We start from the raw sequence: 84,361 nt of genomic DNA, 5'->3' as shown, positions 1-84,361 counted from the left end.
CCACTCGAGGAGTACAACAAACGACTGCTCGTTGCGACGACCACGTGAACCCGTCACGAATTTTCACTCACAAGGCGCAACGTTCGCACGGATACGACGCGTCGTCCCAACCCTCTCTGACCAGCACCTCGCGGACCTCGCGGTACACACCGCACGGGTCGTCGGTCACTTCGTGCCAGCCGTACATCAACCGCGGCAGGTTCCTCAGCTCCGCGGCATTGTCACGTCTGCGATCGCGAAATCGCCGCTGCTTGGCAGAGTGGAAGGCCTGGCCGTCCAGCCTGACGATGAGGTCGCAGATCTGGTAGCGAATGTCCTCGAAAAGCTGTCGGCCGTCGACGAATACCGGGGCCTGCCGCTGCCCGACCGGCAGACCGTGTGCCTGCTCGACGTCGAGTACGTAACGGTGTTCGAGTGCAGAATGGACTCCGTCGCGCATGAGAGCCAGCGTGTGCAGAATCGGTTTGAGGTAGCGCATCGGTCGCCGGACTTCGACCTTGCTCGTCATGGCCGCGACGTTCACGCCACCCGAAGACATCGCCGAGACCAATGTGATCGTCGCTTGCCTCGACGTCGGCTCTGCGACAACGAGATCGAGGACCGTATCGACGGTGCTCGTTCGCGCCGGATTCGTCTCGGCACCGATGTGTCCCATGGCTCGGGAACGGTGGACCACTACCCCGGGATGGATTTGTTCGTTGCTTTTAGAGGTGAAGTTCTGCTTGGCGTGCCTCATCGTCGGCGGCTTGCTGGTGGCCGAGCATCCGTACGGAACGGTGACGTGAACCGGGCCTGCCCCAGGCCGAACCCACCCCCATTCCTCCGCGGCGGTGGTGTGACTGAGCAACGCTCCCCGCCCTGAGTACAGCAGCACTGCAGACAATTGCATCTCACGAGTCAGCGGCCCATTGGTCACCGAGACGACTCCACGAAACACTCTCAGCCACTGCCCGGTTTCCACGTAGTGGTTGATCGAATCCTTGTTGACGCCGAAAGCATGCATCTGTTTCGTCGTGATGATTCCGTGCTGCTCGTCCAATAATCGCTGCCAGGTACCCGCTGGTCTTGTCCTCATGGACCTCAGGATGGCCGGTTTCCAGCGCCCACGTCAGAATCTATCCACAGGCTGTGCATAACCTCGGGTCGTGAGTGGAAACTCGACCCCTGCTACGAGGTTTCGTGCACGTGCGGCGAAGCCGCTCTACATTCGTCGACGCCCCGTCAACGCGCGGCCCAGCGTCAACTCGTCGGCGAATTCGAGGTCTCCGCCCATGGGTAGGCCCGAGGCGAGGCGGGTGATCGCCAGGCCGGGGAAGTCGCGCATCATGCGCACCAGATACGTGGCCGTTGCTTCGCCCTCGGTGTTGGGGTCGGTGGCGATGATGACTTCGGTGACGTCGACGCCGTCGTCCTGGGTTCCGACGCGGGTCAACAACTCTCGGATGCGGAGCTGATCCGGGCCCACTCCGTTCAGTGGATCGAGTGCCCCACCGAGCACGTGGTAGCGGCCCTTGAACTCTCGCGTACGTTCCACGGCTTGAACATCTTTGGGTTCTTCGACGACGCAGATCATGGATCTGTCACGACGTGAGTCCGCGCAGATTCGACACAGTTCCTTGTCCGAGACCGTGCCGCAGACGATGCAGAACTGCACACCGTCGCGAATGCGCTGCAGCGCGCGCATCAGCCGATCCACCTCGGGAGGTTCGACGCCCAGGAGGTGAAAAGCTATGCGCTGAGCACTCTTCGGACCGACCCCGGGAAACTTGCCGAGTTCGTCGATCAGATCCTGAACCGGACCTTCGTACACCGCCTAGAACCCGGGCAGGCCGGGCATGCCACCGAGACCACCAGCGAGGGGGCCCATCTTCTCGCTCGCGACGGCCTGAGCCGCGCGAGACGCATCGGCGATAGCGCCGATCACGAGATCCTGGAGGGTCTCGATGTCTTCGGGGTCGACGACCTTGGGGTCGATGGTCAGACCGACCACCTCACCGGTTCCCTTGACGGTGGCGACCACGAGGCCACCGCCCGCCTGGCCGGTCACTTCGGTTTCCGCGATCTCGGCCTGCGCCGCCATCAGCTGCTGCTGCATCTGCTGGGCTTGCTGAAGGATCGATGCCATGTCGGGCTGTTCACCGGGTTGCACTGTGCCGTCCTCTCGCGTGGGTCGAAGCGATCCCCAGCGTAGTCGCACGAAGGTTCGCGGATGCCGCGCCACACAGCTGAGGATGCGTCACAACTGAGGCGCGTACCATCCTCGAATGCACGAACCGACGAACCCCGAGGGTCGCTCCCCTCGCAAGCGTCGGGTGACGCCCCAGACCATGGCCGAGGCGGGTATTGCGCTGACGCTGCCGAAGGTGTCGGTGAAGTCGGTGGCCGAGAGCCTGGGCGTGTCGATCGTCGCGATCTACAACAACATCGACGATCTCGGTTCCCTCAAGGCGCTCGTGGCGGAGGAGATTCTGCGCAGGTGGTCGCCTCCGCTTCCCGCTGACGACGAATCGATGCACGACGCGTTGCTGACCCTCGCTTCCGCGATGCGCGAGCTGGTTCACTCCAACCCGGGCATCGCGGAGTATCTGATCGGCCTGACTCCCAGCTCGATCGACGCGATCCGTATGGCCGACTCGGTGCAGACGCGCTATCGAACTCGATACGACCTCACTCCGAAGCAGGCGACGTGGGCTGTGATCACCGTCTGCGAGCATGCGCTGGCCTTGTCCGAGATGGTCTACAACTCTGCTCGACGCGATCGTGAGTACGACGACGCGATCGCGGCACGCACCGACCTGGACACACTGCCGGGGGCCTACGACACGGTCGACCGTGGACCCGACGGGATGTTCCTGTGGTCGATGCGCACCGTGGTCGTCGGAACACTCGAGCTCATCGAGGCCCCCGACTTCGAGCAGGCTTAGATCAACTCGCGGCGCAGGTTCTCCAGCGTCGCGGCCTGGATCTTCTTCAGTCCCAGCGGTGCGAAGGTCTTCTCGAAGAATCCGCCGATGCCGCCTGCACCCTTCCATTCCGTCGTCGTGGTGACTGTGGTTCCTGCGCCGTCCGGGGCGACCGACCAGGTGGTGACCATGGAGGAATTGGCGTCGCGTTCGGTGATGGTCGATCCGGCGACGGTGACGGTCGCGGCGACGTTGCGCACTCGCTTCTCGGTGGCCTGCAGGGTCCACGTGGCCACGGTTCCGTCTCCTTGCCCGCCCTGGACCACCTCGTAGTCGCGGTACTGCTCGGGGAGGATGCGTGGGCGCACCGTCTCGTAGTCGGCGAGCGCAGCGAGCACTCGATCCGGTGTGGTGGCGATGGTGGCGGAACTGGATGCACTGACCTGAGCCACGGAAACGTTCTCCTTCGATAGCGAACGGGATGTGCGTCCATACTGCCTCGCCGCGCACGCGCGGCCGGCATCCCGCCGGACCGTGTGTGACGTGCTTCACACAAGAAATTCCGATCCCGCAAAACACATGTATGACGCAACCATTTGTCCGATTTACTCCGATTCTTCGCCGAGATTCGGCAACAGTTGCGTGAAGTTTCACCGGTCGGACGCCGATGCCGGTGGAGACCACGCGGTACGAGATATAGCGTCTGAGTGTGGCTTCAGTGAATGCTCTTCTCGGACGACGGCCAGAACCGAGGGAGAGCGGTTACGCAGCGCACCGGTCGGGTGTCGAGCAGCTGCTTCGCAGCTATCGCGCAATTCCCGCCGATGCGACGGTGCGTCTGGCGAAGAAGACGTCCAACCTGTTCCGGGCCAGGACGACCACCACCACACCGGGGCTCGACGTGTCGGGCCTGAGCAAGGTCATCACCGTCGATCCCGCCTCGCGCACAGCAGATGTCGCCGGAATGTGCACCTACGAGGACCTGGTCGACGCGACGCTTCCCTACGGCCTTGCACCCCTCGTCGTCCCACAGCTCAAGACGATCACCCTCGGCGGAGCCGTCACCGGACTCGGTATCGAGTCGACGTCGTTTCGTAGCGGACTTCCCCACGAATCGGTGCTCGAGATCGATGTCCTCACCGGCAGCGGCGAGATCGTCACCGCAACACCCGAGGGCGAACACGCAGATCTCTACTGGGGCTTTCCCAACTCGTACGGAACCCTCGGCTACTCCACTCGGCTGAAGATCCAGCTCGAACCCGTGTTGCCGTATGTCGCGTTGCGCCACCTGCGATTTCACGATCTCGAAACCCTGCAGTCCACGATGGACAGAATCGTCGAGCAGCGCGAGTACGACGGCATCGAGGTCCAGTACCTCGACGGTGTGGTCTTCAGCGCCGACGAAAGCTACCTCACCCTCGGCGTCCAGACCGACGAACCGGGACCGGTCAGCGACTACACCGGTGCCGACATCTTCTACCGCTCGATCCAGCACGCATCGGACACACCCAAGACCGACCGCCTCACCATTCACGACTACCTGTGGCGCTGGGACACCGATTGGTTCTGGTCTTCCCGCGCATTCGGAACACAGAACCCGAGAATCCGACGCTTCTGGCCGCGCAAGTACCGGCGCAGTAGCTTCTACTGGAAGCTCATCGGTCTCGATCGTAAGTACGACATCGGCGATCGACTAGAGAAGCGCAAAGGAAATCCGCCGCGCGAACGCGTCGTGCAAGATGTCGAGGTTCCGATCGAACACACCGCAGGCTTCGTCGCGTGGTTCCTCGACAACATCCCGATCGAGCCGTTGTGGTTGTGCCCGTTGCGTCTTCGTGAGCCCGCAGCACCGGGCGCGAATCCGGCCCGGCCGTGGCCGCTGTATCCACTCGAACCGAAACGCACCTACGTCAACATCGGCTTCTGGTCTTCGGTCCCGATCGTTGCAGGCGAACCAGAGGGTGCCGCGAACCGCGCCATCGAGAAGAAGGTCACCGAGTTCGACGGGCATAAATCGCTGTACTCGGACGCTTATTACACCGAACATGAATTCGCCGTTCTGTACGGCGGCGATCGATACGAAGTGTTGAAGAAGAAATACGATCCCGAATCCCGATTGTTGGATTTGTACTCGAAGGCGGTGCAACGCAGATGACGACGTTCAAGGACTCCGGCAATCGCACGGTGAACGGTGCCCAGAAGCTCAAGATCTCCGAGATTCTCGAACTGATCTCCGACGGCAACATCCCACTGCGCTTCACCGCTTACGACGGCAGCACCGCAGGACCCGAGGACGCCAGAATCGGCCTCAACCTCAAGAGCCCGCGCGGAACCACCTATCTCGCAACCGCTCCCGGCGATCTCGGCATGGCGCGCGCGTACGTCTCGGGCGATCTCGAAGCAACGGGAGTCCATCCGGGCGACCCCTACGAGCTGCTGGCGCTGATGGGCGACGAGCTGCACTTCCGTCGCCCCTCGGCGATGACACTGACATCGATCGCCCGTTCGCTCGGCTGGGATGTGTTGCGGCCCATCGCTCCCCCACCCCAGGAAGCGATCCCGAGGTGGCGTCGTATCGCAGAAGGTCTGCGCCACTCCAAGACTCGCGATGCAGAAGCGATCCACCATCACTACGACGTGTCCAATGCCTTCTACGAGAAGGTGCTCGGCCCCTCCATGACGTACACCTGCGCGGCGTTCGAGAGCGTCGATCAGTCTCTGGAAGCCGCACAGGAGAACAAGTATCGCTTGGTGTTCGACAAGCTCGGCCTGCAACCGGGTGATCGCCTGCTCGACATCGGCTGCGGTTGGGGCTCGATGGTGCGCTACGCCGCCCGCCGCGGAGTGAAGGTGATCGGTGTGACGCTCTCGCAGGAGCAGGCGTCGTGGGCACAGCAGGCCATCGCCGACGAGGGGCTCTCCGAGCTCGCCGAGGTGCGCTTCTCCGACTATCGCGACGTGCCCGAGACCAACTTCGACGCCATCTCCTCCATCGGACTGACCGAGCACATCGGCGTGCACAACTACCCGTCGTACTTCACGTTCATCCAGTCCAAGCTGCGCGACGGCGGCCGACTGCTCAACCACTCCATCACCCGGCCGGACAATCGCGCACACGCCAAGGCCGGCAGCTTCATCGACCGGTACGTCTTCCCCGACGGCGAACTCACCGGCTCGGGCCGCATCATCACCGAGATCCAGGACGTCGGACTCGAGGTCCGGCACGAGGAGAACCTGCGCGAGCACTACGCGCTGACGCTGGCCGGATGGTGCCGGAACCTCGTCGAGAACTGGGACGCCTGCGTCGCCGAAGCAGGTGAGGGAACAGCCCGTGTCTGGGGCCTGTACATGGCCGGGTCTCGGCTCGGCTTCGAGCGCAATGTGGTTCAGCTGCACCAGGTTCTGGCCGTCAAGCTCGGACCGAAGGGACAGGCCGACGTCCCCCTGCGGCCTTGGTGGAACGGCTGACGCTTGTGAGCGGAACCTCGTAGCAGGGGTCGAAGTTCCGCGCACATGGGAGCGTCAGCGACCCGTTCCCCGCAGGATGACCCGCGCGGTCTCGGTCGGCTGATCCCAGTGCGGGAAGTGTCCGCATTCTTCGAACCAGTGCAGGGTGGCGTCGGGGAATCGCTCCAACGCCACTGTCGCCTGGCTGGGTGTGGTGACCTTGTCCTGACGGCCCCAGCCGATGAGCAGCGAGCCCTGCAGGGAACCTTTCGGGGAACCCTGTTGCTTCGGCCCGTGGATCAGCGCCTTGCGTGCGGCGTCGAGCGAAGGCGATGTCTTGGAGGAGAAACCCTTCAGCTCCTGCTCGACCAGCCCACTCGGAAGTTTCCAGGGCGCGGCCGAGAACTGCGCCAGTGCAGCAGTTCTGGTGACCGGGTTGCCGGCCAGGAACGGTACCAGCGGCTGCACGTTCTTCATCAGCGCCAACGATGCGGTGATCGTGGCCCCGAAGATCTTGACCTGCCGGTCGTTCCAGAACCCGCCGGGATCGAGCGCCACCATGGATCCGCGGTGACCGCGGCGGGCCAGCTCGACGACCATTCGCGCACCCATCGAACTTCCGACGAGATCGGCGTCGGACAGCCCCTCGCTGTCGAGAAATTCCCGCAACGCGTCGGTCAACGTCGCGATGGAGACCTCGGCCAGGGGCGGAGTCTGCCCGAACCCGGGTAGGTCGAGGGCGATGACCTCTCGGTGCTTGGCGAGGGCGGGCACGATGGGGTCCCAGTTGCGGTGCGAGGAACCGAGACCGTGGACGAGGACCAGGGGCTTTCCGGTGCCGGTTCTGACGCTGTACATACCCCGCGTTGTACCCCGAGCGCGCCGATCTACACCTTCGGGATGTAGTGCGACGGGTCCGTGCGGCGTTCCACCGGCGGCAGATTGCGGGCCGGCGTATGGACCAGCGGCGACGTCGGGTCGATCCGGCCCCGAGCACGGTCCCATCCGGCGCGGCCTCGCGGGTGCAGTCGCCGTCGAGGCGGAACCAACCCGAACACGAGGTTCACTGCCTTGCCGAACAACGCCAGGCGCTTCTCGTCCTGGGGAGACCAGCTGTAGCCCAAAAGCCGGCGTACCGGCTCGTCGTAGAGCCCGACGGTGATCCAGACGAACAACTTCGCCACCGGACGCCGGAACACGGCCCAGATCGGCTTCGGCAGCCAGGCCGCATACGGCGGTGGTCCCAGCTTCGACAGGTCCAGCACCCCGCGGGCGGCCATGTTGTCCTCCAACACGTGTCGGCACATGTGATCCCAGTACTGCTGGAACTCCGGCCAGGTGGCAGGCACCGACCGCATGCTCATGCCGTAGAGGCGATACCACTGCACGTGCTCGTCGAACAGCTGCACCTTCTGAGCCTCGGTCAGCCCGCCCATGAAGTGGTCTGCGGTGAGCACCGTGCCCATGAAGAAGGTGGCGTGCGCCCAGTAGAACGTGTCGGGATCGAGCGCGTGGTACTTGCGGCCCTTCGAGTCGATCCCTTTGATGTTCGTGTGATAGCCGCGGACCTGCAGCGCGGTCTCCTCGGCCCGATCGCCGTCGAACACGACCCCACCGATGGGGTACAGAGACCGATACAGCCGCTGCCAGCGCTCGTCGAAGAACGTGGAGTGCTGCTCCACCCCGGCTCCGAGCCCTGGGTGCATGTTCTGCATCGACCCTGCCCAGACGCCCTGCAGCATCCCTCGCCAGTCGCCGAAGTACTTCCAGGTCAGCGAATCCGGACCGAGCGGGACGGGTCGATCGGGCTGACTACGCATGTTGTCAGACTAGGGTTGACAACATGCGTAGTCAACAGTTGGAGGAACGCAGATCCAAGCGCTACGACGCGTTGCTCGCGGCCGGGGTCGAGCTCCTCGGCTCGCCGGACGGTCCGGCCGTCAACGTGCGGGCCGTCTGCCGTACCGCCGGCCTGACCGAGCGGTATTTCTACGAGAGCTTCGCCGACCGCGACGCCTTCGTCCGCGCGGTGTACGCGTGGGTCGGCACCAGAGCGCAGGGCGCTTTGCTCGACGCCGTGATGCAGGCGAGCACTGCCGAGGACACCATCGCCGCGCCGGTGCGCGCATTCGTCGAACTCATCATCGACGAACCGCGAACGGGACGGGTGCTGCTCATCGCGCCGTTGGCCGAACCGGCACTGAGCCGACGCGGTCTCGATCTCCTGCCCGGCTTCGTCGAGCTGGTGCACTCCCAACTGCCCGACACCGACGATCGACAGCTGATCGCCGTCGGAACCGTCGGGGCGTTGACGGCCCTGTTCATCGGCTATCTCGACGGCACGCTCACCGTCACCCGCGAAGCCCTCGTGGCGCACTGCATTCGGCTGATTTCCGAGGCCTCCGTGCGAGGATGACACCACCTCTAACCGAAGGAGTTCTTCATGTCCGATCTCGACCAGTCGTTCGCCGACGCGCAGGTAGACGTCAAGAAGCTCACGTCCAAGCCGAGCAACGACGACCTACTGAGCCTGTACTCGCTCTACAAGCAGGGTTCGATCGGTGACGCCTCGGGTAAGCGGCCCGGACGACTGGACATGGTGAACCGAGCGAAGTTCGATGCCTGGGCGAAGCTCGAAGGTACGAGCCAGGATTCGGCGAAGCAGCAGTACGTGGATCTGGTGACCAAGCTCCTCGCCGGCTGAGCCAACGGCTATGGTCGAGTGCGGGGGTAACGCAACGAAGGGACCCGCATGAGACGCACCGACAGCGACGTCGACGAGGCCGAGCTCGACATCGAAAAGCCGAAGACCCACGCGGCAGGCCCCGTCGCCGTCGCAGTGTCGATGAAGCGAGCGCTTGGCCACATGGGCCCGAAGCGCACCGCGCAGACGCTGCTCAAGCTCAATCAGGCCGAGGGTTTCGACTGCATGAGCTGCGCGTGGCCCGATCCCGATCCGGGCCACCGACACGCGGCGGAATTCTGCGAGAACGGCGCGAAGGCCGTTGCCGAGGAAGCGACGACGACGCGGGCGACGCCGGAGTTCTTCGCGCAGCACAGCATTGCCGAACTCGACAGCCACACCGAACACTGGCTGGGCCAGCAGGGCCGGATCACGCACCCGATGATCAAGCTGCCCGGCGGCAGCCATTACGAGCCCATCGAGTGGGACGACGCATTCCGCCTGATCGGCGATGAGCTGAAGTCCCTCGCGAGTCCCGATGAGGCCATCTTCTACACCTCGGGTCGCGCCTCGAACGAGTCCGCATTCACCTATCAGCTCTTCGCCCGGGCGTTCGGCACGAACAACATGCCCGACTGTTCCAACATGTGTCACGAGTCGACGTCCATCGCGCTGCAGGAATCGATCGGCATCGGCAAGGCCAGCGTCACGCTCGACGACGTCCACAATGCCGAACTGATCATCCTCGCCGGTCAGAATCCCGGAACCAATCACCCCCGCATGCTCTCGGCCCTCGAGATGGCCAAGCAGAACGGCGCAAAGATTCTGTCCATCAACCCACTTCGCGAAGCGGGTCTGCTGAACTTCAAGAACCCGCAGACCCCGCGGGGCATGGTGGGCCCGGGAACGGACCTGTCGAATCTGCACCTGTCGATCAAGATCAACGGCGACCTCGCACTCTTCCAGGCCATCGGCTCGTTGCTGGTGAAGTGGGATGCACTCGATCACGAGTTCCTCGACAACTACACCGTCGGCTTCGACGCATGGAAGGCGCACGTCGCCGAGGTCGACTGGGATCTCGTCACCGAGGTGACCGGACTGTCGGTAGCGCAGATCACCGAGGCAGCCGAGATGTTGCGCGACTCCAAGGCAACGGTCTTCTGCTGGGCCATGGGTCTGACGCAGCACCGCAATGCCGTCGCGACCATCAAGGAAGTCACCAATCTCGCGTTCGCACAGGGAAATATCGGCCGGGCAGGTGCCGGGCTGCTCCCCGTGCGCGGCCACTCGAACGTGCAGGGCGACCGGACGATGGGCATCTGGGAGCGTCCGCCGGTGGCCTTCCTCGACGCCATGGCTGCGGAATTCGACTTCGAGCCGCCGCGCGAGCACGGCTTGGACACCGTCGATTCCATCCGGGCCATGCGCGACGGTAAGGCGCACTTCTTCCTCGGCCTCGGCGGCAACTTCGTCCAGGCGACTCCGGACAGTGACGTCACCTTCGAGGCACTGCGCAAGATGCGGATGACGGTGCAGATCTCCACCAAGATCAACCGCTCGCACCTCGTCTGCGGCGAGACGTCGATCATCCTGCCGACTCTGGGACGCACCGAGAAGGACGTGCAAGCCAGTGGTGAGCAATGGATCTCGGTCGAGGACTCCACGTGCTCGGTGCATTCCTCGCGCGGACCGTTGAAGCCCGCGAGCGAGTTCCTTCGTTCCGAGGTCGCGATCGTCAGCGGCATCGCCGAGGCGACACTCGGCAACCGATACGGTCTCGACTGGAAGGGTTTCCGCGACGACTACCGCAACATCCGCAAGCACATCTCCCGCGTCGTCGCCGGTTGCGAGGGTTACGAGGTCAATGTTCGACGCCCCGGCGGCTTCGTGCTGCCGCATCCGCCGCGCGACAGCCGGACGTTCGAAACCAAGAGCGGCCTGGGCGAATTCGCGGTCTCACCGATCGATGTACTGCAGGTTCCGCCGGGCCATCTGATCCTGCAGACGCTGCGTAGCCACGATCAGTTCAACACCACCATCTACGGACTCAGCGACCGTTACCGCGGCATCGAGAACGGCCGACGCGTCGTCTTCGTGCACCGAGAGGACATTTCGGCGCTCGGCTTCCGCGACGGCGACATGGTCGACCTCGTCACCAAGTGGGACGACGACGACGTGGATCGGTGCGCGCCGTCGTTCCGCATCGTCGAGTACGACACCCCGCGTGGGTCGGCTGCCGCATACTACCCCGAAACCAATCCGCTGATCCCGCTGGATTCGACTGCGCTGCACAGCAACACCCCCACCTCGAAGTCGGTCATCATCGCGATGGTTCCGGCGGGAACAGGCGTGCAGGGTACGGCGAACGGTCATCAGGACAACGAGGGATCGGACGAGGGGCACAAGTCGCACCCGCAGCCGCATCATCTGAGCTGAGGCTCGTACTAGACCAGTGCTCGCCCCGAGCGCATCCGCCGCTCGACATCGCGGAGCAGGATGTTGAACGGAAATGCGCGCACGACGGGCGGCGACACCCGGTTGAGCAGGGACGCGCTGCGCAGCAACAGCGCAAACCGTCTCTGCTTGACCGGGTCCCAGGCCAATTCCATCTCGTCCCGAATCGCTGAGGTAAGAATCCGGTCGTCACGAAGCGGAAGAACGGCCCGATCAGCGGATGCAGTACAGCCGGCTTGGTGAACGTGGCCGAGGCGATGCCGTGTAGGTAACGCCGGATCGTCGGGTCGATGTGAATGTCGTCGAGCGCTGCGTCCCAGTACTTCTCGAAGGCTGCTCGATCTGCGGGCCACATCTCGGGTGGCATCTGAAGCGTCGAGCCCAGGACGTGGCATGCCTGGTACATCTCGTCCACGGTGTCCGGATCGGGCGGCCCGTACAAGGCGACGTACACATCCTCGAGACCTCGGTAGAGGCACGCAGCCACCCACAGCTGCAGGGTCGGATCGAAGGCGCTGTACTTCACCGGACTGTCCGGCGTCGACTTCACCGCTGCATGAGATCGGTTGGTCGCCTTGCGGTATGCGGCCTTGGTCTCGTCGTCGCCCATACCCGCGACGGCGAGATAGGACAACGTGGTTCGGGTGCGCTTGATCGGGTGCCGGTTGATCTGTCCGGATTCGACCCGGCTCTCGAACACTCCGTACCCGACGGCCGGGTGCCCCAGTTGCATGATGACGTTGGCCGAGCCGGCGAGCAGCCCCAGCCCGGTCATGGACTTGCGCAGGAAATCCGGATCGCCGGTCACGACGGCGTCGATTCCGCGCCGATGTCCCACTGCCGGAACTGTCGACGCATCACGTCGTCGGCGGCCTCGACGTCGCGTCGCGCAAAGGCCTCGATCAGTTCTTCGTGACTGCGCACTGCATCTTCACCCCATCGCTTGTCGGTCGCGTACAACCGCGGCGTGTATCTGACCGCACCGAGGAGGAACCACGCCAACTTGGTTCCGCCTGCGATCTTGTTCACGAATCGATGGAACTCGAACTCGTAGTACTCCACCGATTCGGTGTCCGAGCGGGCCACGGCGTCACGGAGACCGTCGTTGAGTGCTGTCAGCCGATCCAGGTGCTCGGGTGTGATGCTGCGAGCGGCCCGACCGGCGAGTGTGCCGGCGATGGTCCCCTGCAGCCAGAAGATGTCGTCCACATCCTGGCGCGAGAGCTCACCGACGCGATAGCCGCGTCGAGGCACCTGCTCGACGAGCCCTTCCCCGCGCAGCGAAACGAGTGCTTCGCGCACCGGAGTGGCACTGACGCCCAGCTCCGCCGCCGTCTCGTCGATTCGCACGAATGCCCCTGGCTCGAGCGCACCCGTGACGATCTGCTGGCGAATACTGGCGGCGACATCCTCCGCGAGCTGTGGTCGACGACGCAACACGATGATCTACAGTCCGTACGTCTTGCCGATGATGTCGCGCTGAATCTCGTTGGTACCGCCGTAGATCGAGGACACGAGAGTCGTCCTGACATGCTTTTCCATGTCGAACTCGGTGGCGTAGCCGTAGCCACCCATCATCTGCATGCCTTCGAGCGCCACCTTCTTGGCGGTCTCGGTGAGCTTGAGCTTGGCCATCGATGCCTCGCGCGGGAAGAGTTTCGTCGGGCTCTCGTCGACCAACCGAGCCACGTGGTAGACCAGCAGCCGTCCGCACTCGATCTCGGTGGCCAGATCGGCGATGCGATGCCGCAGTGCCTGGAACGTTCCGACGGGCCGTCCGAATTGCTTTCGCTGGGTGATGAAGTCGAGTGTGTCGTCGAATGCTCGTTGCGCCGTACCGAGCATCATCGCCGCGAGAATGAGGCGCTCGATGTTCAGACCGGTCATCAGCTGAGACCACCCCTGCCCTTCCACCCCGACCACCGCGTCCCCGGGCAGCGCGCAGTCGGTGAAGTACAGGTCGTTGACTTCCTTGCCGCCCATCGTGTCGATGCCGACGATGTTCAGGCCCTCGACATCGGCCGGAACGTCGAACATCGTCAGGCCTTCGTGCTTCCCACCCTCTCTGCCTCCCTGGGTCGCTCCGCCGGCTCCGCTCCTGCCGGTGCGGGCAACGAGCAGGATCCGATCGGCGAAGTGCGCGTTGGAGCACCAGGTCTTCTGGCCGTTGATCAGCCAGCCGGTGTCGGTCTTCTCGGCGCGGCAGCTGAGGTTGCCGACGTCCGAGCCGGCCTCGGGCTCGGACATCGAGATCGAATAGCTCCGCCCGGCGACGATGCCGCCGAGAACGGTCTCCTTCTGTGCGGGTGTGCCGAATTTCTCGTAGGCCGCGCCGGTGATCAGGGTGGGTCCGATGCCGCCGATGGGAGCCATGGCCTTGGCAGATTCTTCGAGCAGAATGCACAGGTCGACGGTGCTGCCGCCCGCCCCGCCATGCTCCTCGGAGATGATCGCACCCAACCAGCCCAGCTCGGCCATCTTGTCGTAGAGCGCCTGATTGTGGGTGTGCTTGCCGTGCTCGGTGAGCGCGTCGCGCTGGGCGCGGGTGCCGGCTTCCTTGGCGCAGAAGGATGCGACAGCCTGGGCGAACGCGGTCTGTTCCTGGGTGAGATCGATACTCATGAATCGGCTCCTGCACATCGAGGCGGCGGGGGTTGTAGCAACCGAATCGGACGCATAGTGTGTCCTGGACAACATTGAATCACATCAAATATATGTGATGCGATCTGCTGGAGGAAGAGCCCGTGACGGACCAGATCGAACGAACGAACGAGAGCACCTTCGAAAGCCTCGACCCCAGAACAGGTGTCGCACTCGCCACGTATCCGATCGCGGGCACCGCAGAGGTCGACGTCGCCGTCGCTCGCGCCCGGTCGGCCGCGCGCTGGTGGGACGTACAGGGCTTCGTCGGACGCAAACGGTGGCTGCTCGAATTCAAGTCCGCCATCGCCAAGGACGCTGCAAGCCTCGCTACCGTCATCGCCGCCGAAACCGGCAAGCCGGACGAGGACTCTCTGCTCGAGGTCATGCTCGGCGTCGAACACCTCGACTGGGCGGCCCGCAACGCCGAGAAGATCCTGCGGCAGCGCAAGGTCGGATCGGGCCTGCTCGCCGTGAACCAGAAGGCCTACGTCGGGTACCGCCCGTTCGGTGTCGTCGGAGTGATCGGCCCCTGGAACTACCCGCTCTACACACCGATGGGTTCGATCGCGTACGCCCTCGCGGCAGGCAACACCGTCGTGTTCAAACCGAGCGAGCTGACGCCTGGCGTCGGGACCTGGTTGGCCGAGAAGTGGCAGTCGCTTGCCGCTCAGCACCCGGTGTTCCAGACGATCACCGGCGACGGATCCACCGGCACCGCCCTCGTCGAATCCGGTGTCGACAAGATCGCGTTCACCGGATCCACCGCCACGGCCAAGAAGGTCATGGCCACCTGCGCGAAGTCCCTGACCCCACTCGTCGCCGAGTGCGGCGGCAAGGACGCGATGCTCGTCGACGCAGACGCGGACATCACTGCCGCAGTGGAATTCGCGACGTTCGGCGCGATGGGCAACGCCGGGCAGACCTGCGCAGGCGTCGAACGCATCTACGTCGCGGCTCCGGTGTACGACCGCTTCGTCGGCGAGTTCACCGCCGCGGTGAAGGCGCTGAAGCCCGGCGGAACGAAGACCTCGTCCTACGGTCCGATGACGCTGGGCAAGCAGAGCGACATCGTGCGCGGCCAGATCGAGGACGCTCTGGCCAAGGGCGGCAAGGCGGTCGTCGGCGGACTCGACTCGTTGCACGGTCCGTACATCGACCCGGTGGTTCTCACCGACGTACCCGAGGATTCGACGGCGATCACCGAGGAGACCTTCGGTCCGACCGTGGTGGTCAACAAGGTGCGCGATCTGGACGAGGCCATCGAACGCGCCAACGCGTCCAAGTACGGACTCGGCGCATCGGTGTTCACCCAGGACGGAGCGGTGGGCAGACGCGCCGCCGAGAAGCTCGATTGTGGTGTCGTGACGGTCAATTCGGTGCTCGGCTTCGCCGGTGTTCCGGCGCTGCCGTTCGGCGGCACGGGCGACTCGGGATTCGGCCGCATCCACGGTGCCGACGGCCTCCGTGAATTCAGCACCGTGAAATCGTTGACCGTGCAGAGTTTTGCAGCTCCGGTCAATCTGCTGACGATGAAGCGCAAAGCGCGAAACATGAAGCTGTCCGTGCTGGCGCTGAAGCTTCGTCACGGACGGGGCTGAACATGGAAATCAAGCCGAAGAAGGGGCGCTTCGGCTGGCTCCGCCGCATCGAGGAACTCGACCCGGTGCGGGATTGCCACACGATCCACCGCATCACCGCCGGCTACGAGTTTCCGTGGGACTACCAGCGTGCACTCGAATTCGCGTTGTTCCGTACCTACTGCGTGCCGACCATCTCGGCTCTGTTGGTCAGGACCGGCGAATTCGAGAACAGGCCGCAGAAGCGCTACGATGACACCGCGCTGCTGATGGCCGAATTGCTCGAGCACGGATACGACTCCGAGCGGGGCCGCGAATCGCTTCGGATGGTCAACCGGATGCACGGGCAGTTCGACATTTCGAACGACGACATGCTCTACGTGTTGACGACGTTCATCTACGAGCCGATCGAGTGGATCGACACCTACGGATGGCGTCGCCTGCATCCGAAGGAACGACTCGCAACGTTCCACTTCTACTGCGAAGTGGGAAAGCGGATGGGAATCAAGAACATTCCCTCCTCGTACACCGAGCTCGCGCAGTTCAAGCTCGATTACGAGGAGCGCACGTTTCGCTTCAGCGCGGACAACCGTCGGATCGGCACGTACACCCTCGAGCTGTACTGCTCGTGGTACCCAGCCGCGTTCACCCCCGCCGTGAAACAGGGAGTCTTCGCATTGCTGGACGACCGGATGGCGGGTGCCTTCGGCTTCCCGTCCGGCTCGGCGACGATCGAGCGGGCCGCCGTGCGGGCTCTACGTGCCCGAGCCCGCGTGGAGCGGTTCCTGCCCAAGCGGACGCACTCGCGGGCCACCGCCGACGCGTCGAACAAGACCTACCCCGGTTATCCCGTCGGCTACCGCCCTCGGGATCTGGGAGCTGGTGCGTGCCCGTACACCGCCGTGGCCACGCCTGCCTGAGTCCGGCGGCGATCACCCCAGCAGTACCGCGGTCATCGTCTGCTGCACTCGGGCCATGGTTCGGTCGGAGCGCTCGAACCGCACCGTGCGACCGACGTCGAAGACCAACCCGAGAGCGGCGTGGATCAGAAATTTCGAGACCACCACGCTCGTGTTCGGCCGTGCTTCCCGCAGTAGTTGTGCCCAGCCGTCGATGTTGTGGCGCTGAATTCTGCGCAGCGTCGTCCGCCGATCGGCCGGTAGATTTCCGATCTCGGCGAAGTACACGGCCACGAGTTCGCCCTGCCGGAAGGTCAATTCGGTGTACAGCCTGGCGAACGTCCGCACCGCGTCGACCGGGGAGCTCGATTGCTCGAGCGCACCGGCGAGGGTGTCGGTGAGCTGGTCGTTGGCACGGTGCAACGCAGCCTCGAGCAGTTCGGCCTTGCTGGGGAAATAGCGGTACACACTGGAGGCAGTGATCGACGCCGCTGCGCCGATGTCGTCCAGGCCCACCTCGTGGTAGCCGTGCAGGTAGAACAGCCTGATCGAATGATGCAGCAGCTCTTCGCGTTTCGATGCATGCTCGAGCACGGATTCGCGGTGGGGAGATGCACTGCCCTGCTGCGGAAGTTCGGTCCGTAGGACCGACCGTGCGGCAGCGAGCATCGACTCCTCGATCTGCTTGGCCGACAACGCCGATCGATGCGCGGTGATGCTGGCGACCACACTGATTGCCGCGGTGGCCAGCAGCGCTGCATCGGATTCGGACAGATCGGGGCGAAGCTGTCGCAGCGGGACCGTCACCCGCTCGTGCACCGTTCGCAGCGCTAGGCGTAAGTACTCACGGTCCGAACCGACGAGATAGCGCCCCTCCCATCGATACAACCCACCGGTGCGCCGATTGTCGAGGGTGGTGGCGATGATGGCACCGATGACCGCGTCGATCCGAGCCTGCGGGTCCTCCACCTCGATGACGGCCGGATCGGTTGCCGCGACCAACGAGTCGGTCATCCGCATGACTGTGTGGACGAACAGGGAGTACTTGGTGGGAAAGTGCCGGTACAGCGCGGGCCCGGAAATGCCGACGGTGGCGGCGATGTCCTCGATTCCGACGGGGTGATAGCCGCGCTCGCTGAAGGCCTCGGCCGCGGCCACCAGAATCTGCGCCTTTCGATTCCGTGGCCGACGCCGCTGCGCCGTCGTACCTGTCTCGTTCATCGCCTGCCCTTGCACCGCCGGTCGTCTCGATTCCCCATAGTAGCGGCATCGATGCGAATGACCGCAAACTTATTGGCGTGCTGAGCTGCAGAAATGCAGTCTGCGAAGCTCCGGACAAAGCAGTGCCCGATCTGTAGGCTGCATCACATTCGATGCCCTGCTCTTACTGCTGACGAGAGGAACCGGCGATGGCCGCTCACCCGAACGAACCCGGGTTGTCCAACCGAAACAACTGGAACAACCACGTTCGACGCCACGCCCTCATGCAACCCGACGCCGTGGCGCTCCGATTCCAGGGGCGATCGATCACGTGGCGCGAACTCGACGACCGCGTGTCGAGATGCGCAGGCGTCCTGCAGAGCCGCGGAATCGGATTCGGCGACCGGGTGCTGATCGTGATGCTCAACCGACCCGAGTACCTCGAGGCGGTGCTGGCAATCAACGCGCTCGGGGCTCTGGCAGTGCCGGTGAACTTCCGGATGACTCCGCCCGAGGTGGCCTTTCTCGCGCAGAACAGTGGCTCCACCCTGGTGATCACCGACGACACACTCGCTCCGCTGGCCGAAGCAGTTGTGGCGCAGAGTGATTCACTGAACGGAATCATCACCGTCGGGGACGACTACGAGGCGCTACTGTCCGCGGCTGAGCCGGCGGACACCGTCGACGTTCCGGACGACGCCCCGGCATTGATCATGTACACCTCGGGTACCACCGGAAGACCCAAGGGCGCGGTCCTCACGCACGCGAACATGCAGGCCCAGGCCTTCACCTGCATCCGGGCACTGCAGATGAGCGCCACCGACGAGGTCGGTTTCTGCGCCTCACCGATGTTCCACATCGCCGCACTCGGCAGTCTCGCGCCGAGCCTGCTGCTCGGCATTCCCACCGTCGTCCACCCGGTCGGTGCCTTCGATCCGGGCACCCTGCTCGACGTACTCGCCGCCGAGGGTGTCACCAATCTCTTCCTCGTCCCCGTGCAATGGCAGGCGATGTGCGCCGAGCAGGCCGCCAACCCCAGAGAACTTGCCCTGCGGGTCATTTCCTGGGGTGCCGCCCCGGCCTCCGACACCGTCCTGCGCGCGATGTCGACAACGTTCCCGGGAGCGCTGAACGTCGCGGTCTTCGGGCAGACGGAGATGTCGCCCATCACCTGCGTGCTCGACGGCGTCGACGCCCTCCGCAAACTCGGCTCCGTCGGACGTGTCATTCCGACCATCGCAGCGCGCGTCGTCGACGACGAGATGAACGACGTGGCGCAGGGCGAGATCGGTGAAATCGTCTATCGAGGGCCCACATTGATGCAGGGGTACTGGGAGAACCAGGACGCGACGGCGGACGCATTCCACGGCGGCTGGTTCCACTCCGGCGACCTCGTACGCCAGGACGAGGAAGGCTTCGTGTTCGTCGTCGACCGCAAGAAGGACATGATCATCTCCGGCGGCGAGAACATCTACTGCGCCGAAGTCGAGAACGTCCTGTTCTCCCACCCCCGAATCCTCGAGGCCGCAGTGATCGGCCGCCCCGACGACAGATGGGGTGAGGTGCCCGTCGCGGTGGTCGCACTGCACGATTCGCCCGGCGCCCCGGACCTGACACTCGACGAGCTTCTGGTGTGGCTCGGCGACCATCTCGCGCGGTTCAAACACCCCAAGGATCTGGTCGTCGTCGACGCCCTCCCGCGCAACGCGAGCGGCAAGGTGGTCAAGGTCGCACTCCGGAAGACCTACTCGCCGGCACCTGCCTGAAAGGCGGGCAGGGAGGCGTCGAACATGCCCGGTACACGACGCCCTTCGAGGGCCGACACGGGGCCGAAGTGCTGGTCGGGGCACACCCCGAATCGGATAGGACGTAGCCTGGCTGGGAAGGTTCGGTGGCTCGACCGGAATGACAGTCGTGTTGTTCGGTTAGATTGGGAGAGCCACCAGGCACGATGCAAGAGGGTCGAGACCTGTCAACGAGCGACGGGTCACCACAATCGAGGAGAACAGGCCATGGCTTTACCAGTATTGACACCGGAACAGCGCACCGCGGCGCTGGCCAAGGCGGCCGAGGCACGCACTGCGCGGTCGAAGCTGCTCGCATCCGTCAAGTCCGGCGAACTCAGCGTCGCTGACGTTCTCGCCAAGGCGGAGAACGACGAGATCGTCAAGAAGACCAAGGTGTCCGCCCTGATCAAGGCCCTGCCGGGTGTTGGTTCCGTGCGCGCCGCACAGCTGCTCGAGCAGCTGTCCATCGCCGATACCCGCCGTATCGGTGGCCTCGGTGCAAACCAGCGCGAAGCCCTCCTGGCCGCAGTCGCATCCTGATCGACCTGGGTCGGGCTCACACCCGATCCGGCGATAATGCGTTGCCTGCAGGGCTAGCATTTCGACCATGAACGTCGAAGTGACCCTGCTGCCGGGAATCGGGGTGCGGAAAGATTTCGCCCTCGCTTCCGGGCGTCGCATAGGCGTCATCACCCGCAAGGACGGCGCGAACGAGTTGATCGTCTCGCGCAAGGACGACCCCGATGCGACGCAGGAATCCATCACGTTGAGCAATGAGGAAGCGGCGGCCCTGGGCAATCTGCTCGGGTCGCCGCAACTCATCGCTCAGCTCGGGGAACAGCATCGCGACCTCCCCGGCATCAACACCCGCCAGCTCCCCGTCAGGAAGGGCTCGCGTTTCGACGGCCGCCCCCTCGGCGATACCGGGATGCGCACCAAGACCGGCGTCTCGATCGTCGCAGTGATGCGCGCGGGCCAAGTACAACCGTCACCCACTCCTGGCTTCACCCTCGTCTCCGGCGATCTGCTGGTCGCCGTCGGAACCGCCGACGGTTTGGACGCAGCTGCCAAGATCCTCGGCAATGCCTGACAATCGTCGGGTCTGACCGGTGGCCGAGACTGCACTCGCTCTGACCGAACTGGGAGCGGTGTTCTTCGTCCTCGGCCTACTCGCCCGCGTGGCAGGCAAGTTCGGGGTCTCCCCCATTCCGTTCTATCTTCTCGCCGGTCTCGCCTTCGGCAACGGCGGAATCGTCAGCCTCGGCGGCATCGACGAATTCAGTGAGATCGCCAGCGAAATCGGCGTCATCCTGCTGCTGCTCCTGCTCGGACTCGAGTACACCGCCACCGAACTCGTCACCGGACTACGCCGATCCTGGCTGGCGGGCCTGGTCGACATCGCCCTGAACTTCACCCCGGGCGCAGTGGTCGCACTGATACTCGGCTGGGGCGGCGTCGGAGCGCTGGTGATGGGCGGTGTCACATACATCTCGTCCTCGGGCATCATCGCCAAGGTCCTCACCGACCTCGGCAGGCTCGGCAACCGAGAAACCCCCATCGTGCTGTCCATTCTGGTGTTCGAGGACCTTGCGATGGCCGTCTACCTGCCGATCCTCACCACCGTTCTGATGGGTGCCAGTTTCCTCGGCGGGCTCGAAGCTCTCGGAATCTCCCTGCTGGTCGTCACGATCGTCCTGGTCATCGCACTGCGCTACGGCAGCTCGGTCTCTGCGCTGCTCGACAGCAAGGACCGTGAGGTCATGCTCCTCAACGTCCTCGGCGCTGCCCTGCTGGTGGCCGGAATCGCGTCGGAACTGCAGGTCTCGGCCGCCGTCGGCGCATTCCTGCTCGGTATCGCGATCTCCGGCTCGACGGCCGCCAACGCCACCCGCGTTCTCGAACCCCTCCGAGATCTGTTCGCGGCGATGTTCTTCGTGGTGTTCGGTCTCGCCACCGACCCGGCAACCATCCCGCCGGTGCTCGGCTGGGCCGTCGTCTTGGCGGTCGCCACCGCAGCGACCAAGATCGCGACGGGCTGGTGGGCGGCCAGGCGTCAAGGAATAGGGCGGCCGGGCCGACTGCGCGCCGGTGCGGCCCTGGTGGCGCGTGGCGAGTTCTCCATCGTCATCGCCGGGCTGGCCGTGGCCGCGGGAGCCGTCGAGGGCGAGCTGGCTGCTCTGGCCACGGCATACGTGCTGCTGATGGCCATCCTGGGGCCCATCGCGGCCCGAGTCGTCGAACCGGTCGCGAAGGTCCTCCTTCGCACGAAGCCCGCCGTGTGATTGGCTTTCGGAATGGTGGACAAGCGTCGAGCATCGGTTCTGCGCCGACGGCCGCAGCTGTCGGAGGAGGTGGCCAACCACGTCCGGCATCTCGTCATGTCCGGCGAGGTGAGCCCAGGCGACTTCATCCGACTCGACGAGACCGCCGCCGAACTCGGGGTGAGCGTCACTCCGGTACGCGAGGCACTGCTGACGCTGCGGGGTGAGGGCATCGTCGAACTCGTCCCGCATCGCGGATACAAGGTCTCGCCACTGACGCCGAGCGACATCGTCGACATCTTCTGGCTGCAGGGGCACATCGCCGCCGAGCTGGTTCGCCGCGCCGCGCCGAAGATCACCGAGGCCGAGCTCGACCGGCTCGCCGAGCTCACCGCCGCACTGTCGATCGCCGTCGAGAACGGTCGGCCGGAGGACGTCGAGAACTGCGAATTCGAGTTCCACCGAGTCCTCAACCGACTCGCCGAATCCGCGAAACTGGCGTGGTTTCTCAACAACGCCACCCGCTACACACCCACCCGCCTCTACGCCACCGACCGCGACTGGGGCCGAGCGACAGTGCGCAACCACGAGGCCCTCATCGAGGCACTCGTTCGAAACGACATCGACGCCGCCTGCGAATTGATGAAGCAACAATTCACAGACGGCGCCGAGAGGTTGATCGCGCACCGCGGGTGAGCGCTACGCGCATGTGCGCGGAACTTCGTAGCCTGCTACGAGGTTCCACTCACATGGGGTCAGCGCAGCGAGGCGGGAACCTGGAAGCGATCGCCGTACTTCTTCGCCAATTCGTCTGCACGGGTGACGAATCCGGCCTGACCACCCGGGTAGCCGACGACGTACTGGTGCACGCCTCCGGTCCAGGCGGGGAATCCGATGCCGAAGATCGAGCCGATGTTGGCGTCGGCGGTGGTGTTCAGGACACCCTCGTCGAAGCACTTCTGCGTCTCGATGGCCTCGATGAACAGCATGCGCTCCTTGAGGTCCTCGAACGGGATGTCCGCCGAGCCCGACTTGAACGCATCACGCAGTCCGGGCCACAGTCCGGCGCGCTTGCCGTCCTCGTACTCGTAGAAGCCCGCACCCTTGGCCTTCGACGGACGCTCGAACTCGTCGACCATCTTGTCGATGACGGCACCGGCCGGATCCTCGGGAGGAGTCTGACCCGCGGCGATGAGCGCGTCGTAGGTCTCCTTGCGGATCTTCTGCATCAGGTTGAGCGTGAGCTCGTCCGAGAGCTGCAGCGGCGCAGCCGGGTAACCGGCCTGCAGACCGGCCTGCTCGATGGTCGACGGCTCGACGCCCTCGCCCAACATCGCGATGGCCTCGTTGATGAACGTGCCGATGACACGCGAGGTGAAGAAGCCGCGACTGTCGTTGACGACGATCGGGGTCTTCTTGATGAGCTGCACCAGGTCGAATGCCTTGGCCAAGGCTGCATCCGACGTCTTCTCGCCGCGAATGATCTCCACCAGCGGCATCTTGTCCACGGGTGAGAAGAAGTGGATTCCGATGAAGTCTTCCTGACGCTTGATGCCCTGAGCGAGGCTCGTGATGGGCAGCGTCGAGGTGTTGGAACCGAGCAGCGCCGTCGGATCGACGAGGTCCTCGATCTCCTGGAACACCTTCTGCTTCAACTCTTCCGACTCGAAGACGGCCTCGATGACGAGGTCTGCGCCTTCGACGTCCTTGGCGTCGGCCGTCGGGTGGATACGGGCGAGCAGAGCGTCGGACTTCTCCTGGGTGGTCTTGCCACGGGAGAGCGCCTTGGCCTCGATGGCCTCGGAGTAGGCCTTGCCCTTCTGAGCCGATTCGAGGGCGACGTCCTTGAGCACCACATCGATTCCGGCCTTGGCACACACGTACGCGATACCCGCGCCCATCATGCCTGCGCCGAGAACCGCGACCTTGGTGAACGTGGTCTTCTCGATGCCGTCGGGGCGGGACTTGCCGGCGTTGATCGCCTGCAGGTCGAAGAAGAACGCCTGAATCATGTTCTTGGACACCAGTCCGGTGACCAACTCGGTGAAGTACCGCGACTCGATGGTGCACGCATTGTCGAAGTCGACCTGCGCACCCTCCACTGCCGCAGCGAGAATCGCGCGCGGAGCCGGCATCGGTGCGCCCTTGATCTGCTTGCGCAGGTTGGACGGGAATGCAGGCAGGATCTGCGCGAGCTTCGGGTTCGACGGCGTTCCGCCGGGGATCTTGTAGCCCTTGACGTCCCACGGTGCGACGCCACCCTCGGGGTTGGCCTTGATCCACGCCTTGGCGGCGGGCACCAATTCGTCGATGCTGCCGACCAATTCGTGAATCAGACCGATCTCGAGAGCCTTCGCCGGACGGAACCGGGTGCCCTGGGCGAGGACGGTCATGAAACCGGTCTGAATGCCGAGCAGTCGCGTGATGCGAGCAACGCCGCCGCCGCCGGGAAGCAGTCCGAGCGAGACCTCGGGCAGACCGATCTGGACGCCGGAAACATCGGCCGCGATGCGGTGATGCGTCGCGAGGGCGATCTCGAGTCCGCCGCCGAGTGCTGCGCCGTTGATGGCGGACACGACCGGCTTACCGAGCTTCTCGATGCGACGCAGCTGCCCCTTGACTTCCTGAACCTCGTCGAACACCTGCTGGGCGTCCTCGGGCTTGGCTGCGATGAGGGTGTGCAGATCGCCGCCGGCGAAGAACGTCTTCTTGGCGGACGTGATCACGACACCGGTGATGGAGTCGACCTCGGCCTCGAGGCGTTCGACGGTGGCACCCATCGAGTCCTTGTACAGCTGGTTCATCGTGTTGGCGCCCTGGTTGGGGTCGTCCATTGTCAGCGTGACGATGCCGTCGGCGTCCTGGTCCCACTGAATCATGTTGTTGCTCATGCCTTTACCTCAGACTCGCTCGATGATGGTGGCAACGCCCATGCCGCCGCCGATGCACAAGGTGATCAACGCGTAACGACCGCCGCGGCGCTCGAGCTCGTCGAGCACGGTGCCGGTGATCATCGCGCCGGTAGCTCCCAAGGGGTGGCCCATGGCGATGGCTCCGCCGTTGACGTTGAGCTTCTCGTTCGGGATCTTCAGATCCTTCTGGAACCGCAGCACGACGGACGCGAACGCCTCGTTGAGCTCGAAGAGATCGATGTCGTCGACGGTCAGCCCCGCGGTCGCGAGAACCTTCTTCGACGCCGGGGTCGGCCCGGTCAGCATGATGGTCGTGTCGGCACCACTGGTGGCCGTGGCGACGATGCGCGCCCGCGGAACCATGTTCAGATCCTTGCCGGCCTGCTCGCTGCCGACGAGGACGAGTGCTGCGCCGTCGACGATGCCGGAGCTGTTACCGCCGGTGTGGACGTGCTCGATCTTCTCGATCCAGTGGTACTTCTGCAGTGCGACGTCGTCGAATCCACCCATGGCGGCGATACCGGTGAAGGCCGGGTTCAGCTTGCCGAGCGATTCGACGGTGCTGCCCGGACGCATGTGCTCGTCCTGATCGAGGATCAGCAGACCGTTCTGGTCGGTGACCGGTACGACGGACTTGGCGAAGTATCCACCCGACCACGCTGCTGCGGCACGCTCCTGCGACTGCGCGGCGTAGGCGTCGACGTCTTCACGGGTGAAGCCCTCGATGGTGGCGATGAGGTCGGCACCGATGCCCTGCGGGGCGAAGTAGGTGTCGTAGTTGGTGGCGGGGTCCATGGCCCACGCGCCGCCGTCACTGCCCATCGGCACACGAGACATCGACTCGACGCCACCGGCGACGACGAGCTCGTCCCAACCCGAACGCACCTTCTGCGCGGCCAGGTTGACGGCCTCGAGGCCGGACGCGCAGAAACGGTTGAGCTGGAAGCCGCCGACGGTGTCGGGCATCTTCGCAGCGAGCACGGCAGTGCGGGCGATGTCGGCACCCTGGTCTCCGACGGGCGAGACCACTCCGAGGATGAGGTCGGAGATCCGGTTCTCGTCCATGTCGGGGAAACGTCGACGAAGCTCGTCGATCAGGCCGGTCACCAGGGAAATCGGCTTCACCGAGTGCAGGGAGCCGTTCTTTCCTTTGCCTCGGGGAGTCCTGATGGCTTCATAAATGAATGCCTCTGTAGTCACAGCGCGCAGTTCCTTCCACATTCTCGATCGGCGTCGCCGTCGCCGTGCTGGCCGACCGCGTCGATGCGAGGCCACAACAGACCTCAGCTCACTTCACAGTAGGGCCGCGGGTCGATCCGACATAAGGACCGAAACGAGCGTTCTCCATGACCGGCGCGAAAGTTCAGGTTTGAACGAAGTCGGCATGGGACACTCGGATAAATCAGATCTACCGAGCGCGGAAGAAGACCCTCCATGGAAACCGACAACGAACTGACCGTGGGCGCCCGCGTCAAAGTACGCATTCACACCACCGGCAGCGACGACGAGTCCGGTCAGGGCGCCTACGAGACCGGAGCCATCGTCGTGGACTTCGGCGTGCAGACCCCCGACACCACGTCGAGGGAATGGGCGGTGGCACGGCGTTGGGCCGTGGCACTCGACAGTGGCCGCCTGGTGTTCGCCGACAACGAGGATCTCACCGTCGGCTGAGTCACCCGTCGATCAGATCTCTTTGAGCGGTACCGCTCCCAGTTCGCTCACCAGCAGCTCCATCGCGACTGTCTCCGGGTCCCGGCGAACCGTGGGATCGGCAGGCTCGGCGGCAGCCTTGAGCAACTCTTCCTCGTCCTCCGGGGTCTCCGGCGGCGGTGGCCCTACCGGCTCGGGCTCGTCCGGATAGCCCGGGGCTTCGGGCATCGGAATGTCGTCCGCCCCGATGCCGGCCGAGGATCCGTCGCCCGCTGATCCGAACCCGTCCGACGTGGGACGGGGAGCCCCTGCCTGGCTCGGCCTCGAGAACTTCGGCAGCGACGCGGGTTTCGCTGCCGGTTCATCTTTTTTTGCTGATGACTGTTCCGGTGGTGCCGCGGCACCGACCAGACATACCACCGACCATTCGACGCCGAACACGTCACGCAGTGCGTCGCGAATGACGTCGGCATTGCGGGGCTCCTCGAGCCGCTTGGCCAACGGTGCCGAGTCGTGGCCGAGCGTGATGGTGCCGTTCTCGACCGCGCGCACCGAGGCTCCGGAGAGCATCACCTCGACGGTCCGGCTCCGCTCCCGCACTTTCGTACGCACCTCGGACCACACCGCGCGAACCGCAGCTGCGTCGGGTTCGTTCGACGCGGCGGCAGGGGCCGCCACGGGTTCCGGTTCCGACTCGAACACGGGATCCGGTTCGGGACCGTAATCGTCCTCGGGCTCCGGCGGAAAATCCTCGTGCGACGTCGGGGTAGTTGGTGCAGCCGGGGCGACCGGGGCAGCCGGGGCAGCCGGGGCCGAATCCTGTTGCACGGCAATGGGTTCCGGGACAGACTCAGGCTCGGGTGTCGGTGCCGGCTCGGGCGTCGGTGTGGGCTCGGGTGCCGGAGCTGGCTCAGGTGTGGGCTCGGGCTCCGGTGTTGGTGCGGGTGTCGGAACCGGTTCAGGTTCAGGTGTCGGCTCGGGCGTGGGTGCCGGTGTGGGAACTGAGACTGCGGGAGCGGCTGCCACCGGAGCTGGTGCCGGTGCCGGTGTCGGCGCTGTCGGCTCTGCGGCCGGTGGGCGCTGTGACGGTCGCTGGAATTTGCTCACCGGTGCCGGACCCGAGGGTGCGGGCTCCTCGGTGGGTTGCAGTTGCGGTCGCGTCGGATCCGCAACTGCCTGGGCGACGGCTGCCTGCTCCCCCGCCGGAAGGGTGACGTCCAAGCGACGTTCGACGCGTTCGAGTCGTTGCAGCACCGCCGATTCCGCGTCGGAGGCCGAGGGCAGCAGCATGCGGGCGCACATCACTTCGAGCAGCAGACGCGGGGCGGTGGCACCACGCATCTCGCCGAGTCCCGAGTGCACGATCTCGGCGTAGCGAGTCAGCGTCGCCGAGCCGAGCAGATCGGCCTCGTCACGAAGTCGCTCGAGTACGTCGCCCGGCACGTCGACCAGACCGCGTTCTCCGGCGTCGGGCACGGCCTTCATCAGGATCAGGTCTCGCATGCGATCGAGGAGGTCGATGGCGAACCGGCGTGGGTCGTGGCCGGCGTCCATCACCTTGTCGACGGTGCCGAACAGTGCGCCGCCGTCGCCCGCAGCCAATGCGTCCACGGCCTCGTCGATCAGCGCGACGTCGGTGACGCCGAGCAGCGACAGTGCTCGCGGGTACGTGACGCCTTCCGGACCGGCTCCGGCCAGGAGCTGATCCATGACGCTGAGCGAGTCACGGGGCGAGCCGCCGCCGGCGCGGATGACCAACGGGTAGACCGCGTCTTCGACCGGGACCTGTTCCTGGCCGCAGATCTTTTCCAGCAGAACGCGCATCGTCGACGGCGCGAGCAGCCGGAACGGGTAGTGGTGGGTACGCGAGCGGATGGTGGGGAGAACCTTCTCGGGTTCGGTGGTCGCGAAGATGAAGACGAGGTGCTCGGGCGGTTCCTCGACGACCTTGAGCAACGCGTTGAAGCCCGCCGGGGTCACCATGTGCGCCTCGTCGATGATGAAGATGACGTAGCGCGATTCGGCCGGGGCGTACACGGCCTTGTCTCGCAGATCACGGGCATCGTCGACGCCACCGTGGCTGGCCGCGTCCATCTCGACGACGTCGAAGTTGCCGGGTCCGCCGGGGGCGAGGGCGACGCAGGAGTTGCACACGCCGCAGGGCGTCGACGTGGGACCTTCGGCGCAGTTCAGCGATCGGGCGAGGATCCGCGCCGAGGAGGTCTTTCCGCAGCCGCGCGGCCCGGAGAAGAGGTAGGCATGGTTGATTCTGTTGCTGTCCAACGCCACGCTGATCGGCTCGGTGACGTGCTCCTGACCGACGACCTCGGCGAACGTCGCAGGACGGTACTTCCGGTAGAGGGCCACGCCCGAAAGGGTACCGGCGACCACGGACACAGTTGCATCGCCGGTCATTGTGCGGCGGTGGATACCGCTCTGATGTTCATGACGGCGAAGCTCTCGCGGCTTCCGGTCGATTCCGACAGCGCGTACAGCCAATGGCCGTCCTGCAACGCATCCGAGATCGCATGCCGGACGATGGCTCCCCTGGAGTTCTGATAGTCGATCGTGACGGGCGTGCCGCGCGCTGCGGCGTCGGTCAACAGATCCAGCTCACGCGGCAACAGCCGGCTGTGGGAATCCAGCGCAGACCGCACTCGTGCCTCGTCGACGGTTCCGCCGCTGCCTGCCAGCAGGAGCCGCGCGAGCTCGCGTGGTTCGCGTCGGTGCCGTGCCGGGTGGACGGCACGATGCGTCGGCCGGGTGTCCCCCGCGCGAATGCGAGGTGCGCTGTCGAGTTGGAGTTGCCCGGTGTCGGAGTGCCGCACCGGGGAGTATCCGTGCCTGCGGAGCACAGCGATGGTGTCGATCGGCGTGGCAGAACTGACCAGGACGGTCGGAGCGAGGCGCTGGAACTGCAGCACGGCCAGGGACTCGTCGGTCTCGATGTTGGTCAGCAGGACGACATCCTCGGAGACGATGGCGCAGGGAATTCTGCGCACGGCCAGTGCGCCGTAGGTACGCCAGCAGTCCCGGATCGTGTAGCTCAGAGCCTGGGGTACGTCGGTGTCGGCCATCGCGGTCAACGCATCGATCAACTCGTCGCCGGTGCCGCCGGTGTCGAAGAACCCCCGAATGGTCGCGGGAGTGAACCGCCAGACCGATGCGACGTCCCTCGACTCGGGCTGCGCGGCCGCGCCGAGAATCGACGCCACCTCGGTACTGGGTGGTCCGGTCACCACCGCCGTGGAATCGGGCAACAGCCGAACGGAGAACGGCACCCACTCGGCCATGTCCTGCAACTGTGCGGCCAGAGCCGCACGGATTTCGCGCGGGTCACCGTCTCGACCCGCGGGGAACTCGGTGAGGGTGCGGCACAGATCGGTCGGCGCACCGTCGGCCAATATCCCGAGTCGACTCACCTCCAACCACAGCGCGTGCACGTGGCCTGGCCCGGCGCTCGTCGAGACGACCGGGATGTGCCAGTCCAGGTACCGGGCGAACTCCTCGGCATCCTGCAGAACCGTCACCGGCGAGGCGACGTCCTCGTATCGGAGCAGAGCTGTCAGCGCCGTCGCGCGCAGGTCCGCTGCCGCGGGGTCGTCGAGCATCTTCTTGAGCACGGGAACGGTCTTCTGGGATGCGCGGGGAACTCGGTGGGTGGGAGTGAAGGGCGAACTCCACCACGCGGTCACCAGCGTCGCCGCCTGTTCGGCTCGGGCGCTCGTCGACCATGTCTCGTAGGCCGAGGTCAACGCGACGCCGGTCTTTCCGCGTTCGGCCAGCAGCCCGGCTTCGCGTGCCAGCATCAACATCAACGCGGTGTCGTGTTCGTCGGCGAATCCCAACCTGCTCGTGAGCGACCGAAGTTCCTTGGCACTGACGCCGCCGGTCTTCATCGTCGTCAGGCCGTCGGCGTCGATGGCCGTCAGCAATGCCTGCGTGTGTTCGCAGAACTGCAGCAGTGCGATGGAACGAGTGCGCCGCACGTCGTCGTGCGAGAGCGCGCGGGTCTCGAAGGTCGGCGGCGTGACTTCGATGGGCAGACGCCACCCGACCCCGCGCAGGGCGATGCTCACCTCCAGCGGCATCTCGACGCGGTGCCCGTCGAGTCGATACAACAATCCCCGCTCGAAGGCAGGGGTCCCCGCGCTCGACGGAATGTCGAAGATCAGTGACACCGGCTTGCCATCGACGAAGCGAGACAACATCGCTCGCATCTCCTCCGACCCGCCGTCGAACAGCGCCCTGATCCGTTCGGGCGTCATCGCGGCTGCAACGGCGTCGGCGCGCGTCCCTCGCTCGAGCGCCGGGTCGATTCCGAGGATCGACAGCACAGCCAGCCGGTCCTGCTCGACGGCGCAGTGCAGGAACAGTTTTCGCTGCCTGCGGGCAAGTCCGAACGGATGCGAGAACACCCCGGACAGATCGATGGGTGAGTATTCGACCGTGCCTGCGCCGGGCGAGGAGTGCGGCCAGATCAACCCGTAGGCCGTCAGTGTGGCGAGAGCGGCATCGATGTGCGGCGTCTCGTTGATCGGGCCCTCACTCGCCCAGTGCCCGATCTCGGCGCGGCTCAGATCTCCCATGAGCGCGAACAATTCGAGGAGAGCGAGCGCGCCGCTGTCGAGTCGACGCGGCAGCATCGACACCCGAGACGGTGCACCGAGCAACTGCGCGAGCAACCCGAACGAGCGCGGTGGCGGGTCGGTCGCCACGTCCGGCCGACGGTGCAGCAGATCGGTCAGTGCGTCCTCGTCGAGAGTCGCCAGCCAGCCCTCGTAGGTTTCGATACTGTCGGTCATTTCGCCCCCCGGTGAAAGTTCTGGCCACTGTATCGACGGGCACCGACAGACTTATTTGTTCTTGGCTGCGGCTTTCGCTGCCTTCTTGAATTCACGTACCTCGAGCAGCGATTTCTCGTCCACCACGTCGGCGATGGATCGACGCGCACCGTCGTCGCCGTACGCTCCCGCGGCCTTGCGCCACCCGTCTGGCGTGACGCCCATCTGCTTGCCGAGCAGCGCGAGGAAGATACGGGCCTTCTGATCGCCGTAGCCGGGGAGGGCCTTGAGACGCTTCAGTACTTCGGCACCGTCGGGATCGTCCCGAGTCCAGATCTCCTGCGGCTTGCCGTCGTAGTTCTCGACTAGGAACGCCGCCAGCCCCTGGATGCGCTTGGCCATCGAACCCGGGAACCGGTGGACGGCCGGGGTCTGCGCGCACAGGGCAGCGAACTCTTCGGGATCGGTGTCGGCGACGGTGTCGACGTTCAGGTCACCGAGACGGTCGACGAGCTTCTTCGGTCCTGCGAACGCCGATTCCATCGGTACCTGCTGATCGAGAAGCATGCCGATCAGCAGCGCGAACGGATCCTCGGCGAGCAGTGCATCGGCCTCAGGATCGCCGACGAGGTGCAGTGTGCGAGACATGGCCTCGATCCTGCCACGCACCCCTGGGGTCAGGTGATCGAGACCAACTGCGTGATGTCGTCGAAGGGCAAGGGGCCGTCGACGACGGCTCCCACGACGGCGCTGTTGAGGATGATCGATCCGCCGTGGTTGTCGAGGAACGCGGTGTCGGATGCGTCGCGTCCGGTGGCGATGCGCACCAAGGTCGATCGCGGTGCGAGGCAGGTCGCGTCCACCACTCGCCACTGGCCTTCGACGAATGCTTCGGCAACCGCGTGGAAGTCCATCGGATCGCAGCCCGGCGCGTACACCGCGACCAGGCGAGCCGGGACGTTGACCGCTCGCAGCAGCGCCACCACGAGGTGGGTGTAATCGCGGCAGACTCCGGCACCGGCGAGGAGGGTGTCGACTGCGCCGTCGATGGGGTCGCTGCTGCCCGGTACGTAGCTCAGCCGCGCGCCGACCCACGAGGACACCTCGGCGAGCAGCTTCTCCGAGGGTGGGTACGAGCCGAATTCCGTTGCTGCGAAGCCGAAGAACTTGTCGGCTTCGGCGTAGCGGCTGGGCCGCAGGTACAGCGAGAGGTCGTAGTCGGAGACCGGAGCGGGCTCGGTGTTGCCGTAGATGGTTGCCGAGTACGACGCCTCGAGCTTGCCGACGCCGGCGTGAATCTTGTGGATGCGGGTGCCGTGAGCACCGCTGATCTCCTGCGCCTCGATCGGCTGACCGTCGAGTGTGAACGAGAGTGCTTCCCACACGTCGGTTCCTGGATGCGGTGCAATTGCGATCTGGAACTCGAGGGTGCTGGCCTCGGTCACGTCGACATCGAGGTACGCAGAGACATCACGTTTCATCGTGCCGATCCTGCCATCTTCGAGCCGTTCGCGCAGACTATGACTCGTCGGTGGGGCGATCGCCGGTCACCAGGAAGATGACGCGTTTGGCGACCTCGACAGTGTGGTCGGAGTATCGCTCGTAGAAGCGCCCGAGCAGCGTTATGTCCACTGCGGCAGGCACGCCGTGCGGCCAGTCGGGTGCGGAGGTCAGCATGAACAGGCTGCGGTGCAGCGCGTCCATCTCCTGATCCTGAATTCGCAGGTCGGCGGCGAGCTCGGCGTCTCGGGTCTCCAGGACGCGTTGGGTGGACTCGGCCTGCGCGACGGCAACGCGACCCATCTGCTCGAACACGCCCTCGACCTCGGGCGGCAAAACGTGCGCGGGATGGCGACGGCGAACCAGTTCGGCGATGTGCACGGCCAGGCCACCCATGCGCTGGAGATCGGCGACGATGTTGATGCCCGAGACGACGCGTCGTAGATCGTGGGCAACGGGTGCCTGCAGCGCCAGGAAGCCGAAGGCTCCGTGCTCCCACTCGACTGCGAGCATGTCGATCTCTTCGCGGTATTCGATGGTCTGCTCGGCGAGAACGATGTCTGCCGTCAACAACGATCGAGTCGCGTCCGCCATCGCCTTCTCGGCAATTCGCGACATTTCGGACAAATTCGACGCCAGCGAATCCAACGTCTCGGCGTAACTGTCCCGCATGAAGTACTCAACCCCTACCGTTCGGCCCTGCTGGGCCTGTAGGCCTTACCCCCGAACACTTGTTTCTACACCTCTCACGGCGCTGTGCGACGCTGAACGCCATGACTGTGTTGAAGTCGATAGTGCTGTTCGGCGTCGCCGCTCTGTTCGAGATCGGCGGAGCATGGTTGGTATGGCAAGGGATTCGAGAGCATCGCGGGTGGCTGTGGGCCGGAGCCGGGGTGCTCGCTCTCGGCGCCTACGGCTTCGTGGCGACCTTGCAACCCGACGCGAACTTCGGTCGGATTCTGGCGGCGTACGGCGGGGTCTTCGTCGCGGGATCGTTGCTCTGGGCAATGGTGGTCGACGGTTTCCGACCCGACCGGTGGGACATCACCGGAGCGTCGATCGCATTGATCGGCGTCGCGGTGATCATGTACGGCCCGCGCTGACTCACGCGGGCCGTACCGAGAAGATCAGCAGTTCGACGGCGCGGGCACCCCGTAGAACCGGTCCTTGATCCAGTTCTGCGCCTCGCCGAGGCCGAGGATATCCGGAATCAGGTGTCCGGCACCCGAACCCGGGACGATGGCCGGAACCTGCGCGGCGCTCAGCTGCACGGTGGCACCCTTGCCGCACCAGTCACCGGCCAGTCCGACGGCCTGTCCGTGAGGAACGATGTCGTCGGACGTACCGGACTGAATCAGCACCGGCGCATTCGGCGTCCGCTCACCGATCTTGTTCTTGGCCAGGATCTCCTGAGCGACGGGCAGCCTGTCCAGCACCACCGACAGCGGCTCGCCGGTCTTGGTGTACTCGTTGGTGCGGTGCAGCCCGACGTTCAGAATCGTTTCTCCCACACACTGATTCGCGACCAGATTCAGCATGGCCTTGCCTGCGTCGTTGATGTTCTCGTCGATGATGGGCTGGAGACCCGGGTCGGAGTTGAGCAGACCGTTGAGGGTGTATCCGATGACTCCGGTGAGAATGGTGCCGTCGACCTGCTCGAGGGTCGCCTTCAGATCTGCGGGAGGTGCACCGGCGTAGGTGCCGACGAGGTTCATCTCGGGTGCGTACTCATCGGCGAGTTCCGCTGCAGCAGCGGCTGCTCCGCCGCCCTGCGAGTAGCCGTACGCGGCCACCGGGCCGTCGGCGGAGATCTTGGTACCCTGCAGGTTCTGTGCGGCGCGGGCCGCGTCGAGCACAGCGTGAGCTTCCGAGGCGCGGTTGACGTACGTGTGCGCACCCGGCGTACCGAGGCCCTCGTAGTCGGTGATGACCACGCCGTAACCCTGCGAGAGCAGCGAGTATGCCGCGAGCACCTCGTACTCGACCATGAAGCCGAGCGGCGGAGTGTAGGTGATGACGTTGTTGAGCATCTTCGACGGCGCGCACTGATCGCCCTGTCCCTGAGTTCCCGGGGCGAGGACGACGAGCGGACGCGGGCCGGGCCCGGTCCACTCCGCGGCGGGATCGATGTAGGTTCCCGTGACGGCATTGGCTTCGTCGTTGGAATCGTTGCTGCGGTACATGATTCGGGTTGCCGCACCGGGCAGCGGGCCACCGATCCCGGGAACCGACAGCGCGAGATGCGAGGGCTCGGACCGGATCACGTCACCCGGGGAGCCTGCGGGGAGCGGGCTCGGTGGAATGTAGAAATCGGATTCGACGGTCGATCCCGTCGAGGGTGCCGCCGATACCGCGGGTGCCGTCACCCCCATGAATACTGCCGCTACCGCCACAGCCGACCCGAACACGCGTGTGCAACGCACCTGATAAACCCCCAACGTCGATCACTTGACTTCAAGTGAGCGCTACCCCGTGTAGCACTTATCGTGACGCACCTTACGTGATGCGCCACACAACGCATAGGGCTAGTTCGGTGTCCTCACGATCAGCGTCGACGACGATGCATCGCCGTCTTGGCCGCATCGACCTCGTCGCTGGTGAAGGGCCGCCCCGGCAGCGTCGACCTTGGAACGCCGTCGCCGCGCAGACCGTCGAGCAACACGGTGAAATAGCGTCGCCAGTTCGACGCGTCGACGGTGCTGGAGAATTCGACGCTCGCGCCGATCATGCCGAGCACCGGATAGAAGTCGTTTACGGCGACGTCCGGCCGAAGCTGACCGGATGCCAGTGCTCGTTCGACGATCTTCTCGAAGAACGGATCGATGCGCGAGCGAACCTGAGCGATCCCTCGGCAGCCCTGATCGGACCCGAGTACGACGTCTCCGAGACCGCGATCGAGTGCCATTCCCGCGCACACATCGCCGAGGAACTGCACCAAACCGTCCCACGGATCCTCTGCCTCGAGCGCCCGTTCGGCGGTCGCGAGCATGTCTTCGAGACGCTGCTCGAACACGCCGTCGATCAGTTCTTCCTTGCAAGAAAACCGCCGATAGACGGTGCCGACGCCCACCTTGGCGTGCGCCGCGACGTCGTCGAGCGTGATGTCGATGCCGTGTGACGCGAACAGTTCGCGGGCCGCGTCGACGATGCGACGTCGATTGCGTTCGGCATCGGCCCGAAGTGGCTTCGATGCCGCTGTGTCCGCTCTCACACTCATTCGATGTCCGTTTCACCCGATAAGCGGAGGACATCCCTCCACTTCGCTGCTACCTTGTTCTACAACCGGAGGGTACACCTCCGCATAGTCGAACCGAGGACACTATGACCGCCCTTTCATCGGAGAACGTGGGCGACTCGACGTCGACCACGACGCCGGTCGACGAACGTGCGCATCGGAATCGTTGGCTGATTCTCGCGACGCTCGGACTGGCTCAGCTCATGGTCGTGCTCGACGCGACCATCGTGAACATCGCACTCCCCGCTGCTCAGCTCGACCTGGGCTTCGACAACGCCGACCGCTCATGGGTCGTCACCTCGTACGCACTCGCGTTCGGCAGCCTGCTGCTGCTCGGTGGACGACTGAGCGACCTCTTCGGACGACGCAACACCTTCCTCATCGGGCTCGTCGGTTTCGCGCTGATGTCGGCTGTGGGCGGCGCGGCCGTCAACTTCGGCATGCTCGTCGCGGCCCGCGCCGGTCAGGGTGTCTTCGGCGCTCTGCTCGCCCCCGCGGCCCTGTCCCTGTTGGCCACCACCTTCACCGACACCAAGGAACGCGCCAAGGCATTCGGCATCTTCGGTGCCATCGCCGGCGGCGGCGGCGCTCTCGGCCTGCTGCTGGGCGGCATGCTCACCGAATGGGCCAACTGGCGCTGGAGCCTGTACGTCAACCTGATCTTCGCCGCGCTCGCATTCGTCGGCGGATTCCTGTTACTGGCCAAGCACAAGGTCGACGTCCGCCCCAAGCTCGACATCCCCGGCACCCTCGCCGTCTCGGCCGCACTGTTCTCCATCGTCTACGGCTTCGCTCACGCCGAGTCCGACGGCTGGGGCAACTCGGTCACCCTCGGATTCCTGGCCGCCGGTGTCGTACTGCTCGCAGTGTTCGTGACCATCCAGATGCGCGTCGAGCATCCGTTGTTGCCGTTGCGGATCGTGCTGAACCGCACTCGTGCGGGATCGTTCCTCGCGGTATTCGTCACCGGTGCAGGCATGTTCGCGGTGTTCCTGTTCCTGACGTACTACCTGCAGAACACGCTGAAGTACACGCCCATCACCACCGGGTTCGCCTTCATGCCGATGATCGCGTCGCTGATCCTCACGGCGACTCTGTCCACGGCGCTGATCCTGCCCCGCTTCGGACCCCGCATCCTGATGACGACCGGCCTGGTCGTGGCCTCGATCGGCATGGCGCTGCTGACGCAGATCGACGTCGACAGCAGCTACGTCACGCACATCCTGCCCGGCCTGGTCATCATGGGCCTCGGCCTCGGTGCCACCATGGCCCCGGCCATGCAGGGCGCGATCTCGGGCGTCGACCCCGACGATTCCGGTGTCGCATCGGCAACGGTGAACACCATGCAGCAGGTGGGCGGCTCGATCGGCACGGCGCTGCTGAGCACCGTGGCAGCCAATGCGGCGACCAGCTACGTCAGCTCGAACATGGCGACGGCAACCGATGTGGCACTGCTACAGGCCAACGCGGAGATCGCCAGCTACACCACCACGTTCTGGTGGGCGTCGGGAATCTTCCTGCTCGGCGCGGTGCTGTCGGCCACGCTGCTGAAGAACGGACCGTTGCCGTCGGCTCCCGAAGGTGCGGTAGTCGTCGGACACTGAGCGGCTCCGCCGCATGTGAGCGGAACCTCGTAGCCTGCTACGAAGTTCCGCTCACGTGCGTCAGCCTTCGAGCAGCTTTTCGGTCGCGGCCAGCAGAACGCAGGTCGCGACGCCGTCCATCGATTTCTCCAGCTCACCGAGTGAGGGGAAGCTCGGGGCGAGGCGAATGTTCTTGTCTTCCGGATCTTTTCCGTACGGGAAGGCCGAGCCGGCGGCCGTCAGAGCGATTCCGGCTTCCTTGGCCAGCGCGATCGACCGCGCGGCCGTGCCCTCGAGCACGTCGAGGCTGATGAAGTAGCCGCCCTTGGGTTCGGTCCAGGATGCGATCTTCGACGCACCGAGACGGTCCTCGAGGATCTGCTGCACCAGAGCGAACTTGGGGGCCAGGACCTCGCGATGCTTGGCCATGTGGGCCCGCACACCGGCGGCGTCGCCGAAGAAGCGCAGGTGCCGCAGCTGGTTCAACTTGTCCGGGCCGATGCTCTTCTTGCCGAAATGCTTCTGGTACCAGGCGAGGTTCTCCTCGGAACTGCCGAGGAAGCTGACCCCCGCACCGGCGAACGTGATCTTCGAGGTCGACGCGAACACGAACGGGCGGTTGGGGAACCCGGCCTCGGCGGCCATGCCCAACACGTCGTACGACGGCGCGAATTCCTCGGTCAGTGGATGCACCGCGTAGGCGTTGTCCCAGAACAGTCGGAAATCGGGTGCGGCCGCAGGCATGGTGGCCAGCGCGCGAACGACGTCCTCCGAGTAGACGGCTCCGGTGGGGTTCGCGTAGTTCGGCACCACCCACATGCCCTTGATCTGCGGATCCGACGCCACCAGGTTGGCGATCTCGTGCACGTTCGGGCCGTCGGGCCCCATCGGAACCGGGATCATCTCGATGCCGAAGCTTTCGGTGATCGCGAAGTGCCGGTCGTAGCCGGGCGAAGGGCAGAGGAAGCGCACGTTCGGCTCGGCCGACCAGGCGCGAGGGGAATCGGGCAGCCCGTGCAGCAGCGCCCAGACCACCAGGTCCTGCATGATCTCGAGGCTGGCGTTGTTGCCGGCGAGCAAGTTCTTCACCGGGATGCCGAGCAGTTCACCGAAGATGGCACGCAGTTCCGGCAGGCCCGCGAGGCCGCCGTAGTTGCGGCAGTCGGTGCCGTTGCCGTCCTTGTAATCCGCACCCGGAAGCGTCAGCAGGCCAGCAGCGAGATCGAGCTGCTCTGGCGACGGCTTGCCGCGAGTGAGATCGAGAGTGAGCTTCTCGGCTTTGAGCTGCGTGTACTTCGCGCTCTGCCGCTCGTGCTCGGAGGCAAGCTCCTCATGGTTCATCAGACCCAACTGGGTTTGCGCTGGCATGCGGAGCGGCCTCTCGGTGACGGGTTCCCCGGACAGTGTCGATGTCACTGAAATAAAGGGGACCCCGCGCACCCGGCAGAGCCCATTGACCCTTGCTGCCTTCCGGCCCTGGGGGAGTTCACAGGATGCGCGCCGCGCGGGATCCGTTAGGAAGTGTAGCCGCCTCCCGTCCGACAACACATCACCACCCTTCACGCCTCCCGATTTGGGAGATGGTGGGGGTAACCGGGTAAGCTCCCCCACGGAGGATTCGCCTAGTGGCCTATGGCGCTCGCCTGGAACGCGGGTTGGGTTAACGCCCTCAGGGGTTCAAATCCCCTATCCTCCGCCAGAGAAGCCCCCGTGACATGTCACGGGGGCTTCTTGCTGTTCGAGGCGAGGTGGTTCACCCGTCCGCTCTGGTTCGCGCCCACCCCGTTCGCGTCAATGGACCACTGCACCGGTCAGACGTATGCAGTGGTCCATCCACCCAGTTCACCTCTCCGCGTCGATGTCACATTGACGCGGCCAGATGGTCCATTGACGCGGGGCGGGGGCCGAACTAGCGAGCCGACCAACCACCGTCCATGGTGTAGGACGCTCCAGTCACCATGCCGGCGTTTTCGGAGGTCAACCAGCCCACCAGTGAGGCGACTTCGGCCGGTTCGACGAGTCTCTTGATGGCCGCCTCGGTCAGCAGAACTTTCTCGAGTACCTCGTTCTCGGGGATGCCGTGTGCCTTGGCCTGGTCTGCGATCTGTGTTTCCACAAGAGGCGTTCGGACGTATCCCGGGTTGACGCAGTTGCTCGTCACACCGTGGGCGGCACCTTCGAGGGCCGTCACTTTCGACAGTCCTTCGAGGGCGTGTTTCGCGGTGACGTAGGCGACCTTGAATTCCGAGGCCCGCAGTCCGTGCACCGAGGACAGGTTCACCACTCGACCGAAACCGCGAGAGTACATGTGCGGCAACGCAGCTCGAACCAAAAGGAACGGTGCCTCGACCATCAGCGCCTGGATTCTGCGGAATGCGCCCGGGTCGAAGTCGACGATCGGTGCGACGGTTTGGATGCCCGCATTATTGACGAGGATGTCGACGTCCAGGCGGAGGTCGTCCAACGCGGTGGTGTCGAGCAGATCCACCGACCAGACGTCTCCGCCGATCTCCGACGCCAATTCCTTTGCGGCAACGTCGTTCACATCGGCGACGGTGACGCGGGCACCGCGACCGGCGAGCTCGCGCGCACATGCGGCCCCGATGCCGGACGCTCCCCCGGTGACGAGGGCGGAGCGTCCGTTCAGGTCGGTCATCGCTGTGCAGTCTTGTCGAGCAGACCGGCCTTCGCCAGCTCGGCCTCGGTGGCCAGGTTCTTGGCGTCGGCGATGTCGATGCTTTCGAGCGCCAGTCCCTTGGTCTCCCGAGCGACGACGACGGCCACGACGGTGATCGCGCAGGCCACGGCCAGGTACACCGCGATCGGGACGGACGAGCCGTAGATGTCGAGCAGCTTGACCGCGATGATCGGGGCCAGCGAACCGGCGACGATCGAGGTGACCTGGTAGCCGAGGGATACACCGGAGTACCGCATCCGCGTCGGGAACATCTCGGCCATGATGGCCGGCTGCGTGGCGTACATGAAGGCGTGGAACATCAGGCCGATAATGATGGCCAGCATGATGACGACGTTGTGGCCGCTGTTCATCATCGGGAAGGCGAAGAAGCCCCACGTCGCTGCGGTGACGGCTCCGGCGAAGTAGACCGGGCGACGTCCGACGCGGTCGGCGAGCTTGCCCACCAACGGAATCGTGCAGAAGTGGATCGCGTGGGCGATGAGCATCCACCACAGGATCGTGGAGGTGTCGGTACCCACCTCGACCGAGAGGTACGTGATGGAGAAGGTGACGACGAGGTAGTACATGACGTTCTCACCGAAGCGCAGTCCCATCGCGGTGAACACGCCACGCGGGTAACGCTTCACGACCTCGAAGACGCCGTACGACGCGGCCTTGATGACCTCGGCCTGCTTGTGAGCCTCGAGGAAGATCGGGGCGTCGGAGACCTTGGTGCGGATGTAGTAGCCGACGAAGACGATGACGGCGGAGAGCCAGAATGCGACGCGCCAGCCCCAGCTGAGGAAGGCTTCGTCGGACAGTGTGGTCGTCAGGACGAGCAGCGCGACGGTGGCGAGCAGGTTGCCTGCGGGGACGCCTGCCTGCGGCCAGCTGGCCCAGAATCCGCGGGACTTGTTCGGGCTGTGTTCTGCGACAAGGAGAACCGCGCCGCCCCATTCGCCGCCGACGGCGAAGCCCTGGATGAATCGCAGGGTCACCAGCAGTCCCGGTGCCCAGTAGCCGATGGCCTCGAAGGTCGGTAGGCAGCCCATGAGGAACGTGGCCCCGCCGACGAGGACGAGGCTGAACTGCAGCAACTTCTTTCGGCCGTACTTGTCGCCGTAGTGACCGAAGACGATGCCGCCCAACGGACGTGCGACGAAGCCGACGGCGTAGGTGACGAAGGCCGCGAGGATCGCGTCGAGCTCACTGGTTCCGGCAGCGAAGAAGATCTTGCTGAACACCAGCGTTGCGGCGGTGCCGTAGAGGAAGAACTCGTACCACTCGACGATGGTGCCGGCCATCGACGCCCCGACGACCTTCTTCAGGCCTGTGGGCGTGGCATCGGGATCCGGTTCTGGTCGTTCTGTCAGCGGCTGATCGACGCTCATGTTTTCTCCTGTGTTACTCAGCACGTCACGTTCATGCATGTGATGGACCACACAACTGCGGGCTGGTCTGAGTATTGGTGCAGATGTTTGTGGGCGCAAGAGCCATGAACGCAGGTCGGATCTGCAAAACTGCACACATGACGCTCGGTGGCGCGAAGATCCCCAGTGCAGACGACCTGCTGGTGCTGCTCGCTGTCAGTCGCACCGGTCGCTACAGCTCGGCCGCCGACGACCTGGGCATCAACCACACGACCATTTCCCGACGCATCGCCGCACTCGAGGACACGCTCGGCGGCCGGGTCCTCACCCGTGGTGCCGGTGGCTGGGAACTGACGCAGCTGGGCCGCGGCGCGCTGGCCGCGGCGGAGGCCGTCGAGGATGCGCTGCGCACCCTCGTCTCGAGCGATGTCGGCGCGCTGGAAGGCGTCGTGCGAATTTCGGCGACCGACGGATTCAGTGCCTATATCGCGGCTCCGGCCGCGGCGCGGGTGCAGCGCGCTCATCCGCGCGTGTCCGTGGAAATCGTGGCGGTCACCAGGCGCGCGTCGCAGCAACGATCGGGCCTGGACATCGAGATCGTCGTCGGGCAACCGCAAGTGCATCGCGCCGAGGCCATCCGGCTCGGGGACTATCTACTCGGCCTCTATGCCTCCGAGGACTATCTGGAGGACCACGGAACTCCGCAGGTGCCGGCCGATCTCTCCGCACACCCGTTCATCTACTTCATCGATTCGATGCTGCACGTCGACGATCTCGATCTGGCCCCCAACTTCACCCCGACGATGCGCGAATCGGTCACCTCCACCAACGTCTTCGTCCACGTCGAGGCCACCCGCGCATCCGCGGGCATCGGACTGCTGCCGTGCTTCATGGCCGATCGCCACCCCGACCTCCGACGAGTCCTGCCCGACGCCATCGCGGTGAAACTGACCTACTGGCTCGTCACGCGTACCGAAACCCTGCGACGGCCGGAGGTGTCGGCGGTGGTCGACGCCATCCGCGCCGTCGTCACCGAACAACGTTCGGCACTGTTGGGTGAACACTGAATACCTACGTCCACAAGGAGAGTCCCCCGATGACAGATATCGAGTTCTATTTCGATCCTGTGTGCCCGTTCGCCTGGATGACCAGCAAATGGGTTCGCAAGGTTCAGGCCCAGCGCGACTACACCGTCGACTGGCGGTTCATCTCGCTGCGACTGCTCAACTCGCACATCGACTACGACGCCCACTTCCCGCCCGAGTACGAGGCCGGCCACACCGCAGGTCTACGACTGCTGCGGGCTGCTGCCGCTATTCGTCGTGAGCACGGATCGGCAACGATCGGGCCACTGTACGAGGCCCTCGGCACCCACATCTTCGACACCGAGGTGGTGCCCGACGACGCTACGAGCCACGGCCATCGCGGCACCGCACAATTCCTGGGGCCGATCCTCGAACAACTCGGACTGCCCACCCATCACACTGCAGCACTGGATGATTCGTCGCTCGACGAGGAGATCCGAGCCGAAACCGATCACGCTCTCTCGCTCACCGGCAAGGACGTCGGAACCCCGATCATCGCCTTCGAGCCGCCGGACGGCGTCGCGTTCTTCGGGCCGGTGATCAGCCGACTGCCCAGCGACGAGGAGGCAGTGCCGCTGTGGGACAACGTGATCGGACTCGCTCGCTTCCCCGGATTCGCCGAGATGAAGCGCAGTCTGCGTGAGCTTCCACAACTCAAGGCCCTCGGCGTGCAGGAAGACGAAGCGGGCGTGCAGCAGGACTGGCACGGCGGGAGCCGACGCCAGAAGAAGTGAGTTCCCGCAGAACTAGTCGCCCAGGACGTCGTCCATGTTGCCGGTTCCCGGGGTTCCGGCATCGAGGCCGTACCGCAGGTAGACGGTGCCATTCCCGTCGACGGCCGGTGGCTCGAGCAACGTCAGATTGCTGGGCACGGTGCCGTCGGCGAACACTCTCTTTCCCACTCCCAGCAGGATGGGATGCACCCACAGATCGAGTCGATCGAAAAGCTTCTCGCGCAACAGCGTCTGAACCAGATCGAGGCTTCCGACCACTTTGATGTGGTCGTGTCGATCTCTGATCTCACGCACCGCATCGACCAGGTTCGGTCCGAGTTGAGTCGAACCGTCCCACCGCAGATCGGGTGTGCCGCGCGAGGCCACGTATTTCGGTATGGCGTTGAACAGCGTTGCGAACGAGCCTTTTTGGTTCGGCCAGTAGGCGGCGAAGATGTCGTAGGTGCGTCGGCCGAGCAGGAGCGCATCCGTGCCCTCGTATGCGGCGTCGACCTGTGCTCCGGAGACCTCGTCGAGCAGAGGAGCCTGCCAACCACCGAAGGGGAAGTTCTCGGGATCTTCCTCGGGGCTTCCTGGTGATTGTGCGACGAGGTCGAGGGTGGCGAACAACTCCAACGTGATGAGGCCCATGATTGCTCCTGGTTCTGTAAGACGGAATCTTCTTCAGCTCAATACTTTTCGCAGACTCTCGGCAAATTCTGTCGGCTTACCGGTCTGACCGAATTCGCCGCCGAGGAATCCCGAGTGGCCGCCGGGAAAGACAATCGGCTCCGATCCTAGGAGCGCTGCAGTCGAATACGCTGCGCGAGCAGCGATGTGACCGTCCTCTGGGCCGCCGGATTCTTCACCTACTCCGATCACCACAGTGGTGGGAGCAGCACGCAATGCATCGACATCCGGCGCGAAATCGACTCCTCCCCCTCGCATGTTGGACATCAGGGCATCGTCGCGGGTTCCGTCGTCCTCGGTCGGAAGGCCGAACTGCGCCGGGGCAGGTGCCGGGCGAGCGAAGAACGCGTCGTCGATGGGGCCCGCGTGCATCAGCAGCGACATGAATTCGGCCATCGCTTGGCCGCGGCCGTGAGCGTCGTACGTGGCCACCATGTGTGCGCACACTGTCGCGATGTTCTCGCGGTCCGGCAGAGTGCCTCCGGCGGGCGGTTCGTGGGCAACCAACGTTCGAACGTCGGACGGGTACTTGCTGACGAGAACCAGCGCATTGACCGCACCCCCGCTGGAGGCGAAGACATCGACAGGACCATGGCCGACGGCAGTGAGCACTGCATGCAGGTCGTCGGCATGTTCGCCGAAGGTGACCGCGGCGGTCGCGTCGTCTCGTCGACTACGTCCGACATTTCTCGGGTCGTAGGTGACGACCACCCGGTCGCGGAAGTGCGACGCCAACGTACCGAACCCACTCGCGTCCATCGGTGAACCGATGAGCAGCAGGGGGGTGACCCCGGCCTCGAGCTCGCCGATCACGTCGTAGGTCAGGGTCGCACCGGGAACGGAAACGGTCTGTGTAGTCATGATCGGTTGGACCTCGGCGCGAGCAAAAACTCACCGGTCGTCACGCAGGCGAGCGTCGGTTACGAACTCGGCGCTGCTGGGCGTGATGCAACAGTCCCGACGCGGACCTGGATGTGGCCGCCGCGAACGGAGCGAGTCGACAGATCACGCAGCAGTGGCGTCATCGCCGTCCACGGATGGGCCTCGATGTCTGACCCTCCGAGTCGGCATGCCAGCTTCGCCAGCGGGGTCCAGGCAGCGGCTCGTCCGACGGGCCGCTGCATGTCGACGACGGCAACTACTCCGCCCACTTGAGTGTGCGAGATCATCGAGTCGAGGGCCGCCTGCCACGGCGTCATCAGCGAGAGTGCATACGTACTGAGCGCAGCATCGAACTCAGCCTCGCCCAGATCCGCGCTGGTGAGGGCCGTGGCGTCGGCGGCGACCAGCGTGATGTTGTCCCAGCCTGCTCGGTCGGCTCGCCGCCTGGCCTGTTCGAGCATCTGTGAGCTGGCGTCGACTCCGGTGATCGAGCCGGTCGGCCCGATCATCCGCTGCAACCCGGCGAAGTTCAGTCCCGTCCCGCAGCCGAGGTCCAAAACATGGCTTCCGGCAGGTAGATTCAGCAGCTCGAACGCCGACTCCCGACCGGCTCGATACACCGGCCATTCGAAGGAGATCACGTCGTACAGGCGGGCCGACATCGTGTATTTCGTCGGTCGTCTCATGTCGGGTCTCTCCAGGGCGCGGGCATAGTGGGAAGTATGGGAATCCGTCGTTCGTCTTCGAGTGTGCCCGAGAACCGCGCCGACGTGGTTGTGGTGGGCGGCGGCACCGCCGGCATCGTGGCGGCGAAGACCGCGGCGGGCTTCGGCGTTCGCGTCGTGCTGATCGAGCGCGAGCGGACCGGAGGCGACTGCCTGTGGACCGGATGCGTGCCGTCCAAGGCGCTCCTCGCGGCGGCCTCGGTGGCACAGACTGTTCGATCCGCGTCCCGCTTCGGCATCGTCACCCAGCCGCCGATCGTGGATTTCGCGCGCGTGATGCAGCACGTGCACGGCTCGATCGCCGAGATCGCGCCGATCGATTCACCGGAGGCCCTCACCGAGGCGGGAGTCCAGGTGATCAGCGGGGACGCTGTTTTCACGGGTCCGAACACGGTGAAAGTCGGTACGCGGATACTCCATTTCGGTCAGGCGATCGTGACCACCGGCGCGCATTCCACGGTGCCCGCGATCGACGGCATCGACAACGTGGACTACCTGACCAGCGACACCCTGTGGGATCTGAAGGACTTGCCGCAGCGACTGCTGATCGTCGGAGCCGGGTCGGTGGGTTGTGAAATGGCGCAAGCATTCTCGCGTCTGGGATCGGACGTCACCCTCGTCGGACGGTCGGCCACGATCCTGCCTCGCGAGCACCCTGAGGCCTCGTCGGTCCTGACGCAGGCGTTGACCGACGAGGGCGTGCGCGTCCTGACCTCCACCGCCGTCGTACGCATCGACAAAAGCTCGGCCGTGACCGATACGGGTGTCGAGATCCAATTCGATCGAGTACTCATCGCCACCGGAAGGACTCCGCGCACGTCGTCGATCGGCTTGGACACGGCCGGTGTGGAAGTGGAGAACAACGGATTCGTGCGTGCCGACGAGAATCTTCGGACCACCAATCCCCGTATCTGGGCGGCCGGAGATCTCACCGGACATCCGCAGTTCACGCACACCGCCGGTGTGCACGGCAGTCTGGCTGCGAGCAATGCGGCACTCGGTCTGAACCGAAAAGTGAGTACGACGGGAACTCCGCGGGTGACGTTCACCGATCCCGAGATCGCCTCGGCGGGAATCGATGTGCGGACCGCTAGGGAGCGCGGGCTCAGACTGCAGGTGCTCGACCACCATCACGTCGACAGAGCCGTCACCGAGAAAGCGACGAACGGATCGACGACGCTGGTGCTCGATGCCAAGCGTCGCATCGTCGGGGCCTGTGTGGTGGGACCGCGAGCGGGCGAGACGATCGGGGAGCTGATCATCGCCATCGACCAGGGGCTGCGTACCCGCGACCTCGCTGGGGCCACCCATCCGTATCCGACGTACAACGATGGTCCGTGGAACGCGGCGATAGCGGACGTGAAGGCGCAGTTGGGTTCTCCGGTTATTTCCCGCGCAACGGCCGCACTGGCGAAAGTGCGCGGCACGTGGATCAAGAGAGCGCGCGATACCCGGCGATGATTCGCTGACCGGAGCTCACCGCGACAACCGCCGCCCAGACCACCGCGATCTGCCACGAGATACCGGGCAGCAGTAGCCAGAGACTGTGCACCGCAATGGTTTCGGCACCCTCGGCCAAACCGCCGAGGAACGACAGCGATCGGCCGTCGTCGATGGTGCGGCCGTTGCGTTCGGCGATCGAGGAGAACGCCAGAAACGCGGTGCCGTTGATGTAGTACGCCAACAGCACCAGCAGGAACGGCCACCACGGGGCGTCGTATCCGGCCGAGGCACCCACCGCGACGCCCACCACCGTGGTGCCGTACACCACGAAATCGGCGGTGATGTCGAAGAATCCGCCCGCACCAGCCGTATTGGAACGCCTACGCGCAAGTGGCCCGTCCAGACCGTCGGCGATGCGGGAGACGATCCACAACAACAACGCGAGCAGCCAGAACTGCAGGCCAGCCGCCAGTGCACTACCGAGGCCGAGCACCAGCCCGGCGGCGGTGATTCGGTCCGGTGTGATCGCAGGACGATCGAGGGCGCCGGCACAGCGATCGAGCGGGCCTTCGAGGTGGCGGCGCAGAAAGCTGTCGATCATTCGGCAGCGCCGGTGAGTCCCAGGCGGCGTGCCAACAGCGCCGAACCCGCCGCGATAGCCAGTACTGCGAGCAATGCGATGGCGAACGGCCACGAGAATGGAGACGTTCCGTAGGCCCCGAGCGCGGTGTAGGCGACGGTCGCCGGCACGATGCCGACCATCGTCCCCACCACGTAGTCACGCTGACCCACCGCACTGACTCCGGCCGCGTAGTTGACCAAGGAGAACGGCAGCGGCACCAGACGCACGAGCAGCACCGATAGCAATCCGCGTCGTCCGAGCATGGCGTCGAGCCGGCGGAGCCTGTCCCATTCGGTGCGGGCCACCTGGCCGCGTCCCAGCGCCCGCGCTCCCCAGTACCCGAGATACGCCCCCATCGTGGCGGCGAACACCACGACGGTTGCACCCACCGCCAACCCGAACAGGAGGCCCGACGCGATGGTCAACGTGCTGGCGGGGAACGGAGTGGCCGACAGGACGGCATAGAGCACCACGAACAGCGCGATGCCCCACGGCCCGGCCGACGCCACTCGGTCACGGATGAACGACGGGTCGGGTAGGTCGACGGTGCCGAGCACGATCACCAGAGCGATGACGAGCACGGCAGCCGCGAGCAATTTCAGGGTCGTGCCGCGGCGACTACGCGTCGGGCGGTCCTGCGTCACGGTATGTGCCTCTCGTCCGGCGGTCAGGATCCATTGTGCACAAGACCCGTGTGCCCGCGTGTTCAGCGGTTGTCTCATTCGACCGATTACGGTGGTGAGGGCAGCGTCGACGACGGCTGTTTTCTTGATCTGGAGGGCCCACGGTGATTCGTTCAGTACGGTGCGCAGTGACGATTGCGGCGAGCGCAGGGCTGCTGCTGACCTCCTGCGCTGCGCCGGATTCGGAAGCGCCGATTGCCGAGGCGCAGTCGTGGAGCGAGATCGAACAGCAGGCGCAGGGGCAGACCGTCTCGCTGTGGATGTACGGCGGCGACGAGCAGGGCAATGCCTACGTCGACGACGTGCTCACCCCCGCGGCCGCTGCCGAAGGTGTCACGCTGCGCCGCGTACCGGTGGAATCGACGACCGACGCCGTCAACCGCATCCTGTCCGAGCGGCAGGCCGGGGTCACCGACGGCGAAGTGGATCTGGTGTGGGTCAACGGCGCGAACTTCGGCACCGGTAAGCAGGCAGGCGCGTGGCTGTGCGGCTGGACGCAGAATCTGCCCAACATGGATCTGACCGATCCCGAGGATCCTCTGTTGCTCGACGACTTCGGCACCCCGGTCGAGAACTGCGAATCACCCTGGCACAAAGCTCAATTCACCCTCGTCTACAACGCGGCAGCCATCCCTGATCCGCCGACGACATTCGACGGCGTCCTCGACTGGGCCCGAGCGAACCCGGGCCGCTTCACCTACCCCGCTCCCCCGGACTTCACCGGCTCGGTGTTCGTACGTGAGGCGTTGATCAATGCCTCCGGCGGCGTCGACGAGGTTCCCGCTCAATTCGACCAGGACTCCTACGACCGACTCGCCCCGGCATTGTTCGATCAGTTGAACGAACTCGCCCCGTCACTGTGGCGCGAGGGAACGACGTACCCGCAGTCCTCCTCCGAGCTCGACGCCCTCTACGCCGGTGGCCAGGTCGACATGACCATGACGTACGGCCCCGCGACCCTCCCCAAGCTCGTCGCCGACGGCACCTTCCCACCGGAGACACGCGTGCTGACCATCGACGAGGGAACCGTCGGGAATGCGAGTTTCCTTGCCATTCCGTCGACGTCGGGGAAGTCGGCCGCGGCACAGGTGGTCGCCAATCTTGCGTTGTCGCCCGAGCAACAACTCGAGAAGGCGACGCCGGAAGTGTGGGGGCAGTTCACCGTGCTCGATATCGACCGACTGCCCGATGACGCCCGCGCCCGGTTCGAGGCGTTGCCGAGCTCGACGGTTCTGCCCTCCTACGAGGAGCTTTCGGAAAACGCGCATCCCGAACTCTCGGCCGATTGGGTTTCGCCGGTCGACGAGGGTTGGCGTCGAAGCGTGCTCGCCGGTCAGTGAGCGCGTCCACGAAGAGCTTTCGCGGGACGGCGGCGGTGCTCCCCGCCGTCGTGCTGGTTGTTCTGGTCGTCGGCTGCGGTCTCGGAACCGTGGTGCTGCAGAGCCTCGGTTTGATGCCGTTGGTCGGAACCCCCGAACTATCGGTCGACGCGTACTCCGCGCTGGGCGGTGACCTGTGGCGCTCGGTGGCGTTGACGCTGTCGATCGCCGTCGTCTCGACAGCGTTGGCCACGGTGATCGGGCTTGCCGCGGCGCTGACGGCCTTGTCGGGTACGCGCGCTGTGCTCGTGGCCGCCGGATTGACGGTGACGGTGCCCCACCTGATCGGCACGGCCGCGATGGCCCTGTTGCTGGCGGATTCGGGCATGCTGCCCCGCATTCTCGGACTCACCGACGGCGGTTGGCCGGAGTTGGTCGGCGGGCGGTGGTGGATCGCTGTCGTCGCCGAATATGCCTGGAAGGAATCGGCTTTCGTAGCCGTCGTCGTGGCCGGAACGCTCGCCACCCGAGTCGCCGCATTCGAAGAGACGGCGGCGACTTTGGGTGCCGGCCGGTGGGCTCGGCTCCGGTTGGTCACTCTGCCGTTGGCTCGTCCCGCGCTGATCGCGTCGGCGGCCATCGCGTTCGCCTACACCGTCGGTTCCTACGAGGTGGCCCGCATTCTGGGTCGACCGTATCCGGAGCCGTTGTCGGTGATGGCAATTCGCCTCTTCACCTCGATCGACCTTCAGACGCGCCCACAGGCAGCAGCTGCCGCGACGGTCGCCACCGCTCTGACGGTGGTCGTGGCCGCGCTGGCCCTGCACTATCTGCGCAGATCGGCAGCGTGGAAATGAACAGGGTTCTTCCCGCTGTCGGCAGGTCCGTTTTGGTCCTGTGGTTCCTGCTGCCGCTGATTCCGGTTGCATTGTGGGCCATCAGCAATCGCTGGTCGTTTCCCGGTTCGATTCCGCAGGAATGGGGATTCGACGGCGTCCGCAGCGCCCTCGACGCCGGGGGCGTCGAGGCGTTCGTGCGATCGACCCTGCTCGCTCTCGCCGTCGCCGCCATCGCAACACCATTGGGCGCGTTGGCTGCTCGCGCGCTGGTGAACGGAACCGTGCGTTTCCCCGCTGTGGTGGCCGGAGTTCTCTTCGCACCACTGGCCCTGCCGCCGTTCGCCGTGGCGTTGGGACTCGATGTTCTGGTGCTGCGCTCGCGCATTCCGAGCACGGTGGCGGTGATCGCACTGCTGACCGTCGCGGCCATTCCGTATACGACGTACCTGATGCGAGTGGCATTCGGCGCGTACGACATCGGCTACGAGGAAGAGGCGCGCACGCTCGGTGCCTCGAGTGCCATGGTGCTGCGGAGGATTCGCATTCCGCTACTGGCCCCGGCGTTGGCGGGGGCGGCACTGCTCGCGTTCCTCGTGGCGTGGAGCGACTACGTGATCACCTTGTTGATCGGTGGAGGCAGACTGGTCACCGTGCCCATTCTCGTCGCCTCGTTCGCAGCCGGGACCGGCAACGATTCAGTGGTGGCTGCGCTGTCGGTCGCCGCCGTCGTGCCGCCGCTGTTGCTGGTGCTCATGCTGGCCCGGCTACGTCGGAGGAGTGCACGATGAGCGTCGAGTTGTCCGTTCACGGGCTCACGAAAGTTCATGCTGGTCAATCGGTTGCGGCTCTGGATTCGTTGGATCTCACCGTGCCGCCGGGTTCGTGTACGGCGATTCTCGGGCCCTCGGGCTCGGGCAAGAGCACTGCGCTGCGGCTCATCGCGGGACTGGATTCACCCACCGCCGGCACGGTGCGCATCGACGGCCACGAGGTGGACGGTGTTGCGGCCGAGAACCGCGGCGTCGGGATGGTGTTCCAGCGTCCGATGTTGTTCCCGCACATGTCGGTACTGGACAACATCGGCTTCGCGTACCGCGCTGCCGGGGAGAGTCGCAAGCGGTCGCGCGAGCGGGCCCGGGAGTACCTCCACCTGGTCCATCTCGGTGACATCGGTGATCGTGCAGTGTCCGAGGTGTCGGGCGGGCAGGCCCAGCGGGTGGCGTTGGCGCGCTCACTCGCCGGTTCGCCGCGAGTGTTGTTGTTGGACGAGCCCTTCAGTGCGTTGGACCCGGTGTTGCGCACCGAGATGCACGACCTGGTTCGCGAATTGCGCACTTCGCTGGATCAGACTCTGCTGCTCGTCACCCACGATCAACAGGAAGCGGCGGTGCTGGCCGATTCGGTCGCAGTGCTCATCGACGGTCGCTTGGAGCATCACTCCGATATCGCGACGGCCTACACGCGGCCGAGCACGTTGGCAGTCTCGCGACTGATGGGTGGGATGAACGAAATCGAGGGGCAGTGGGACGGGGTTGGTGTGCATCGCTCCGAGCTCGGCGAGTTGGAAGTGGACGGGGTAGATCTGCCGGCCGGACCTGCTGTGTTGCTGCTGCGGCATGAGCTGATCACACTGGATGACAACGGGATTCGAGGGGTTGTTTCGAGCTCGAGGCCTACCGGATTTCGCAGCATTGCCGACGTGACGGTGGGGTCGGCGATAGTGAAAGTGGAGTTGGCGGCGGGATCTGCGGTACGGGTCGGGGATGCAGTGGGATTGCGGATTCCGGGTGGGGCGCGGTTTATAGCTGGCGCCTGACGGCCACCTATTGCAATCAATCGGCCGTCATCTAGTTGGATTACCCACAACGATACGGAAAAGCCACCCGCACAGTGCTATCGAATTGACCGTCGATAGATAATTCCGTGGAGCCCATGATATGTGTGCGCAATTCCCTCCGAAGTGCACTCTACTCAGTTTAAAAATCCTGCGAGCCCCTCCTGCGGCGGCAACATGAAGATCCCGCATGCCGTAACTACTCGACGAAAAATGCGCTGGCGTGCGTGGTCGAATCAGAGCTTAATGACAGGAAACTCTGCTTTCCACCCAGTAGCGAGAGTACTAGATACTGGTAAATGCCACATGTCACTGCGTCAAATGCGTGATCGTGTTGCCCACCAGATGACATGCTCTCGGCTGATCGCCTCCTCTGCGTCATCTACTTCTTTAGCCCATGACGATTCATCTATTGCCAGTTCCAACTTCGCTTCAGCGTTTGCCAGGTCGTTTACCGCGGCGGAGTATGCGCGCGAATTGAAGTCATACTGTTTGGTCTCGGACCACGCCACAGTCGCCACTACAAGTACTGCAATAGCGGGCGAGAGCGCCACCAGGTTTTCCACTAACGCGACAGCTAGCGATAATGCAACCCCTAAGAATTCACAGAGTACGAGCACCGATCTCCACTGACGGGCCTTTTTCCTGTTGAGCTGAGCATTCGTGGCGTACCAACTTTTTTGGTCCTCAATCCGTGCAGCCAAATAGCTCCTCTTGCGATCCTCCAATGAGGAGGTACGTTGGTCAACCATCCACTGCGAAATTGCTGGAGCGTCTAGCGCTGCAACTTCTAAACCTTGAAACGAGCTCTGCACCTCTTGCAATCGTTCAACCAGTGCCCGCCGGGCCACAGCGAGGTCCATCTCGCAGGGGAACGGCAGGGCACCAACAGCAAACTTCCATGCCAGAGTCTTGGCGGACTCCGCTACGGCTCGACCGTCGTACCAGGTCTTGTCAGGCCTGGACTTCCATGCGTCGAGCTCCATCGCCATCGCGGCTGTGAAAGCGAGGACACCGACGATGCCCCACAGATCAATGCGACCGCTGCCGACCCGCCACGAAAAGACCCCGACGATTGCCGCAAACGAGAGAATGAGCAGGCGCCGTCGAATGCCCTCGACGTGCGCACGCTGAGCATCGATGGAAGCTCGATCTGCCGCCTGGAAGAGCTGCGGCATGTCGGTGTCGGGCACCCGTTGGACAAATGTCATACACGTAATCATCACCCCTGGGGGCATCCTGCGCCATACTGGCACGCGAACCAGCCAACCTGAGGAGAGCGTCAGCATGGGCCACTACCAACAACGTCAACTCGAAGCCTTTGCAGCACGCGTGGCGGCTAGGAAGGAGGACCCGACGCGCCATAAGTGTTTTGTGTCCTACCATGCTGCGGATATTGACGAAGTTACTGAGTTTATCAATGAATTCGGGACAGAGTTTATTGCCAAGACTGTAGGGGTTACTGATGAGGATGATTTCATTGACAGCAACGACTCCGACTATGTGATGGACCGAATTCGCACCAAATACTTGGGAGACTCGACCGTTACAATCGCACTGATGGGCAAGTGCACTTGGGCGCGGCGCTACATTGACTGGGAGGTTTACTCTTCACTCAGAAGTAGTAAACTAAGTAAGGTCAATGGACTGTTGGCCATCAGGCTTCCTAGTGGTGGTGATTTACAGGCTCGAATCAAAGACAATATTGAACGGACGAAAAGCGGCGTTGACATTGGCTATGCGCGATGGGAAACCTATCCAACATCGAAGAGTTCGCTACGGACGTCTATTAGCGACGCTTTCACCGCACGAACCACCCGTAATCTTTTGATTAACAACTCGCGATCGCGGCGACTTAGCAGCGCTCCATGCACATGACGCGTACCCATATATCAGCCATTTTCTATGTCGAGTTTTCGCGTCAACAGTCCGGCTGAGCAATGCCAATGCAAACCCATCACGGTTGCGCATCTACCGAAACTTCACCTACTGTCATTTGTTCGCTTTAACTCAATCTGAAATATTCATAATCTTTTACCAACCTTCCCCACCATATCTGTTCACCATCTGTCAAAAACTGCCGCGGCAACTACCGCTGCGTAAGATCGATCTTAGCGGATCTGCCCCTTAATCAAGCTCGTTGCCCGTCTTGAGAGTAAGGTCTTCAAATCCAGGCGCGTGCAAATCGTCGTCGCGGATGTCGAGATAATGACGAAACGCAGGGTGGACACGAAAGCGCATGGGGCGTCCCGAACGCTCTGAGGACCGACGGGCCACCCGTAACTTTCTATCTACCTCTTTCTGACCCTCGACATGCGCAAATTTGCCCTCTCGAACCTCGATTCCAAGGAACGAGGTGCGTAATAGCCATGACAAAATATCTGAGAAATCCTGCGGAAACGTTTGGAAAATTCCGTTTAACTCGCCCTCCGTCAAATTAGCGTTTAATCCAGCGAACTCATATAGAACCTCTTCCAAGTCAAAATCCTGCGCCTCACTCTCAACAACAAGCGCGTCGTACGCAAAGCGCGAGTAAGTTTCGTCAGCCATTGCAATGTCGTCCTGAGTGATCATCGAATGCCGACGGTTCACGGCAGTTGTCAGAGCCGCGTTACCATAGTAGATAATATCGCGAGGCCTTGGCAGGATTCGCCAAAGGATGTAATCTTTCGACGGAAGCCCATTCACTTCGGCCGGAAATATCGAAGACCACATGTCATCGTCAGCCGCCTTGGGTCGACGCCGGTTAATCGAGTACCGTTCTTCCAAGACTCGAACTAATAGGTATGAATCATTCCAATGTACGGTCAACGGACCTATTTTGTCAGGCTCGCGCGCATACTTAGTCATCATTTCGTAGATATCAGATCGAATAAATACACCAAGGGTCAAATCAATTTTCTCAGTACCTTTTAAAAGTGACTTCTTGAACTGGCCCGACGCGCTCAGAAGCGCTAACAGAAAGCGTGATATTGCTTCGAAGTCTGCGCCCCGCTCCCAAGTTTTATCAAGATTGTCGATGAGGATAGCGACACGCTTGAAGTGCAGTGCTGCAGCCTCACGAATTTCGCGGTGGAGCTCCCTAAACCAGTGGACGCTTAGCGCTGCACTAACCACTTCGCGAAGTTCTCGGTCGTCTCTCGCGGATACAGACCCTAATTCAATGAACTGCACGGCGTCTTCCAAGCGGGTAGATAAATCCGACGCCCTGTTAACCTTCATGTTTTCAAGACGCCGGTCCAACGCCACCAACTGGGATGATCCTCCGATTCCGGCAGCGTGGTCGTCAGCCGAAGAGAGGAGGCGGCAGGCAACTTCTGTGGAGAGTAGAAAATTCCACAGATTGTTTAGCAGATATTCACTTCCGGCGTGCGCCTCGAATCTTTTGACCAGTTCAACCAATCCGGCGAGCTCGTAGGAGGTCGGTTTGACTTTAACAACCAGATTGCGCCGGTCTTTAGCTAGGTCGGCTGCGGCTTGAAGCATTGTCGCAGTCTTTCCCGTACCTTTACGGCCCACAAAGATGGATGCATCACCCTGCACCAAACTAGTGAATTCGTTTGTCGGCAGGAAGTAGTCGTCAAGCCGGGAGTCCTCGTTCTCTGCTACATACTGACCGAAAGAACTGACCGGGAGATCAAGGTCCATTGCGAGTCGCCCTAGCCGCCGACTACTGCCAGGCTTCAACGGAAGATTCGAAAGCCAATCGTCGACATGTCGCACCATCTGCGCTGCGGTCGAGTAGTTGAAAAGCAGATCGCGATAGTCGAGCGGACTGACATATTCGGACTCAGCCACCATCAGCACTGGAACTTCCCAGCCGTAGGCCAAGCCGGCCAAAAAGCTGGAACGTGCGTTATGCTCGGTTCCACGAGTCCTGTCCGGATTCATTAGATGAAAAATCGCCGCGCTGCATCGAGCTATTTCACCGGCGTAGTACGCTAATGGGGCGAGGCCCAAATCATCTCCACTTGCCAAAACCTGAATAGTTCCGCGATTGCCAAGTTCTTTATCCAGCATGTCGGCAGCTTGAAAGCGTACGGGCACCGTAGGTGCAAAAACAGCATTGTTCTGGGGAAGCTTTGCCTCAGAAAGAATGCTTGTCAACAGCGACTCACTGGCCGATGACGTAGCTAGACTTGCCGAGACTAAACTGGCCAAGTCGTGGCCATTTCCGTGGTAGTTCAACCTGCCAATAGTCGAGAAAAGCTGCACACCGTCCCAGAGCCGTCGAGCGCTCTCAAGGGATTCATCGATTGCGAAAAGTAGTCGTTTGCTTTTGGCTAGCGCATACCCGGCTTCGAACAGAACGTTACGGTTCATGGAGCTAATCTCAGCAACGACGGTACTGGATTCGTCGATCGATCGAGTAATGGCATCGATCAAGATCTGGCCACTAGGGTTCATGTCCCGCCAGGTGCGTGCGGACAACCCGACAGCACGGAGTTCACCGGCGGCAGTGGTCATGGCTTCATCGCATGATGCGGGCTGAGACGCATAGGCAAAGAACACTGACGCGTTCGAGTCATGCTGCATCTATGAATAGTGCCACGAACAATTTTGGGTTGGCAGTCGGGTACCTTCGAGGTCGCTGAGCCCATAGGCAACGCACATCGTGGCGGCAGCAATGCTGCAGTTTTCTGCCGCAATCAAGAGTACTAGTTCGCCGTGGCTGTCGTTAACTGCTGGTCGGTCAGCCTCAGTGTCCAGGACTACGGCCACTCGCCTCGCATGTTCAAGAACCTGAAACTAGGCTGCTCTCATGCCCGCCGGACGCTTTGCACCCAGTCCCTCCGGCGATCTTCATCTCGGCAATCTGCGCACAGGCTTGCTGGCCTGGCTCTTCGCCCGCTCCACTGAACGACGTTTCGTGATGCGCGTCGAAGACCTTGATCGCGTGAAAGCCGGCTCGGAGCAACGTCAACTCGATGACCTCGCCGCCATCGGACTCGATTGGGACGGGTCGATCATGCGGCAATCCGAGCGTCGGGACATCTACGACGCCACGATTCGCTCGCTCACCGCCGCCGGGCTGACGTACGAATGTTTCTGCACGCGTCGGGAAATCCAACAGGCCGCATCCGCACCCCATGCTCCCGACGGCGCGTATCCCGGCACCTGCAGAAACCTGACCGCGGACCAGAAAGCAGCGAAGGACCGCCCACCCGCCATCCGATTGCGTTCGCAGGTAACCGAATTCACCGTCGTCGATCAGCTGCACGGTCTGTTCCGAGGCCAGGTGGACGACTTCGTCCTTCGCCGATCCGACGGCGTCCCCGCCTACAACCTCGCCGTCGTCGTCGACGATGGCGCGCAAGGCGTCGACCAGATCGTGCGCGGTGACGACCTCCTCACCTCCGCCCCGCGGCAGGGATATCTCGCTCAGCTCCTCGGCCTCACCCCCGCGACGTACGTTCACGTGCCCCTCGCGCTCAATATCGAGGGCAAGCGTCTGGCCAAGCGGGACGGCGCTGTGACACTGCGCGAGCGGCCCGACGCGTGGTCGCTCATCACCGCCTCGCTCGGCATGCCGAATGCGAAGAACGCCGAGGAACTGCTCGAACAGTGGAAGCCGACGCGGGTACCGCGCGAACCGTGGGTGTTCGACCCCGCGAATCTCTGATCTACGAACCGATCGAGATCACGTTGCAATGCGACAGGGCCCAACTCGGGAGGAATCGGACGTACAGTAGCCGCGACAACTCTTCCCGAGGGAGAAGGACACGATGACCTCAGGCGGCTACGACCCCGACAAGGATCCACAGAACCCCGGCGGCTATCCCCCGCCGCAGGGCGGCTACCCGCCACCTTCCCAGGGCAACTACCCACCACCGCCCCAGGGCAACTACCCACCACCTCAGCAGGGCGGCTACCCACCACCCGGCAACTACCCACCTCCTCCGCAGGGCAACTACCCACCACCCGGCAACTACCCACCGCCCCCGCAGGGCAACTATCCGCCGCCTCCGGCCTTCGGTGAGTCACCGATGCCGACGCAGCTGTCCGTGGGAACGGCCATCGGCTACGGCTTCAACAAATTCAAGGAAAATGCCCTCGTCTGGATCGGCATAGTCCTCATCGCCGCGATCATCCAGGGCGTTCTGAACTACGTGTTGAGCTCCGACAACTTCGTCCTCAGCTTGATCTTCAGTGTCATCGTCGGAGTCGCCACGCTCCTCATTCAGGCGGCACTCGTCCGCGGCGCTCTGCACGAGGTGGACGGGATGAAGCCCGCGTTCGGGTCGTTCTTCCAGTTCAACAACGTCTTCGCCATCGTCATCGCCGGCGTCCTCGTCGGCATCGCAACCGGCATCGGCTACATCCTGCTGGTCATCCCCGGACTCGTCGTCACGTTCTTCACGTGGTGGACCTTCCAATTCGTCATCGACCGCGGCGACGAACCGATCCCCGCCATCAAGGCCAGCGCCAAGGCGATCGCGTCGAACGGTGGCACGATCTTCGTGCTGGCGCTCGCCCTGTTCGGCCTCAACGTCCTCGGCGCGATACTGCTCGTAGTCGGCCTGCTGGTGACCATTCCGATCACGATCATCGCCGGAACCTACGCCTACCGCGTCACGGTGCGCGGACGCGTCGCCTGACCTGAGATCCGCCTCGATGGGCGCGCATCCCTCACCCGGGATTCGCGCCCATCGTCGTCTCGGTGCTTGGATCGAGCAGTGACTACTACCGAACACACCGCCGCCAACGGCGGCACCGAGTCTGGGCAGGCCACGTTCGCTCACATCAGCCGGGGCTACTACCCCACCATCGTCGCGCTTTTCGTCGCGACGCTGCTGATCTCGAACGTGGCCGCCAGCAAAGGTGTCGCCTTCTTCGCCTCGTCCGACGTCATGCTCGGACCACTGCAGATCCTGCCGATCAATACCGACGGCGCATTCTTCCTGTTCCCCCTCGCCTACATTCTCGGCGACGTCCTCAGCGAGGTCTACGGCTTCAAAGCCGCACGCCGCGCGATCTACCTCGGCTTCGGCTCCCTCATCCTCACCTCGGTGTGCTTCTGGATCGCCATCGAACTCCCCGCCGCCTCGTTCTACGAGAACCAAGAGGCACTCGAAACCGTCGTCGGTGTCGTTCCCCGACTCGTCCTCGCCGGTCTCGCCGGCTTTGCCGTCGGCCAGCTCCTCAACTCCTACGTCCTGGTCAAGATCAAGGAACGCACCAAGGAAAAGCACCTGTGGGCGCGCCTGATCGGCTCGACCGTCGTCGGCGAATTCTTCGACACGCTGATCTTCTGCGCCATCGCCGCAGGCGTCATCGGCATCAGCACGTGGACCGACTTCACCAACTACGTCGTCGTCGGATTCCTGTGGAAGACACTCGTCGAGGTCCTCGTCCTTCCCATCACGTACCGCGTCATCTCGTACATCAAGAAGCGCGAACCGTCGTACCAGAGCAGTTAGCTCGCAACCCATTCTCGACTGACCTCGAGGTAGCGCCCTCGCGCTGCCTCGAAGGTCGCGACGGCCCGGGTTCCCGGCCAGTCCTCCGGCGTCATGGACGGTGGGAGGCCCGGGTCGACGTAGGGAATGACGCGCCACTCGTCGAGCAGCGTCGCGAACGTGACGAACGCGTCCCGCGGATTCCGAGCCGGGGCGACGGTCTCGTAAGCGGAAAGAAATGCCCGATGCCGATCGGCGATGCCGGCCAGGTCCCACCATTGCGCTGCGCTCTCACGCAACGTGGTCGGCGGCGCGACCTCGGAGGCGACGAACGTCGTCACGTAGGGCGAAAGCTCCAACGCGTCGACGATGGCTCTGGCCTCGTCCGCGAGGTAGTCGGGTGCGATCCACAATCCGGGCGACACTGTGCCGCAGCCTATTCCGGTGAGTCGACGCCTCAGCTGGTGGCGTGCGGCGCGTTGGGTCTCGGGGATGGTGAACGAGATGAGCCGAAACGGATCGCCGTCGGCCATCCGCCGGAACCCGAAGATCCGACCGTCGCCGCGCGCGAACATGGCGTCGGCCTGCTCGGTGATGCGATAGCCGGTGCGGCCCTCACGATTACTCGATTCGACGACGCCCTTCTTCTTCAACCTTGCCACCGCGATGCGCGTGCTCTCCGGTGGCACCCCGAGCGCGTCCATCCAGACGACGACATCGGCGATGGCGAACCACCCTCCGAGCGGGCGAACGTAGGCCCCGAGCACCGTGCGCACCAGTGAGGTGGCGCTTCCCGGACGAGAGTCGAAGTCGTCGAGGATCGCCCCGGCAGTGCTAGACGCGGAGTTCGTCACGGATCGCCACGATTCCCAGATACACCTCTCGGTAGGAAGTACTGAGAGGGCTCAATCCCAGGCGAATACCCTGCGGCGCGCGGTAATCCGGGATGACGCCCTTCTCCCACAGGCGAGCGGTGATCGCCTTGAACTCGGGATGGTCGATGGTGACGTGCCCGCCCCGTCGATTCGAGTCCTCGGGTGAGGCGATCTCCACCCCGAGCGGAACCAGCATCTCGCGGACGAGTTCGAGCCCGTATTCGGTGAGTGCGACGGACTTTGCGCGTATCGCGTCCATCCCCACCTCGGCGATCATCTCGATGGTGTCCTGCATCGCGATCATCCCGAACACCGACGGCGTGCCGCTGATGACGCGTCGAATACCCTGTGCCGGAACGTAACCCTGCGCCATCTCGAACGGATCGGCGCGACCCATCCAGCCCCAGATCGGTTGGACGAAATCGCCTTGAAGATCACTGCGCACGTACGCGAAAGCCGGCGATCCGGGTCCTCCGTTGAGGCACTTGTAGGTGCACCCGACGGCCAGATCCACTCCCCAGGAATCGAGTTCGAGCGGTACCGATCCGACGGAGTGGCACACGTCCAGCAGCATCAGTGCTCCGGCAGCATGCGTGATGCGCGTCGTCTCGGCGACGTCGACGAGAAAGCCAGACCGGTAGGCGACGTGGGTGATCACCACCAAGGCGGTGTTCTCCCCCACCACCTCGGCAAGTTGTTCCGGCGTGATGCCACCGCGAGGGTCGGTCTCGATCCACCGCAGCGTCATGTTCAGTTCTGCTGCAATGCCTTCGAGCAAGTATCGGTCGGTCGGGAAGTTGTCGCGGTCGATGACGATCTCGGTGCGGCCCGGCCGCATGGCGATCGCCGCCCGTGCCAGCTTGTACAGCAGTACCGTCGTCGAATCGCCGATGGTGGTCTGACCGGGCGCTGCCCCCAGGGTGGCGTCGGCCAGGGCGTCGCCGATGGTGACGGGGAGGTCGAACCACTGCTCGTCCCAGCCACGGATCAGGCGTCCACCCCAGCCCTGCGTCATGAAGGTGTTGATCCGTTCGACGCTGGCCTTGGTGGGCCGGCCCAGCGAGTTGCCGTCGAGATACGCGCTGATCGACGGGTCGTCGCTACCGAGGAATTTGTCGCGGTAGCTGCGGAGTGGATCCTTCTCGTCGAGTTCGAGTGCGCGTTCCGTCATCGTCCGATGTCCGTTCTCACAGCGAGCAATTCGGGGAAGAAGGTGAGTTCCAGTGCCTTCTGCAGAAATCCGACACCACTCGAGCCTCCTGTCCCGCTCTTCATTCCGATGGTACGGAGCACCGTCCGCATGTGCCGGAAGCGCCACAGCTGGAAATTCTCCTCGAGATCGACGAACTCTTCGAAGGCCTCATACACCGCCCAATGTTCGGTGTGATTCTCGTAGACGAACTTGATCAGCGGCATCAGGTCCTCGTTGAACGTGTACGCGGTGGTGACGTCGCGATCGAGCGCCGATGCCGGTACGTCGTACCCCTGCCGCGCCAGCGACTGCCAGAAGGCGTCGTACAGGCTCGGTTGGTGCAGCAGAGTCGAAAGCTGTTGATGAGCAGCCGGATCGGACTCGAAGACCGTCAGCATGCCCGCATTCTTGTTGCCCAGGACGAACTCCACCGCCCGGTACTGATACGACTGGAAACCCGACGAGTTGCCGAGGAAGTCGTGGAACTGCGAGTACTCCGTCGGGGTGAGAGTGGCCAGTACCGACCACTGCTCGGTCAACGTCTTCTGGATGTGCTTGACCCGGGCCACACATTTCAGCGCGGTACCGATGTCGTCGGCATCGAGAGCCGCCCGTGCGGCAAGGGTCTCGTGCAGCACCAGCTTGAGCCACAGTTCGGTGGTCTGGTGCTGAATGATGAACAGCAGTTCGTCGTGATGCTCGGGGGTGCTCACCGGCTTCTGGGCGCTGAGCAACGTGTCGAGGTCCAGGTACGCGCCGTAACTCATACGGTCGCTGAAGTCGGTGACGACTGTCTTCTCTATCGCGCGAGTATTGCCTTCGACGCTCATGGCTGGTCCTTGAGGTGATGGGCTGATGTAGCCAGCGTATTACAGAATTATGCCGACCGCCAGATTCACGACATATATCGGTTTCGCGAATGCCACCCGTCGCCTATCCTCGAAGTAGTCGAGTCGAGTGAGGAATCGCAGTGCGTAGAGCGTCCGGACAGTTGGAGGAGTCGATCCTCGAGTTGCTCGGCGAGCACACGGAACTCTCGGTGGCCCAGGCTCGCGAGCATCTTGGCTCTGATCTCGCCCACACCACGGTCATGACCGCACTGGTGCGGCTGCACGGCAAAGGCCTGGTCGATCGCGAGCGGCGCGGGCGATCCTTCGTCTACACCCTCAACGCCCCGGTCGACGAGATCCCGGCGCTTCGGGCCGCGATGCGGATGCGCACCGAACTCGGTGCCAGAGCCGAACGCGCAGACGTACTGGCCAGCTTCGTGGCCGCACTCGACCCCGAGGACGAGGCGACGCTGCGCGAACTGCTCGCCAAGTCGGACGCAGCCGAGCAACACCCATGACCCTGCTCCTGGTCGTGGCCGTGCTGCCGTGGGTGCTGTCGCTGCTGCTGGGATTCGGAGCCGATCAGCTCGACCGTCGACTCAATCCGTCGACCGCCGTCGTCCTGTTGCCCATCCTGTCCATGGTGACCGCATTCTCCGTGGCAGCGTCCATGGCCGCACTCGCTGCGGTACTGCTGGCGTCAGGTGAGATTGCCTGGCTATCGGTGGGAATCATCATCTGCGCGTGGATGTTCTGGCGCATGGTCGAGGTCGCCCGCCATGTTCGACGCGTCGCCGTCGGTGCGTCGATCGCATCCGAGTTCGGTGACGAAGCGCGGGCGACGGGCGGCATCGTCGTGGTCGACTCCGACGTTCCCGACGCCTTTGCCGTTCCCTCCGGCGGAGGTGCCGTCGTGATCACCACCGGCCTCGCGGAGGCTCTGTCGGACAACGAATTACGCGCCGTGGTCGAACACGAGCGTGCGCACCTTCGGCATCGCCACAGCGTGTGGATCCAGATGTGCGAAATCGCGGCTCGTCTGGATCCGATTCTTGGGCCGGTGCCGTCGAAGGTCCGGCACGCCGCCGAGCGTCAGGCCGACGAGAGCGCAGCGACACTCGGTCGTCGAGACACGTTGTCTGCCATCGCCAGAACCGCCCTGCTGCGCAAACAACTCGACCATGGAACCCGCGCGCTCGCCTGTACCGGCGGCGACGTCGTTCGCCGCGTGCAGGCCCTCAGCGAACCACCACGGCACCGTCGTGATCGCGGGATTCTCGCGGCCGGTTTGGTGCTGATCCTCGCCTTCACCGTCATTTCTACGGCACTGTTCGACGTCGTTCAAGATGTGGTGGCCCCCGAAACCGGAGAAGTCGCCACCTCGATCTTTCGCTGATCTCGGTCAGATGCCCGCGACCCCCGCCAGTTGGCCGATCGCATAGGTGACGGCCATCGCGATTGCGCCACCGATCACGATACGAGTCACCGCCGGCCGACTCGGCGCACCGCCGAGGCGCGCACTGATGGTTCCGGTCAACGCCAGAGCCAGCAACACGACGACAAAGGTGACCGGAATACGTTGCGAAGCAGGCAGAAGCAGGATCGAGAGCAACGGCAAAAACGCACCGCTGATGAACGACACCGCCGACGATGCGGCCGCTTGCCATGGATTGGTCAACGCGTCGGGGTCGATTCCCAACTCGACGTCCACGTGCGCGGCAAACGGATCGTGTTCGGTGAGTTCGCGCGCAACGGTCTGGGCAGTCTCTGCCGAGAGCCCCTTGGCCTCGTACAGTGCCGCGAGCTCAGCCAATTCTTCCTCGGGCTGCTCGTCCAGCTCTTTGCGTTCCTTGATCAGCAGGGATCGCTCGGCGTCGCGCTGCGTGCTCACCGAGACGTACTCCCCGAGCGCCATCGACACAGCTCCCGCAACAAGTCCCGCAACGCCTGCAGTGAGCAGCGATCCTTTGTCGGTGGTGGCAGCTGCGACACCGACGACCAGGCCGGCAGTGGAGACGATGCCGTCGTTCGCGCCCAACACGCCTGCCCGCAGCCAGTTCAGCCGACCGGACATGTCTGCGTGCGGTTCGTGATCGTGCAGGCTCGGCTCGGGCTCACTCATCGACGGCCGTCACCGATACGTCATCCCATGCGGCGCGAGCGCCGGACTCACCGATTCTGTACACCTGGACGATTGTGGTCGCTCCGACCACCACTGCCAACACCACCACCGCGATCGACTGCCATCGCACGGGTGTAGTGCCCCGACGCTCACGCAGATGCAGGAACACGAGCGCCGCGGCGACGACGACAAGACCGACGGAGAAGGAGATCATCCAGTCGCCGATTTCGGCGTGCTGTTCGACCGCAGCAGTCTCGGGGACGCGCTTCTCGAGCCACTCGCCTGCCTCGGTCGTCAGCGGCGTCAACACCAACGTGAACACCGCCAGGGCTGCGATGAGCCACACGAGACGGCTGCGCACACCGGACCAGATGCCGGCCGCGATGGCGAGCAGGGCGGTCAGCTGTGCCAGCACCACGATGAAGTGAACGAGCAGAATGTGGGCCGGTAGGCCGTTGAAGGTGGACATGCGTTCTCCCGCTGGCTTGGAAAGTCGCGTGCACCTCACGCACAGCACATGCTACACGTTGTGTAGTAGTTGCAGGGATGGATCGAGTTCCGTCAGGGTTCGCCACGCCACGTCGGGATCGGCGACCATCGCATACACGATCTGCTCGAGACTCCGTCCCAGCGCGAGAGCGGTGTTCGCGTCGAACAGTGCTGTGGGATAGACGATATCGATGTCGATACCGATAGCCTTCCCTTGGTCGTCCCGCCGTTCGGTGACGTGCAGATGCAGGTCGCATTTGGCGATGTCGATCGGTCGGGGTGTGATCTCGACTCGTGTGTCCCCCAGGTCGAGGGTTGCGGCGGTGAAGACATCCAGAGACAGCGCGACCTGGAAAATCGGGTGCTGCCCGGCCGCCGTGTCAGGAGCGAGTTCGGCGACGACATCCTCGAACGGCACCGATGCATGGTCGAATGCGCGCAGCTCGCTCCCACGGGCCGCCTGCACCACGTCTTCGACGGTCGTAGCGGACGCGATGTCCGTCCGAATCGCGACGGTGTTGGTGAAGGTACCGACCAGCTGCTCGAGCCTCGGATCGTCGCGCCCGGCAACCGGGGTTCCGACGACGATATCGGTGGAGTCCGTCACCTCCGCGAGCAGAATCAGCAGTGCTGCGCGCAGCACGCTGAATCGTCCTGTCCCACAACGCTGGGCAAGTTCGGTGATTTTCTCCGTGGCGGGTGCATCGAAGCGAAGCGATGTGCGCGCACCGGAGAAGTCCCACTCCTGTGTACGTGGCCGGTCCAACGGCAACTCTGTGCCGCTGGGGACACCTGCGAGTTCCGCGCGCCAGAACTCGATGTCGGCCGATACATCCCGATCGGCGGCCCAGACACTGTAATCGGCGTACTGCAAGGGCAATTCGGGCCACGACGGTGCACTGCCGGCCATCCTGGCCTGATAAGCCAGTACGAAATCCGAGGCCAGCAGCCCGAGAGACCACCCGTCCGCTGCGATGTGGTGAACGGCGCACGCCAGCACGTGGTGATCGGGTGCTACCGCGAACAGGCGAGCACGGATCGGGAATTGGGTACGCACGTCGAAAGGGTGCTCCATGGTCTGCAGTACCTCGGCGTCATCGAAGTCGACCACGTCGAGGTTCGGTGCCACGGCGGCAGAATCCTGCTCGATCACCTGAACTGGAGCCCCATCGACATCCGGGTAGCGCGTCCGCAGCGTGCTGTGTCGCTCGGTCAGATCGGTCAACGCGTGCGAGGCTGCCGCTGGATCGAACTCCCCTGTTATCGACACCGTGAACGGCAGATTGGACAGCGGTAGCGCTGCACTGCGATCGATGTGGCGTTGCTGCGGTGCCAGCGGAATTGCGAGCACGTCCTGCGACATACCTTGTTCAGGTCGCGAATTGTGCCATAGTCCGACACGACGGCGTGCATCGATCCGTGCCGCGAAGGCCTGCACGGACGGAGCCACCGCAAGGTCTCGTACGCCGATGTCCACCGATGCCTCGGCCCGGATCGATGCGACGACCCTGGTCGCGGCCAGTGAGTCACCACCGAGGTCGAAGAACGATGTGGCGCAGTCGATGTCATCTCTGTCGAGTACACGCGAGAAGGCTGCCGCCACCATCTCCTCGGTTGCACCGGACGGCGCAGTTCGGTCCCCGGTCGACACCATGGACAGATCGGGTGCCGGCAGCGCTCCGCGATCGATCTTCCGGTTGATCGTCAGCGGAATCTCGTCGAGAACCGAGATGGTCGCCGGCACCATATGGGCAGGCAGACGCCCCACGAGATCGTTGCGGATTCGCGTCGTGTCGACGAGTTCCCCCGGCCGCATCGGGACGATGTACCCGTCGATACGAAGGTCACCGGAACGGCTGCGGTGCAACGACGACGACGCCGCAGCGACCTCCGGATGCGATCGCAGTGCCGCGTCGACCTCCCCGAGTTCGACGCGATTGCCGCGGATCTTGATCTGGTCGTCGGTACGTCCAAGGAACTCCAATGTCCCATCTCCGCGCAGACGCGCCCGATCTCCACTGCGGAACATCCGAAGACCGCTGCTGCCGAACGGATTCGCGACGAAGCGGGCTGCTGTTTCTGCGGTGCGCCCGAGATATCCACGCGCAACGCCGCGCGTTTCGATGTAGATTTCGCCGACTGCACCCGAGGGAACGGGCCGCAACGCCCGATCGAGAAGGTAAATCACCGCCCCCACCATGGCTCGACCGATTCCGTCCGCGCTGCCCGGGTTCAGTGGCTCGGTCATCGTGACACTGCAGGTCGTCTCGGTGGGCCCGTAGGCATTGAGTAGCCGATGACCCACCGACCATCGGTCGACGGTGTCCTGCGGTGCCGATTCACCGCCGATGATTATGGTCCCGACACGCGACAGGGCTGCGGGATCCAGCGTGGCCAGCGCCGAGGGCGTGATCAGCAGGTGTGTAATCGTCTGCCGAGCAATCACTTCCGACAGTTCTGCGCCGCCATAGCTATCCGGCGGAGCGATCACCACTGCCGCGCCTGCGGTTGCTGCGGCGAACACTTCGACCACAGCGGTATCGAACCCGGGAGAGGCGAGATGGCAGACGCGCGACTCGGCGTCGAGGTCGTAGCTGCTCCTGATCTGTTGCACCAGAGCGGCGATGCCACCGTGAGTGACGACGACGCCTTTGGGAGTCCCGGTGGAGCCGGAGGTGTAGATGACGAACGCCGCGTGGTGCGGTGTCGTCGGCGCGGGTTCATCACCCGGGCCTCCCTCCGCGAGAACGTCATCGAGGTTCAGCCATTCCACCTCGCCCAGATCGTCGCCTCCGGCGCACAGGCCCAACACCGCTCCGCTATTTCGCACCACGAACTGCGCTCTCTCGCGTGGGTGATTCGGGTCGACCGGAACGTACACCGCACCCACTCGTGCGACGGCCCAGAACGCGACGATCCCCTCCACGGATCGGCCGATGCGCACGGCGACCCGGTCCTGGCTACCGATTCCTCGCGCACTCAAGGCGGATGCGAGTGCGGCGACTCTCGTATCCAACTCCGCGTAGGTGACCGACACCTCCGCATCCTGGATCGCAATTCGATTGCGGTGCTGCATGATTGCCGTCGAGAACACGTCGTTCAGAGATCCACGCTCGGTCACAGTCGCGCCCACCGAGGCGGGCGTCGTACACGGTTCGTCGGGCAGGAACAGGTCGAGGTCTGCTATCGCGGTATCGCCGTAGCCGGATTCGGCGAAACTCTCGAGAAAGTGCAGGAATCGAGCATGGTGGCGCGCCAGGTCGCTCGGTGTGTAGGCGGCAGGGTTGGCCTCGAAGTCGATGCGAGGACGCGCTCCACCTCGCCCGGGGTAGATGTTGACGGCGAGGTCGGACACCGGGCCCGTCGTCAGAATGTTGATCTCGCCGTCGAAGTCGCCGATGGCCACGGTGTTCGCGAACATCATCACGTTGATCGTTTGCCCGAAAAGCCCTGCGCTCAGCGCATTACCACTCTCGGACAACTGAGGTCTGCTGCGCTGATGGCGGAGCACGGCACCGATCGCCACCTCGGTGGACTTGATCACGTTGTTCACCGTCGCAGACCCGATGCCCGGCAGGCTCAGCGGCACAACGTTCGACAACGAGGACCCGGCCCGGCGCAACATCGCCGTCGGCCGCGCTGAGACCGGCAACGACAGATCCACGTTCTCGGTGTCGTTCATCCGCGCCAGGTACGCGGCGGAGGCCGCGATCACCACAGTCGACGTCGCATGATCGGCAGCGGTCGGAGAAACCGATCGATCCTCGCCGACGACGATCGGCACCGATGCAGGTTGAACGATTCGGCCGAGAGGCTCGGCGTGACCCAGATCGGCGGACTGCCAGTGCGCTCGATCGCGTCGTGCGCGGGCGGAGTTGCGGTAGCGCTCGTCCTCGGCGACAAGCGCGGTCGGCGTCGTCGGGTCGACAGCCACAGGCTCGACGCCATCAGACGCGGCGGCATACAGGGCCGCCGCCCGCTCGAGTACCTTCATCGAGGCATAACCGTCGAGCGCGATGTGGTGGGCTCGGGTGTACCAGAACACGCGATCGTCCCCGACGCGAAGGACACACAACCGCACGAGCTGGCCGTCCATCGAGAAGGGCGTGCGGCAATCGTCGTTTATCCACTGCGTCGCCGCGTCGGCCGGCCGGTCGTGTTCGCGGAAATCGAGGATCTCCACCCTGTCGGTCTCCCGAGGCTCGAACCGCTGCATGGGGGTGCCGTCGACCTCGACGATGCGCATCGTCGACGACGAGAACTCTCGATGCGCCCGACTACCGCTTTCAACCAGCGCGTCGAGGTGCACGGCGCCGATGATGTCGACGTAGTACGCAATGGTGAAGGGGACGTCCGGCATGAATTGTTGGGCAATCCAGATATCGGCCTGGGACGAACTCACAGGTAAGGCGTCGTCGAACATGGTGGTCCCCCCAGGGCGTGCTACTACTACACAGTCGGTAGTACTACCGTACGCCCCGATCCGAAGTGACGGTGCCGAGCGCGTCAGGCAGCGGCCTGAACGCGGGAAACACCAGGCCTGTCCTAAGGTGACACCCGTGCCGCAGAGCAACCACTATCACCACTTGATGTTCGGTCCTGCTGCGATTGCGCGGCAGAAGGTCGACGGCAGTTACACCGCCTACGGCTCACAGACCGAGCGACCCGACGCCGGCCCGACGCCTCTCGACACTCGCGAGAAGGCCATGATTCGCGCGCTCGATCAATTCCAGATCGCCACCGTCGCCGAGACCGGGTGGCCCTACATCCAGTACCGAAGTGGCCCGAAGGGCTTTCTGCAGGTTCTCGACGATCACACGCTGGGTTTCGCCGATTTCGCCGGTAACCACCAGTACGTCACGGCTGCCAATCTCGATCACGACGATCGCGTCGCACTGCTTCTGGTGAATTACCCTCTGCGCCAACGCCTCAAGCTCTACGGACGGGCACGTACCGTCGAAGCGGCCGACGACCCCGAACTGCTGGACCGGCTGAAAAAGATCGGCGACATGACCGTCGCCGCCACGTGCGAACGCAGCGTCGTCATCGACGTCGAGGCATTCGACTGGAACTGCACCCGCAGCATCATCCCCCGCTACGACGCGGCCTACCTCGCGGAGCTCTCCGAGGTCTACCAGCGCAAAGCCGGCGAGCGGGAACAGGAACTGCTACAGCGCATTTCGGAGCTCGAAGATCAGCTCACGCAGTCTTCGACGCATAGAAGCGACCCAGGAACTCCGTCTTGAATTCGATGAAGCGTCCCTTATCGATGGAGGCGCGAATGTCGTCGACGAGTTTGACCGTGAAGCGCTCGTTGTGGATAGTGCACAGCGTCGAGGCGAGCATCTCCTTGGCCTTGAACAGGTGATGGATGTACGCGCGGGTGTAGTGCGCGCAGGTGTAGCAGTCGCAGTTCTCGTCGATCGGGGTGAAGTCGCGACGATGCTTGGCGGTGTTGATGTTGAAGCGTCCCGTCGGCACGTAGATCGCCGCATTGCGAGCCACGCGTGAGGGATTGACGCAGTCGAACGTGTCGGCACCGTTCTCGATGGCGGTGAAGAAGTCGTCCGGCTCGCTGATGCCGAGCATGTGCCGCGGCTTGTGTTCGGGCAGTTCCTCGTTCACCCACCGAGTGATGGTGCCCAGGTTCTGCTTCTCGAGTGCGCCGCCGATGCCGTAGCCGTCGAAGCCGCGACCCGTCTCGCCGGTGATGGTCTCGAGATCGTGTGCGGCCTTGCGTCGCAGATCCTCGTACTGCGCGCCCTGCACCACCCCGAACAGCGCTTGATACGGCTTGTCGGCGCGCTCGACCGTCAGCCGTTCGTGCTCGAGGACGCATCGATTTGCCCACGCCTGCGTCCGATCGACCGACTTCTCCTGGTAGCCGCGGGTATTCATCAGCGTGGTCAGCTCGTCGAACGCGAACATGATGTCTGCTCCGAGGCGATGCTGAATCTGCATCGACACCTCGGGAGTGAACCGATGCTTGGAGCCGTCGAGGTGGGACTTGAACGTCACCCCGTCGTCGTCGACGTGCGCGAGACGTTCCTTGCCCTCGGCGATGACGTCGTCGGACTGCACGCGCGTGGCATCCATCGAGATGACCTTCTTGAACCCGACGCCGAGCGACATCACCTGAAATCCGCCGCTGTCGGTGAACGTCGGCCCGTCCCAGTTCATGAACTTGCCCAGTCCACCCGCCTCGTCGACGATGTCCGAGCCCGGCTGCAGATACAGGTGGTACGCGTTGGCGAGCACCGCCTGCGCGCCGAGTTCCTTCATCGCCTCCGGCAGCACCGCTTTGACGGTTGCCTTGGTCCCCACCGCGATGAACGCGGGGGTGGCGATGTCACCGTGCGGGGTGTGGATGGTGCCGGTACGGCCCAACTCACCGTCGAGCCGGGTGCCGATATCGAAGCCGAAACTGGAGGAACTCACCGCGTCAGTATGCCGCTTCGCCGCTTGTGAGCGGAAACTCGTAGCAGGCTACGAGTTTCCGTGCACCTGCGGCGGAGCCGCTCCAGCCGCATTCAGGCGGAAGTAGGCACCCTTGGCCGCGAGCAGTTCCTCGTGATTGCCCTGTTCGACGATGCTGCCGTTCTCCATCACCACGATGGTGTCCGCGTCGCGGATGGTCGAAAGCCTGTGTGCGATAACGAAGCTGGTGCGATCGGTGCGCAGCTTCGCGGTGGCCTTCTGCACCAGCAGTTCGGTACGGGTGTCGACCGAGCTGGTGGCCTCGTCGAGGATGAGGATCAGCGGCTTGGCCAGGAAGGCGCGGGCGATCGTGATGAGCTGCTTCTCACCGGCGCTGACGTTGTTGCCCTCCTCGTCGATGATCGTGTCGTAGCCGTCGGGCAACGAGTGGACGAAGCGGTCTACGTAGCTCACTCGCGCGGCCTCGAGGATTTCTTCCTCGCTGGCACCCGGGTCGCCGTAGGCGATGTTGTCGCGAATGGTTCCGCCGAACAGCCAGGTGTCCTGAAGCACCATTCCGGTGCGGGCGCGCAGTTCCTCGCGGGTCATCTTGCGGGTGTCGACGCCGTCGAGGGTGATTCGGCCGGAATCGATCTCGTAGAACCGCATGATGAGGTTCACCAGGGTGGTCTTGCCCGCGCCGGTCGGTCCGACTATCGCGACCAGATGCCCGGGATCGGCCACCAACGAGAGGTTCTCGATGAGTGGTCGGTCGGGAGAGTAGCCGAACGAGACGTCCTCGAATTCGACGCGTCCTCGGCGCTCGGTGGGCCGCACCGCATCGGCCGGGTCGGCGTCTTCTTCCTCGGCGTCGAGGACCTCGAAGATGCGCTCGGCCGACGCGACACCCGACTGCACCAGGTTCACCATCGAACCCACCTGCGTGAGCGGTTGCGTGAACTGACGCGAGTACTGGATGAACGCCTGCACCTCACCGAGAGTGAGTGTGCCCGACGCGACCCGCAGCCCGCCGACCACGGCGATGACCACGTAGTTGATGTTCCCGAGGAACATGATGACGGGCATGATCATGCCGGAGATGAACTGCGCCCGGAAGCTCGACTGGAACAGCTTCTCGTTGCGGTCGCCGAATTCGCGTTCCACGTCTGCCTGACGGCCGAAGGCCTTGACGATCTCGTGGCCCGTGTACGTCTCTTCGATCTGCGCGTTGAGCTTGCCGGTGTGCTTCCACTGCGCGACGAAGTGCGGCTGTGAGCGCTTGGCGATGACGGCGGTGACCGCGAACGACGCCGGAATGGTCAGTACCGCAACGAGAGCGAGCAACGGCGAGATCCAGATCATGACGCCGAGGATCCCCAGCACGGTGAGAATGCCCGTGATCAACTGACTCAGCGTCTGCTGCAGGCTGGTCGAGACGTTGTCGATGTCGTTGGTGACGCGGCTCAGCGTCTCGCCGCGAGCATTGTTGTCGAAGTACTTCAGCGGCAGTCGATGCACCTTCGCTTCGACGCTGCCGCGCAGCAACAGGATTCGACGCTGCAGGGCGATGTTGAGGATGTATCCCTGCGCCCAGGCCAGCACCGCAGAGAGCACGTACAGAACCAGGACCCACATCAGCACGGTTCCGACCGCACCGAAGTCGATTCCGGCTCCGGGAGTCAGGTTCGTCCCGGACACCAGATCTGCGACGGAGTCGTTCCCCTCCGCGCGCAGCTGGTCGATGGCCTGGTCTCTGGTCAGACCCGGATCGAGCTCGCGGCCGACGACACCGTTGAAGATGAGGTCCGTCGCGTGTCCGAGGACGCTGGGCGCGGCGACGGTCAGCACGGTGCTGGCGATACCGAACGCCAGCATGATCGACAGGAACACTCGCTCGGGAGCGAGCAGGCCGATCAGTCGTTTGAACGAGCCCTTGAAGTTGCGGGCCTTGGTTCCCGGCTTCACAGTCTTGGAGACGGGGGCGGCGTCTTCCTCTTCCGCCTTCTCCACCTGCGCGGTCACAGTGCACCCACGGCGTGCTGCGAGTCGACGATCTCGGCGTAGGTGGGGCAATCGGCCATCAATTGGTCGTGGGTACCCACACCTACCGGCTTTCCGTCGTCGAGTACGAGTATCTGATCGGCGTCGATGATGGTCGAGACGCGTTGAGCGACAACGATCATGCAGGCATCTCGCGTCACTGCCTTCAGAGCCGCACGCAGATTGGCGTCGGTGGTGAGGTCCAGTGCGGAGAACGAGTCGTCGAACAGATAGATGCTGGGTTTGCGGACCAACGCGCGGGCGATGGCGAGACGTTGCCGCTGACCCCCGGATACCGTCGTACCGCCCTGCGCGACGGGTGTTTCCAGTCCCTCCGGCATGGCGCGAACGAAGTCGGCTCCCTGCGCGATCTCGAGTGCCTCCCACAATTCCTCGTCGGTGGCATCGGATTTGCCGTAGCGCAGGTTGCTCGCGATGGTGCCCGAGAACAGGTATGGCTTCTGCGGAATCAGGCCGATCTCGGAGCGCAGCAGGTCCAGATCGAGTTCGCGGATATCGACCCCGCCGACGCGTACCTCACCGCCGGTGACGTCGATGAGTCGCGGAATCAGGTTGACGAGGGTGGACTTTCCCGAGCCGGTACCGCCGATGATGGCGGTGACCTTGCCTGCTTCGGCCCGCAGGTTCACCCCACACAGCACTGGATATTCGGCTCCGGGGAACGAGAATTCGGCGTTGACGAGCTCGACCGTTCCCGGCGAGGACGCGAAAGTCTTCGGTTTGTCGGGCAACACGACCGAGGATTCGGTGGCGAGTACCTCGCTGATGCGATCGGCACACACCGACGCACGGGGCACCATCATCGCGATGAAAGACGCCATCATCACCGACATGAGGATCAGCATGATGTAGCTCAGAAGCGCTGTGAGAGAGCCGATCTGCATCGTGCCGTCGTCGATCGCATGACCGCCGAACCAGATGACGGCAACGCTGGTGACGTTGCTGATGAGCATGACCGTCGGGAACATCAGGGCCATGAGCCGTCCGACGCGCAGGGCGGTGTCGGTGAGCGCGCTGTTGGCCGCCCCGAAACGGTCGATCTCGAAATCCTCGCGAACGAACGCTCGCACCACGCGAATTCCGGTGATCTGCTCACGCAGAACACGATTGACGGCATCGATGCGCTTCTGCATCGAACGAAAGGCCGGCACCATCTTGACGATGATCAGGCCCATGGAGATCGCCAACCCCGGCACCGCGATCAACAGGATCCAGGACAGGCCGAGGTCCTCGCGCAGCGACATCACGATGCCACCGACGCACATGATCGGGGCCATCACCACGATGGTGAACCCCATGACGATCACCAACTGCACCTGCTGAACGTCGTTGGTGTTGCGGGTGATCAGCGACGGCGCACCGAACTGGCCCACCTCACGGGCCGAGAACGTGCCGACGCGATGCAGGATCGCACCGCGCAGGTCGCGTCCGACACCCATGGCCGTGCGCGCTCCGATGAACACCGCGGCTACCGAGCTGATGATCTGCACTGCCGAGACCAGCAGCATCACTCCACCGGCCGACAGGATGTAGCCCGTGTCTCCGGTGGTGACGCCCTTGTCGATGATGTCGGCATTGAGGCTGGGCAGGAACAGTGCCGCCAACGTGGCGACGAGTTGCAGCAGAACCAACGCGACGATCGGCAGCTTGTACGGAGCCAGATACGTGCGAAGCAGCGGAATCAGCATGATGGCCGAAGATTACTCGTACACATGAATGACAGTCTCTCCGTTTTTCGAGTGTTGCGGGTAATCTTCGGCCGACCAGCCCAGGGTGAGTACTACTTGTTCTTCTCAGGAGCCGTCTTCAACTTGGCCCCTTCGATGTCGACGTTGGGCAGGATCTTGTCCAGCCACTTCGGCAGCCACCAGGCCTTGTCGCCCATCAGCGCCATGACCGACGGGATCAGCACCATGCGCACGACGAACGCGTCGAAGAAGACGGCCGCGGCGAGCGCGAATCCGATGGACTTGATGAACGAGTCCGGTTCGGCGATGAAGGCCGCGAACACCGAGATCATGATGACTGCGGCCGAGGTGACCACGCGTGCGCCGTACTTGAAGCCGTTGACGACGGCATCCTTGGCGGCGGCTCCGTGGACGAACTCCTCGCGCATTCTCGACACGAGGAACACCTGGTAGTCCATCGCGAGGCCGAACACCACACCGATGAGGAAGATCGGCATGAAGCTGACGATCGGCTGCGGGTTGGAGATCAGGCCGAGCCCGCCCTCTTGGAAGATGAACACCGTGGCACCGAAGGTCGCGAGCACGCTGAGCAGGAATCCGAGCGTCGCGGTCAGCGGCACCAGGATGGAGCGGAACACCAGCATCAGCAGCACGAACGCCAGACCGACCACCACTGCCAGGTACGGAACGAGCGCGTCCTGCAGGCGTTCGGAGACGTCGAGCTCGAGCGCCGTCTGCCCGGTGACGCCGTAGGAGACACCGTCACTGGCCTGCACGCCCGGTTCGGCGTCGCGCAGATTCGCCACCAGATCCTTGGTCTGCTCACTATTCGGCGAGGACGACGGCGTGACGAGGATCTGCGCGGTGTCACCGGCCGGGTTGACGGCGACGATCTGGGCATTCGTGACATCGGACTGCTCGGTGATGGTCTCGACCACTTTGCCGAACGACGCCGTCCGATCGGCCTCGGCGACGCTGGAGGCGTCGGCGATGACCAACAGCGGACCGTTGCGTCCGGGGCCGAACCCTTCGTCGACGATGTCGTAGGCCTGACGCGCCGGCGTCGACGGATCGGACGTGGCGATGGACGGCAGGGCCAGCGACAGACCGGTGGCGGGGCCTGCGATGACGCCGAGCAGAACGATGCCGCCGATGAGTCCCACCGCGGGCCGCTTGACCAGGAACCTGGCCCACCGAAGTCCGTTGGTGGGCTTGGCGTCGGGAGATTCCGGGTCGGCAGTGTTGACGAACTTGATCTTGCCCGCGAAGGCCTTGCCCTTGTACAGACCGAGCATGGCGGGCAGGAACGTCAGCGCGATCAGTACCGCGATGAACACTGCGAACCCGGCGGCCAGACCCATCTGCGACAAGAACGGGATTCCGACGACGCGCAACGCAACGAGTGCGATCAGCACGGTGGCACCGGCGAACACGACGGCCGAGCCTGCGGTTCCCACCGACCGGCCGACGGCTTCCTCACGGTCGTCCGTCAGCGTCAACTCGTGTCGATAGCGAGCCAGAATGAACAGGGAGTAGTCGATCGCGACGGCAAGGCCGATCATGATGGCGAGCACCGGTGTGAACGTCGACAAGCTGGCGAAACCGGATGCCGTGGTGATCGCGAGACTCGAGATGCCGATACCGACGATGGCGGTGATGAGAGGCAGGCTGGCGGCCGCGGCGGATCCGAACATGATGAGCAGCACGACGGCGGCGACGGCCAGACCGACGAGTTCCGACGTACCGCCGGGCGGGGCGGTGTCCTGCGCGACGGTTCCGCCGAGCAAGACGGTCAATCCGGCGTCTCGCGCGGGCTGTGCTGCCTCGTCGAGTTCGGTGCGGATCTGGTCGGTGACGTCGCCGAGCTCGACGTTGATCGGCACGGTGACCGTTCCGACGTTGCCGTTGGGGCTCAACGGCGATGTGGCTGCGGCGTCGGCTGCTACCTCGTCGGCGGGGGTACCCGCTTCCGCTGCCGCCTCGGTGTATCGCTCGATCGTGGACTGGTTTGCAGCGACCGGGTTCGCCAGCGGCGGAGCACCTTCCGCGGGCTTTGCCGCATCCACCTTCTCGATCTCGGCGATGGTGGCATCGATGGCCGAGGTGTACTGCGGGGTGTCGAGCGTCTGCCCGTCCGGTGCCTGGAACACATACTCGGCATTGACGGCGGTCAGGGGATCCTCGGCGTTGCCGAAGCGCTGCTCCTGCAGGTCCAACGCAGCCTGCGCCGGTGTGCCCGGAATGTTGAACGAGTTGGCGGTGGGGCCGGACAGCGTCGCGGCACCCACTCCGGCGAGAACCAGAATCGCCAGCCACAGTCCGAGGACGATGCCCTTGCGTCGGTACGCGAATCTTCCGATTCGGTAGAGATAGGTGGCCACTGTCAAGCTCCTCGGTTGTGTTCGGACGAGTCGGGGTGGGGATGTGGTTCAGGGAGTCCAGCGCGGAGTTGGTCGAAGGCTTCTTCGATGAGGGCCTTGGGCGTCGACGCACCTGCTGGGTCGGTGATCCAGATGTTCAGCGCGGAGGTCACGGCACCACCGACGGCCATTTGCAGGAGGTTGGGGTACAGGTCGGTGTCGATGTCGGTGCCGGTTCGCTCGGCGATGGCCTCGCCGAGCTTGCGGGTCAGCGAGTGGTGCATTTCGAGTTTCCGGGCCATCAGTGCGGGGTTGGCTTCGATGAGCCGGGCCGCCGCGAAGGTGTCCTCCAGGTCCCGTCCGGGATCGGCGACCAAGTTGATTGCTATGTGCCGCAACGAGTCCCAGATCGGTTCGGTCGACGGCCTGGCACGCAGCAGCTCGAACCATTCGAGTGCGGAGACCTCGATGTGGTGCAGAACCGCTTCTTCCTTGTTGGAGAAGTAGTTGTGGAACGTGCGGGTGGACACTCCCGCCTCGTGCGCGATGCCGTCGGCGGTGACCGCGTCGAAACCGTGCTCCTTGCCCAGACGAACGGCGGCCAGGCCGAGCGCGTCGCGGGTGGCAGCCTTCTTGAGATCGCGAAGGCCCGTCGGAGAGGTCACGATTACCAAGATACGGAACTTGCACCCATCTGCAAGTTTGCAGTGACGTGCAATATTGTCGATCGCGTCACACAGGACTGCTCATGTGTCCCGGATCATCGTCGAGCCCAGGCGGTCGGTTCGCTGATCAGCACGTTCACGAGGTCCGGTAAATCGTCCTCGACGATGTCGGCCAGAGACACCGCCTCGAGCACCGCACGCAGATTGGCGCGCACCGCCAGCCACACCCGGGTCAGTGGCTCGGCCGGGCCTGCGTACTCCGCATCCTCGGGCCGCTGACCGCGCACCGACGCCAACGGGCCCTCGACGGCCCTCATCACATCGGCAACAGAAATGTCCGACGCCTCACGCGCGAGCCAGTAGCCGCCGTCGGGTCCCCGTCTACTGCACACGAGATCTGCGCGACGCAGATCCGAGAGCACCGATTCGAGAAACTTGTGCGGTATGCCCTGCGCCAAGGCCAGCGCCTCGGCCTTCGCGGGCCGCTGCCCACCGACCGCCGCGAGTTCGACAAGCGTGCGAACCGCATAGTCCGCCTTGGCCGTGATGTGCACGTTCAATTCCTACCATCGCAGTAGGGAAATAGCGAGTGTTCACCTGACCACCCCGACGTGTCATGAACCGTCCGGTATCGCCACGACCACCTCGTTACGACGCAACGGCGGCAAGGTCCAGGGAGGATCGTAGAACCAGGTCATCGGCTCACCCAGCATCTCGATGCCCTCGGCACGCAACGCATCGGTCAACGCCGCGATCTGCGGTTGGACGTCGCCTCGGCCGCGGCCACCGCTGAAACGCAGTACGGCGACCGTCTCCGCCGGAACCTCCGTCAACGTCACGCGGTCGTCGTCGGACTCGGGCAGCGTGTCCATCGTCCACTCGGACGGCATGAAGAACCGAACAACCCACCCGTCGCTGCCGGGTGTACTCGATACCGGCGCAGTCATGGCGATCTTCTGCGACCCTGCCGGTGATTGACTGACGGGAGCGGTCATCGCGACCCGTTTCTTGCCCCCGTTCCCACCGAAGATGTATCGAGCCAGGCGGCGGAAACCCTCCTGCCGTGCCTCTTCCTCATCGGCGTCGACGATGGTCTGCGCCGCGATGCGTGGTTCGTAACGACGGATCTCCACCGCATCGGTCAGTCGACGGCTCGTGTGCGGCGGTTCCTCGGTACCGACTCGGATACCGACGACACCCAACGCCGACTCGACCACCTGTCCGATCGTGAACGCGATTTTCTGCAACAAGTTCGACTCCGCTCTTTCGGCCGATGCCCCTTCCACGGTACGAGCCGTGGGGAAACCGGCCAGGAAGCGTTACACTCAACCTCTAATTGTCACGCGGGAGGTTCGATGAGCGAGTGGATCGGTTCGGCGTGGAATGCACTGCCCGAACCGCTGCGCGATCCCGTCGCGCTGGCCATTCCCGCGTTCGCACTGCTGTTGGCGATCGAGTGGATTGCGGCCGCGAAGCTCGAAGACGGTGAGCGGGGTAGCTATTCGGCTCGGGATGCGCGCTCGAGCCTGAGCATGGGACTGGTGTCCATCGCGACCACAACGGCCTGGAAGGCGTTGGCGCTGGTCGGCTACACGGCGATCTACGTCTACGTCGCGCCGTGGCATCTTCCGGCCGACGCCTGGTACACGTGGGTGATCCTGATCCTGGGCGTCGACCTGCTGTTCTACGGCTATCACCGCATCGCGCATCGAACCCGACTGATCTGGGCGACGCATCAGGCCCATCATTCGAGCGAATACTTCAACTTCGCGGCGGCGCTGCGACAGAAGTGGAACAACAGCGGCGAGGTCATCATGTGGCTACCGCTCCCCCTGCTCGGCATGCCGCCGTGGATGGTGTTCGTCGGCTTCTCGATCAACCTCGTCTACCAGTTCTGGGTGCACACCGAGCGCATCGACCGACTGCCGCGTCCGTTCGAGTTCGTCTTCAACACGCCCTCGCATCACCGCGTCCATCACGGCCGCGATCCGCAGTATCTGGACAAGAACTACGGCGGCATCCTCATCATCTGGGACCGCCTGTTCGGCACGTACGCCGAGGAGGTCGAGCGACCCAACTACGGACTCACCAAGCCTGTCGACACGTTCAACATCTGGACCCTCCAGACACACGAATACCGCAACATCGCGCGGGACGTTGCGGCATCGCGGTCGTGGAAGGAACGCGTCGGATATCTCGTCGGACCGCCGGGATGGTCGCCTGCGACCGCGAGAGAACGCGCTACTGCTGACTCAGATTGATCAGGAAGTCGACGGTTCCCGAGCCCTCGACAGTGACGAAGCCGAGCGACGGCGGTTCGATGCCGTAATCGGTCCACGTGGTGGGAATTGCGCCCGACGCGATGAGCGTGTCACCGGACTGCAGCACCTCCATCTCCACCGAGACCGGACGCGTCTGATCCTTGAGCGTCAAAGTGCCCTCGGCGGTGACGGTTTCGGTGGTGCCGTCCTTGGGCAGCGAGGACAGATCGATGGGCGAGTCGATGTTGAACGTCGCCGTCGGGTAGGTGGCGGTGTCGAAGATGTTGCCGCGGAACTGGCTGTCACGACGATCACTGTCGGTACTGATCGAGTTGGTCATGACGACCACCTGCCCCTCGGTGAGGGTGTCGTCGGCGATGACGACGTTGCCCGCGACCTCGGTCGTCGACCCGACGACGGTGACATCGGACCCGTTGAGCAGCTCGTCGACGGTGTAGCCCGCGGCGGTCGCGTTCGCAGCGTCACCTGGGGTGACGATCCACCGTCCATCGATGCTCTCGGTGCTGGCGGCTTGCGCGCCCGAGGTGGACACCGATGCTGCCGGGGCGTCGTCTTCTTGCAGCGATGCATAGATCTTGGGGCCGAAGTACAGCCCGAGCGCCACCACGGCGACGACAACTACTCCTACGATCCACCATTTCTTGGTCATGACTGCCGATGGTAGTTGCAGCTTCAAGCCGATGGGGAGTGAGCGACCTGGTAACTCCCTGAGAGTTTTGTCCGTTTACCCCGTGAACACGTGTCGGTACCGCCAGGCACAATGGACCGCATGGATCCGGTGGACGCACTTCGAGAGATCGGTTTCTGGCTCGAACGCTCTCGCGCGGACACCCATCGCGTCAAGGCCTACCGCCGGGCCGCAGATGTCGTCGAATCTCTCACGCCCGCACAACGATCCGAGCACGAGAAGGCAGACAGCTGGTCCTCGCTGACCGGTATCGGAGCCAAGACCTCGCTGATCATTCGCCAGGCTCTGACTCAGGACGTCCCGGACTATCTCCGCGAGCGACGAGACGCAGCAGAACCCATCGGCGACAACGAACTTCGCGCCGCGCTGAAGGGCGATCTGCACACCCATTCCAACTGGTCCGACGGCGGCAGCCCCATCGAGGAGATGATGCGCACCGCCGCGCGGCTCGGCCACGAATACTGCGCTCTCACCGATCATTCCCCGCGCCTCAAGGTCGCCAACGGCCTCACCGCCGAGCGCCTGCGCGCACAGCTCGACGTGATCGCCGAGCTCAACGAGCGGCTCGCACCGTTCCGCATCCTCACCGGAATCGAAGTCGACATTCTCGACGACGGATCCCTCGACCAGGACGAGGGTCTGCTCGCCGAGCTGGACGTGGTGGTGGCGAGCGTGCACTCCAACCTGCGAGCCGACTCCAAGACGATGACCAAGCGCATGGTCACCGCAATCGCCAACCCGCATGTCGACGTCCTCGGCCACTGCACCGGACGGCTCGTCGAAGGTGGCCGCGGCACCCGACCCGAATCGACGTTCGACGCCCCCGTGGTGTTCGAGGGCTGCCGCCAGTTCGGCACCGCGGTGGAGATCAATGCCAGACCCGAGCGCCAGGATCCCCCCGAGCGACTGATCGACATCGCCCTCGAGCGCGACTGCCTGTTCTCCATCGACACCGACGCCCACGCACCAGGCCAGCTCGACTGGCAGGGCTACGGCTGCATCCGCGCCGAAGCGCAGGGTGTGCCTGCCGAGCGCGTGATCAACACCTGGCCCCTCACCGAACTGCTCGAGTGGACGGCGCAGCGCGCGTGAATCGTCGTCATTTCCTATCCGGTCTGCTGACGGTCGCGTTGGTCGGCTGCAGTTCGGCCGACACCGACTCCTCACCGAGTACCGCCGAGACGTATTCGGCTGCGCTGCAACCGGTATCGGGTCCGGCCGGGGATCCCATCCGACTGAAGTACGGATACGAACCGGACAACATCGGCGACCTGTACCTCCCCGACAACAACGCCACCTCGCTCCCGGTGGTGGTGATGATTCACGGCGGCGGATGGCAGGAAGACCTCGACCTGTCCTACTTCCAGCAGATGTCGACGGCCATCGCCGACGAGGGCATCGCCGTGTGGAACGTCGAGTACCGACGTGGCCCGAACAACTGGGCCAACACCCTCTCCGACGTCGACGACGCCACCGAGGCCCTGGCAACCGTCGTACAGGGCGCAGCAGACGGGCGACTCGATCTCGATCGCGTCCACGTCGCCGGACATTCGGCCGGTGGCCAACTCGCCGCATGGGTTGCTGCTCGACACCTGATGCCGGTCGATGCGCCCGGAGCAGAACCGAAGATCAAGCCCCGCAGCGCCACAATCATGGCCGGCGTCTTCGACATGAAGCGGGCAGCCGACATCGGCGGCGACAAGTTCGTGCCTGCCTTCCTCGGCGGCATGCCGAACGAGGTGCCCGGACGCTACAAGATCGCCTCACCCATCGAATACCTCCCCCTCGACGTTCCACTGACCGCGCTGCACGGTGACGCCGATCAAACCGTCTCGGTGAACCAGAGCCGCGTCTACGTCGACGCCGCCACGAAGGCAGGCAGTACCGATCCCGAGCTCGTCGTGCTGCCCGGTGCCGGCCACGGAGCGTTCCTCGACCCGAAAGACCTCGCCTGGTCGACGGCGCTGAGCACCATCACCGGACGTGCGCAGACCCTGCTTTGACGTCGGCGGTTCTGCCGTAGGTGGTACACAGTTGCGATGAACGGAAAAATCGCGACCGGATTGCTCGGGCTGATCGTGGCCGTCTCGGTGGCCGGATGCGGCAACGAGGCGTCGACCGAGGAAGCGTCGAGCACTTCCGCCGCTGCTACGACCACGTCTGCTGTCGCCTCCACCACGGTCCCGACCAGCACCACGGTCGAATCACCTGCGCCCGCGCCCGCTCCTGCGCCTGTGTCCGAGGTACCGCCTGCTGCCGAGCCTGCAACTCCGACCGACGCGACCTCCGGCGTCACCGGTGAAGCGCTCTACCAGCAAACCTGCACCCAGTTTCTGCCGTCCATCGACGCGCTGGAGCAGACCGGAATCTCCGATCGCGCCAAGTCGGTCGAGGGTCTGCGCACCGAAATGACCACCGCGCCCAGCTGGAACGACGTCCCGCCCGGCGATCAGAACGAAATTCTGCGGGGACTCGACGCCGCGGGGGCGGGACAATGCTGAGCGTCTGAGTCGCGTGGGGTTCGGTTCTGCCCCGCTCCCCTTGGCCCGCTCACCCCGCCCAGGCCCACCCCCGTGATCCCGCAAACGCGCGCGCGTTCGCCAGGTGCGCGCGAAATAGACCCGAATCGATAGCGAATCCGAACGCGTCTGACGAATGCGCACGCATTTGCGACGAACCCAGCCGCCAGAGCCGCACCGTCGCCCTCGCTCACCCCTAGCCCCTCCGCCGACCTCGCCCTCGCCCTCGCCGCACCCCACCCCCGTGATCCCGCAAATGCGCGCGCGTTCGCCAAGTGCGCGCGAAATAGACCCGAATCGATAGCGAATCCGAACGCGCGGGGAGTGTCAGATTAACGGTGGATCCGACCTTGGCGTCGGTTAGTTTCCGTTC

General features: G+C 64.1%; 76 protein-coding genes, 1 tRNA gene, 1 other RNA gene and 1 pseudogene. 35 read left to right on the top strand and 44 right to left on the bottom strand.

Features of this window, described 5'->3' with window-relative positions; translation table 11 throughout:
- Positions 1 to 67: 67 nt before the first annotated feature.
- The 3 genes from QM590_RS15450 to QM590_RS15440 all read right to left on the bottom strand — a co-directional run bounded on the left by QM590_RS15450 (position 68) and on the right by QM590_RS15440 (position 2,125).
- Positions 68 to 1,075 (bottom strand): type IV toxin-antitoxin system AbiEi family antitoxin domain-containing protein, encoded by a 1,008-nt coding sequence (locus QM590_RS15450; RefSeq protein ID WP_269595588.1) that lies wholly within the window; start codon positions 1,073 to 1,075, stop codon positions 68 to 70.
- Between the two features lie 126 nt (positions 1,076 to 1,201).
- Complete coding sequence (gene recR / locus QM590_RS15445) at positions 1,202 to 1,810, bottom strand: recombination mediator RecR (protein WP_032379989.1); 609 nt, start codon at positions 1,808 to 1,810, stop codon at positions 1,202 to 1,204.
- A 3-nt stretch (positions 1,811 to 1,813) separates the two neighbouring features.
- Entirely contained in the window at positions 1,814 to 2,125 is a 312-nt protein-coding gene (locus QM590_RS15440; RefSeq protein ID WP_217901741.1) for a YbaB/EbfC family nucleoid-associated protein, read from the bottom strand.
- Between the two features lie 139 nt (positions 2,126 to 2,264).
- Between QM590_RS15440 and QM590_RS15435 the strand changes: the two genes are divergently transcribed.
- Positions 2,265 to 2,924: a hypothetical protein gene (locus tag QM590_RS15435; protein WP_269595587.1), complete on the top strand. Its 660-nt coding sequence runs from the start codon at positions 2,265 to 2,267 to the stop codon at positions 2,922 to 2,924.
- Here the strand turns inward: QM590_RS15435 and QM590_RS15430 are convergent.
- Positions 2,921 to 3,355, bottom strand: a complete 435-nt coding sequence (locus tag QM590_RS15430) for an SRPBCC family protein (protein WP_068050479.1) — start codon at positions 3,353 to 3,355, stop codon at positions 2,921 to 2,923. The genes QM590_RS15435 and QM590_RS15430 overlap by 4 nt on opposite strands.
- A gap of 257 nt (positions 3,356 to 3,612) precedes the next feature.
- Here QM590_RS15430 and QM590_RS15425 point away from each other — a divergent pair, with 257 nt between their 5' ends.
- Together QM590_RS15425 and QM590_RS15420 are read left to right on the top strand one after the other, a co-directional pair.
- Positions 3,613 to 5,058 carry an FAD-binding oxidoreductase gene (locus QM590_RS15425; protein ID WP_187298433.1) on the top strand — a complete coding sequence of 482 codons (1,446 nt, stop codon included), beginning with the start codon at positions 3,613 to 3,615 and terminating at the stop codon, positions 5,056 to 5,058.
- Positions 5,055 to 6,371, top strand: coding sequence for a class I SAM-dependent methyltransferase (locus QM590_RS15420; protein ID WP_269595586.1), 1,317 nt, complete (start codon positions 5,055 to 5,057; stop codon positions 6,369 to 6,371). Before QM590_RS15425 ends, QM590_RS15420 begins: the two co-directional genes overlap by 4 nt.
- 54 nt (positions 6,372 to 6,425) lie before the next feature.
- Here the strand turns inward: QM590_RS15420 and QM590_RS15415 are convergent, their stop codons facing one another.
- Both QM590_RS15415 and QM590_RS15410 read right to left on the bottom strand, forming a co-directional pair.
- Positions 6,426 to 7,208: an alpha/beta fold hydrolase gene (locus tag QM590_RS15415; RefSeq protein ID WP_269595585.1), complete on the bottom strand. Its 783-nt coding sequence runs from the start codon at positions 7,206 to 7,208 to the stop codon at positions 6,426 to 6,428.
- 29 nt (positions 7,209 to 7,237) lie between these two features.
- The gene (locus tag QM590_RS15410) at positions 7,238 to 8,170 is read right to left on the bottom strand and encodes an oxygenase MpaB family protein (RefSeq protein WP_269595584.1); all 933 of its coding nucleotides are present in this window, start codon (positions 8,168 to 8,170) and stop codon (positions 7,238 to 7,240) included.
- Positions 8,171 to 8,193: 23 nt separating this feature from the next.
- Here QM590_RS15410 and QM590_RS15405 point away from each other — a divergent pair, with 23 nt between their 5' ends.
- The 3 genes from QM590_RS15405 to QM590_RS15395 are packed head-to-tail and all read left to right on the top strand — an operon-like array spanning position 8,194 to position 11,469.
- Positions 8,194 to 8,766: a TetR/AcrR family transcriptional regulator gene (locus tag QM590_RS15405; protein WP_094638731.1), complete on the top strand. Its 573-nt coding sequence runs from the start codon at positions 8,194 to 8,196 to the stop codon at positions 8,764 to 8,766.
- A gap of 27 nt (positions 8,767 to 8,793) precedes the next feature.
- Positions 8,794 to 9,054: an acyl-CoA-binding protein gene (locus QM590_RS15400; RefSeq protein WP_032379982.1), complete on the top strand. Its 261-nt coding sequence runs from the start codon at positions 8,794 to 8,796 to the stop codon at positions 9,052 to 9,054.
- A 48-nt stretch (positions 9,055 to 9,102) separates the two neighbouring features.
- A complete protein-coding gene (locus tag QM590_RS15395; protein ID WP_269595583.1) occupies positions 9,103 to 11,469 on the top strand; it encodes an FdhF/YdeP family oxidoreductase in 2,367 nt (788 codons plus the stop codon).
- 8 nt (positions 11,470 to 11,477) lie between these two features.
- On the opposite strand, the pseudogene QM590_RS15390 reads toward QM590_RS15395, so the two are convergent.
- The 3 genes and pseudogenes from QM590_RS15390 to QM590_RS15380 all read right to left on the bottom strand — a co-directional run bounded on the left by QM590_RS15390 (position 11,478) and on the right by QM590_RS15380 (position 14,109).
- Positions 11,478 to 12,262, bottom strand: a pseudogene (locus QM590_RS15390) (oxygenase MpaB family protein).
- A 29-nt stretch (positions 12,263 to 12,291) separates the two neighbouring features.
- Positions 12,292 to 12,927: a GntR family transcriptional regulator gene (locus QM590_RS15385; RefSeq protein WP_255183170.1), complete on the bottom strand. Its 636-nt coding sequence runs from the start codon at positions 12,925 to 12,927 to the stop codon at positions 12,292 to 12,294.
- Between the two features lie 6 nt (positions 12,928 to 12,933).
- Positions 12,934 to 14,109 (bottom strand): acyl-CoA dehydrogenase family protein, encoded by a 1,176-nt coding sequence (locus QM590_RS15380; RefSeq protein WP_269595581.1) that lies wholly within the window; start codon positions 14,107 to 14,109, stop codon positions 12,934 to 12,936.
- Positions 14,110 to 14,231: 122 nt separating this feature from the next.
- On the opposite strand from QM590_RS15380, the gene QM590_RS15375 reads away from it, so the two are divergent.
- Positions 14,232 to 15,728 carry an aldehyde dehydrogenase family protein gene (locus QM590_RS15375; RefSeq protein WP_269595580.1) on the top strand — a complete coding sequence of 499 codons (1,497 nt, stop codon included), beginning with the start codon at positions 14,232 to 14,234 and terminating at the stop codon, positions 15,726 to 15,728.
- Positions 15,729 to 15,730: 2 nt separating this feature from the next.
- Positions 15,731 to 16,627: an oxygenase MpaB family protein gene (locus QM590_RS15370; RefSeq protein WP_269595579.1), complete on the top strand. Its 897-nt coding sequence runs from the start codon at positions 15,731 to 15,733 to the stop codon at positions 16,625 to 16,627.
- A 12-nt stretch (positions 16,628 to 16,639) separates the two neighbouring features.
- Here QM590_RS15370 and QM590_RS15365 read toward each other — a convergent pair whose 3' ends face one another.
- Complete coding sequence (locus QM590_RS15365; RefSeq protein WP_269595578.1) at positions 16,640 to 17,827, bottom strand: TetR/AcrR family transcriptional regulator; 1,188 nt, start codon at positions 17,825 to 17,827, stop codon at positions 16,640 to 16,642.
- A 188-nt stretch (positions 17,828 to 18,015) separates the two neighbouring features.
- On the opposite strand from QM590_RS15365, the gene fadD5 reads away from it, so the two are divergent.
- From fadD5 to QM590_RS15340, 5 genes are all read left to right on the top strand, one after another.
- On the top strand, positions 18,016 to 19,572 hold the full coding sequence (fadD5, locus tag QM590_RS15360) for a fatty-acid--CoA ligase FadD5 (RefSeq protein WP_269595577.1): 1,557 nt from the start codon (positions 18,016 to 18,018) through the stop codon (positions 19,570 to 19,572).
- Positions 19,573 to 19,818: 246 nt separating this feature from the next.
- Positions 19,819 to 20,133: an integration host factor, actinobacterial type gene (gene mihF, locus QM590_RS15355; protein WP_008712632.1), complete on the top strand. Its 315-nt coding sequence runs from the start codon at positions 19,819 to 19,821 to the stop codon at positions 20,131 to 20,133.
- 67 nt (positions 20,134 to 20,200) lie between these two features.
- Complete coding sequence (locus tag QM590_RS15350; protein ID WP_094638737.1) at positions 20,201 to 20,683, top strand: cation:proton antiporter regulatory subunit; 483 nt, start codon at positions 20,201 to 20,203, stop codon at positions 20,681 to 20,683.
- 19 nt (positions 20,684 to 20,702) lie between these two features.
- On the top strand, positions 20,703 to 21,875 hold the full coding sequence (locus QM590_RS15345; RefSeq protein ID WP_269595576.1) for a cation:proton antiporter: 1,173 nt from the start codon (positions 20,703 to 20,705) through the stop codon (positions 21,873 to 21,875).
- A 12-nt stretch (positions 21,876 to 21,887) separates the two neighbouring features.
- A complete protein-coding gene (locus tag QM590_RS15340; RefSeq protein ID WP_188078771.1) occupies positions 21,888 to 22,550 on the top strand; it encodes a GntR family transcriptional regulator in 663 nt (220 codons plus the stop codon).
- A gap of 59 nt (positions 22,551 to 22,609) precedes the next feature.
- On the opposite strand, the gene QM590_RS15335 is transcribed toward QM590_RS15340, so the two are convergent.
- Positions 22,610 to 24,745, bottom strand: coding sequence for a 3-hydroxyacyl-CoA dehydrogenase NAD-binding domain-containing protein (locus QM590_RS15335; protein ID WP_269595575.1), 2,136 nt, complete (start codon positions 24,743 to 24,745; stop codon positions 22,610 to 22,612).
- Positions 24,746 to 24,754: 9 nt separating this feature from the next.
- The gene (locus QM590_RS15330; RefSeq protein WP_149407263.1) at positions 24,755 to 25,966 is read right to left on the bottom strand and encodes an acetyl-CoA C-acetyltransferase; all 1,212 of its coding nucleotides are present in this window, start codon (positions 25,964 to 25,966) and stop codon (positions 24,755 to 24,757) included.
- A gap of 234 nt (positions 25,967 to 26,200) precedes the next feature.
- Here QM590_RS15330 and QM590_RS15325 point away from each other — a divergent pair, with 234 nt between their 5' ends.
- Positions 26,201 to 26,437 carry a hypothetical protein gene (locus QM590_RS15325; RefSeq protein ID WP_269595574.1) on the top strand — a complete coding sequence of 79 codons (237 nt, stop codon included), beginning with the start codon at positions 26,201 to 26,203 and terminating at the stop codon, positions 26,435 to 26,437.
- A 12-nt stretch (positions 26,438 to 26,449) separates the two neighbouring features.
- On the opposite strand, the gene QM590_RS15320 is transcribed toward QM590_RS15325, so the two are convergent.
- Genes QM590_RS15320 through phoU form a run of 5 tightly spaced genes read right to left on the bottom strand, consistent with a single transcriptional unit; the run spans position 26,450 to position 33,372 of the window.
- Positions 26,450 to 28,783, bottom strand: coding sequence for a DNA polymerase III subunit gamma and tau (locus tag QM590_RS15320; protein ID WP_269595573.1), 2,334 nt, complete (start codon positions 28,781 to 28,783; stop codon positions 26,450 to 26,452).
- 44 nt (positions 28,784 to 28,827) lie between these two features.
- A complete protein-coding gene (locus QM590_RS15315; RefSeq protein ID WP_269595572.1) occupies positions 28,828 to 31,221 on the bottom strand; it encodes a helicase-associated domain-containing protein in 2,394 nt (797 codons plus the stop codon).
- A gap of 51 nt (positions 31,222 to 31,272) precedes the next feature.
- Positions 31,273 to 31,848: an HhH-GPD-type base excision DNA repair protein gene (locus tag QM590_RS15310; protein ID WP_269595571.1), complete on the bottom strand. Its 576-nt coding sequence runs from the start codon at positions 31,846 to 31,848 to the stop codon at positions 31,273 to 31,275.
- 29 nt (positions 31,849 to 31,877) lie between these two features.
- Positions 31,878 to 32,681, bottom strand: a complete 804-nt coding sequence (locus QM590_RS15305) for a transglutaminase-like domain-containing protein (RefSeq protein WP_068050450.1) — start codon at positions 32,679 to 32,681, stop codon at positions 31,878 to 31,880.
- A gap of 37 nt (positions 32,682 to 32,718) precedes the next feature.
- On the bottom strand, positions 32,719 to 33,372 hold the full coding sequence (phoU, locus tag QM590_RS15300) for a phosphate signaling complex protein PhoU (protein ID WP_068050449.1): 654 nt from the start codon (positions 33,370 to 33,372) through the stop codon (positions 32,719 to 32,721).
- 101 nt (positions 33,373 to 33,473) lie between these two features.
- Here phoU and QM590_RS15295 point away from each other — a divergent pair, with 101 nt between their 5' ends.
- Complete coding sequence (locus QM590_RS15295) at positions 33,474 to 33,803, top strand: YnfA family protein (RefSeq protein ID WP_269595570.1); 330 nt, start codon at positions 33,474 to 33,476, stop codon at positions 33,801 to 33,803.
- A 24-nt stretch (positions 33,804 to 33,827) separates the two neighbouring features.
- Here the strand turns inward: QM590_RS15295 and QM590_RS15290 are convergent, their stop codons facing one another.
- Positions 33,828 to 35,072, bottom strand: coding sequence for a lipase family protein (locus QM590_RS15290; RefSeq protein WP_269595590.1), 1,245 nt, complete (start codon positions 35,070 to 35,072; stop codon positions 33,828 to 33,830).
- A 173-nt stretch (positions 35,073 to 35,245) separates the two neighbouring features.
- The gene (locus QM590_RS15285) at positions 35,246 to 35,917 is read right to left on the bottom strand and encodes a TetR/AcrR family transcriptional regulator (RefSeq protein WP_094671499.1); all 672 of its coding nucleotides are present in this window, start codon (positions 35,915 to 35,917) and stop codon (positions 35,246 to 35,248) included.
- A 104-nt stretch (positions 35,918 to 36,021) separates the two neighbouring features.
- Here QM590_RS15285 and QM590_RS15280 point away from each other — a divergent pair, with 104 nt between their 5' ends.
- Complete coding sequence (locus QM590_RS15280; protein ID WP_269595569.1) at positions 36,022 to 37,539, top strand: MFS transporter; 1,518 nt, start codon at positions 36,022 to 36,024, stop codon at positions 37,537 to 37,539.
- A 60-nt stretch (positions 37,540 to 37,599) separates the two neighbouring features.
- Here QM590_RS15280 and QM590_RS15275 read toward each other — a convergent pair whose 3' ends face one another.
- A complete protein-coding gene (locus QM590_RS15275; RefSeq protein ID WP_269595568.1) occupies positions 37,600 to 38,886 on the bottom strand; it encodes an aspartate aminotransferase type Ic in 1,287 nt (428 codons plus the stop codon).
- Between the two features lie 53 nt (positions 38,887 to 38,939).
- An RNA gene (gene ffs / locus QM590_RS15270) (signal recognition particle sRNA small type) lies at positions 38,940 to 39,034 on the bottom strand.
- 95 nt (positions 39,035 to 39,129) lie between these two features.
- On the opposite strand from ffs, the gene QM590_RS15265 reads away from it, so the two are divergent.
- Positions 39,130 to 39,217, top strand: a tRNA-Ser gene (locus QM590_RS15265).
- A gap of 210 nt (positions 39,218 to 39,427) precedes the next feature.
- On the opposite strand, the gene QM590_RS15260 is transcribed toward QM590_RS15265, so the two are convergent.
- A complete protein-coding gene (locus QM590_RS15260; protein ID WP_269595567.1) occupies positions 39,428 to 40,174 on the bottom strand; it encodes a 3-hydroxybutyrate dehydrogenase in 747 nt (248 codons plus the stop codon).
- Positions 40,171 to 41,586, bottom strand: coding sequence for an MFS transporter (locus QM590_RS15255; protein WP_094669902.1), 1,416 nt, complete (start codon positions 41,584 to 41,586; stop codon positions 40,171 to 40,173). The genes QM590_RS15260 and QM590_RS15255 overlap by 4 nt, the downstream gene beginning before the upstream one ends.
- 137 nt (positions 41,587 to 41,723) lie before the next feature.
- Here QM590_RS15255 and QM590_RS15250 point away from each other — a divergent pair, with 137 nt between their 5' ends.
- Positions 41,724 to 42,632 carry a LysR family transcriptional regulator gene (locus QM590_RS15250; protein ID WP_149407250.1) on the top strand — a complete coding sequence of 303 codons (909 nt, stop codon included), beginning with the start codon at positions 41,724 to 41,726 and terminating at the stop codon, positions 42,630 to 42,632.
- Positions 42,633 to 42,661: 29 nt separating this feature from the next.
- On the top strand, positions 42,662 to 43,384 hold the full coding sequence (locus QM590_RS15245; protein WP_269595566.1) for a mycothiol-dependent nitroreductase Rv2466c family protein: 723 nt from the start codon (positions 42,662 to 42,664) through the stop codon (positions 43,382 to 43,384).
- A 12-nt stretch (positions 43,385 to 43,396) separates the two neighbouring features.
- On the opposite strand, the gene QM590_RS15240 is transcribed toward QM590_RS15245, so the two are convergent.
- Genes QM590_RS15240 through QM590_RS15230 form a run of 3 tightly spaced genes read right to left on the bottom strand, consistent with a single transcriptional unit; the run spans position 43,397 to position 45,621 of the window.
- Positions 43,397 to 44,014 carry a dihydrofolate reductase family protein gene (locus QM590_RS15240; protein ID WP_269595565.1) on the bottom strand — a complete coding sequence of 206 codons (618 nt, stop codon included), beginning with the start codon at positions 44,012 to 44,014 and terminating at the stop codon, positions 43,397 to 43,399.
- 33 nt (positions 44,015 to 44,047) lie between these two features.
- Positions 44,048 to 44,914, bottom strand: a complete 867-nt coding sequence (locus QM590_RS15235) for an alpha/beta fold hydrolase (protein ID WP_269595564.1) — start codon at positions 44,912 to 44,914, stop codon at positions 44,048 to 44,050.
- A 59-nt stretch (positions 44,915 to 44,973) separates the two neighbouring features.
- Positions 44,974 to 45,621, bottom strand: coding sequence for a class I SAM-dependent methyltransferase (locus QM590_RS15230; protein ID WP_269595563.1), 648 nt, complete (start codon positions 45,619 to 45,621; stop codon positions 44,974 to 44,976).
- 63 nt (positions 45,622 to 45,684) lie between these two features.
- On the opposite strand from QM590_RS15230, the gene QM590_RS15225 reads away from it, so the two are divergent.
- Positions 45,685 to 47,121, top strand: a complete 1,437-nt coding sequence (locus QM590_RS15225) for a dihydrolipoyl dehydrogenase family protein (protein ID WP_269595562.1) — start codon at positions 45,685 to 45,687, stop codon at positions 47,119 to 47,121.
- Here the strand turns inward: QM590_RS15225 and QM590_RS15220 are convergent.
- Together QM590_RS15220 and QM590_RS15215 are read right to left on the bottom strand one after the other, a co-directional pair.
- Positions 47,093 to 47,704, bottom strand: a complete 612-nt coding sequence (locus QM590_RS15220) for a CDP-alcohol phosphatidyltransferase family protein (protein ID WP_269595561.1) — start codon at positions 47,702 to 47,704, stop codon at positions 47,093 to 47,095. The genes QM590_RS15225 and QM590_RS15220 overlap by 29 nt on opposite strands.
- Positions 47,701 to 48,369, bottom strand: coding sequence for a TVP38/TMEM64 family protein (locus QM590_RS15215; RefSeq protein ID WP_269595560.1), 669 nt, complete (start codon positions 48,367 to 48,369; stop codon positions 47,701 to 47,703). The genes QM590_RS15220 and QM590_RS15215 overlap by 4 nt, the downstream gene beginning before the upstream one ends.
- Before the next feature lie 167 nt (positions 48,370 to 48,536).
- On the opposite strand from QM590_RS15215, the gene QM590_RS15210 reads away from it, so the two are divergent.
- From QM590_RS15210 to QM590_RS15195, 4 genes are read left to right on the top strand one after another with little or no spacing between them, the layout of a single operon-like run.
- Entirely contained in the window at positions 48,537 to 49,748 is a 1,212-nt protein-coding gene (locus QM590_RS15210; RefSeq protein WP_269595559.1) for an ABC transporter substrate-binding protein, read from the top strand.
- Complete coding sequence (locus tag QM590_RS15205; RefSeq protein WP_269595558.1) at positions 49,745 to 50,584, top strand: ABC transporter permease; 840 nt, start codon at positions 49,745 to 49,747, stop codon at positions 50,582 to 50,584. The genes QM590_RS15210 and QM590_RS15205 overlap by 4 nt, the downstream gene beginning before the upstream one ends.
- Positions 50,581 to 51,354: an ABC transporter permease gene (locus QM590_RS15200; RefSeq protein WP_269595557.1), complete on the top strand. Its 774-nt coding sequence runs from the start codon at positions 50,581 to 50,583 to the stop codon at positions 51,352 to 51,354. Before QM590_RS15205 ends, QM590_RS15200 begins: the two co-directional genes overlap by 4 nt.
- Positions 51,351 to 52,382: an ABC transporter ATP-binding protein gene (locus QM590_RS15195; protein WP_269595556.1), complete on the top strand. Its 1,032-nt coding sequence runs from the start codon at positions 51,351 to 51,353 to the stop codon at positions 52,380 to 52,382. Before QM590_RS15200 ends, QM590_RS15195 begins: the two co-directional genes overlap by 4 nt.
- Before the next feature lie 335 nt (positions 52,383 to 52,717).
- On the opposite strand, the gene QM590_RS15190 is transcribed toward QM590_RS15195, so the two are convergent.
- Positions 52,718 to 53,611, bottom strand: a complete 894-nt coding sequence (locus tag QM590_RS15190; protein WP_269595555.1) for a DUF4231 domain-containing protein — start codon at positions 53,609 to 53,611, stop codon at positions 52,718 to 52,720.
- Positions 53,612 to 53,687: 76 nt separating this feature from the next.
- Here QM590_RS15190 and QM590_RS15185 point away from each other — a divergent pair, with 76 nt between their 5' ends.
- Positions 53,688 to 54,278, top strand: a complete 591-nt coding sequence (locus QM590_RS15185; protein ID WP_269595554.1) for a TIR domain-containing protein — start codon at positions 53,688 to 53,690, stop codon at positions 54,276 to 54,278.
- Between the two features lie 249 nt (positions 54,279 to 54,527).
- Here the strand turns inward: QM590_RS15185 and QM590_RS15180 are convergent, their stop codons facing one another.
- On the bottom strand, positions 54,528 to 56,867 hold the full coding sequence (locus QM590_RS15180; RefSeq protein ID WP_269595553.1) for a P-loop ATPase, Sll1717 family: 2,340 nt from the start codon (positions 56,865 to 56,867) through the stop codon (positions 54,528 to 54,530).
- A gap of 295 nt (positions 56,868 to 57,162) precedes the next feature.
- On the opposite strand from QM590_RS15180, the gene gluQRS reads away from it, so the two are divergent.
- From gluQRS to QM590_RS15165, 3 genes are all read left to right on the top strand, one after another.
- Positions 57,163 to 58,023, top strand: coding sequence for a tRNA glutamyl-Q(34) synthetase GluQRS (gluQRS, locus tag QM590_RS15175; RefSeq protein ID WP_269595552.1), 861 nt, complete (start codon positions 57,163 to 57,165; stop codon positions 58,021 to 58,023).
- Positions 58,024 to 58,126: 103 nt separating this feature from the next.
- Positions 58,127 to 58,999, top strand: coding sequence for a hypothetical protein (locus tag QM590_RS15170; RefSeq protein ID WP_269595551.1), 873 nt, complete (start codon positions 58,127 to 58,129; stop codon positions 58,997 to 58,999).
- A 78-nt stretch (positions 59,000 to 59,077) separates the two neighbouring features.
- Positions 59,078 to 59,821, top strand: a complete 744-nt coding sequence (locus QM590_RS15165) for a queuosine precursor transporter (protein WP_269595550.1) — start codon at positions 59,078 to 59,080, stop codon at positions 59,819 to 59,821.
- Here QM590_RS15165 and QM590_RS15160 read toward each other — a convergent pair.
- Genes QM590_RS15160 through QM590_RS15150 form a run of 3 tightly spaced genes read right to left on the bottom strand, consistent with a single transcriptional unit; the run spans position 59,818 to position 62,697 of the window.
- Entirely contained in the window at positions 59,818 to 60,654 is an 837-nt protein-coding gene (locus tag QM590_RS15160) for a PaaX family transcriptional regulator (RefSeq protein WP_269595549.1), read from the bottom strand. The two genes, QM590_RS15165 and QM590_RS15160, sit on opposite strands and share 4 nt — an antisense overlap.
- Positions 60,635 to 61,846: a kynureninase gene (locus tag QM590_RS15155; RefSeq protein WP_269595548.1), complete on the bottom strand. Its 1,212-nt coding sequence runs from the start codon at positions 61,844 to 61,846 to the stop codon at positions 60,635 to 60,637. Before QM590_RS15155 ends, QM590_RS15160 begins: the two co-directional genes overlap by 20 nt.
- Entirely contained in the window at positions 61,843 to 62,697 is an 855-nt protein-coding gene (locus QM590_RS15150; protein WP_269595547.1) for a tryptophan 2,3-dioxygenase, read from the bottom strand. The genes QM590_RS15155 and QM590_RS15150 overlap by 4 nt, the downstream gene beginning before the upstream one ends.
- A gap of 140 nt (positions 62,698 to 62,837) precedes the next feature.
- Here QM590_RS15150 and QM590_RS15145 point away from each other — a divergent pair, with 140 nt between their 5' ends.
- On the top strand, positions 62,838 to 63,215 hold the full coding sequence (locus tag QM590_RS15145) for a BlaI/MecI/CopY family transcriptional regulator (RefSeq protein WP_037187682.1): 378 nt from the start codon (positions 62,838 to 62,840) through the stop codon (positions 63,213 to 63,215).
- Entirely contained in the window at positions 63,212 to 64,093 is an 882-nt protein-coding gene (locus QM590_RS15140; protein WP_269595546.1) for a M56 family metallopeptidase, read from the top strand. The genes QM590_RS15145 and QM590_RS15140 overlap by 4 nt, the downstream gene beginning before the upstream one ends.
- Before the next feature lie 6 nt (positions 64,094 to 64,099).
- On the opposite strand, the gene QM590_RS15135 is transcribed toward QM590_RS15140, so the two are convergent.
- From QM590_RS15135 to QM590_RS15125, 3 genes are read right to left on the bottom strand one after another with little or no spacing between them, the layout of a single operon-like run.
- Positions 64,100 to 64,819, bottom strand: coding sequence for a VIT1/CCC1 transporter family protein (locus tag QM590_RS15135; protein WP_269595545.1), 720 nt, complete (start codon positions 64,817 to 64,819; stop codon positions 64,100 to 64,102).
- Complete coding sequence (locus tag QM590_RS15130) at positions 64,812 to 65,288, bottom strand: DUF2231 domain-containing protein (protein ID WP_269595544.1); 477 nt, start codon at positions 65,286 to 65,288, stop codon at positions 64,812 to 64,814. Before QM590_RS15130 ends, QM590_RS15135 begins: the two co-directional genes overlap by 8 nt.
- Before the next feature lie 51 nt (positions 65,289 to 65,339).
- Entirely contained in the window at positions 65,340 to 69,710 is a 4,371-nt protein-coding gene (locus tag QM590_RS15125; RefSeq protein ID WP_269595543.1) for a non-ribosomal peptide synthetase, read from the bottom strand.
- A 157-nt stretch (positions 69,711 to 69,867) separates the two neighbouring features.
- On the opposite strand from QM590_RS15125, the gene QM590_RS15120 reads away from it, so the two are divergent.
- The gene (locus QM590_RS15120) at positions 69,868 to 70,554 is read left to right on the top strand and encodes a pyridoxamine 5'-phosphate oxidase family protein (RefSeq protein ID WP_269595542.1); all 687 of its coding nucleotides are present in this window, start codon (positions 69,868 to 69,870) and stop codon (positions 70,552 to 70,554) included.
- Here the strand turns inward: QM590_RS15120 and tgt are convergent.
- The 7 genes from tgt to QM590_RS15085 all read right to left on the bottom strand — a co-directional run bounded on the left by tgt (position 70,508) and on the right by QM590_RS15085 (position 79,749).
- Positions 70,508 to 71,746: a tRNA guanosine(34) transglycosylase Tgt gene (gene tgt / locus QM590_RS15115; RefSeq protein WP_269595541.1), complete on the bottom strand. Its 1,239-nt coding sequence runs from the start codon at positions 71,744 to 71,746 to the stop codon at positions 70,508 to 70,510. The two genes, QM590_RS15120 and tgt, sit on opposite strands and share 47 nt — an antisense overlap.
- Positions 71,747 to 71,794: 48 nt before the next feature.
- The gene (locus QM590_RS15110) at positions 71,795 to 73,735 is read right to left on the bottom strand and encodes an ABC transporter ATP-binding protein (protein ID WP_269595589.1); all 1,941 of its coding nucleotides are present in this window, start codon (positions 73,733 to 73,735) and stop codon (positions 71,795 to 71,797) included.
- Positions 73,736 to 73,743: 8 nt separating this feature from the next.
- A complete protein-coding gene (locus QM590_RS15105) occupies positions 73,744 to 75,474 on the bottom strand; it encodes an ABC transporter ATP-binding protein (protein ID WP_269595540.1) in 1,731 nt (576 codons plus the stop codon).
- A 92-nt stretch (positions 75,475 to 75,566) separates the two neighbouring features.
- On the bottom strand, positions 75,567 to 77,855 hold the full coding sequence (locus QM590_RS15100) for an MMPL family transporter (protein ID WP_269595539.1): 2,289 nt from the start codon (positions 77,853 to 77,855) through the stop codon (positions 75,567 to 75,569).
- A gap of 2 nt (positions 77,856 to 77,857) precedes the next feature.
- Complete coding sequence (locus QM590_RS15095; RefSeq protein WP_411741350.1) at positions 77,858 to 78,508, bottom strand: acyl-CoA-like ligand-binding transcription factor; 651 nt, start codon at positions 78,506 to 78,508, stop codon at positions 77,858 to 77,860.
- An 86-nt stretch (positions 78,509 to 78,594) separates the two neighbouring features.
- The gene (locus QM590_RS15090; RefSeq protein WP_269595537.1) at positions 78,595 to 79,053 is read right to left on the bottom strand and encodes an RrF2 family transcriptional regulator; all 459 of its coding nucleotides are present in this window, start codon (positions 79,051 to 79,053) and stop codon (positions 78,595 to 78,597) included.
- A 60-nt stretch (positions 79,054 to 79,113) separates the two neighbouring features.
- Positions 79,114 to 79,749 carry an SOUL family heme-binding protein gene (locus QM590_RS15085; protein ID WP_256978798.1) on the bottom strand — a complete coding sequence of 212 codons (636 nt, stop codon included), beginning with the start codon at positions 79,747 to 79,749 and terminating at the stop codon, positions 79,114 to 79,116.
- A 105-nt stretch (positions 79,750 to 79,854) separates the two neighbouring features.
- Between QM590_RS15085 and QM590_RS15080 the strand changes: the two genes are divergently transcribed.
- Complete coding sequence (locus QM590_RS15080; protein WP_094611980.1) at positions 79,855 to 80,760, top strand: sterol desaturase family protein; 906 nt, start codon at positions 79,855 to 79,857, stop codon at positions 80,758 to 80,760.
- Here the strand turns inward: QM590_RS15080 and QM590_RS15075 are convergent.
- A complete protein-coding gene (locus QM590_RS15075; RefSeq protein WP_094611979.1) occupies positions 80,741 to 81,430 on the bottom strand; it encodes a YceI family protein in 690 nt (229 codons plus the stop codon). The genes QM590_RS15080 and QM590_RS15075 overlap by 20 nt on opposite strands.
- Positions 81,431 to 81,550: 120 nt before the next feature.
- Between QM590_RS15075 and QM590_RS15070 the strand changes: the two genes are divergently transcribed.
- From QM590_RS15070 to QM590_RS15060, 3 genes are read left to right on the top strand one after another with little or no spacing between them, the layout of a single operon-like run.
- A complete protein-coding gene (locus QM590_RS15070) occupies positions 81,551 to 82,561 on the top strand; it encodes a PHP domain-containing protein (RefSeq protein ID WP_269595536.1) in 1,011 nt (336 codons plus the stop codon).
- Positions 82,558 to 83,472: an alpha/beta hydrolase family protein gene (locus QM590_RS15065; protein WP_269595535.1), complete on the top strand. Its 915-nt coding sequence runs from the start codon at positions 82,558 to 82,560 to the stop codon at positions 83,470 to 83,472. Before QM590_RS15070 ends, QM590_RS15065 begins: the two co-directional genes overlap by 4 nt.
- Positions 83,473 to 83,508: 36 nt before the next feature.
- Positions 83,509 to 83,970 (top strand): hypothetical protein, encoded by a 462-nt coding sequence (locus QM590_RS15060; RefSeq protein ID WP_269595534.1) that lies wholly within the window; start codon positions 83,509 to 83,511, stop codon positions 83,968 to 83,970.
- Positions 83,971 to 84,361 lie beyond the last annotated feature (391 nt).

Origin of the sequence: Rhodococcus sp. IEGM 1372, assembly GCF_030056835.1 — a bacterium.
In the GTDB taxonomy this organism is placed as follows: domain Bacteria; phylum Actinomycetota; class Actinomycetes; order Mycobacteriales; family Mycobacteriaceae; genus Rhodococcoides.
Note: the sequence above shows the minus strand (reverse complement) of the source record. Positions and strands in the feature narration are given on the sequence as shown.

Excerpts from the sequence above, each read along its gene's own strand:
- QM590_RS15450 (WP_269595588.1), bottom strand. The coding sequence starts at position 1,075 with ATGAGGACAAGACCAGCGGGTACCTGGCAGCGATTATTGGACGAGCAG.
- QM590_RS15250 (WP_149407250.1), top strand. The coding sequence starts at position 41,724 with ATGACGCTCGGTGGCGCGAAGATCCCCAGTGCAGACGACCTGCTGGTG.
- QM590_RS15400 (WP_032379982.1), top strand. The coding sequence starts at position 8,794 with ATGTCCGATCTCGACCAGTCGTTCGCCGACGCGCAGGTAGACGTCAAG.
- QM590_RS15105 (WP_269595540.1), bottom strand. The coding sequence starts at position 75,474 with ATGCTGATTCCGCTGCTTCGCACGTATCTGGCTCCGTACAAGCTGCCG.
- fadD5 (WP_269595577.1), top strand. The coding sequence starts at position 18,016 with ATGGCCGCTCACCCGAACGAACCCGGGTTGTCCAACCGAAACAACTGG.
- QM590_RS15235 (WP_269595564.1), bottom strand. The coding sequence starts at position 44,914 with ATGACTACACAGACCGTTTCCGTTCCCGGTGCGACCCTGACCTACGAC.
- QM590_RS15260 (WP_269595567.1), bottom strand. The coding sequence starts at position 40,174 with ATGACCGACCTGAACGGACGCTCCGCCCTCGTCACCGGGGGAGCGTCC.
- QM590_RS15220 (WP_269595561.1), bottom strand. The coding sequence starts at position 47,704 with ATGATCGACAGCTTTCTGCGCCGCCACCTCGAAGGCCCGCTCGATCGC.
- QM590_RS15440 (WP_217901741.1), bottom strand. The coding sequence starts at position 2,125 with ATGGCATCGATCCTTCAGCAAGCCCAGCAGATGCAGCAGCAGCTGATG.
- QM590_RS15135 (WP_269595545.1), bottom strand. The coding sequence starts at position 64,819 with ATGAGTGAGCCCGAGCCGAGCCTGCACGATCACGAACCGCACGCAGAC.
- QM590_RS15230 (WP_269595563.1), bottom strand. The coding sequence starts at position 45,621 with ATGAGACGACCGACGAAATACACGATGTCGGCCCGCCTGTACGACGTG.
- QM590_RS15340 (WP_188078771.1), top strand. The coding sequence starts at position 21,888 with ATGGTGGACAAGCGTCGAGCATCGGTTCTGCGCCGACGGCCGCAGCTG.
- QM590_RS15275 (WP_269595568.1), bottom strand. The coding sequence starts at position 38,886 with ATGCCAGCGCAAACCCAGTTGGGTCTGATGAACCATGAGGAGCTTGCC.
- QM590_RS15070 (WP_269595536.1), top strand. The coding sequence starts at position 81,551 with ATGGATCCGGTGGACGCACTTCGAGAGATCGGTTTCTGGCTCGAACGC.
- QM590_RS15295 (WP_269595570.1), top strand. The coding sequence starts at position 33,474 with ATGACTGTGTTGAAGTCGATAGTGCTGTTCGGCGTCGCCGCTCTGTTC.
- QM590_RS15140 (WP_269595546.1), top strand. The coding sequence starts at position 63,212 with ATGACCCTGCTCCTGGTCGTGGCCGTGCTGCCGTGGGTGCTGTCGCTG.
- gluQRS (WP_269595552.1), top strand. The coding sequence starts at position 57,163 with ATGCCCGCCGGACGCTTTGCACCCAGTCCCTCCGGCGATCTTCATCTC.
- QM590_RS15305 (WP_068050450.1), bottom strand. The coding sequence starts at position 32,681 with ATGAAACGTGATGTCTCTGCGTACCTCGATGTCGACGTGACCGAGGCC.
- QM590_RS15190 (WP_269595555.1), bottom strand. The coding sequence starts at position 53,611 with ATGACATTTGTCCAACGGGTGCCCGACACCGACATGCCGCAGCTCTTC.
- QM590_RS15325 (WP_269595574.1), top strand. The coding sequence starts at position 26,201 with ATGGAAACCGACAACGAACTGACCGTGGGCGCCCGCGTCAAAGTACGC.
- QM590_RS15280 (WP_269595569.1), top strand. The coding sequence starts at position 36,022 with ATGACCGCCCTTTCATCGGAGAACGTGGGCGACTCGACGTCGACCACG.
- QM590_RS15080 (WP_094611980.1), top strand. The coding sequence starts at position 79,855 with ATGAGCGAGTGGATCGGTTCGGCGTGGAATGCACTGCCCGAACCGCTG.
- QM590_RS15435 (WP_269595587.1), top strand. The coding sequence starts at position 2,265 with ATGCACGAACCGACGAACCCCGAGGGTCGCTCCCCTCGCAAGCGTCGG.
- QM590_RS15290 (WP_269595590.1), bottom strand. The coding sequence starts at position 35,072 with ATGGGGGTGACGGCACCCGCGGTATCGGCGGCACCCTCGACGGGATCG.
- QM590_RS15170 (WP_269595551.1), top strand. The coding sequence starts at position 58,127 with ATGACCTCAGGCGGCTACGACCCCGACAAGGATCCACAGAACCCCGGC.
- QM590_RS15130 (WP_269595544.1), bottom strand. The coding sequence starts at position 65,288 with ATGTCCACCTTCAACGGCCTACCGGCCCACATTCTGCTCGTTCACTTC.
- QM590_RS15380 (WP_269595581.1), bottom strand. The coding sequence starts at position 14,109 with ATGAGTATCGATCTCACCCAGGAACAGACCGCGTTCGCCCAGGCTGTC.
- QM590_RS15395 (WP_269595583.1), top strand. The coding sequence starts at position 9,103 with ATGAGACGCACCGACAGCGACGTCGACGAGGCCGAGCTCGACATCGAA.
- QM590_RS15415 (WP_269595585.1), bottom strand. The coding sequence starts at position 7,208 with ATGTACAGCGTCAGAACCGGCACCGGAAAGCCCCTGGTCCTCGTCCAC.
- QM590_RS15350 (WP_094638737.1), top strand. The coding sequence starts at position 20,201 with ATGAACGTCGAAGTGACCCTGCTGCCGGGAATCGGGGTGCGGAAAGAT.
- QM590_RS15200 (WP_269595557.1), top strand. The coding sequence starts at position 50,581 with ATGAACAGGGTTCTTCCCGCTGTCGGCAGGTCCGTTTTGGTCCTGTGG.
- QM590_RS15335 (WP_269595575.1), bottom strand. The coding sequence starts at position 24,745 with ATGAGCAACAACATGATTCAGTGGGACCAGGACGCCGACGGCATCGTC.
- QM590_RS15410 (WP_269595584.1), bottom strand. The coding sequence starts at position 8,170 with ATGCGTAGTCAGCCCGATCGACCCGTCCCGCTCGGTCCGGATTCGCTG.
- QM590_RS15315 (WP_269595572.1), bottom strand. The coding sequence starts at position 31,221 with ATGACCGACAGTATCGAAACCTACGAGGGCTGGCTGGCGACTCTCGAC.
- phoU (WP_068050449.1), bottom strand. The coding sequence starts at position 33,372 with ATGCGGGACAGTTACGCCGAGACGTTGGATTCGCTGGCGTCGAATTTG.
- QM590_RS15255 (WP_094669902.1), bottom strand. The coding sequence starts at position 41,586 with ATGAGCGTCGATCAGCCGCTGACAGAACGACCAGAACCGGATCCCGAT.
- QM590_RS15185 (WP_269595554.1), top strand. The coding sequence starts at position 53,688 with ATGGGCCACTACCAACAACGTCAACTCGAAGCCTTTGCAGCACGCGTG.
- QM590_RS15180 (WP_269595553.1), bottom strand. The coding sequence starts at position 56,867 with ATGACCACTGCCGCCGGTGAACTCCGTGCTGTCGGGTTGTCCGCACGC.
- QM590_RS15240 (WP_269595565.1), bottom strand. The coding sequence starts at position 44,014 with ATGGGCCTCATCACGTTGGAGTTGTTCGCCACCCTCGACCTCGTCGCA.
- QM590_RS15075 (WP_094611979.1), bottom strand. The coding sequence starts at position 81,430 with ATGACCAAGAAATGGTGGATCGTAGGAGTAGTTGTCGTCGCCGTGGTG.
- QM590_RS15405 (WP_094638731.1), top strand. The coding sequence starts at position 8,194 with ATGCGTAGTCAACAGTTGGAGGAACGCAGATCCAAGCGCTACGACGCG.
- QM590_RS15420 (WP_269595586.1), top strand. The coding sequence starts at position 5,055 with ATGACGACGTTCAAGGACTCCGGCAATCGCACGGTGAACGGTGCCCAG.
- QM590_RS15285 (WP_094671499.1), bottom strand. The coding sequence starts at position 35,917 with ATGAGTGTGAGAGCGGACACAGCGGCATCGAAGCCACTTCGGGCCGAT.
- QM590_RS15155 (WP_269595548.1), bottom strand. The coding sequence starts at position 61,846 with ATGACGGAACGCGCACTCGAACTCGACGAGAAGGATCCACTCCGCAGC.
- QM590_RS15150 (WP_269595547.1), bottom strand. The coding sequence starts at position 62,697 with ATGAGCGTCGAAGGCAATACTCGCGCGATAGAGAAGACAGTCGTCACC.
- QM590_RS15245 (WP_269595566.1), top strand. The coding sequence starts at position 42,662 with ATGACAGATATCGAGTTCTATTTCGATCCTGTGTGCCCGTTCGCCTGG.
- QM590_RS15365 (WP_269595578.1), bottom strand. The coding sequence starts at position 17,827 with ATGAACGAGACAGGTACGACGGCGCAGCGGCGTCGGCCACGGAATCGA.
- mihF (WP_008712632.1), top strand. The coding sequence starts at position 19,819 with ATGGCTTTACCAGTATTGACACCGGAACAGCGCACCGCGGCGCTGGCC.
- QM590_RS15195 (WP_269595556.1), top strand. The coding sequence starts at position 51,351 with ATGAGCGTCGAGTTGTCCGTTCACGGGCTCACGAAAGTTCATGCTGGT.
- QM590_RS15060 (WP_269595534.1), top strand. The coding sequence starts at position 83,509 with ATGAACGGAAAAATCGCGACCGGATTGCTCGGGCTGATCGTGGCCGTC.
- QM590_RS15310 (WP_269595571.1), bottom strand. The coding sequence starts at position 31,848 with ATGTCTCGCACACTGCACCTCGTCGGCGATCCTGAGGCCGATGCACTG.
- QM590_RS15370 (WP_269595579.1), top strand. The coding sequence starts at position 15,731 with ATGGAAATCAAGCCGAAGAAGGGGCGCTTCGGCTGGCTCCGCCGCATC.